This window comes from Pseudarthrobacter albicanus, from assembly GCF_018224015.1.
In the GTDB taxonomy this organism is placed as follows: Bacteria; Actinomycetota; Actinomycetes; order Actinomycetales; family Micrococcaceae; genus Arthrobacter; species Arthrobacter albicanus.
On record NZ_JAGPOT010000021.1, the window covers coordinates 1 to 103,697 of the forward strand.

General features: G+C 67.5%; 93 protein-coding genes, 7 tRNA genes, 1 other RNA gene, 1 pseudogene and 1 riboswitch. Of the genes and pseudogenes, 32 read left to right on the plus strand and 70 right to left on the minus strand.

What is annotated here, in order from left to right; genetic code table 11:
- Positions 1-134 precede the first annotated feature (134 nt).
- The 7 genes from nrdF to J9611_RS06490 all read right to left on the minus strand — a co-directional run bounded on the left by nrdF (position 135) and on the right by J9611_RS06490 (position 8,566).
- Complete coding sequence (nrdF, locus tag J9611_RS06460) at positions 135-1,109, minus strand: class 1b ribonucleoside-diphosphate reductase subunit beta (protein WP_211878702.1); 975 nt, start codon at positions 1,107-1,109, stop codon at positions 135-137.
- Positions 1,110-1,710: 601 nt separating this feature from the next.
- Positions 1,711-3,831: a class 1b ribonucleoside-diphosphate reductase subunit alpha gene (gene nrdE / locus J9611_RS06465; protein ID WP_211878833.1), complete on the minus strand. Its 2,121-nt coding sequence runs from the start codon at positions 3,829-3,831 to the stop codon at positions 1,711-1,713.
- A 26-nt stretch (positions 3,832-3,857) separates the two neighbouring features.
- Positions 3,858-4,295 carry a class Ib ribonucleoside-diphosphate reductase assembly flavoprotein NrdI gene (nrdI, locus tag J9611_RS06470; RefSeq protein ID WP_372447767.1) on the minus strand — a complete coding sequence of 146 codons (438 nt, stop codon included), beginning with the start codon at positions 4,293-4,295 and terminating at the stop codon, positions 3,858-3,860.
- A 105-nt stretch (positions 4,296-4,400) separates the two neighbouring features.
- Positions 4,401-4,640: a glutaredoxin-like protein NrdH gene (gene nrdH, locus J9611_RS06475; protein WP_136322470.1), complete on the minus strand. Its 240-nt coding sequence runs from the start codon at positions 4,638-4,640 to the stop codon at positions 4,401-4,403.
- Between the two features lie 472 nt (positions 4,641-5,112).
- Positions 5,113-6,462, minus strand: coding sequence for a class I SAM-dependent methyltransferase (locus J9611_RS06480; protein WP_211878706.1), 1,350 nt, complete (start codon positions 6,460-6,462; stop codon positions 5,113-5,115).
- Positions 6,459-7,190, minus strand: coding sequence for a DUF1365 domain-containing protein (locus J9611_RS06485; RefSeq protein WP_211878708.1), 732 nt, complete (start codon positions 7,188-7,190; stop codon positions 6,459-6,461). The genes J9611_RS06480 and J9611_RS06485 overlap by 4 nt, the downstream gene beginning before the upstream one ends.
- On the minus strand, positions 7,187-8,566 hold the full coding sequence (locus J9611_RS06490) for an NAD(P)/FAD-dependent oxidoreductase (RefSeq protein WP_211878710.1): 1,380 nt from the start codon (positions 8,564-8,566) through the stop codon (positions 7,187-7,189). Before J9611_RS06490 ends, J9611_RS06485 begins: the two co-directional genes overlap by 4 nt.
- Before the next feature lie 160 nt (positions 8,567-8,726).
- Here J9611_RS06490 and J9611_RS06495 point away from each other — a divergent pair, with 160 nt between their 5' ends.
- Both J9611_RS06495 and J9611_RS06500 read left to right on the plus strand, forming a co-directional pair.
- Positions 8,727-9,641 carry a LysR family transcriptional regulator gene (locus tag J9611_RS06495; RefSeq protein WP_211878712.1) on the plus strand — a complete coding sequence of 305 codons (915 nt, stop codon included), beginning with the start codon at positions 8,727-8,729 and terminating at the stop codon, positions 9,639-9,641.
- A gap of 95 nt (positions 9,642-9,736) precedes the next feature.
- Positions 9,737-10,243 (plus strand): DUF2004 domain-containing protein, encoded by a 507-nt coding sequence (locus tag J9611_RS06500; protein ID WP_211878714.1) that lies wholly within the window; start codon positions 9,737-9,739, stop codon positions 10,241-10,243.
- Positions 10,244-10,360: 117 nt separating this feature from the next.
- Here J9611_RS06500 and metE read toward each other — a convergent pair whose 3' ends face one another.
- Together metE and J9611_RS06510 are read right to left on the minus strand one after the other, a co-directional pair.
- Positions 10,361-12,709, minus strand: a complete 2,349-nt coding sequence (gene metE / locus J9611_RS06505; RefSeq protein ID WP_211878716.1) for a 5-methyltetrahydropteroyltriglutamate--homocysteine S-methyltransferase — start codon at positions 12,707-12,709, stop codon at positions 10,361-10,363.
- Positions 12,710-12,768: 59 nt separating this feature from the next.
- A complete protein-coding gene (locus J9611_RS06510; protein ID WP_246527458.1) occupies positions 12,769-13,776 on the minus strand; it encodes a methylenetetrahydrofolate reductase in 1,008 nt (335 codons plus the stop codon).
- Positions 13,777-14,371: 595 nt separating this feature from the next.
- Between J9611_RS06510 and J9611_RS06515 the strand changes: the two genes are divergently transcribed.
- Positions 14,372-15,112, plus strand: a complete 741-nt coding sequence (locus J9611_RS06515) for a LamG-like jellyroll fold domain-containing protein (RefSeq protein ID WP_211878718.1) — start codon at positions 14,372-14,374, stop codon at positions 15,110-15,112.
- 87 nt (positions 15,113-15,199) lie between these two features.
- Positions 15,200-15,403 (plus strand): hypothetical protein, encoded by a 204-nt coding sequence (locus tag J9611_RS06520; RefSeq protein WP_211878720.1) that lies wholly within the window; start codon positions 15,200-15,202, stop codon positions 15,401-15,403.
- Between the two features lie 77 nt (positions 15,404-15,480).
- Here J9611_RS06520 and J9611_RS06525 read toward each other — a convergent pair whose 3' ends face one another.
- The 18 genes from J9611_RS06525 to J9611_RS06610 all read right to left on the minus strand — a co-directional run bounded on the left by J9611_RS06525 (position 15,481) and on the right by J9611_RS06610 (position 36,129).
- Positions 15,481-16,746, minus strand: coding sequence for an ROK family transcriptional regulator (locus J9611_RS06525; protein WP_211878835.1), 1,266 nt, complete (start codon positions 16,744-16,746; stop codon positions 15,481-15,483).
- A gap of 134 nt (positions 16,747-16,880) precedes the next feature.
- Positions 16,881-18,050, minus strand: coding sequence for a class I SAM-dependent methyltransferase (locus J9611_RS06530; protein WP_211878722.1), 1,170 nt, complete (start codon positions 18,048-18,050; stop codon positions 16,881-16,883).
- Between the two features lie 23 nt (positions 18,051-18,073).
- Entirely contained in the window at positions 18,074-19,360 is a 1,287-nt protein-coding gene (locus J9611_RS06535) for an NAD(P)-binding domain-containing protein (protein ID WP_211878724.1), read from the minus strand.
- Positions 19,290-19,640 (minus strand): zinc ribbon domain-containing protein YjdM, encoded by a 351-nt coding sequence (locus tag J9611_RS06540; RefSeq protein WP_211878726.1) that lies wholly within the window; start codon positions 19,638-19,640, stop codon positions 19,290-19,292. The genes J9611_RS06535 and J9611_RS06540 overlap by 71 nt, the downstream gene beginning before the upstream one ends.
- A 150-nt stretch (positions 19,641-19,790) precedes the next feature.
- Positions 19,791-21,839, minus strand: coding sequence for a hypothetical protein (locus J9611_RS06545; protein ID WP_246527459.1), 2,049 nt, complete (start codon positions 21,837-21,839; stop codon positions 19,791-19,793).
- A 422-nt stretch (positions 21,840-22,261) separates the two neighbouring features.
- Positions 22,262-22,334 (minus strand) — tRNA-Ala (locus J9611_RS06550).
- A gap of 318 nt (positions 22,335-22,652) precedes the next feature.
- A tRNA-Ala gene (locus J9611_RS06555) sits at positions 22,653-22,725 on the minus strand.
- A 158-nt stretch (positions 22,726-22,883) separates the two neighbouring features.
- Positions 22,884-23,285 (minus strand): ribosome silencing factor, encoded by a 402-nt coding sequence (rsfS, locus tag J9611_RS06560; protein ID WP_211878730.1) that lies wholly within the window; start codon positions 23,283-23,285, stop codon positions 22,884-22,886.
- 107 nt (positions 23,286-23,392) lie between these two features.
- Positions 23,393-24,733, minus strand: coding sequence for a hypothetical protein (locus tag J9611_RS06565; protein WP_211878732.1), 1,341 nt, complete (start codon positions 24,731-24,733; stop codon positions 23,393-23,395).
- Positions 24,734-24,740: 7 nt separating this feature from the next.
- Positions 24,741-25,469, minus strand: coding sequence for a nicotinate-nucleotide adenylyltransferase (nadD, locus tag J9611_RS06570; protein ID WP_211878734.1), 729 nt, complete (start codon positions 25,467-25,469; stop codon positions 24,741-24,743).
- Positions 25,470-25,482: 13 nt separating this feature from the next.
- On the minus strand, positions 25,483-25,722 hold the full coding sequence (locus tag J9611_RS06575) for a hypothetical protein (RefSeq protein WP_211878736.1): 240 nt from the start codon (positions 25,720-25,722) through the stop codon (positions 25,483-25,485).
- An 80-nt stretch (positions 25,723-25,802) separates the two neighbouring features.
- Complete coding sequence (locus J9611_RS06580) at positions 25,803-27,155, minus strand: glutamate-5-semialdehyde dehydrogenase (RefSeq protein WP_211878738.1); 1,353 nt, start codon at positions 27,153-27,155, stop codon at positions 25,803-25,805.
- A 26-nt stretch (positions 27,156-27,181) separates the two neighbouring features.
- Positions 27,182-28,333: a glutamate 5-kinase gene (gene proB / locus J9611_RS06585; RefSeq protein ID WP_211878740.1), complete on the minus strand. Its 1,152-nt coding sequence runs from the start codon at positions 28,331-28,333 to the stop codon at positions 27,182-27,184.
- Between the two features lie 10 nt (positions 28,334-28,343).
- On the minus strand, positions 28,344-29,933 hold the full coding sequence (gene obgE, locus J9611_RS06590) for a GTPase ObgE (RefSeq protein ID WP_211878741.1): 1,590 nt from the start codon (positions 29,931-29,933) through the stop codon (positions 28,344-28,346).
- A 117-nt stretch (positions 29,934-30,050) separates the two neighbouring features.
- On the minus strand, positions 30,051-30,314 hold the full coding sequence (rpmA, locus tag J9611_RS06595) for a 50S ribosomal protein L27 (RefSeq protein WP_069952019.1): 264 nt from the start codon (positions 30,312-30,314) through the stop codon (positions 30,051-30,053).
- 61 nt (positions 30,315-30,375) lie between these two features.
- Positions 30,376-30,684 carry a 50S ribosomal protein L21 gene (gene rplU / locus J9611_RS06600; RefSeq protein ID WP_018773353.1) on the minus strand — a complete coding sequence of 103 codons (309 nt, stop codon included), beginning with the start codon at positions 30,682-30,684 and terminating at the stop codon, positions 30,376-30,378.
- Positions 30,685-31,054: 370 nt separating this feature from the next.
- Positions 31,055-32,674, minus strand: coding sequence for a bifunctional hydroxymethylpyrimidine kinase/phosphomethylpyrimidine kinase (locus J9611_RS06605; RefSeq protein ID WP_246527461.1), 1,620 nt, complete (start codon positions 32,672-32,674; stop codon positions 31,055-31,057).
- Positions 32,657-32,754, minus strand: a riboswitch (TPP riboswitch). Its footprint overlaps the gene before it by 18 nt.
- A 105-nt stretch (positions 32,755-32,859) precedes the next feature.
- Positions 32,860-36,129, minus strand: a complete 3,270-nt coding sequence (locus tag J9611_RS06610; protein WP_211878742.1) for an Rne/Rng family ribonuclease — start codon at positions 36,127-36,129, stop codon at positions 32,860-32,862.
- A 494-nt stretch (positions 36,130-36,623) separates the two neighbouring features.
- Between J9611_RS06610 and J9611_RS06615 the strand changes: the two genes are divergently transcribed.
- Complete coding sequence (locus tag J9611_RS06615; RefSeq protein ID WP_211878744.1) at positions 36,624-37,295, plus strand: vitamin K epoxide reductase family protein; 672 nt, start codon at positions 36,624-36,626, stop codon at positions 37,293-37,295.
- Between the two features lie 98 nt (positions 37,296-37,393).
- Here the strand turns inward: J9611_RS06615 and ndk are convergent, their stop codons facing one another.
- The 4 genes from ndk to ileS are packed head-to-tail and all read right to left on the minus strand — an operon-like array spanning position 37,394 to position 43,092.
- Positions 37,394-37,807 (minus strand): nucleoside-diphosphate kinase, encoded by a 414-nt coding sequence (gene ndk, locus J9611_RS06620; RefSeq protein ID WP_211878746.1) that lies wholly within the window; start codon positions 37,805-37,807, stop codon positions 37,394-37,396.
- Between the two features lie 52 nt (positions 37,808-37,859).
- The gene (locus J9611_RS06625) at positions 37,860-38,330 is read right to left on the minus strand and encodes a DUF4233 domain-containing protein (RefSeq protein WP_211878748.1); all 471 of its coding nucleotides are present in this window, start codon (positions 38,328-38,330) and stop codon (positions 37,860-37,862) included.
- Between the two features lie 3 nt (positions 38,331-38,333).
- Positions 38,334-39,692: a bifunctional folylpolyglutamate synthase/dihydrofolate synthase gene (locus tag J9611_RS06630; protein WP_211878750.1), complete on the minus strand. Its 1,359-nt coding sequence runs from the start codon at positions 39,690-39,692 to the stop codon at positions 38,334-38,336.
- A gap of 4 nt (positions 39,693-39,696) precedes the next feature.
- Complete coding sequence (gene ileS / locus J9611_RS06635) at positions 39,697-43,092, minus strand: isoleucine--tRNA ligase (protein ID WP_211878752.1); 3,396 nt, start codon at positions 43,090-43,092, stop codon at positions 39,697-39,699.
- A gap of 319 nt (positions 43,093-43,411) precedes the next feature.
- Here ileS and J9611_RS06640 point away from each other — a divergent pair, with 319 nt between their 5' ends.
- Entirely contained in the window at positions 43,412-44,494 is a 1,083-nt protein-coding gene (locus J9611_RS06640; RefSeq protein ID WP_246527463.1) for an endonuclease/exonuclease/phosphatase family protein, read from the plus strand.
- 57 nt (positions 44,495-44,551) lie between these two features.
- A complete protein-coding gene (locus tag J9611_RS06645) occupies positions 44,552-44,911 on the plus strand; it encodes an endonuclease/exonuclease/phosphatase family protein (protein ID WP_211878754.1) in 360 nt (119 codons plus the stop codon).
- Here J9611_RS06645 and J9611_RS06650 read toward each other — a convergent pair.
- A complete protein-coding gene (locus J9611_RS06650; RefSeq protein ID WP_211878756.1) occupies positions 44,908-45,681 on the minus strand; it encodes an SDR family oxidoreductase in 774 nt (257 codons plus the stop codon). The two genes, J9611_RS06645 and J9611_RS06650, sit on opposite strands and share 4 nt — an antisense overlap.
- Before the next feature lie 112 nt (positions 45,682-45,793).
- Between J9611_RS06650 and valS the strand changes: the two genes are divergently transcribed.
- Positions 45,794-48,412 (plus strand): valine--tRNA ligase, encoded by a 2,619-nt coding sequence (gene valS, locus J9611_RS06655; protein ID WP_211878758.1) that lies wholly within the window; start codon positions 45,794-45,796, stop codon positions 48,410-48,412.
- Here valS and J9611_RS06660 read toward each other — a convergent pair.
- The 7 genes from J9611_RS06660 to J9611_RS06690 all read right to left on the minus strand — a co-directional run bounded on the left by J9611_RS06660 (position 48,409) and on the right by J9611_RS06690 (position 56,041).
- On the minus strand, positions 48,409-50,235 hold the full coding sequence (locus J9611_RS06660) for a glycoside hydrolase family 15 protein (RefSeq protein ID WP_211878759.1): 1,827 nt from the start codon (positions 50,233-50,235) through the stop codon (positions 48,409-48,411). The two genes, valS and J9611_RS06660, sit on opposite strands and share 4 nt — an antisense overlap.
- 372 nt (positions 50,236-50,607) lie before the next feature.
- Positions 50,608-51,225 (minus strand): mycothiol-dependent nitroreductase Rv2466c family protein, encoded by a 618-nt coding sequence (locus J9611_RS06665; protein WP_307857036.1) that lies wholly within the window; start codon positions 51,223-51,225, stop codon positions 50,608-50,610.
- 139 nt (positions 51,226-51,364) lie between these two features.
- Positions 51,365-52,645, minus strand: coding sequence for an ATP-dependent Clp protease ATP-binding subunit ClpX (gene clpX / locus J9611_RS06670; RefSeq protein WP_211878761.1), 1,281 nt, complete (start codon positions 52,643-52,645; stop codon positions 51,365-51,367).
- Positions 52,646-52,842: 197 nt separating this feature from the next.
- Positions 52,843-53,505 carry an ATP-dependent Clp protease proteolytic subunit gene (locus J9611_RS06675; protein ID WP_211878762.1) on the minus strand — a complete coding sequence of 221 codons (663 nt, stop codon included), beginning with the start codon at positions 53,503-53,505 and terminating at the stop codon, positions 52,843-52,845.
- Between the two features lie 38 nt (positions 53,506-53,543).
- Complete coding sequence (locus J9611_RS06680) at positions 53,544-54,197, minus strand: ATP-dependent Clp protease proteolytic subunit (RefSeq protein WP_211878841.1); 654 nt, start codon at positions 54,195-54,197, stop codon at positions 53,544-53,546.
- 289 nt (positions 54,198-54,486) lie between these two features.
- Positions 54,487-55,899 (minus strand): trigger factor, encoded by a 1,413-nt coding sequence (tig, locus tag J9611_RS06685; RefSeq protein WP_211878764.1) that lies wholly within the window; start codon positions 55,897-55,899, stop codon positions 54,487-54,489.
- Between the two features lie 67 nt (positions 55,900-55,966).
- Positions 55,967-56,041: transfer RNA gene (locus tag J9611_RS06690), tRNA-Pro, on the minus strand.
- A 169-nt stretch (positions 56,042-56,210) separates the two neighbouring features.
- On the opposite strand from J9611_RS06690, the gene J9611_RS06695 reads away from it, so the two are divergent.
- A tRNA-Gly gene (locus tag J9611_RS06695) sits at positions 56,211-56,284 on the plus strand.
- A gap of 42 nt (positions 56,285-56,326) precedes the next feature.
- Here the strand turns inward: J9611_RS06695 and J9611_RS06700 are convergent.
- The 3 genes from J9611_RS06700 to J9611_RS06710 all read right to left on the minus strand — a co-directional run bounded on the left by J9611_RS06700 (position 56,327) and on the right by J9611_RS06710 (position 58,862).
- Positions 56,327-57,259, minus strand: a complete 933-nt coding sequence (locus tag J9611_RS06700) for an Fpg/Nei family DNA glycosylase (RefSeq protein ID WP_211878765.1) — start codon at positions 57,257-57,259, stop codon at positions 56,327-56,329.
- A complete protein-coding gene (locus J9611_RS06705; protein WP_211878766.1) occupies positions 57,259-57,753 on the minus strand; it encodes a ribose-5-phosphate isomerase in 495 nt (164 codons plus the stop codon). The genes J9611_RS06700 and J9611_RS06705 overlap by 1 nt, the downstream gene beginning before the upstream one ends.
- 107 nt (positions 57,754-57,860) lie before the next feature.
- Positions 57,861-58,862, minus strand: coding sequence for a hypothetical protein (locus J9611_RS06710; protein WP_211878767.1), 1,002 nt, complete (start codon positions 58,860-58,862; stop codon positions 57,861-57,863).
- A 143-nt stretch (positions 58,863-59,005) separates the two neighbouring features.
- Between J9611_RS06710 and pepN the strand changes: the two genes are divergently transcribed.
- The 4 genes from pepN (at position 59,006) to J9611_RS06730 (ending at position 63,390) form a co-directional block, all read left to right on the plus strand.
- Positions 59,006-61,567, plus strand: a complete 2,562-nt coding sequence (pepN, locus tag J9611_RS06715) for an aminopeptidase N (protein WP_211878768.1) — start codon at positions 59,006-59,008, stop codon at positions 61,565-61,567.
- Positions 61,564-62,049, plus strand: a complete 486-nt coding sequence (locus J9611_RS06720; protein WP_211878769.1) for an OsmC family protein — start codon at positions 61,564-61,566, stop codon at positions 62,047-62,049. The genes pepN and J9611_RS06720 overlap by 4 nt, the downstream gene beginning before the upstream one ends.
- A gap of 205 nt (positions 62,050-62,254) precedes the next feature.
- Positions 62,255-62,929: a mechanosensitive ion channel family protein gene (locus J9611_RS06725; RefSeq protein WP_211878770.1), complete on the plus strand. Its 675-nt coding sequence runs from the start codon at positions 62,255-62,257 to the stop codon at positions 62,927-62,929.
- Between the two features lie 2 nt (positions 62,930-62,931).
- Complete coding sequence (locus tag J9611_RS06730) at positions 62,932-63,390, plus strand: globin (RefSeq protein WP_281414536.1); 459 nt, start codon at positions 62,932-62,934, stop codon at positions 63,388-63,390.
- A 13-nt stretch (positions 63,391-63,403) separates the two neighbouring features.
- Here J9611_RS06730 and J9611_RS06735 read toward each other — a convergent pair whose 3' ends face one another.
- On the minus strand, positions 63,404-64,063 hold the full coding sequence (locus J9611_RS06735) for a DUF8185 domain-containing protein (RefSeq protein WP_211878772.1): 660 nt from the start codon (positions 64,061-64,063) through the stop codon (positions 63,404-63,406).
- Positions 64,064-64,126: 63 nt separating this feature from the next.
- Here J9611_RS06735 and J9611_RS06740 point away from each other — a divergent pair, with 63 nt between their 5' ends.
- Positions 64,127-65,074: an acyl-CoA thioesterase gene (locus J9611_RS06740; RefSeq protein ID WP_211878773.1), complete on the plus strand. Its 948-nt coding sequence runs from the start codon at positions 64,127-64,129 to the stop codon at positions 65,072-65,074.
- Positions 65,075-65,227: 153 nt separating this feature from the next.
- On the opposite strand, the gene ettA is transcribed toward J9611_RS06740, so the two are convergent.
- The 3 genes from ettA to J9611_RS06755 form a co-directional block, all read right to left on the minus strand.
- Complete coding sequence (gene ettA / locus J9611_RS06745; protein ID WP_211878774.1) at positions 65,228-66,910, minus strand: energy-dependent translational throttle protein EttA; 1,683 nt, start codon at positions 66,908-66,910, stop codon at positions 65,228-65,230.
- An 86-nt stretch (positions 66,911-66,996) separates the two neighbouring features.
- The gene (locus J9611_RS21760) at positions 66,997-67,590 is read right to left on the minus strand and encodes a DUF6993 domain-containing protein (RefSeq protein ID WP_246527475.1); all 594 of its coding nucleotides are present in this window, start codon (positions 67,588-67,590) and stop codon (positions 66,997-66,999) included.
- A 105-nt stretch (positions 67,591-67,695) separates the two neighbouring features.
- Positions 67,696-68,250 carry a single-stranded DNA-binding protein gene (locus J9611_RS06755; protein WP_211878775.1) on the minus strand — a complete coding sequence of 185 codons (555 nt, stop codon included), beginning with the start codon at positions 68,248-68,250 and terminating at the stop codon, positions 67,696-67,698.
- Between the two features lie 368 nt (positions 68,251-68,618).
- On the opposite strand from J9611_RS06755, the gene J9611_RS06760 reads away from it, so the two are divergent.
- On the plus strand, positions 68,619-69,290 hold the full coding sequence (locus tag J9611_RS06760; RefSeq protein WP_211878776.1) for a hypothetical protein: 672 nt from the start codon (positions 68,619-68,621) through the stop codon (positions 69,288-69,290).
- Positions 69,291-69,312: 22 nt separating this feature from the next.
- Here J9611_RS06760 and J9611_RS06765 read toward each other — a convergent pair.
- A pseudogene (locus tag J9611_RS06765) lies at positions 69,313-69,465 on the minus strand (single-stranded DNA-binding protein); the annotation flags it as partial.
- A 241-nt stretch (positions 69,466-69,706) separates the two neighbouring features.
- Between J9611_RS06765 and J9611_RS06770 the strand changes: the two are divergent.
- Positions 69,707-69,782: transfer RNA gene (locus J9611_RS06770), tRNA-Arg, on the plus strand.
- Positions 69,783-69,866: 84 nt separating this feature from the next.
- Here J9611_RS06770 and J9611_RS06775 read toward each other — a convergent pair.
- The gene (locus J9611_RS06775; protein ID WP_211878778.1) at positions 69,867-70,883 is read right to left on the minus strand and encodes a magnesium and cobalt transport protein CorA; all 1,017 of its coding nucleotides are present in this window, start codon (positions 70,881-70,883) and stop codon (positions 69,867-69,869) included.
- Between the two features lie 180 nt (positions 70,884-71,063).
- On the opposite strand from J9611_RS06775, the gene J9611_RS21765 reads away from it, so the two are divergent.
- On the plus strand, positions 71,064-71,576 hold the full coding sequence (locus J9611_RS21765; RefSeq protein ID WP_246527464.1) for a LapA family protein: 513 nt from the start codon (positions 71,064-71,066) through the stop codon (positions 71,574-71,576).
- A gap of 45 nt (positions 71,577-71,621) precedes the next feature.
- Here J9611_RS21765 and map read toward each other — a convergent pair whose 3' ends face one another.
- Positions 71,622-72,389, minus strand: coding sequence for a type I methionyl aminopeptidase (map, locus tag J9611_RS06785; RefSeq protein ID WP_211878779.1), 768 nt, complete (start codon positions 72,387-72,389; stop codon positions 71,622-71,624).
- 78 nt (positions 72,390-72,467) lie between these two features.
- On the opposite strand from map, the gene J9611_RS06790 reads away from it, so the two are divergent.
- Positions 72,468-73,151 (plus strand): DNA alkylation repair protein, encoded by a 684-nt coding sequence (locus J9611_RS06790; protein ID WP_211878780.1) that lies wholly within the window; start codon positions 72,468-72,470, stop codon positions 73,149-73,151.
- Between the two features lie 27 nt (positions 73,152-73,178).
- On the opposite strand, the gene mptB is transcribed toward J9611_RS06790, so the two are convergent.
- Positions 73,179-74,756 (minus strand): polyprenol phosphomannose-dependent alpha 1,6 mannosyltransferase MptB, encoded by a 1,578-nt coding sequence (gene mptB, locus J9611_RS06795; RefSeq protein ID WP_211878781.1) that lies wholly within the window; start codon positions 74,754-74,756, stop codon positions 73,179-73,181.
- Between the two features lie 157 nt (positions 74,757-74,913).
- Here mptB and orn point away from each other — a divergent pair, with 157 nt between their 5' ends.
- From orn to def, 4 genes are all read left to right on the plus strand, one after another.
- Positions 74,914-75,570 (plus strand): oligoribonuclease, encoded by a 657-nt coding sequence (orn, locus tag J9611_RS06800; RefSeq protein ID WP_211878782.1) that lies wholly within the window; start codon positions 74,914-74,916, stop codon positions 75,568-75,570.
- Between the two features lie 154 nt (positions 75,571-75,724).
- A tRNA-His gene (locus tag J9611_RS06805) sits at positions 75,725-75,797 on the plus strand.
- A 135-nt stretch (positions 75,798-75,932) separates the two neighbouring features.
- The gene (locus J9611_RS06810; RefSeq protein WP_211878850.1) at positions 75,933-77,087 is read left to right on the plus strand and encodes an acyl-CoA dehydrogenase family protein; all 1,155 of its coding nucleotides are present in this window, start codon (positions 75,933-75,935) and stop codon (positions 77,085-77,087) included.
- A gap of 44 nt (positions 77,088-77,131) precedes the next feature.
- Positions 77,132-77,704: a peptide deformylase gene (gene def, locus J9611_RS06815; RefSeq protein WP_211878783.1), complete on the plus strand. Its 573-nt coding sequence runs from the start codon at positions 77,132-77,134 to the stop codon at positions 77,702-77,704.
- Between the two features lie 44 nt (positions 77,705-77,748).
- Here the strand turns inward: def and J9611_RS06820 are convergent, their stop codons facing one another.
- From J9611_RS06820 to J9611_RS06835, 4 genes are all read right to left on the minus strand, one after another.
- Positions 77,749-78,045 (minus strand): hypothetical protein, encoded by a 297-nt coding sequence (locus J9611_RS06820; RefSeq protein WP_211878785.1) that lies wholly within the window; start codon positions 78,043-78,045, stop codon positions 77,749-77,751.
- Between the two features lie 109 nt (positions 78,046-78,154).
- Positions 78,155-78,949 carry an HNH endonuclease family protein gene (locus J9611_RS06825; RefSeq protein ID WP_211878786.1) on the minus strand — a complete coding sequence of 265 codons (795 nt, stop codon included), beginning with the start codon at positions 78,947-78,949 and terminating at the stop codon, positions 78,155-78,157.
- 100 nt (positions 78,950-79,049) lie between these two features.
- On the minus strand, positions 79,050-79,259 hold the full coding sequence (locus J9611_RS06830) for a hypothetical protein (RefSeq protein WP_211878787.1): 210 nt from the start codon (positions 79,257-79,259) through the stop codon (positions 79,050-79,052).
- Between the two features lie 132 nt (positions 79,260-79,391).
- Positions 79,392-80,882 (minus strand): glyceraldehyde-3-phosphate dehydrogenase, encoded by a 1,491-nt coding sequence (locus J9611_RS06835; RefSeq protein ID WP_211878790.1) that lies wholly within the window; start codon positions 80,880-80,882, stop codon positions 79,392-79,394.
- Between the two features lie 310 nt (positions 80,883-81,192).
- On the opposite strand from J9611_RS06835, the gene J9611_RS06840 reads away from it, so the two are divergent.
- Positions 81,193-81,969: a glycerophosphodiester phosphodiesterase gene (locus tag J9611_RS06840; RefSeq protein ID WP_211878791.1), complete on the plus strand. Its 777-nt coding sequence runs from the start codon at positions 81,193-81,195 to the stop codon at positions 81,967-81,969.
- 171 nt (positions 81,970-82,140) lie between these two features.
- Here the strand turns inward: J9611_RS06840 and rnpB are convergent.
- Positions 82,141-82,534, minus strand: an RNA gene (gene rnpB, locus J9611_RS06845) — RNase P RNA component class A.
- 131 nt (positions 82,535-82,665) lie between these two features.
- On the opposite strand from rnpB, the gene J9611_RS06850 reads away from it, so the two are divergent.
- From J9611_RS06850 to J9611_RS06860, 3 genes are read left to right on the plus strand one after another with little or no spacing between them, the layout of a single operon-like run.
- The gene (locus tag J9611_RS06850) at positions 82,666-83,496 is read left to right on the plus strand and encodes a slipin family protein (RefSeq protein ID WP_211878792.1); all 831 of its coding nucleotides are present in this window, start codon (positions 82,666-82,668) and stop codon (positions 83,494-83,496) included.
- Between the two features lie 56 nt (positions 83,497-83,552).
- On the plus strand, positions 83,553-84,497 hold the full coding sequence (locus J9611_RS06855) for an alpha/beta hydrolase (protein WP_211878793.1): 945 nt from the start codon (positions 83,553-83,555) through the stop codon (positions 84,495-84,497).
- A gap of 39 nt (positions 84,498-84,536) precedes the next feature.
- Positions 84,537-85,301: a YaaA family protein gene (locus tag J9611_RS06860; protein ID WP_211878794.1), complete on the plus strand. Its 765-nt coding sequence runs from the start codon at positions 84,537-84,539 to the stop codon at positions 85,299-85,301.
- 63 nt (positions 85,302-85,364) lie between these two features.
- Here J9611_RS06860 and J9611_RS06865 read toward each other — a convergent pair whose 3' ends face one another.
- Complete coding sequence (locus J9611_RS06865; RefSeq protein ID WP_211878795.1) at positions 85,365-86,102, minus strand: zinc ribbon domain-containing protein; 738 nt, start codon at positions 86,100-86,102, stop codon at positions 85,365-85,367.
- Between the two features lie 61 nt (positions 86,103-86,163).
- Positions 86,164-87,099: a Nif3-like dinuclear metal center hexameric protein gene (locus tag J9611_RS06870; RefSeq protein WP_372447769.1), complete on the minus strand. Its 936-nt coding sequence runs from the start codon at positions 87,097-87,099 to the stop codon at positions 86,164-86,166.
- A gap of 107 nt (positions 87,100-87,206) precedes the next feature.
- Between J9611_RS06870 and msrA the strand changes: the two genes are divergently transcribed.
- From msrA to epsC, 3 genes are all read left to right on the plus strand, one after another.
- Positions 87,207-87,731 (plus strand): peptide-methionine (S)-S-oxide reductase MsrA, encoded by a 525-nt coding sequence (gene msrA / locus J9611_RS06875; protein ID WP_211878798.1) that lies wholly within the window; start codon positions 87,207-87,209, stop codon positions 87,729-87,731.
- 70 nt (positions 87,732-87,801) lie between these two features.
- A complete protein-coding gene (gene cysK / locus J9611_RS06880; RefSeq protein ID WP_211878800.1) occupies positions 87,802-88,737 on the plus strand; it encodes a cysteine synthase A in 936 nt (311 codons plus the stop codon).
- 40 nt (positions 88,738-88,777) lie between these two features.
- Positions 88,778-89,362, plus strand: a complete 585-nt coding sequence (gene epsC / locus J9611_RS06885; protein ID WP_211878802.1) for a serine O-acetyltransferase EpsC — start codon at positions 88,778-88,780, stop codon at positions 89,360-89,362.
- Between the two features lie 34 nt (positions 89,363-89,396).
- On the opposite strand, the gene J9611_RS06890 is transcribed toward epsC, so the two are convergent.
- The gene (locus tag J9611_RS06890; protein ID WP_211878803.1) at positions 89,397-90,230 is read right to left on the minus strand and encodes an oxidoreductase; all 834 of its coding nucleotides are present in this window, start codon (positions 90,228-90,230) and stop codon (positions 89,397-89,399) included.
- A gap of 173 nt (positions 90,231-90,403) precedes the next feature.
- Positions 90,404-91,840, minus strand: coding sequence for an NADP-dependent phosphogluconate dehydrogenase (gene gnd, locus J9611_RS06895; protein ID WP_211878805.1), 1,437 nt, complete (start codon positions 91,838-91,840; stop codon positions 90,404-90,406).
- 238 nt (positions 91,841-92,078) lie between these two features.
- On the opposite strand from gnd, the gene J9611_RS06900 reads away from it, so the two are divergent.
- Positions 92,079-92,807 (plus strand): FadR/GntR family transcriptional regulator, encoded by a 729-nt coding sequence (locus J9611_RS06900; protein ID WP_211878807.1) that lies wholly within the window; start codon positions 92,079-92,081, stop codon positions 92,805-92,807.
- Between the two features lie 27 nt (positions 92,808-92,834).
- Here J9611_RS06900 and J9611_RS06905 read toward each other — a convergent pair whose 3' ends face one another.
- From J9611_RS06905 to J9611_RS06915, 3 genes are read right to left on the minus strand one after another with little or no spacing between them, the layout of a single operon-like run.
- Positions 92,835-93,914 carry an L-idonate 5-dehydrogenase gene (locus J9611_RS06905; RefSeq protein ID WP_211878809.1) on the minus strand — a complete coding sequence of 360 codons (1,080 nt, stop codon included), beginning with the start codon at positions 93,912-93,914 and terminating at the stop codon, positions 92,835-92,837.
- Positions 93,914-94,684 carry an SDR family oxidoreductase gene (locus tag J9611_RS06910; RefSeq protein ID WP_211878811.1) on the minus strand — a complete coding sequence of 257 codons (771 nt, stop codon included), beginning with the start codon at positions 94,682-94,684 and terminating at the stop codon, positions 93,914-93,916. The genes J9611_RS06905 and J9611_RS06910 overlap by 1 nt, the downstream gene beginning before the upstream one ends.
- Positions 94,681-95,634, minus strand: coding sequence for an NAD(P)-dependent oxidoreductase (locus tag J9611_RS06915; RefSeq protein ID WP_211878813.1), 954 nt, complete (start codon positions 95,632-95,634; stop codon positions 94,681-94,683). The genes J9611_RS06910 and J9611_RS06915 overlap by 4 nt, the downstream gene beginning before the upstream one ends.
- Before the next feature lie 86 nt (positions 95,635-95,720).
- Between J9611_RS06915 and J9611_RS06920 the strand changes: the two genes are divergently transcribed.
- Entirely contained in the window at positions 95,721-96,785 is a 1,065-nt protein-coding gene (locus J9611_RS06920) for a D-2-hydroxyacid dehydrogenase (protein ID WP_211878816.1), read from the plus strand.
- A 209-nt stretch (positions 96,786-96,994) separates the two neighbouring features.
- Here the strand turns inward: J9611_RS06920 and J9611_RS06925 are convergent, their stop codons facing one another.
- From J9611_RS06925 to J9611_RS06960, 8 genes are all read right to left on the minus strand, one after another.
- Positions 96,995-98,344: an MFS transporter gene (locus J9611_RS06925; RefSeq protein WP_211878818.1), complete on the minus strand. Its 1,350-nt coding sequence runs from the start codon at positions 98,342-98,344 to the stop codon at positions 96,995-96,997.
- Between the two features lie 170 nt (positions 98,345-98,514).
- The gene (locus J9611_RS06930; RefSeq protein ID WP_211878820.1) at positions 98,515-99,312 is read right to left on the minus strand and encodes an IclR family transcriptional regulator; all 798 of its coding nucleotides are present in this window, start codon (positions 99,310-99,312) and stop codon (positions 98,515-98,517) included.
- 174 nt (positions 99,313-99,486) lie between these two features.
- Positions 99,487-100,317: a fumarylacetoacetate hydrolase family protein gene (locus J9611_RS06935; RefSeq protein WP_211878822.1), complete on the minus strand. Its 831-nt coding sequence runs from the start codon at positions 100,315-100,317 to the stop codon at positions 99,487-99,489.
- Between the two features lie 275 nt (positions 100,318-100,592).
- The gene (locus J9611_RS06940) at positions 100,593-100,883 is read right to left on the minus strand and encodes a hypothetical protein (RefSeq protein ID WP_211878824.1); all 291 of its coding nucleotides are present in this window, start codon (positions 100,881-100,883) and stop codon (positions 100,593-100,595) included.
- 94 nt (positions 100,884-100,977) lie between these two features.
- A tRNA-Val gene (locus J9611_RS06945) sits at positions 100,978-101,053 on the minus strand.
- Between the two features lie 81 nt (positions 101,054-101,134).
- A complete protein-coding gene (locus J9611_RS06950) occupies positions 101,135-102,055 on the minus strand; it encodes an NAD-dependent protein deacetylase (RefSeq protein ID WP_211878826.1) in 921 nt (306 codons plus the stop codon).
- 4 nt (positions 102,056-102,059) lie between these two features.
- Positions 102,060-102,587 carry a peroxiredoxin gene (locus tag J9611_RS06955; protein WP_211878828.1) on the minus strand — a complete coding sequence of 176 codons (528 nt, stop codon included), beginning with the start codon at positions 102,585-102,587 and terminating at the stop codon, positions 102,060-102,062.
- A complete protein-coding gene (locus J9611_RS06960; RefSeq protein WP_211878830.1) occupies positions 102,584-103,003 on the minus strand; it encodes a DUF3052 domain-containing protein in 420 nt (139 codons plus the stop codon). The genes J9611_RS06955 and J9611_RS06960 overlap by 4 nt, the downstream gene beginning before the upstream one ends.
- Positions 103,004-103,395: 392 nt before the next feature.
- Here J9611_RS06960 and J9611_RS06965 point away from each other — a divergent pair.
- The coding region (locus J9611_RS06965) for a pyruvate dehydrogenase E1 component-related protein (protein ID WP_504741881.1) at positions 103,396-103,697 on the plus strand (302 nt) is incomplete at its 3' end.

Here is a 103,697-nt window from a genome sequence, read left to right on the forward strand (position 1 = left end):
CGACAGCACCTCCAACGCGGCACGCTGACCATCGGAGACCACCAAAGCAGGAGCTGGATTCGACATGCCCCCAGCTTAACGGAACACTCATAAACTATTTTGGAGACACACCACTAGGTTGACACCTCAGACGACTAAAAGTCCCAGTCGTCATCCTCAGTATTGACAGCCTTGCCAATCACGTAAGAGGACCCGGATCCCGAGAAGAAGTCATGGTTCTCGTCAGCATTGGGAGACAGCGCCGAGAGGATGGCCGGGCTCACGTCGGTGACGGAAGCCGGGAACATGGCCTCGTAGCCCAGGTTCATCAGGGCCTTGTTGGCGTTGTAGTGCAGGAACTTCTTGACGTCCTCGGCCAGGCCAACGGAGTCGTAGAGATCGTGCGTGTACTGGACCTCGTTCTCGTACAGCTCGAAGAGCAGTTCGAAGGTGTAGTCCTTGATCTCCTGCCGGCGCTCCTCGGAGACCTTCTCCAGGCCCTTCTGGAACTTGTAACCGATGTAGTAGCCGTGCACGGCCTCATCGCGGATGATCAGCCGGATCAGGTCGGCCGTGTTCGTCAGCTTGGCCCGTGAGGACCAGTACATCGGCAGGTAGAAGCCCGAGTAGAAAAGGAAGCTCTCCAGCAGCGTGGAGGCCACCTTGCGCTTCAGGGGATCGTCGCCCTGGTAGTAGTCCATGACGATCTGGGCCTTCTTCTGAAGGTTCTCGTTCTCGGTGGACCAGCGGAACGCCTCGTCGATCTCCTTGGTGGAGGCCAGCGTGGAGAAGATGGAGGAGTAGCTCTTGGCGTGCACGGACTCCATGAAGGCGATGTTCGTGTAGACAGCCTCTTCATGCGGGGTGATCGCGTCCGGAATCAACGAGACGGCGCCGACGGTGCCCTGGATGGTGTCCAGCAGGGTCAGGCCCGTGAACACGCGCATGGTGAGCTGCTGCTCGTCCGGGGTCAGCGTGGCCCACGACTGCACGTCGTTGGACAGCGGCACCTTCTCCGGCAGCCAGAAGTTGTTGACCAGGCGGTTCCAGACGTCAACGTCCTTCTCGTCCTGGATGCGGTTCCAGTTGATCGCCTCGACGTGGGTCAGTAGCTTAAGCTTCTCGGTCAATTTGCGTCCTCCGCATGATTGGTGTTCCACGGGCTGCCACCCGCCGTGCTAATTCAATTCCAAGTTGTCTGTGTGGGCCCCAGAACTGTCCAGCACCCACACAGACACTTTAGACTCCTAGACCCACTGCCGGACGGTCTGGCCCGGGTTCCGTGTGGCCGCATTGTCTGTCACGAACTGACCTGTGTCAGCCGAGCGGTTGACGAGTCTGGTGTTGGACGTTCCCGGTCCAACGAACTCAATCGTCGTAGTGCTGGGACGCCGTTGTGCGGTCGCCATAGGGATGAATTCCCCCGTCTTTGCGTCGCGCGCAATCTTCTGAGCCACTGGGGCTCCCTTCTGCCGAATGCTCGGCCGTTGATTCCTAGCTGACCGTTTGGCAGCTACCGAACCTCGCTTCGGGGAGTTGGACTTTCGTCCTGGCTCCCTGATACATTCGACATTCCAGGGATTCAATTTGGAACGTCTCGTAAGCGAGATTCTTGAGGAGTCATGTTGTCGCATGACTCCTCAGTCTTTTAAGTCTTAGGCGTACTGGCGCTCCCGCCGGCGGGCGGGCGCCCGCCGGCGTACCCAGCAAAAATCAATCTAAATCAGTTGATTAAAGCATACACGAAACACAATTTTCCACCTCCGTCCCTTCCAGCGCGAGCTGGCGGAGACGGATGTAGTAGATGGTCTTGATGCCCTTGCGCCAGGCGTAGATCTGGGCCTTGTTGATGTCGCGGGTGGTGGCGGTGTCCTTGAAGAACAGCGTCAGGGACAGGCCCTGATCCACGTGCTGCGTGGCCGCGGCGTAGGTGTCGATGACCTTCTCGTAGCCGATCTCGTACGCGTCCTGGTAGTACTCCAGGTTGTCGTTGGTCAGGTACGGCGCCGGGTAGTAGACGCGGCCGAGCTTGCCTTCCTTGCGGATCTCGATCTTGGACGCCACCGGGTGGATCGAGGAGGTGGAGTTGTTGATGTAGGAGATCGAGCCGGTCGGCGGCACGGCCTGCAGGTTCTGGTTGTAGATGCCGTGCTCCATGACGGAGGCCTTCAGCCCGCGCCAGTCATCCTGCGTGGGGATGTGGATGTTCTTGAACAGCTCGGCGACCTTCTCCGTCTCCGGCACCCATTCCTGCTCCGTGTACTTGTCGAAGAACTCCCCCGACGCGTACTGGGACTTCTCGAACCCGCCGAAGGTCTGGCCGGTCTGGATGGCCAGCTTGTTGGAGGCCCGAAGGGCGTGGAACACCACCGAGTAGAAGTAGATGTTGGTGAAGTCGATGCCCTCTTCGGAGCCGTAGTGGACCCGTTCCCGCGCCAGGTAGCCGTGCAGGTTCATCTGGCCCAGGCCGATCGCGTGGCTCTGGTCATTGCCGCGGGCGATCGAGGGCACCGAGGTGATGTCGGACATGTCCGACACCGCCGAGAGCGCGCGGATGGCGGTCTCGATGGTCAGCCCGAAGTCCGGCGAGTCCATGGCCTTGGCGATGTTCAGCGAGCCCAGGTTGCAGGAGATGTCCTTGCCGGTCTCGTCGTAGGACAGGTCCTCGTGGTACGTGGTGGGCTGCGAGACCTGGAGGATCTCGGAGCACAGGTTGGACATGATGATCTTGCCGTCGATCGGGTTGGCCCGGTTCACGGTGTCCTCGAACATGATGTACGGGTAGCCGGATTCGAACTGGATCTCGGCGAGGGTCTGGAAGAACTCGCGCGCCTTGATCTTGGTCTTCTTGATCCGGGAATCGTCCACCATCTCGTAGTACTTCTCGGTGACCGAGACGTCGGAGAACGGCATCCCGTAGACGCGTTCGACGTCGTACGGCGAGAACAGGTACATGTCCTCATCCTTCTTGGCCAGCTCGAAGGTGATGTCCGGGATCACGACGCCGAGCGAGAGGGTCTTGATGCGGATCTTCTCGTCCGCGTTCTCCCGCTTGGTGTCCAGGAACCGGTAGATGTCCGGGTGGTGGGCGTGCAGGTACACCGCACCGGCGCCCTGGCGGGCACCGAGCTGGTTGGCATAGGAGAAGCTGTCCTCGAGGAGCTTCATCACGGGGATGACGCCGGAGGATTGGTTCTCGATCTGCTTGATCGGCGCGCCGACCTCGCGGATGTTGGTCAGGGCAAAGGCCACGCCGCCGCCGCGCTTGGACAGCTGCAGGGCGGAGTTGATGGACCGGCCGATCGACTCCATGTTGTCTTCGATGCGGAGCAGGAAGCAGGAGACCAGCTCGCCGCGCTGCTTCTTGCCGGCGTTCAGGAACGTGGGGGTGGCCGGCTGGAAGCGGCCCTCGATGATCTCGTCCACCATCTGCAGGGCCAGCTGCTCGTCGCCGCGGGCCAGGTGCAGGGCCACCATGCAGACGCGGTCCTCGTAGCGCTCCAGGAACCGCTTGCCGTCGAACGTCTTGAGCGTGTAGGAGGTGTAGAACTTGAAGGCGCCCAGGAAGGTCTCGAAGCGGAACTTCTTCTTGTACGCGCGGCTGTAGAGCTCGCGGATGAAGTTCATCGTGTACTGGTCGAGGGTCTCGCGCTCGTAGTACTCGTTCTTGACGAGGTAGTCGAGCTTCTCCTCGAGGTCGTGGAAGAACACGGTGTTGTTGTTCACGTGCTGCAGGAAGTACTGGTGGGCAGCCTCGCGGTCGGCCTCGAACTGGATCTCGCCGTTCGGTCCGTACAGGTTCAGCATCGCGTTGAGCTCGTGGTAGCTCAGGCCGTGGTAGGCGGCCGGCATGGCCGGCTTCTGGCCCTCGGGCCTGGTTACTGCTGTGTCTGCGACAGTCGTGTCCAAAACTCTTCCAATCCTTGTTGAACCCGGCTGACGTCTTCCGGCGTCCCCATGAGCTCAAATCGATATAAGTGGGGAACCTTGCACTTGGCGGCGACGATGTCCCCGGCCATGCAGTAGTTGTCCCCGAAATTCGTGTTCCCCGCGCCGATCACTCCGCGGATCAGCTTCCTGTTCTGCGGGTTGTTCAGGAAGCGGATGACCTGCTTGGGAACGGATCCCTCTCCCCCGGTGCCGCCGTAGGTCGGAACCACCAGCACGAACGGTTCGGCCGCCACCAGCGGGTTGTCCCTCGGGTAGAGGGGGATCCGGGCGGCGTCGATGCCCAGCTTCGCGACGAAGCGCCGGGTGTTCTCCGAGGTGGAGGAAAAGTAGATGAGGTGGCTCCGTGTGATCCCGGGAGCCTCCATGCTGTCAGCTTCCCCGCTTACAGCCTTTGCAGCCACCCGAGCACCGGACATTGCCGTTGCAACCATAGGAGTCACCTCATCAGCGTTTCAGGCTACAGCAGCGTTTCACGCTACGGCGAATGCCTGCGCCAGTTCCTCGATCTTGTCCGGGCGGAAACCGGACCAGTGGTCCTGGTCCGTGACGACAACCGGGGCCTGCAGGTAGCCCAGGGACTTCAGGCGCTCGAGGGCGTCCGCGTCCTGGGAGATGTCGACGCTCTGGTAAGTGATGCCCTTCTTGTCCAGTGCGCGGTATGTTGCGTTGCACTGAACACAGGCCGGCTTTGTGTAAACCGTGACGGTCATGGTCCCTGTCCCCTTTGTTGAAGTCTCTGGTACTGCGTTTCGTGTACGGCGTCTGGTGCGTCGTTTACAGGTGCGGCGCCGGTGCTGCGGTGTCTGCGCTGCGGCCTCTCCGGCGGGCGTTTTCTGGCCCGTCCTGCCTTGCGCCGATGCTCTGCTCGAACTGTATGTCGATACTACATGTAGTGCAAGAGCCCCGCGTGGACCCCAAGATGATGTATTACAAGTATGTCATTTCACGCAGGTTTAATCCACAGGAGAGGGCCTTCAAAACGTCCGTGATCCCGCGGTTTTTGGGGACGGAATCCACAGGCTGTGGAGTACTTAGCCACAATTAATCCGCCCGCGTGTCGCCGCAGAGACGGCGTGTCGGGCCGTGAGGCAGGGCACCACATCGGGTGGCCGGACACACAGGTAAGGCGGACACCTGGGGGTGCCCGCCTTACCTTGGGCGACTCGTCTTGCAGCCGGATTCCTACGCCGCCCGGCCGTCCAGCACGATCTGCTGGACGTCGAGGTAGCCGGACTGGAAGCCGGCCCGGGAGTAGCAGAGGTAGAACAGCCACATGCGCTGGAAGATCCCGTCGAAGCCCTGGCCGCGGACCTCGTCCGCGCGGCCCATGAAGCGCTCCTCCCAGAGGCGGAGGGTCTGGGCGTAGTGCTCCCCCATGGCGAGTCGCTCCCGGACGCGGAGTCCGGTCTGCTGCGCGGTGATGTCCTCGATGGCGCGCACGGACGGGATGACCCCGCCCGGGAAGATGTACTTGTGCACCCAGGTGTAGCTGGACCGGGTGGCGAGCAGCCGGTCATGGCCCATCGTGATGGCCTGGATGGCCACCTTGCCGCCCGGGGCGAGGACACGCTCGATCGTCTGGAAGTACGTGGCCCAGTATTCGAAGCCGACGGCCTCGATCATCTCAACCGACACGACGGCGTCGTACTCGCCTTCGACGGCGCGGTAGTCCTTGAGCTCGATCGTGACGGCGGCGGCATAGCCGGCCTCCGCCACGCGCCGCCGGGCCAGTTCCTGCTGCTCGCTCGAAAGGGTGACGGAGTAGACGGTGGCGCCGCGGGCGGCGGCCCGGAGGGCGAGTTCGCCCCAGCCGGTGCCGATCTCCAGCACCCGGGTGCCCCGCCCGACGCCGGCCTTGTCCAGCAGCCTGTCGATCTTGGCCCGCTGGGCGCCGGCCAGGTCCGCCCAGCCGACGCTCCCCAGGGCATTGCCGGATTCCGGGAAGAGGGCGCTGGAGTAGGTCATGGTCTCGTCCAGGAAGGAGGCGAAAAGGTCGTTGGAGAGGTCGTAGTGCCTGGCGATGTTGGAGCGCGTGTTCTGTTCGGTGTTGCGTTCCTTACGCGGCTGGCGCGGCACGTAGAGGGCCCGCAGTTTCTGCATCCACTCCGGCACCAGGGTGCCGACGCTTCCCGCGAACACCTCCAGCACGGCCGTGAGGTCGGCCGCGTCCCAGTCGCCGGCCATGTAGGACTCGCCCAGGCCGATCAGCCCGCCGTCGCCAAGCCGAGCCGCGAACGCCTCCGGCCGGTTGACCGTCATGACCGGCACGGGATGTCCGGAAGACTTTCCCAGCACGGTCCCGTCCGGGTAGCGGACTTCCAGCGGGAGCCGGCGGACGGCGGCCTTGAAGACGGCGTCCGCGACGCGGCCGGCGACGGCGGCCTTCAGTCCCGAGGGCACCGCGGCGATGCCGGGCCAGGCCTCGGCGTCGACGTCGTTGGGCGGCTGCGGGACCGTGTAGGGCACCGCAGAGGGCGCCGCGGAGGGAAGGCACTGTGCTGCGGCCGGTCGGCCCGCATCGGTCATGGTCATTGGACTGCCTCCTGTGAGGGGTGGTGTGGTCGTTTGATGACGGGCAGGCCGCGTGCCCACAGCCTGATGCCCTGCCAGTGGATCTGGGCGACGACGCGCAGCGGTGCCAGCGGGACCGCGAGCGCGGCGGCGAGGATGTTCGGCACGGTCGCCTCGCGGCGTTCGCCGTCCATGGTGGCGATGAAGGGCTTCTGCCCGTCCCGCTCCAGGACGATCGAGACCGCGAGCCGTTCGCCGGGTTCCGGCAGTTTCATCCGGTACCGGCCCTCGACGTCGTTGAACGGCGAGACGTAGAACGCCTTGGCGACGCCGGCGCGGCCGGCGTCGTCCGTTTCGAGGAGGTAGCAGTGCCGTTCCCCGTAGGTGTTGTGGACCTCGGCGACGACGCAGCGCAGCTCCCCCGCGGCGTCGTGGCACCAGAACAGGGACAGCGGGTTGAACACCTGCCCGAACACGCGGGCGCTCGCGAGCATGGTGATCCGGCCGCCGTCGGGCGCTTTCCCCCGGGTGGCGAGGAAGCGTTCGACGTTGCCCCGCAGGGTGCCGGCCGGGTCGCCCAGGTGGTCCGCGGCGCTGAAGCCGGCGAGCGGCTTGAGGAAACGGGGCAGCGCCGGGAGCCGGTCGACGTCGACATACCAGCTGTAGCTGCGGTAGGTGAAGGCGTTGTGCAGCGGGGTGCGCCGCACGTGCGCGATGGAGGTGCGGTAGATGGCGGCGGTGGTGCTCATGTCGCCTCCGCGGAGACGGCCTCACGCACGACGGCGGCCCCGTCCCAGCTGCGCCCCAGCCGCGCCGCTGCCCTGACGCCGGAGAGGGCGCCGTCCTCGTGGAAGCCCCAGCCGTGGTACGCCCCGGCGAACGCCAGCCGGCTGTCCCCCAGTTCGAGAATCTGCTGCTGCGCCCTGACGGACTCCGGCGTGTACTGGGGGTGCTCGTAGACCATCCGCTCCAGCACGGCGCCGTCCCCGATCAGCCCGGCCTCGCCCAGGCTCACGATGTAGGGCCGGCCGTCGGCAGGGTTCAGCCGCTGCAGCCGGGTCAGGTCATAGCTGACCAGGACCTTGTCCGGCCGGGCGTCGCAGGACGGGAGGCGGTAGTTCCAGGCCGCCCTGGCGTTGCCGCTGGCCGGCAGCACCGAGTCGTCGCGGTGGAACACGGTGTGGTTGACCGAGTAGGGCATGTTCCCCAGGGCGTCCTTCTCGGCGGGCGAGGCGTCGGAAAGCAGGCGCAGCGCCTGCCCGGGATGGGTGGCGATCACGACGGCGTCGAAGGTCTCGGTGGTGAAGTTGCCGGCGGCGTGCCGGCTGGTCAGTTCGACGCCGTCCGCGGTGCGCCGCACGCCGGTGACGGGGCTGGCGAGGCGGATGTCCGGCAGCGTCGCGGCGAGCTTGTCCACGTAGCTGCGGGAGCCGCCGGTGACGGTCCGCCACTCCGGTGAGCCGGAGACCCCGAGCAGGCCGTGGTGGCCCAGGAAGGTGAAGAGGTAGCGGGCCGGGTAGGCCAGCGCGGTGGTGGGGTCGCAGGACCAGACGGCGCTCACGATCGGCGTCATGAAGTGTGAATTGAAGTAGCTGCTGAACTTCTCGCGGGCCAGGAAGTCCCCCAGCGTCAGCTCCGCTGCGTCGGTACCGGTCCCTGCTTCGGTGCCTGTCCCGCCGTCGGCGAGCAGGGCACGGGCCCGGCGGTAGAAGCGCGTCACCTCCAGCAGCATCAGCAGGTACCGGCCGCGCAGCAGGGTGGAGGGCCGCGGGATGATGCCGCGGCCCTTGGCCCGGGCGCCGGCGTATTCGAGGCCGCAGCCGTCGCAGCGGATGGACATGCTCATTTCGGAGGGCTGGGTTTCGACGCCCAGTTCGGCGAAGAGCCGCAGCAGCGTGGGGTAGGTCCGCTGGTTGTGCACGATGAAGCCGGTGTCCACGCCCAGGACCGAACCGTCCGCCTGCGGCACGTCGTGGGTGTGGGCATGGCCGCCCAGCCGGGAATCGGCCTCGAAGAGGGTCACCCGGTCTGCCCTGTTCAGCACATGGGCGGCGGTCAGGCCGGCCACGCCGCTGCCGATGACGGCCACCCGCCGGCCGTGGGGAATCCCTGCTGCTTGTTGCACTGTTCTGCTCCTGTTGGCTTGCCGGAATCGTCCTGGTGAAACATCTATGGGCAATTCGTGGCCGCGGGGCCGGCGGATGTGTGCCAGTTTCCGCGCGGGGGCAGGGTTCCGGGTTCTATGCCAGAATGAAGCGGGATTCCGGCACGGCGAAGGGCAGCCATTGATCAACCCCGTTCACCTGCGGACGCTCGTTGAGGTGACCCGGCTGGGTTCCTTCGCGGCGGCCGCGGGCCGGCTCGGCTACACGGCGTCGGCGGTCTCGCAGCAGATGTCGGCCCTGGAACGCGATACCGGGGTTGCCCTGTTCCTGCGCTCGGCCCGCAGCATCCAGCCCACGGACGCTGCCCTGGTCATGGCCCGGCACGCGGCGAAGGTCCTCACCGACATCGAGGCGCTCATGGCTGCGGCCGCGCGGACCCAGGACAGCGCCAGCCAGGAGCTGCGGCTGGGCATCTTCCCCAGCCTGGCGACCTACGTGCTGCCGCGGATCCTGCAGAACCCGGCCTGGAAGAACCTCGGGATCGACCTGCGGGTGTCCGTGGCGGAGCCCGCCCGGACCATCCAGGGGCTGCGGACCGACGGCGAACTCGATGTTGCCCTGGTCTACCAGGTGGGCCAGTCGGGCCTGGCCTGGCCGCACACCCTGAACCGCCAGTGGATCGGCGACGACAATTTCCGGGTGGTGCTGCCCGCGGCGTGGGGCATCGGCGCCGGGTCCAAGGTGGCCGCGGACCACCTGTCCGGGATGCCCTGGATTGTCCACCACCCGGGCACAAGCGACGCGACCGTGATCGAACGGCTCTTCGCCAGCTGCAACCTGCACCCGCGGGTGGTGGCCTACAGCGATGACTTCCATGCCAGCCTCGGGATGGCGGCGGCCGGGCTCGGTGCCGCCCTGGTCCCCGAGCTCGCCCTGCTGAACCGCCCGGCCGGGGTGGTGGTGCTGGATGTTCCGGAGATCCGGCTGGCCCGGAACGTCTTTGCCCTGCTGATCAACGAGAAGAAGACGGCCCGGGTCCAGCTGTTCGTGGAACTGCTGGCGGACACGCTGCAAAAGCTCGGCACCACCGGCTGAAACGGTACCATTTCCGTGCCGCCCGGCCGGGCCGCGACCGGACAAAAACCTTGGGAATGCTGGAACGGAGCGGTTTTCAGGACTATGTTGAAGTTATGAACAAGGTAGCGAGCCAGCACTTCGGCGAAGTCGAGCTCAACCACGGGAGAGAGCATAATTTCTCCGCCACGCATGAACTGGCGGGCCATCCTGTGGAGCTTGACCTGAATGTCAACGCCCATGACCGCTTCGACGAGGCGGCCCTGCACAAGGTTGACTACCGGCTGCGCTTCCTGCCCGAACTCGTGGACCAGGTCCGCGAGATGATCGCGGCGGAGCTGGAGGAAGAAGGCACCAGCCCGCAGGAGTACCGGCACTTCCACTGCAACGCCATCAACGCCGAGCACCTGAAGAAGGTCTTCGGCGTCGCGGACAAGAACCAGCTGACCAACGAGGTCTTCCTGAAGGCACTCAAACTGGGCCACGTGGGCATCTACCCCGGCCAGCCCGAGCGGTATTTCGTCCTGGACTTCACCCTCGGCGCGCATTTCACCGACGAGGTCCTGGTCGCCTCGGCGGATGAGGACGGCGTCGTGGACGACGAGATCCTCTGGGAGTCCTGAATCGATTAAGGGAGTACGACGGCGGCCGGTCACCTTGAGGGGTGACCGGCCGCCGTCGTGTTCGGTGGTTGAGCCTGTCGAAACCTGGATCTCGGCAGGCTCGATCACCGGTGTGGACTACTGCGCTGCTTCCAGCAGTCCGGCGCGGACCGTCCTGGCGGCCGTGACCAGGTTGCGCAGGGACTCTTCGGTCTCGGCGTAGCCGCGGGTCTTCAGGCCGCAGTCCGGGTTGACCCAGAGCTGGCGGGACGGGACGTGCTTGACGGCGGTGCTGAGCAGCTCCGTGACTTCCTGCTCGCCCGGGACGCGCGGCGAGTGGATGTCGTAGACGCCCGGGCCGACGCCGCGGCCGAAGCCGTGGTGCTCGAGGTCGTGGACAACCTCCATGCGGGAGCGGGCGGCCTCGATCGAGGTGACGTCGGCGTCGAGGCCGTCGATCGCGTCGATGATGGCGCCGAACTCGGAGTAGCACAGGTGGGTGTGGACCTGGGTGCTGTCCCCGGCGCCGGCGGTCGCGAGGCGGAAGGACTTCACTGACCAGTCCAGGTACGCGGCCTGGTCCGCCTTGCGCAGCGGCAGGAGCTCGCGCAGGGCGGGCTCGTCCACCTGGATGATCTTGATGCCGGCGGCTTCGAGGTCGGCGATCTCGTCGCGGAGGGCCAGGGCCACCTGGTTGGCGGTCTCGCCGAGGGGCTGGTCGTCGCGGACGAAGGACCAGGCCAGGATCGTGACCGGACCGGTGAGCATGCCCTTCATCGGCTTCTTGGTCAGGGACTGGGCGTACTCCGCCCACTGAACCGTGATGGGGGCGCTGCGGGTGACGTCGCCCCACAGGATGGACGGGCGGGTGCAGCGTGAGCCGTAGGACTGGACCCAGCCGTGCACGGTGACGTCGAAGCCTTCGAGGTTCTCGGCGAAGTACTGGACCATGTCGTTGCGCTCGGGCTCGCCGTGGACCAGGACGTCGAAGCCGAGCTCTTCCTGCAGCTCAACGACGCGCTTGATCTCATCCTTCATGAGCTGCTCGTACTGCTCCGTGGTCAGCTCGCCCTTGTTGGCGCGGGCCCGGGCGGTGCGGATTTCACCGGTCTGCGGGAACGATCCGATGGTGGTGGTCGGCAGCGGCGGCAGGTGCAGGGCCTCGGTCTGCGCGGCTTCGCGGACGCCGTAGGCGGAGCGGTTGAAGTCGGCGCCGGTCAGCGCGGCGGTGCGGGCCCGGACCCCTGCACGGCGGACGCCCTCGGCGGCGGCGCGGTCGGCGATGATGCGGGTGGCCTCGTCGATGGCCGGCTGGACGTCCTGTGCCTGGACGCCGGTGGCCGGGTCGGTGAGCAGGCCGGCCAGGGTGACCACCTCCGCCGTCTTCTGGTCGGCGAAGGCCAGCCAGCTGCGCAGCTGGGCGGAGAGCCGGACTTCCTCGTCGACGTCGTGCGGGACGTGCTGGGTGGAGGTGGAGGTGCTGATGGCCAGCGTGGCCACGCTCTTCTGCAGCTCGGCGATCTTGTCCGCCGAGGCGGCAAGGTCGTTGCGCCAGATGTTGTGGCCGTCCACGACGCCGGCGACGAGGGTCTTGTTGCCCAGCGCGGCGAGGGCGGCGGCGGAGGGGACGGCGCCCTTGAAGACGTCCAGGTGCAGGGCGTCGATGTTCGTGGCGGCGAGCGTGCCGAGCTGGCCGTTGAGCGCGCCGTACGGGGTGGAGACGAAAAGCTGCGGGCGCTGGGCCGTGGCGGCCAGGGCCTCGTAGGAGCGGGCGACGGCGGCCTGGATTTCCACGGCCGGGGTGTCCTGGTCCACCACGAGGGCGGGCTCGTCGAGCTGGACCCAGCTGGCGCCGGCGGCGGCAAGCTTCTCCAGCAGTGCGGTGTACACGGGGAGGATGTCCTCGAGGCGGGACAGCGGGCTGAAGCCGGCCGGGGCGTCGTCGGAGGCCTTGCTCAGCAGCAGGAACGTGACCGGGCCGACAATGTACGGGCGGGTTTCGACACCGTTGGCGAGGGCGTATTCGAATTCCTCGACGATGCGGTTGGAGGTCAGCGCGAAGCTGGTTTCGGGGCCGATTTCCGGCACGAGGTAGTGGTAGTTGGTGTCGAACCACTTGGTCATTTCCAGCGGCTGCTGGTCCTTGGTGCCGCGGGCCAGGGTGAAGTAGCCGTCGATGTCCAGCTGGCCTTCGGCGTTGAGGAGGTTGCCGAACCGGGCCGGCACGGCGCCGAGGTGGGCGGCGGCGTCGAGCACCTGGTCGTAGTAGGAGAAGGTGCCGGGGACCGCTGCGGCCTCGGTCAGGCCCAGTCCCTGGAGGCGCCGGGCGGTGCCGAGCTGGATCTCCTTGGCGGCGGCGTCGAGCGCGGCGGCGTCGATCCTGCCGGCCCAGTAGGCCTCCACGGCCTTCTTGAGTTCGCGGCGGCGGCCGATGCGCGGGTAGCCCAGGATCGAGGCGGACGGGAAGGGGGTGTTCTTGTCAGTCATGGGAAGTCCTTTGAAGTCGTGGGTGATTCGTTGGCAGGAGGTGACGAAGTTTGTGGTGCTCAGCTGGCCACTGGCTCGCGGACCGCCGCGGGCCGCCGTGCTGGCTGTTGCCGTCCGGCGGCTTGCCGTCCGGCGGCTTGCACAGCGGCGCGCCGCGGCCGGGGCAGCGCGAGTTTGTCCAGCACCTTCAGGGCTGCGGAGTGTTCGTTGAAGGTGTACAGGTGGATGCCGGGGGCGCCGGCGTCCAGCGCCGCGTTGGCGAGGTCCACGGTGGCGCCGACCCCGATCCGGGTCCGTTCGGCGTCGGTACCGGCGGCGGTGAGCCGATCGATGAGTTCCGGCGGCGGTTCCACACCGGTCAGCTCTGCCAGCCGGGCGAGCCGGCGGAGGCTGGTGAGCGGCATGACGCCCGGAATGATCGGGATGGTCACCCCGGCCCGGCGTGCCCGGGTCAGCAGGTCCGCGTACTGCTCGGTGTGGAAGAAGACCTGGGTGATGGCGAAGTCGGCGCCGGAGCGCTGCTTGGCCAGCAGCACTTCGATGTCGTGCGCAGCACTCGGGGATTCCGGGTGCCGGGTGGGGTACGCGGCGACGCCGACGGCGACCTTGCCGGCGCACAGCAGCGCCGAGCGGCGCTGCTCCACGCGGCGGATGAGTTCGATCAGGTCCTGGGCGTAGCGCAGCGACCCTTCCGGCGGCGTGCCGCCGTCCTTGGGCTGGTCGCCGCGCAGCGCCAGGATGCCGCGCACCCCGACGTCGAGCAGCTCGCCGATGATCTCCGCCAGTTCCTCCGGGGAATTACCCACGCAGGTCAGGTGGGCCAGAGGCCGCAGCGTGGTCTCCTGCACGAGCCGGTTGATGAGCTCGACGGCGGTGCTCCGGTTGGAGCCGCTGGCGCCATAGGTCACGGACACGTAGTCCGGGTCCGTGGTTTCCAGTTCGCCGATGGTGGTCCAGAGCGATTCCGCGGCGGCGGGTGACCGCGGCGGGAACAGCTCATAGGACAGCGCGACAGGCGCCGCGCCGGCAAGATTTGGATGGGTGTCAATAAGGCTTGGTGGAGACATTTGCGTCCTTGGCTGTGAGCCACTGGCGGTGTCAGCGCCGGAAATCCGGGAGCTGTGCCGTCAATGAATTGAGTTTGGGGAACACGGAGGGAACTTCTGCAGGACGCAGCCGCGACTGTTACGCCTGATACGAAGTTGTCCGTGAGCAAATGTCAGGCCCACATGGGGGCACCCACACCCTCCTCGGCCGCCCTGGGGCGGCCTGCAGCGGAGGATCGCTGACACGTTACTGAGGTAACTTGCTTACAACTGTAGGGGCCCCCGCGGGGGCATTCAAGTCGGCTGCCGAATTAAGACGCGGCTTTACGGAACATTTGCGGGGCCGGACAGAATATTGTTCGCGGTCTGGTCCGGTTTGCATGGCCGGGGCGGCGTGCCCTGCCTTCCCGTCCACGCCCGCCCGGCCCCGGGACCGCGGCGGATCCGGCGCATGCCGCACAACGGCCCGGGCATGGTCCCGTGGGTCTGCCCTGAGGCAGGGCATCCGGCTGCGCGGAGGTTTTCTTAGAGTCGAGGCGGGGGCTTGACACGTGTGAACTATCGATATAAGCCCGAAGTCACGGACGACTGTTTGACCAACCCGGAGGGCAGCTCAATGAAACAGCTACAAAGACTGGGGCTTGCCGGCCTGCTTCTGGCGCCACTGCTGGGGGCCGGCCTGACCACTGCAGGGATCGCGTCTGCGGCCACCACAAGCTGCCAGCCCACCGCGCCCGCCCCGACCGACTCCTACCCCGGCACCACCGTCGTGGCCGACAACTTCGAATCGGGAACCCTGGCCCCGTTCATCGTCCACAGCGCCGGAACCGGGACCGCCACGGTCTCTTCAGCACTGGCACTCTCAGGCGGCTGCGCCGGCTACCTGCACGTAACCTCCGACCCCGGCGCCCTGGCCTACCTCTCCGCTCCCCTGCCCGCGGGCACCCCGGCCGCCTACGCAGACGGCTGGTTCAACATCACCACGGCCGGCCTGGCAGGCAGCGACGTACCCTATTTCCGGTTCTTCTCCGGAACCACGCGGATCGCGGACGTCTACCGGTACAACAGCAACGGCCAGCTCTGGCTGCGCGTGACATCACCAACCGGCGCTTCCGTCTATACACGCCTGCTGGCCTCCAGCATCCCCCTGAGCTCCTGGCATCACGTCGTCGCGCACGTCGTGCCCAACACGAGCGCTACAACGATAGAGGTCTGGTTTGACAGCGTCCTCGTCTATTCCAGCAACCAGGTCAGCACCGGATTCACCACCTTGTCGGCCGTGCAGCTCGGCGCCGAACACGCCAGGCAGATGGGTGACAACTACCTCGACGACATCATCGTCAAGAGCGGCTCGTAAAAGCAGGGCCGGGCCGGAGACGGCGTTGGAAGCGGAGACAGGGGCGGGGCCCTCCCCATTGCGCGGGTGCAGGGCTATCCTGTTGCCATGATCCAGCTTCCAGCCAGCTACCAGGAGTACCTCGCGGGCAAGAGCGAGAGTCTCATCAACACCGTCCGGCCGATCCTGATGCAGTCCGCGGCGGACAAACTGCACGGTGTCCGGGTCACCTACAACCGCGGTCCGACCGGCCACCAGGCGCATCTGGACGACACCATCCCCTTCGGCACCGTCATCGAAGACATCGACTGAGGGTACTGCCTGGCTGTAGGGTCGCGGCTGGCCGGCGGGTCCCGGCCGGCTGTCGTGTCCTGCCCGGTCCCCGAGTCCTAACCCTCGAGCAGGAGGCGCTGGGAGCGCGGGGCGAGGGTGTGCTCGAGCACGAGGCACGCCGCGCCGATTGCGCCGACATCCTCTCCGACTCCGGTGCCCACCACCTCGATGGCGTGGATCCTGCGGGTGGCGCTGCTCTCCCTGACGAGGTCCGGGATCCGTTCCAGATACCGCTCGGACAGACAGGACCAGAACGGGCCGCCGAACACCACGCGGTCCACGTCCAGCACGTCGGTGACGGTTGAGACGGCCCGCGCCACAAGCACGGCGGAACGTTCGATGATCTGCCTGGCCTGCCCGTCCCCGGCAGCGGCCTGGGCGCAGAGCCGGACAAAGCGCTCCTGGACCGCCGGTCCGTCTGCGGCGCCGGTGGCGCCGGCGGGATCGGTGGGTTCGGTGGCGCCGACGGGATCGGTGGGGTCGGTGCGGTCGCCGGAACAGGCCAGGATGCCGGCCGACTCGGCCTGGGCCACGAGCACCCGCGGGATGCAGGTGGAATTCACGCAACCGCGCTGCCCGCAGTCGCACGGCGGCCCGCCGGGGTCCACCACGATGTGCCCGATCTCGCCGGCGTTTCCCGAGGTGCCGCGCACCACCTCGTCGTTCAGGACGATTCCGCAGCCGATGCCGGTCCCCATATACAAGAAGATGAAGCTGCCGGCACCGCTGGGACCGCCGGCCCAGGTCTCGGCCACGGCAGCGCTGGTGGCGTCCTTGTCCACGAGAGTGGACAGCCCGGTGGCCGCCGCCAGGGCGTCCCGCAGCGGCACGCGGTGCCAGCCGGGCAGGAGCGGCGGGTCCACTACGATGCCCTCCCCAAGGTCAACGGGGCCCGGCGAAGCGACGCCCAGCCCGGCGATCCTGGCCGCCTCCACGCCGGAATCGTCGATCAGCTGCTTGATCTCGGCGGCAATGGTGCCAATGACGGCGTCCGGGTCCGCGCCGGCCGGAGTCGTGATCCGGGAATGTTTGACCACGGCGCCGACGAGGTCCAGCACCACGAAGGTTGTCACGGCCGGGTCCAGATGGACCCCCACCGCGTACTTTCCGGAGGAGTTCAGGCGCAGCATGGTCCGCGGCTTGCCCGGACCGGTGCCTTCCTTGCCCGCCTCCACGATCAGGTTCTGGTCCAGCAGCCGGCGGGAAATATTGGAGACCGTCTGCGGGGACAGCCCGACGAGCTGGGCCAGCTCCACCCGGCTCAGGCCGGCCGGGGCGCGCCGGATGGCATCCAGGATGACGGTGAGGTTGAAGTCACCCATGCGGGGCAGATTCGTTCCGCGCCGTGGTGAGGGCCGGCGGATCTCAGTCACTGATACCCCCTGGACGTCGTCGGTTTAGCAGTGCTGATCCCAGCATGGCACGTTACGCGCGGGCATGCGCCCACCCGCCGCCTTTACGCTCCGGCAGTTTTCCTGGTGCTTGCCGTCACGGTGAATTTCGGGTTCCTGCCCACCTCACGGGTGGGGCCGATCAGGCGTTCCAGCGCGGGCCGGTAGTGCAGGTGGCTGTTGAACACCGTCCACAGTTCCCCGCCCGGGGCCAGGACGCGTCCCGCCGCGTGGATCATCTTGATTCCGGCCCCGGCGTGCACGGCGGCCCCCAGGTGGAAGGGCGGGTTCAGGAGGACAAGGTCGGCACTCCCCTGCGGCAACGAGCTGAGGGCGTCATCCTGGAGGACGTCGATCCGGTCCTGGAGCCCGTTGGCCCGGGCCGTAGCGAAGGCGGAGTCGACGGCGGCGGCCGACTGGTCGGTGGCCGTGACCCGCGCGTCGGGGTTGCTGCGCGCGTACATCGCCGCAAGGATTCCGGTGCCGCAGCCCAGGTCGATGGCGTGCCGGGCGTGCGGCATCCGGGGCAGGAAGTCCAGCAGGAACCGCGTTCCGATGTCCAGGCCCGTGCCGGCGAAGACGGCGCCGCGGGCACAGACTGTCAGGCCCAGCTCGGCGTTCAATTCGATGACGGGAAACGGCGGAGCACCGGTGGCCGGCCTGGGTCCGCTGGCCAGCAGGATCCGTGATTTCTGCCGGGCGAGCTGGGGCTGGACCGTGCCGAAATAGCGCTCCAGGACCGCGTTCATGCCCCGGCTCATGTGTTTGACCCTGCCACCGGCCAACAGCACGACGCCGGGTGCGGCGTGGCGGGCCACGGCGTCGGCGATTTCCTCCAGCTCAGCCAGCGACTTCGGCAGCTGCAGCAGCACCACCGACGCGCCCGCCAGGAGGGCCGCTCCCAGCGGGAGCTGTTCGAAGCCGCCGGTGATGCCGAGGGCTTCGGCGTTATGGCGCAGCGCGCGCTCGCCGGTGATGAGGTCCTGGTGCACCCGCACCGGATGGTTTTCGGCACCGGCACCGGCAGCGGAGACAGACTCGAGGGTCAGCGCGCCGAGGGTCAGGGCGCCGTAGCGGTCCCCCACGACGGCGGGCATGCTGCCGGGTCCCAGGAGGCCGGCCGCGGTGTCCAGCAGGAGCTTGTCCGTGGCATCCCAGGCCTGGAGGTTCGCTGCCTCGACGTCGGGGAACCTCCTGAGCCGGGAGATGAGGGTTTCAAGCGTGTTGTCAGCCACGTTCGCTGTGCCGCCTAGTCTGTTCAGGCCTGGGTGTTCAGGCTTGGGTGTTCAGGGCCGACAGCCGACTCATCCTGCGCCGCCAGCATCTTCGCGATGCCCGTCACGGCGGCCCTGCCGGCCCGGTTGGCGCCGATTGTCGAGGACGAGGGGCCGTAGCCGACCAGGTGGACCCGCGGCTCCACAGCCACGCGGGTGCCGTCCATCGCGATTCCGCCGCCGGGCCCGCGCAGATGGAGCGGGGCAAGGTGTTCGAGCTCGGCCCGGAAACCGGTGGCCCACAGGATCACGCCGGCGGCCAGGAAGCTCCCGTCGGCCAGCCGCACGCCGTCGGGCTCGATCCCGGTGAACATCGGGTGCCGCTCGAGCACGCCGCGGGCGGCGGCGGCGCGAAGTGCCGGGGTCCAGATCAGCCCGGTCACCGCGACGACGCTCTGCGGCGGAAGCCCCTGGCGCACGCGCTCCTCGACGAGGGCGACGGCGTCGTGGCCCGCCTGCCGGTCGAAGGCTTCGTCCCGCCAGACCGGTTCCCGGCGGGTGAACCACGTGGTGCTGGTGACCTGGGAGATCTCGTCGAGCAGGCCGACGGCCGAGATGCCGCCGCCGACCACGATCACGTGGCGGCCGCGGAATTCTTCGGCAGAAACGTAGTCCGCGACGTGGAGCTGCCGCCCCCGGAAGGTCGCCTGGCCCGGGTAGATGGGCCAGAAGGGCCGGGTCCAGGTGCCGGTGGCGTTGATCACGGCCCGGGCGGACCACCCGCCGCGGGAGGTGGTGATCCGCAGGCGTCCGGCAGCATCCTCGTCCTCCCGGCGGACGGCGCGGACCTGGACCGGCCGCTCGATGGCCAGTGCCAGGTCCTGCTCGTAGCCGCCGAAGTAGCGGGTGAGGAAACTTGAGCTGGCCTCGGCCGGGTCGACGTCCGGCTGCGCGATGCCGGGAAGGTCGCTGATGCCGTTCACCGTGGCCATCAGCAGGCTCTTCCAGCGGTGCCGCCAGGCCCCGCCCGGGCCGTCCTCGGCGTCGAGCACGGTGTACGTCCGGGGCGCGGCGGCGCCGGCGGCCGCCCCCGCCTCCGTCGTCGCGGCCCCTGTTGCCGCGGTCCCGGCGGGGACGAAGCCGCGGCGCTGCAGGTGGTAGGCGGCGGAGAGCCCGGCCTGCCCCGCGCCGATCACGACGACGTCGGCGGACCGCAGCTTGCCGTCGGCTGTGCTCAGGGCGGTAATGGCGGTGGCTCCGTCAGATCGTCTTGACGACGCTGGACTTGAGCTGCATGGGGCCGAAACCGTCGACCTTGCAGTCGATGTCATGGTCGCCGACGCCGTTGACGAGGCGGATGCCGCGGACCTTCGTGCCCACCTTGATGGGGGCGGAGCTGCCCTTGACCTTGAGGTCCTTGATGACGGTGACAGTGTCCCCGTCAGCCAGGATATTGCCGACCGCGTCCTTGATGGTGGCGTCGGCGGGTTCTTCCCCGGTGTCCGCGGCCGGGGACCATTCATGCGCGCACTCCGGGCAGACCAGGAGCGCCCCCATCTCGTAGGTGTATTCGCTGGCGCATTCGGGGCACGGCGGCAGGGTCTCGTTCACATGCCCAATAATAGTCGGGGCCGGCGACGTGGGCCCCCGACGCGAGGAAACCTCCGGGCGGGAGGACTTTCTTGGCAAGTGCACCCGGATCCGGAGGTCTCAACAACTTCCATCGAAGCTGCGCTTGGAGTCATTCCTCACTCATCTGCATCACGAAATGCGAGTGCCGGTGACCGGTGACCAGGAGATTTGCCCTCCCTGGTAACTCTGGGCGACGCTGCCGCCGCCGATGGGATGCTCGTCGGAGGTCGGGTAGCCCAGACGGCCGTTGAGGAAACCCGTGGACGCCCACGCTATACGGATGGCACCGCCTGTGGGATGCGCGCCCGTGCCAGCCGACCAGATGATCGCCCCGCCCTGGTAGTTCTGATAGCAGCCGCCGCCGGGCTGCCCGCAGACAACGTCGCCGGTGGGATAGCGCAGGAATCCGCTCAGGAACCCTGTCCTGGCCCAGGCCGCCCGGACGTCCCCGGATGTGGGGTGCGCGCCCGTGCCGGCCGACCAGATGATCGCCCCGCCCTGGTAGTTCTGATAGCAGCCGCCGCCGGGCTGCCCGCAGACAACGTCGCCGGTGGGATAGCGCAGGAATCCGCTCAGGAACCCTGTCCTGGCCCAGGCCGCCCGGACGTCCCCGGATGTGGGGTGCGCGCCCGTGCCGGCCGACCAGATGATCGCCCCGCCCTGGTAGTTCTGATAGCAGCCGCCGCCGGGCTGCCCGCAGACAACGTCGCCGGTGGGATAGCCCATGAATCCGCTCAGGAACCCTGTCCGGGCCCAGGCCGCCCGGACGTCCCCGGATGTGGGGTGCGCGCCCGTGCCGGCCGACCAGATGATCGCCCCGCCCTGGTAGTTCTGATAGCAGCCGCCGCCGGGCTGCCCGCAGACAACGTCGCCGGTGGGATAGCGCAGGAATCCGCTCAGGAACCCTGTCCGGGCCCAGGCCGCCCGGACGTCCCCGGACGTGGGGTGCGCGCCCGTGGCAGCCGACCAGATGATCGCCCCGCCCTGGTAGTTCTGATAGCAGCCGCCGCCGGGCTGCCCGCAGACAACGTCGCCGGTGGGATAGCCCATGAATCCGGTCAGGAACCCTGTCCGGGCCCAGGCCGCGCGGACGTCCCCGGATGTGGGGTGCGCGCCCGTGGCAGCCGACCAGATGATCGCCCCGCCCTGGTAGTTCTGATAGCAGCCGCCGCCGGGCTGCCCGCAGACAACGTCGCCGGTGGGATAGCCCATGAATCCGGTCAGGAACCCTGTCCGGGCCCAGGCCGCGCGGACGTCCCCGGATGTGGGGTGCGCGCCCGTGGCAGCCGACCAGATGATCGCCCCGCCCGGGTAGTCCTGATAGCAGCCGCCGCCGGGCTGCCCGCAATTTATCGGCGCGGTTGACGTCCCGAGATCGGGGTTCGCGGCCGCCACGGCCTGGATGTCGGTCGTGGCCGCGGGCGGGACGGTGCCGCCCCCTCCGCCCCCTCCGCCGCCGCCGGGACCGGGGAGGATGCCGGGTACCGGTCCGGGAGTTCCGGAGCCGCTGTTGATGATGACGTCATCGACGTAGAGGTCACCCTTTTGCTGATCGTGTTCGGCCCCGAGCTGCACGGTGTCGAACCTAGGTGCAGTGATGTTGACCTTGTTGCTGGCAAAGACAGACTGCCCGTCCCACCAGATCTGTACCCCGGTCGAGGTGCCCTTGGGAACGACGTGCATCACCAGATGGTGCCAGGTACCCAGAGCAACCGTGGGAACGACAGTGGTGTAGATGAACCCCGTGGGGGACGTCACCCGGACCACGAGATCATTGGAGATGTTATGCCGGAAGACATCCAGGTATCGGATGCCGCCGGAAAAGAAGCGGAAATACGGAACGTCGTTCCCTGCCACACCCTCTTTGGCGACATTGAACCAGCCGTCCGCGTACGCCTCCTTCATCCCGGACGTCAGGCCTACGGACATTTTGGCGATCGAACCGTTGTCCGTGGTTGCATGCAGGAAGGCCGAGCAGCCCGGAGAGTGCGAAGATGCCGAGGAGACCGAGACGGTTCCCGTAACCGCGGTGAAGGGTGTGAACGGGGACAGAGTTCCCGATTCGAAGTTGGTCGCTGCCGCCGTCTTCCCCGGATAAGGATCCGTGGGTGCGGGAGTACCGGGCTTGCAGGACACGGCCGCCACGGCCGCTTCGCCATTGAATGCTATGGTGCCCATCAGCGGCAGGGCGAGCGCTAGTGCAAGACCCAGCCGAGATAGTCGCCTCACTGATCGAGGCCATGTGTGCTCGCGCATTTTAGAGACCCACTTCCGACCGTCTATCGACAATTGGTCATTGCCACGAAACTAGACGCCGGAGCACGGCGGCGCACGAGTAGCGGCTACTCGAATACAGGTAGCTCCTACGCAGCTTCCACTTGGATCGAGGCCCAGTAGGGATAGGACAAGGAGATCACGGTACACAACGCGAAGAGGTGGGGTGGCCTCGACGGAATCCCCCGAAACCCGGCAGGTCCGCAGCAGATCCCCGGGGACAACGAAACGAGCCACCCAAGCGGATGGCTCGTTTCGTATTCAAATTGCTGAGGCCCCGCTCAAGCGCATGGACTTTGTCCACGTTCCGAGCAGTGCCTTTACGGTGGAGCTGAGGGGACTCGAACCCCTGACCCCCTGCATGCCATGCAGGTGCGCTACCAGCTGCGCCACAGCCCCGAAATTGACGGGAAAGAACTCTCTTCCCGAAAGCAACCTGATCAGCTTAAACCATATTTCCTGCAGACGCGAATCGACGTTCGTTCTGGTGAAAAACCAGTGGAAAAGCAGCGAAAAGACTCTTGACCAACCGGCGACGCGGTCGCGGGGCACTTTGACAGGGACACGCCGTCGTTCAGCACTCTCCAGTGCCATTATGGGTCCAAAGTCCCCCGGGACGGCGCCAGCCCGGACGGCGCCAGCCCGGACGGCGACCGAAGGGGCGGCCGCGGGCATAAAAAATCCGCCGGAATCTTTCGATTCCGGCGGATTATCCGGTGGAGCTGAGGGGACTCGAACCCCTGACCCCCTGCATGCCATGCAGGTGCGCTACCAGCTGCGCCACAGCCCCGAATTTTCGTTGCCCCGGCTCCGCCCGCTGACGCGTCCGGCTCCGGTACTTTGTCCGGATCTCTCCGAAGCAACTCAAATATCTTAGAACAGCCTTTCCGAAAATTCCAAATCGGGCATATTCAGGCTGGTGCTGTTCAGGCCGTTCCGTCCGTGCGGTTACTCCGTTTCGGTGCCGGCAGCCGCCTTCGCCGAGGCATCGTCTCCGAGCTGGAGATCGACGACGGGGCAATCCTTCCACAGGCGCTCCAGCGCGTAGAACACACGGTCTTCCTCGTGCTGGACGTGGATGACGACGTCGGAGTAGTCCAGCAGGACCCAGCGGCCGCCGGAGCGGCCTTCGCGGCGCGTGGGCTTGAGGTCGAACTTGGAGAGTTCTTCCTCGACGCCGTCGACGATGGCGTTGACCTGGCGTTCGCTGGGCGCCGAGGCGATCAGGAAGACGTCGGCCAGCGCAAGACGCTCGCTGACGTCCAGGGCGACGATGTCATCGGCCAGCTTCTCAGCGGCAGCTCGGGCTGCGTGGCGGGCTGTGGCGATGGATGAATCGGTTGCAGTCATGGGACTCCTTGTTGTGATGTAAAACTGTTGAGGTGTGAAAGCTTGTTGTCCCGGCGCTGTGTTTCGAGCGCTGGCGTGCTGGTGCCTGCGCTGGCCAGGCTGCGGAACTAGCGTCCCAGGCTGGTGATGATCAGCGTGATGCCGGCGACGAGGGCAAGAACGCCCAGGGCCAGCACCGCCACCTGGATCATCCGGAGGCGGCGGGCCCGGCCGAGACCGGCCGTGGCCGCATCGAGCGGATCTAGCCCATAGGCTGAACTTGCGGCCACCGGCGCCCGGCCCGCAAACTGCTCCTCCGACTCCGGCGCCGAGGCGGTCCCGGGGGTGCCGCTTGAGGACGCTGCCAGCCCGGATGCTGCCCTTGCGGCAGCCTCCGCACGGGCCAGCACCCCGGCCCGGCCGGTCGTGGGGCGGGGGCCCCGCTGCAGCGAAAACCCGGGGCGACGCGTGCCGGACTTCCGGGGGTTCTCCACCCGGGGGCCCGGGTTGGTAACGACCGGAACATAGGACGTGGCAGGGCGCTTCATGACCGGCCGCTCCACGCCAGGGACCTCGACGAATTCCAGCGGCGTGACCATGGCCAGGTTGCTGGCGGTCGACGGGTCGCTGCGTACCGGGGCCGGCCGGCTGTTTTGTTCGGCCAGCTTCTGCTTGGCCGCGGCGCGGCGGTTCAGCACCGCGGCGCGCTCAGCCAGCGCAATCTGTTCGGCGAGCACATCCGGATCGACGGCGTCGGGATCCGTGGCAGCGATGTGCTCCATTTTTGCGACCTGGTTGTGGGCCTGCCGGGCCAGGAGTTCCCGGGCCGCCAGGGCCTGTTCCACGGTCATCCCCTCCGGCGGCGGCCCTCCGGTGCGCAGCGTGCCGCCGGCCGATTCCTGCCCCAGGGCGGGCCCTGGGGCGGGCCGGGGGGCCTGGCCGGGGGTCGGGGCGCCGGGCTGGCCGCCGGACCGGGGCGCCGGTCCGTTACCCGCCCCGGGATGCGCGACGACCGGGGTGGCCCGGGTCCGCGGCGAGACCGGAACGATCAGATTGGCGGCGGTGGCCGGAGCCGTTTCGGCCGCCAGTTGCAGCAGGCGGAGCTGGCGCCGGGTGGGCGCTCCTCCCGGTGCGAGATGGCCCTCTTTCTCCGCAAGTTCCTTAATGGTGCGCAGTGTGGCCCGGTCCCGCGCCCGGACCTGCGAGGAGCGTTCGGCGGAAGAGTGTTCGGCGGAGGACTGGGCGCGGACCGAGTCGGCGGGGCCTTCCGCCATCCGGCGGCTCCGGCCGGCGGGTTCGGCGGCAGCAGGCCCGGCGGGGTCAACGGGGGCAGGTGTCGAGGCAGGTTTTGCGGCAGCCGGAACCACGCCGGGACCCGTGGTGCCGGGCTCCTGGTTCGCTTCCACGCGTTCGGCTCTGGCCTGGCGCAATTCGCGCCGGCTGCGGACGGGAGGCTGTTCCTGACTCATGGCAAACTCATTCAGTGCGGGCTGGTTGGATTATCTCGATGGCCGGGTCATGCCGCGCGTCGATCCCCGCAGCTTCGCCCTCCGCAGGAATATGCTCCGCAGGAAAGTGCCCAGCAGCGCCGCTCGCGGCGTCGGCCCGGCCTTCGTAAAGGCCATACTTGGCGATGTACTGCACCACGCCGTCGGGCACGAGATACCAGACAGGGTTTCCGGCCGCCACCCGGGCACGGCAGTCCGTCGATGAGATGGCCATGGCCGGGACCTCCAGCAGGCTGACGTCCTTCCGGCCCATGCCGTCCAGCACGTGGCCCGGCCTGGTCACGCCCACGAAGTGCGCCAGCGACCACAGCTCGTCGATGTCTTTCCAGGAAAGAATCTGGGCCATCGCGTCCGCGCCGGTGATGAAGAAGAGGTCGGCGTCCGGGCGCAGGGTGCGCAGGTCACGCAGCGTGTCGATCGTGTACGTGGGCCCCGGCCGGTCCACGTCTACCCTGCTGACGGTGAAGCGCGGGTTCGAGGCCGTCGCGATGACAGTCATGAGGTACCGGTGCTCGGCCTCGCTGACCTTCCTGCTTGACTTCTGCCAGGGCTGGCCGGTGGGCACGAACACCACTTCGTCCAGGCCGAACTTGGACGCGACCTCGCTGGCCGCGACAAGGTGGCCGTGGTGGATCGGATCGAAAGTTCCGCCCATCACGCCCAGGCGCAGGCGGCGCGTGGCGCCGCTCTGCTTCATGGTGGCGGAAATATTAGTGGCCCTGCCCGTGATCGTGCTTGTTGGGGTGCTGGCGGTGCGGATCCGCATGCTCATCGGCGGCCTCGTGGCGCCTGCCCAGGTTTGAGTAGGACAGGGTGATGAACATCATGACGAGCAGGACCGCGAACATCGAGGCGCCAATGACAAACGGCGGTGCAATCAGCGGTGCCAGTTCCTCATGCCCGGATTCGCCGGCGGCGGCGACGAATGTGGCGATCTGCTGCAACAGCATGTTCTCCCCTAGTTGAGTTCAGGATGTGACGACGGCGGATGTCCCTGCCGTCCGTTCTTCCGTTCCATGTTACAGCGTTGCTAGCCCCTGATCTGGCCCTCGCCCTGCACAATCCACTTCGTGGTGGTCAGCTCGGTGAGTCCCATGGGCCCGCGGGCGTGCAGCTTCTGGGTGGAGATCCCCACCTCGGCGCCGAGGCCCAGCTCGCCGCCGTCGGTGAACCGGGTGGAGGCGTTCACGATCACCGCGGCCGAATCGACCTCCGCGATGAAGCGCTCGGCGTTGGCGAGGTCGTTGGTCAGGATGGCCTCGGTGTGCCCGGTGGACCAGGTCCGGATGTGCTTGACGGCGTCATCCAGGCTGTCCACCATGGCCACGGCAAGGTCCAGGTCCATGTATTCCATGGCCCAGTCCTCCTCGGTGGCGGGCACGGAGTCGATCGACGCCGGGAGGGCGGCGCGGATCCGCTCGTCCGCGTGCAGCCTGACGCCGGCCGCGCGGAGGGCCGCGGCGACGGCGGGCAGCACGGTGGACGAGGAGTGCACGAGTAGCGTCTCCACCGCGTTGCACACGCTGGGCCGCTGGGTCTTGGCGTTGAGCAGGATGTCCACGGCCATTTCCTCGGTGGCGGAGGCGTCCAGGTAGATGTGCACGTTGCCTTCGCCGGTCTCGATGACCGGAACGGAGGCGTTGGTGACGACGGACTGGATCAGTTCGCGGCCGCCCCGGGGAATGAGGACGTCCACCCGGCCGCGGGCGCGCATGAGCGCGTTGGCACCTTCGCGGCCGTACTGGTCCACGCTCTGGACGGCGTCGGCCGGCAGCCCTGCCGATTCCAGGGCGTCGCGGAGGATTGTGACGAGGGCGGCGTTGGTGGCTGCGGCAGCGGTGCCCCCGCGCAGGATCACGGCGTTGCCGCTCTTGAGGGCGAGCCCGGCGATATCCACGGTGACGTTCGGCCGGGCCTCGTAGATGGCCGCCACGACGCCCATCGGCACGTTGATCTGGCGCAGGCGCAGGCCGTTGGGCAGCGTCTGGCCGCGGACCACGTTGCCGACCGGATCGGGCAGGGTGGCCAGGTTTTCCATGGCGGCGGCCAGCGCATCGATCCGGCTGCCAGTGAGGGTCAGCCGGTCCAGCAGGGCCGCGCTGGTGCCGTTGGCCCGGCCGGCGGCGACGTCCCTGGCGTTGGCGGCCAGGATCTGGCTCTTGCTCTCGAGCAGCGCGGCGCTGATGGCGCGCAGGCCGAGGTCCTTCCACGCACGGTTGGCGCGCGCCATCCTGCGGGCGGCGTGGCGGGAGCGGTCGGCGATGGCGTGGACGGCCGTTTCAACCTCCGCCGGAGTGGAGATGTTCCCCTGCTCCGCCGCGGGAGGAAGCTGCGTAGAATCGTCGGAATTGCCAGCGGCCTGGTGAACTATTGCCTCAGTCATCCTTCAAGTCTAGGCGAGTGGACCGCTCAGACCAGCACCAGGTCGTCCACATGAACAACCTCACGGTCGAACCCACGGCCCAGGGACTCGCCGAGTTCCACGGTGGAGCGGCCCAGCATCTGCGGCAGTTCCGCGGCGGAATAGTTGACCAGCCCGCGGGCGATCACCGTGCCGTCACCGGACACCATCTCCACGGCGTCACCGGCTTCAAAGGTTCCCTCCACTGATGATATTCCGGCGGGGAGCAGCGAGGTGTGATTGTCCCGCACTGCCCGCACGGCGCCGTCGTCGAGGAAGAGCCGGCCCTGGACGTGCGCCAGGTGGGCGAGCCACATCATCCGTACGGATTTGCGGCCGCCGTTGACGGTGAACCAGGTCCCCACGTCCTCACCCGCCAGGGCGGCTGCGGCGTTGGCTGTTGAGGTGACCAGGGCCGGGATGCCGGAATCGGCAGCCATGGTGGCCGCCTCGACCTTGGTCTGCATCCCGCCGGTGCCCACGCCTGCCTTGCCCGGCTTGCCGATGGACACGCCCTCGAGATCCTCGGGGCCATCCACCTGCGGAATGCGCTTGGCGCCCTTGGCTGGCGGGCCGTCGTACAGCGAGTCGACATCCGAGAGCAGCACCAGGGCGTCGGCCCGGACCAGATGCGCCACGAGGGCTGAGAGTCTGTCGTTGTCGCCGAAGCGGATCTTGTGCGTGGCCACAGTGTCGTTCTCATTGACCACCGGCACGACGCCGAGGTTGAGCAGCCGGTTCAGGGCACGGAATGCGTTCGCATGGTGGCTGCGCCGCATCAGGTCATCAGCGGTCAGCAGAACCTGGCTGACGGTGACGCCGTGGGCCCCGAACGCCTGGGTGTAGCGGGCCATGAGCAGTCCCTGCCCCACACTGGCGGCGGCCTGCTGGGTGGCGAGGTCACGCGGCCGCTTCATCAGGCCCAGGGGGGCCAGCCCTGCCGAGATGGCTCCCGAGGACACGAGGATGATCTCCGTGCCGGCGATCGCCTTCGCCGCCAGGGCATCCGAAAGCCCGGTGAGGGCCTCTTCCGAAATCCCGCCCTTGATGCTGGTGAGCGATGACGATCCGACCTTGACCACAATCCGGCGGGCCCGGGCGAGCACCCTGCGATCGTCGATCTTCGGTTCCTCGATGAATATTGCGGAATTTTCAGTCACTTCTGCGGTCTCACTCCTCATCGTCGGCGGCCAGTCCACTCTCCTTGAGCGGCTTGGCGGCCCGGCGTCCGCTGACGGATTCGGTCCAGATGCCGGCCTTGCGTTCGGCTTCGAGCTCCGCGCGGGCGGCGGCCTTGGCCTCGCGGCGCTCGACCTGCTCGTCGCGCTTCTGCCCGCGGGTGGGGCGGTCGCCGATATCGGCGAAGCGGACGTCGGTGCCGCGCGGGGCGGCCAGCAGCTCGGCGCCGGCCATCATGGTCGGCTCCCAGTCGAAGACGACGCCGTCGTCCTCGCCGATCACGACCATGTCGCCCGGCGTGGCGCCCTTCTTGAACAGTTCGTTTTCGACGCCGAGCTTGGCGAGGCGGTCCGCGAGGTAGCCGATCGCTTCCTCGTTGGTGAAGTCGGTCTGCTTGACCCAGCGCACCGGCTTGTCACCGATGACGCGGAACAGCGGCTCCAGGTTCTTCTCTTCGCGGCGGATCAGGAAGCCGGATTCGTTGACGGCGCGGGGCTTCAGCACCGGCGCGTGCACCTTGGGCGGTGCGGCGGCGACGGCGTCGCGGGCTGCCTTGACGATCTCACCCATGGCGAAGCCGAGCTGGCGGAGGCCTTCGTGGCTCGTGGCGGAGACTTCAAAGACCTTGTAGCCGCGGGATTCCAGTTCCGGGCGGACGAACCCGGCCATGTCCTTGCCGTCCGGCAGGTCCACCTTGTTCAGGGCGACCAGTCGGGGGCGGTGGTTCAGCGGCACGACTTCGCCGTCGGTTCCGCTGTAGCTCATGTCCACCGCGTACTTCTCAAGCTCGGCCTCGATGATGGCCAGGTCGGAGAGCGGGTCACGGTCCGATTCGAGCGTGCCGCAGTCCAGGACGTGCACCAGGGCGGCGCAGCGCTCGACGTGGCGCAGGAAGTGGTGGCCGAGGCCCTTGCCCTCGCTGGCGCCCTCGATCAGGCCCGGGACGTCGGCGATGGTGAAGCGTACTTCGCCGGCCTGGACGACGCCCAGGTTCGGGATCAGCGTGGTGAACGGGTAGTCCGCGATCTTGGGGCGCGCGGCGGACATCGCGGCGATGAGGCTGGACTTGCCGGCCGAGGGGAATCCCACGAGGGCGATGTCCGCGATGGACTTCAATTCCAGCACGATGTCGCTGGAGTCGCCTTCGATGCCGAGCAGGGCGAAGCCGGGGGCGCGGCGCTTCTGCGAGGACAGCGAGGCGTTGCCGAGGCCGCCGATGCCGCCGGCTGCGGCAATGAATTCCGTGCCTTCGCCCACGAGGTCGGCCAGGACCTGCCCGTCCTTGGACTTGACCACGGTGCCCTCGGGGACCGGAAGGATCAGGGTTTCGCCGCTCTTGCCGCCGCGCCAGTCGCCCATGCCGGGGCCGCCGTTGGTGGCGTGGCGGTGCGGGGCATGGTGGTAGTCGAGCAGGGTGGTGGTCTGCGGGTCGACCCGCAGGATGACGTCGCCGCCGTTGCCGCCGTTGCCGCCGTCGGGTCCGCCGAGGGGCTTGAACTTCTCCCGGTGGACGGAGACACAGCCGTGGCCGCCGGTACCGCCGGATACGTGCAGTACTACCCGGTCTACAAAGCTCGCCACGTGGATCTCCTCAGTGCTGTTCCTCAGGTCCACAAAGGGGCCCAAGATGATTGTAATGCGGTTAAAACACCGGTGGAGCGGACCTAATGGCCCGCCCCACCGATTCAGAACTTGGTATTACTCTGCAGCTGCAGCAGCCACGATGTTCACAACGCGACGACCACGGCGGGTGCCGAACTCGACGGCCCCGGGGGCCAGGGCGAACAGGGTGTCGTCCCCGCCGCGGCCGACGCCGGCGCCCGGGTGGAAGTGCGTGCCGCGCTGGCGGACGATGATCTCGCCGGCGGAAACTACCTGGCCGCCGAAGCGCTTGACGCCGAGGTACTGGGCGTTGGAGTCACGACCGTTGCGAGTGGAACTCGCGCCTTTTTTATGTGCCATTTGAAATGCCTGCCTTAAAAATTCTGGGGAATCTGCGGAAAACCTGAACAGTAACGGTTAGTTACTTGATACCGGTGATCTTGACCTTGGTCAATTCCTGACGGTGACCCTGGCGCTTCTTGTAGCCGGTCTTGTTCTTGAACTTCTGGATGACGATCTTCGGACCACGGAGGTCTTCGAGGATCTCAGCCGTAACCGTTACCTTGGCCAGGTCCGCGGCAGCGGACGTGACCTTGTCACCGTCTACCAGGAGCAGTGCAGGCAGCTCAAAGGTGCTGCCGGCTCCACCGGGGACGCGGTTCAGGGTAACGAAGTCTCCAACGGAAACCTTCTCTTGCCGGCCGCCTGCGCGGACAATCGCGTACACCACTGTGGAACTCACTTCTCTCGACGTTTATTACTAGATTTGCGTGCGGAACCTGGGGCCAAATTGTTTGGACCGGCTCACGCTGTGCCTCTACGCCGGTGGATTCCCCGGGGGAACCCATGAGCTATTCCGTGGACAATACCGACGCGAATTCACTGATTGGAATACCGCGGGGACTGCCCTTGAGGTCATAACCCAAGTGTTGGCGTAAGCACCGAAGATCCAGACTACGCTAATTTTGCCTTCGGCCGCAAATGAGGCTGGTTCCGGTGGATGGTTCGTGCTGGGCGCCACTGGCCTTGGCCAGGGGGTTGCCGATAGAACCTCCGGAACCGTGCCCGACCATCGTACAGGCTCCCCGGTCCCCGCCGGGTCAGGCGTGCAGCCGCGGCGCGTCGAAGAAATCGACCTCGTAGCGCGATGACTGCCGGAAGGCCAGTGCCATGGCCTGCCGTTCGCTGTCCGGGGCCCGCCGCGCCGCCGCATCGGTGTAGGCGACCGCCTGCCGGGTCGCGGCGGCAAACTCCTCGTCCGCGTAGGTGCGCAGCCAGGCCGCGTAGGGGTGCCCTGCCGGGGCTCCCGCGGCGAGGAACTCCCCGTGCAGCGTGGCACCGACCTCGGCGTAGAGCCAGAAGCACGGCAGGACCGCGGCCACCAGCACCCCGTAGCTGCCGGAGACCGAGGCGGCCAGCAGATGGTCCACGTAGGACTTGGTGACGGGGCCCAGTTCCTGGCCGGCGGGGCGGGTGGCCAGCCACGTGCGGTGCAGCTCCGATTCGACTTCGAGGCAGTTCTGCGCGCCGCGGGCCCAGAAGAGCTGTTCGGCTTCCGACGGCGCGAGGGCCGACGCCCGGGCCAGCACCCGGGAGTAGCCGTTGAGATAGATGGCGTCCTGCGCGAGGTAGTAGGCGAAGTCCTTTTCCGGCAGGGTGCCCCCTGCCAGGCCGCGGATGAACGCGAGGCCGTAGATCGCCTCGAGGTCCGCCGCAGCCCCTTCCCAGACCGCCATGGCAAACTCGCCTTCCGCCGGGGCCGGGGTGCCGGGGTGCAGCCCGGCCGGGCCGGGATGGGGCAGGTGGTGGAAGTGATGGACGGGGCCGTTGCCGGATCCGACGTCGAGGCTCCCCGACTCCCGCAGCGCCCCCTGCAGCCACGGCTTGACCTCCCGGAGGGCGGCCTCCCAGTCCCCCACCCGGGCCTGCACGGTGGCCATCGCGGAGGACAGGGAGCATCCGGTGCCGTGGCTGTTGCGGGTCGGAATGCGCTCCCCGGGCACCACCACGGTCTCCCGGCCCAGCAGTCCGCCCGTGTTGACGAGCGCGTCGGGACAGCCGCCGGCGTCGGCCCCGCCGTCGTTGTCGCCGTCGTTGAGGGCGTCGGCGTCGTTGAGGTGGCCGCCCTTCACCAGCACCGTGGTACCCGCCAGCGCGGCGAGCCGTTTGCCCTGCGCCAAGGCCTCCGCCCAGTCCGCGGCGACGGGCTCCCGGAGCAGGATCGCCAGTTCGGCGAGGTTGGGGGTGATCAGGTCCGCCAGCGGCAGCAGGGTGTGCAGGGCCGTCTCGGCGGACTCCCGCAGGAGCCGGTCCCCGCTCGTGGCCACCATCACCGGATCAAGCACCACGACGCCGGGGCGCACCTTCTCGAGCCAGCTGCGGACGGCGTCGATCACGGCCGCGTCCCCCAGCATGCCGATCTTGACGGCGTCGATGGCGATGTCGTCGCTGACCGCCTCCAGCTGCGCGGTGAGGAATTCCGCCGGGGGGACGTGCACCGCCCGGACGCCCCGGGTGTTCTGCGCGGTCAGGGCGGTGATGGCCGCCATGCCGTAGCCGCCGTTCGCGGCGATGCTTTTCAGGTCGGCCTGGATCCCGGCCCCGCCGGAGGGATCGGAGCCGGCAATGGCCAGCACGCGGGGAATCCGGGGCGGCGCGGACGTGCGCGGCCGGTACGGCAGAAATTCAGACTGAAGACTTGGTGAGGACAAGACGGACATCCCTTCGCCGGTGCTAACCGGACAGGTTCAACGGGTCTGGATCTCAGCCGGCCCGATGCGCGGCACCCCGTGTCAGTCCCCCAGCCTAGCCGCATCCCTTAACGACCGCACGGGTGCGGCCCGGGAGCGGCGTATTGCTACGCCGCTCCCGGGCCGCACCCGCGGTTCAGGCAGTTGCTGGAGGCCTACAGCTCCGACGCCGGCACGCCGACGCCGAGGATGATCGGCTCGTTGGCCGCCGCGGGCCTGGCCGCCGGCGTTGCTGCGGCCGGGACCTTGGCCTCGTGGACGGCTCCGGCTGCGGCGGGCCGGGTTGCCTCGCGGTGTTCAGTTGCCTCGCGGTGTTCAATGGACGTCACGTTGGCAGCACCCTGGGCGCGGCTGGCGCTCCGGTTCCGGCGACCGCGGCGGGCACGGGACGTGGTGGCCCCGGCTTCCCGGACCTGGTCTTCATCGTGCCGGGCGGCGGCCTGCGGGGCGGCGTCGAGCCGGGCGGCCTCCTGCGGGACGGCGTCGAGCCGAGCGGCGGCCGGCCGGGCTTCGCCGCCTTCGCTCAGGTGGGCGAAGGCCTCGGTCAGCAGGTCCAGCGTGAAAGCGGGAGCCTTTACCTCCCCGGCGTGCTCCACGAACGGCAGGGCAACCTGCTCGCCGCCGAAGGTCAGCACGGCGGCCGGACGTCCGGCGGACGCTTCTTCCTTCCCGGTCCCCTCCGCGCCTGGCTCAACGGCCGCCTGGCGCGTCCCGGCGTCGCGCTGGCGGGTTCCGGCCTCGGCGGTTTCCCCGTCGTGCAGGTGGGCGGCGTGCGCCGCGGCGGCGATGTTCGCCAGTGCGGCACGTGTTGCCTCCGCCTTGGCGTGGCGCTCCTCCTCGGTCGGCTCGGGGTGCGCCGGCGCGGACAGGGCAGGCTCCAGGGCCTGTCCGCTCTTTCCGCGGCGGCGGCCCTTGCGCTCGGTCCGTGCCGCTGGCTGGGCTTCGGCCCGCGGCACGTAGTGCTCCGCGGCGACGGTGTTGGCCCGGCGGTGTTCGACGGGCTCGTCGTGGGTGACGATGCCCCGGCCCGCGCAGGCCTCGCACTGTTCGCCGAAGACCTCCAGCAGCCCGGTGCCCATCCGCTTGCGGGTCATCTGCACGAGCCCCAGCGAGGTCACCTCGGCCACCTGGTGCTTGGTGCGGTCCCGGCCCAGGCACTCCACCATGCGGCGCAGCACGAGGTCGCGGTTCGATTCGAGCACCATGTCGATGAAGTCGATCACGATGATGCCGCCGATGTCGCGGAGCCGGAGCTGCCGGACGACTTCCTCGGCCGCTTCCAGGTTGTTCTTGGTAACGGTCTCCTCGAGGTTTCCGCCGCTGCCGGTGAATTTGCCGGTGTTGACGTCCACCACGGTCATGGCTTCGGTGCGGTCGATCACGAGGGAGCCGCCGGAAGGCAGGAACACCTTGCGGTCCAGCGCCTTGTGGATCTGCTCGTCGATGCGCCAGGCCGCGAAGATGTCCGTGTCCTTGGTCCACTTCTCGAGCCGGCCCACCAGGTCCGGCGCCACGTAGGTGACGTAGGCCTCGATGGTGTCCCAGGCTTCCTCGCCGGAGACGATCAGCTTGGAGAAGTCCTCGTTGAAGACGTCACGGACCACCTTGATGGTCAGGTCCGGTTCGCCGTAGAGCAGCTCGGGGGCGAGGATCTTGGTGGACGTGGACTGGCTTTCGATGCCTTCCCACTGGGCGCGCAGGCGGTTGATGTCGTGCGTGAGCTCTTCCTCGGAAGCACCCTCGGCGGCGGTGCGGACGATCACGCCGGCGTCTTCCGGCAGGCGGTCCTTGAGGATCCGCTTGAGGCGGTTGCGTTCGACGTCGGGCAGCTTGCGGGAGATCCCGGTCATGGAACCGCCGGGCACGTACACGAGGTAGCGGCCGGGCAGCGAGATCTGGCTGGTGAGGCGGGCGCCCTTGTGGCCGACCGGGTCCTTGGTGACCTGGACCAGCACGGAGTCGCCGGACTTCAGCGCGTTCTCGATCCGGCGCTGCTTGCCCTCGAGGTTGACGGATTCCCAGTTGACTTCGCCGGCGTAGAGCACGGCGTTGCGGCCGCGTCCGATGTCAACGAAGGCGGCTTCCATGGAGGGCAGCACGTTCTGGACCTTGCCCAGGTAGACGTTGCCGATCAGGGAATCCTGCTGGGTCTTGGAGACGAAGTGCTCGGCCAGGACGCCGTCTTCGAGGACGCCGATCTGGATTCTGTCGTCGCGCTGGCGGACGATCATCTGGCGGTCCACGGATTCGCGGCGAGCCAGGAACTCGGCCTCGGTGATGACGGTGCGGCGGCGGCCGGTGTCGCGGGATTCGCGGCGGCGCTGCTTCTTGGCCTCAAGGCGGGTGGAGCCCTTGAGGGACGTGACGCGGTTGTTGACCGGCGCCTCGCTGGCGGCGCGGGGTGCACGGACGCGGGTCACCGTGTTGGGCGGGTCGTCGTCTCCCCCGCCGGTCAGTTCGAGGTCCTGGTCGCCGCGGCGGCGGCGACGGCGGCGGCGTGAGGTCACGCCGTCGTCCATGGTGCCCTCGGCGCCTTCGTCGGTCTCCTCTGCGGAGCCTTCCGTTTCGGTGTCGGCGCCCTGTTCGTTCTCGGTGCGGGTGCGTCCGCGGCGTCCCCGGCTGCGGCGCCGACGGCGGCCGCTGGCGTCCTCGCCCTCTTCTTCGTCTTCCTCAGCCTCGGCGGCAACCGGGGCCGGGCGGACCGCGGCGCTCAGATCGGGGGCCTGGAAAATCATCGAGGTGACGGCGCCGGGCTCGAGGAAGAGCGAGGCGGCCGCGGAGAGCTTCTCGGCAGGGGCTTCTGCTGCGGTTTCTGCGGGAGCTTCAGGGGCCGCCGCGGTGACGGTTTCGGCGGCAGGTTCCACAGGCGGTTCGACGGCGGCGGCGTCCCCGGCTGCGGGGACGTCTGCTGCGGGGGCGTCTGCTGCGGGGATCGCCTCAGCTGCCGGGGCGGCGGTGGCGGTGTCCCCGGCTGCGGGGGCGGCGGCCTTGGCGCGGCTGGCACGGCGTCGGACGGGCTTTTCCATGACGGAAGCCTCGACGGCGGTTTCCGCAGCGGGCTGGGTCCCAGCCGCGACGGCGGTTTCCGCAGCGGCGGTTTCCGCAGCAAAGGGCAACGGCTCGGCCGTCACTGCCGGCTTGCGGGCGCGGGTACGCCGGGCCGGCGCCTTCGCTTTAACCTCGGTGGCCGCTGCTTCGGCGGGTTCGGCTGCGGGGGAACCGGCGGGAGCTTCCGCGGCGGCTTCGGCGTCGGGGGCCGTGCCGGCGGCCTCTGGCGCCTCCGCGGGCTCCGCCGGCTGGGCCTTCGGCGCGACCTTGCGCCGTGCCCTGATAGGGCGCTTGGGCGCCGCGGGTGCAGCTGATTCTGCTGTTTCTTCGGTAACGATTGCTTCTTCGTTAACGGCTAGAACCTGGTCATTATCCATATGTGGCAACACTCCTGCCCCTGATGCGCCGCCACATCCGGCACCCGTTGGGGCAATTATTCGTCAACACCCGCAGGCATTGACAGAAGTCAATTGGATACCCTCAGGTTCGCACCGGCAGAGGGGTGCGGCAGCCCTGGAGGGCCGGCGAGATTGTTCTGAAACCCGTTGACCTACACGCCACAACCAGGTGCCGTCCAATGGAATTGCGGGATAGCCTGGATCTGAGGATCCGTAGCTCCCTACTCATCATTGGCGGTCTTGGGAACAAAGTCGCCGGACCGGAATCCGGATGTGGATCGGGTTCCAGCCACGATCATTGTCTCACAAGAGCCGCCAAAGCAGGCGTAAGCACGGCGCCGCGGGCAGTATCGCGCACCAACTGCGCACCGCAGGGGCGCCGCCGGGCCGGCCCAGGGGCACATCCCCGGCAACGCCGAGCCTGCGGCGATACAATCGGACCAGTTGCAACCGACGCAAAGGACTGTTATTCCATGCCCAGCATCTCCAGCGCAACCGGCGACGCGACCGTGCAGCAGCGGGGCCCCGGCCCGGCAACCGCCCGGCGGCCCCTTCCCCCGATGACCCGCGACCGGCCGTTCGCGTGGCTCCTGCTGGTGACCGGCGTCGTCGGCTGGCTGGCCTCCGGAACCCTGGTGCTGGAGAAACTCGAGGTCCTCAAGGACTCCACTCACGTCACCGTCTGCGACGTGAACCCGTGGATTTCGTGCGGCCAGGTGATGCAAACGTGGCAGAGCTCGCTGTTTGGCTTCCCCAACATGTTCATCGGGATCGTCGCGTTCGCCGTCATCATCACCACGGCCATGGGCATCCTCGCCGGCGCCACGTTCGCCCGCTGGTACTGGCTGGGCCTGCAGGCGGGCGTGACCCTGGGATTCGCCTTCGTGGTGTGGCTCTGGTCCCAGGCCCTGTACTCCATCCACATCCTGTGCCCGTTCTGCATGATTGTCTGGGCTGTCATGATTCCGACGTTTGTCTGGGTGAGCATCCGCAACGTGTCCCACGGCGTGATCCCGCTGCCGGCCGGCGCGGCCCGGATCCTGGGCGACTCCGGCTGGATCCTGACGGCGCTGCTCTACGTTGCCGTGATCGCGACGATCTTCTTCGCCTTCATCCAGGTCTTCGCCGGCACCTCCGGCTACTGACAGCCGGCACCTGCAAGGAGCCCGAACGGACACTTGAGGCCCCAAATCGGCATGATTTGGGGCCTCAAGTGTCCGTTCGCGCTGGAAGGGGACGCAGGTCAGAACCAGATGCCGATCTCGCGCTCGGCGGATTCCACCGAGTCCGAGCCGTGGACCAGGTTCTGCTGGACCTTCAGGCCCCAGTCGCGGCCGAAGTCGCCGCGGATGGTGCCGGGCGCCGCCGTCGTCGGGTCCGTGGTGCCGGCGAGCGAGCGGAAGCCCTCGATCACGCGGTCTCCCTCGTAGACGGCCGCGACGACGGGTCCGCTGAGCATAAACTCGACCAGCGGCTCGTAGAACGGCTTGCCGAGGTGCTCCTCATAGTGCTGCTCCAGCAGTTCCCGGCTCGCGTCGACCTTCTTGAGCTCGGCCAGGGCGTAGCCCTTGGCTTCGATCCGGCCAAGGATGGCGCCGGTCAGGTTGCGGGCGACGCCGTCGGGCTTGATCAGGACGAGGGTGCGCTCAAGGCTCACAGTTGCTCCAATGTGTCGGGGTGGGGTTTCGGTCAAAGTCTACGGGTTCCGGTTACGGGGTCTGGGCGCCGGCACCGGGCGCCGGTTCCGGGCCCGCCGGATGGGCGGCGTCCCAGGCGGCCTGCTCGCGTTCGCGCCGAGCCGCCTCGCGGTCGATCCGGATGCCGGTCCTGATCCCATACCACCAGGCCGCCGCGAAGAGCACTCCCACCACATACATCGTGGGCTCGACGATTCCGGCGAGGATCAGCACGAGCTGCAGGATCCAGCCCAGTCCCACGCCCCAGGGCCTGGAGACGACCGCGCAGGTGAACACGAGCACCAGGAACAGGGCGATCCCGACCGTGAAGATCAGGACCGGTGAAATCTCGCCGCGCCGCAGTCCGAAGACGGCCAGGGTGCCGAACAGCACCACGAAGGCTTCCAGCAGCAGGACCGTGGAGGCAAACATGACCTTGGTGGAGCGGCGCTTCTTGGGCATGCCCGGGCGCCATTCGCGCTGGGCCTTGGTCAGTCGTGCCATCGCTTAGGCATCCGCCTTTCCGAGCAGGATCCGGGCTTCCGCGACGAGCGTGATGGACCCGGTGACCAGCACGCCGCCGGCGAGGTCCTCGTTGGCTTCGGCGCGTTCCACGGCCCATTCCAGGGCGTCGTCGAGCTTCTCGGCGACGTGGATGTTGTCCTCGCCGAAGCCCAGGTCCAGCGCGAGTTCGGCGAGGTCCTCGGCCGGCACCGCCCGGGGGGAATTGGACTGGGTGAAGCAGTAGTCCGCGTCGAGGCCGCCCAGGGATTCCTTGAGCTGGCGGAGGATCTCCTCGGCGTCCTTTTCGCGCAGGACGCCGACGACGGCCACGAGTTTGGTGAAGCTGAACGCCTCGTGGATGGCCTCGGCCGAGACCCGGATGCCTTCGGGGTTGTGGGCCGCGTCCACGATGATGGTGGGCGCGGTGCGGACCACTTCGAGCCGCCCGGGGGACGTGACGGAGGCGAAGGCCTCCTGCAGGATGTCGGCGTCGAGCGCCTTCTCGCCGCCGAAGAAGGCCTCCAGGGCCGCTATGGCGACGGCGGCGTTCTCGGCCTGGTGCGCCCCGTGCAGGGGCACCAGGAGGCCCTCGTAGCGGCCCGCGATGCCCTGGATGGTGACCATCTGGCCGCCGACGGCGACGGTCCGGGATTCGACGCCGAACTCCACGCCCTCGAAGCGGAACGGGACGTGCGTTTCCTTGGCCTTCTCCAGCAGCACCTGCGCCGCGTCCACGGGCTGCGCGGCGCTGATCAGGAAGCCGCCGGGCTTGATGATGCCGGCCTTTTCGAGGGCGATGTCCCCGGTGGTGTCGCCCAGCAGGTCGGTGTGGTCCAGGGAGATCGGGGTGACGACGGCGACCTGGCCGTCGCCGACGTTGGTGGCGTCGGTGATGCCGCCCAGGCCCACCTCGATGACGGCCACGTTGACCGGCTGGTCCGCGAAGACGGCGAAGCCGAGGATGGTCAGGCACTCGAAGTAGGTCAGCCGGGGTTCGCCCCTGGCCTCGAGCTCGCCGTCCACGATGGCCAGGTACGGGCGGATCTCGTCCCAGATCCGGACGAAGGTCGCATCCGATACGGGGGCGCCGTCGATGCTGATCCGTTCCGTGACCTTGGACAGGTGCGGGCTCGTGTACCGGCCGGTGCTGAGCCCGTGCGCGCGCAGGCCGGCCTCGATCATCCGGGCCGTGGAGGTCTTGCCGTTGGTGCCGGTGATGTGGATGATCGGGTAGGCCTTCTGCGGCTCCCCCAGGATGTCCATCGCCCGGCGCAGCGGGGCCAGCCTCGGCTCCATCTTGTTTTCCGGGGCGCGTCCCAGCAGTTCGGCGTAGACGCTTTCTACAGAGAATTCGTCGGTCATGGGCTCAGGCCTCTACTTTTTCGGCGGTGGATTGTTCGGCCGGAACTTTTTCGACCGTGATCTGCGGTTCCTTGACGTCGGCCGGAACGGTGTCCAGCCGGACGGTCAGGGTCTCGGTCTGCACGAGCCCGGCGTGGGCCAGCAGCGCACCGATGGTGTCCGGCGCCGCGGTGACGGTGGTGTGGATCCGGTCGCTGACGTTGAGTCCGGCGTCCTTGCGGGCCTGCTGGATGGCGCGGACCAGGTCCCGTGCCGTGCCTTCGGCCTCGAGTTCGGGCGTGACCTCGGTGTTGAGGACTACGAACCCGCCGCCGGGCAGGACGGCGGCTGCCCTTGCGCCGGTTCCCGGGGCGGCTTCCGCCACGACGGTCTCGAGGGTGTATTCCTGCGGCTCAAGTTCGAGACCGCCGGCGGTCACCACGCCGGCCTCGTCCACGGACCAGTCGCCGGACTTGGAACCCTTGATGGCCTGCTGGACGTTCTTGCCCAGGCGCGGACCGGCGGCCCGGGCGTTGACCACGAGCTTTTGTTCGATGCCGAACTCCTCCGGGGTGGCGCTCCCGGCGTCGAGCAGGCGGACCGAACGCAGGTTCAGTTCATCCTTGACGACGGCGGCGAACCCGGCCAGCGCGTCCGCGCCGGGCGCCACGACGGTGAGTTCCTGCAGCGGCAGCCGCACGCGGAGGTTGGCAGCCTTGCGCAGCGAGGATCCGGTGGAGCAGATCTGCTGGACCCGGTCCATCGCCTCGACGAGCCCGGCATTGGCCGGGAACAGTTCAGCCTCCGGCCAGTCGGCCAGGTGCACGGAGCGTCCGCCGGTGAGCCCGCGCCAGATCTCCTCGGAGACCAGCGGCAGCAGCGACGCCGCCACCCGGCAGACCGTCTCCAGCGCCGTGTAGAGGGCGTCGAAGGCGTCCGCGTTCTCGTCGAAGAAGCGCTGCCGGCTGCGGCGCACGTACCAGTTGGTGAGCATGTCCAGGTAGCCGCGCAGTTCGTCGCAGGCCCCGGAGATGTCGTAGCTGTCCAGCTGGGCGGTCATGTTCCGGACCAGGTCGCCGGTGTTGGCCATGAGGTACTGGTCCAGGGTGTCGGCGTAGCCGTCGTAGCGCAGCTTCGCGTCGTACCCGGACGCTTGTCCACCGACTGCGCCGGCCGCGTTCGTGTACAGCGTGAAGAAGCTGTACACGTTCCAGAGCGGCAGGATGACCTGGCGGACGCCGTCGCGGATTCCCTGTTCGGTGACCACGAGGTTGCCGCCGCGCAGGATGGGGCTGGACATCAGGAACCAGCGCATCGCGTCGGAGCCGTCGCGGTCCAGGACCTCGGAGACGTCCGGGTAGTTGCGCAGGCTCTTGGACATCTTCTGCCCGTCCGAGCCCAGCACGATGCCGTGGCTGATGACGTTCCGGAACGCCGGCCGGTCAAACAGCGCCGTGGACAGGATGTGCAGCATGTAGAACCAGCCGCGGGTCTGCCCGATGTACTCGACGATGAAGTCCGCCGGGTTGTGGGTGTCGAACCAGGCCTCGTTTTCGAACGGGTAGTGGACTTGGCCGTAGGGCATGGAGCCGGAGTCGAACCAGACGTCCAGCACGTCCTCGAGGCGGCGCATGACGGACTGGCCGTCCTCCGGGGTGCGGGGGTCGTCCGGGTTGGGCCGGGTCAGCTCGTCGATGAAGGGCCGGTGCAGGTCAACCTGGCCGTCCTTGTTCAGCGGCAGCCGGCCGAAGTCGGCCTCGATCTCGGCGAGGGAGCCGTAGACGTCGGTGCGCGGGTAGTCCGGGTCGGTGGACTGCCAGACCGGGATGGGGCTGCCCCAGTAGCGGTTGCGGCTGATGGACCAGTCGCGGGCGTTGGCGAGCCACTTGCCGAACTGGCCGTCCTTGACGTTGCCCGGGATCCAGTTGATCTCCTGGTTCAGCTCGGACATGCGGTCCTTGATCTTGGTGACCTCCACGTACCAGGAGGACACCGCGCGGTAGATCAGCGGGTTCCGGCAGCGCCAGCAGTGCGGGTAGCTATGCTCGTAGCTGGCCTGGCGGACGAGACGGCCGCCGGCGCGCAGGACCTGGGTGATCGGCTTGTTCGCGTCGAACACCTGCAGCCCGGCAATCCCGGCGAGCGGGCCGTGGCCGAACATCGGCAGGAACTTCGCGCCCTCGTCCATGGACAGGACCACGGGGATGCCGGCCTCTTCGCAGACCTTCTGGTCATCCTCGCCGTAGGCGGGCGCCTGGTGGACGATGCCGGTGCCGTCGGTGGTGGTGACGTACTCGGCCACGAGGAAGCGCCAGGCGTTTTCGGTGCCGAACTTCTCGGCGTCGTCGAGGTAGTCCCAGAGCGGCTCGTAGCCCAGCCCTTCCAGCTCGGCGCCGGTGTGGGTGGACACGACGACGGCCTCGGCAGCCGCGGCGCCCTCGGCGCCGTCGCCGTAGCCGAGGTCCTTCGCGTAGGAGCCCAGCAGGTCCGCGGCGAGCAGGAAGCTGCCCGTGACGGGAGCCTCCGCGGCGGCAGCTTTCACACCGTTGGGTCCGGCAGGCAGCACGGCATACGTGATGGACGGCCCGACGGCGAGCGCCAGGTTGGTGGGCAGCGTCCAGGGCGTGGTGGTCCAGGCGAGCGCCTGCACGCCGGCGAGCTGCCGGGACAGCTCCGACTCCCCCGCCGTGATGGGGAACGTGACGGTGACGGTCTGGTCCTGGCGGTTCTTGTAGACGTCGTCGTCCATGCGCAGCTCATGGTTGGACAGCGGCGTCTCGTCCTTCCAGCAGTAGGGCAGCACGCGGTAGCCGTTGTACGTCAGGCCCTTTTCGTGCAGCTGCTTGAAGGCCCACAGCACGGATTCCATGTATTCGACGTTGAGCGTCTTGTAGTCGTTTTCGAAGTCCACCCAGCGGGCCTGGCGGGTGACGTATTCCTGCCATTCGCCGGCGTACTTCATCACCGAGGAGCGGCAGGCGTCATTGAACTTGTCGATGCCCATGGCCTCGATCTGTTTCTTGTCCGTCATGCCGAGCTGCTTCATCGCTTCCAGTTCGGCGGGCAGCCCGTGGGTGTCCCAGCCGAAGCGGCGCTCCACCCGGTGTCCGCGCTGGGTCTGGTAGCGGCCCACGAGGTCCTTGGCGTAGCCGGTCAGCAGGTGGCCGTAGTGCGGGAGGCCGTTGGCGAAGGGAGGCCCGTCGTAGAACACGAATTCGTTGCTGCCGGGTGTCCCGCCGGGCAGGTCGGGGCTGCGCTGGTCGATGCTCGCCTGGAAGGTGCCGTCCTCGTCCCAGTACTTGAGGATGCGTTCTTCGATCTCCGGGAACTTCACGGAGGCCGACACACCAGACGTGTTGGAAGCAGAGGTGGTGGCGCCTGGGCCGACGGGAGCGGCGGAGGCCTTCGGGTAATAAGTCATCTCGACATCCTGGGTTGAGCTGGTGAACAATTTCAGGATGCGAGGACGGCCCGTACGCTGTTGTCCATTGTTGCTGTCCAACGTTGCCGGCACCGCGGTACCACCTCACTTACCGTCGCCGGGCCCCTGTGAGAGGACAGAGCACCGGCGTCGGCCGCTCATTACTGCTGTGACGGGCTTACCCGTCCGGTTCTACTGGCCCCCACGCGCCTGGTGGCGAAGGCGTTCTTCCGGAAGCTCACCGGTGATGGCCGGGTCAAAGCTGTTGCCACCAGTCTAACGGGTGTGCTGCGGGACTGGACAACCTAGACTCAGGCGCATGAGCTTGCCCGATCCCGGCCGTCCCGCCAGGCTGGGCCCCCGGCGCCGCGGGGCCCGGGCGTGGCGCGCGCTGGCGCTGCTGACGGCCCTGCCGCTGGCGGCGCTCGCGGTCTTCCGTGCCGTGCCCGGCGAGTGGCCCGCGGCGGTGGAGCAGTGGCTGGCCTTCACGCCGTGGCTGGTGCTGCCCGCCGCCGCCGGACTGCTGTTCGCCCTGCTGGGCCGGCGCGCCTGGCTGGTCGTGGTGGCTTCGGGGCTCCTGGCCGTGCAGCTGTTCTGGCTGTTCCCGCAGGACTACCTGGTGTCCCAGGACAACGCCGGGGGGACCCCCCGGGGCACTCCGGCCGGCGGCGCGCGGACGGTGCAGCTGAAGGTAATGGACATCAACGCGGAACTCGGCGGGGCGGATGCGGCCGAAATTGTGCGGCTGGTACGGGACAACGGCATCGGGCTGCTGACCATCCAGGAGCACACCCCGGCGCTGCAGGAACGGCTGGCGGCCCAGGGGCTGGACAGTCTGCTGCCGAACAGGATCAGCCGCCCCGTGAACGGTGCCGCCGGCAGCGCGTTCTACTCCCTTCATCCCATGCAGCCGTTGGGTGCCCTGCCGGATTCCCAGTTCCAGGTGCCGACCGTCCGCCTTGTCCTGGACGCCGGCGGACAATCCGATGGGCAGTCCGATGGGCAGCCCGCGGTTCTGGACGTGACGAACGTCCACGCGCAGCCGCCGATTGGCGGCCGGATCGAACGGTGGCGCAGTGATCTCGCCGCGATCGGCACGCTCACGGCCGGTCCGGGGAACCTGCTGCTGGTCGGCGACTTCAACGCCACCTACGACCATTCCGAGTTCCGCCAGATCCTGCACGGCGGCCCCGGCGGCCGGCAGATGGTGGACGCGGGAACGGCCGCCGGGTCGCGGCTGGTTCCCACCTGGCCGATGGACGGGCAGCTGCTGCCCGGAGTCGTGATCGACCACCTGGTCACCAGCCCGCAGGTGCGCGCCACCGCCTATTCGGTGCACCGCGTGGCCGGGACGGACCACGCCGCCATCATGGCGACGCTGGCCGTCCCGGCAGCACCCTGACCCACAACGCGCCGGGCGCCGCATGGCCAGCAGAGGATTGACCGCCACCTGACGGTCATGTCCCTGAACCTCGGCAGCTCGGAGGTGGATGCGGCCGCTGTGCTTGAGGCGGTGGCGGCGAACGACGTCGACTTTCTGGCGCTGCCGGAACTCAACCCGGTAACTCTGGAACGCCTTGAACAGGCGGGCATCGCCCGCCTCCTGCCCTACCCGGGCACCGACGTCGACTGGGCGAATGTCGGAAACGGGATTTTCCCGGTCTTCCCGCTGACGACGCCGGGCCGCGTCCCCGGCAGCGGGTTCTTCCAGAGCAGGCCCGCAGCCGAGGTGCGGGGCATCCCGGGCGGGATTCGCCTGACCTCGGTGCATGTGAATTCCCCGCGGCCCGGACACGTGCCCCGGTGGCCCTGGACCTAGCCCTTGCGGATCAGCTTGTAGTTGGAGGCCTGCGCCACCGGCCGGATCACGATCTGGTCCAGGTTGACGTGGTGCGGTGCCGCGACGGCGTAGCGGACCACCTCGGCGACGTCGGCGGGGGTCAGCGGCTTCTCGACGCCCTGGTAGACCTTCGCCGCGGCTTCCTCGCTGCCGAGCCGGTTGAGCGCGAACTCCTCGGTCTGCACCAGGCCGGGAGCCACCTCGATGACACGGACATTGTGCTCGGCCTCCTCCAGCCGCAGGGCGCCGGTGACGGCGTGCTGGGCGAACTTCGCCGCGTTGTAGCCGCCGCCGGTCTCGTAGGCGGCCAGCCCCGCGCTCGAGGTCAGGTTCAGGACGGTTCCCTCGCCGCAGGCGCGCAGCATGGGCAGGAAGGCGCGGGTGAGCTTCATGGTGCCGAGGACGTTGACCTGGAACATCCACTCCCAGTCCTCCGTCTTGGCGTCACCCACCTTGTCCGCCCCGCGGGCGCCGCCGGCGATGTTGATCAGGGTGTCGATGCCGCCCGCGCGGGTGACCTCGTCCAGCAGCCGGGCGACGTCGGCGTCCTCGGTGACGTCGGCGGGGACGGCCACGGCGCCGGTCTGCGCCGCGAGCGCCTCGAGCCGGTCCGCGCGGCGGGCGACGGCGAAGACCGTCCAGCCCTCGGTCCGAAGTGCGCGCACAGTGGCCTCGCCGATCCCGGTGCTGGCGCCGGTGACTACTGCTGCTTTGGCTACTGTTGCCTTGTTGTGGATTCCCTCAGTCATGGCACCACCCTAACGTCCCGGCTCCGACTCCCCGGTACGGTTGCGCCGGATGAAATCAAGCAGCACGCGTGCTGCTGCCGGGCGCCGCCGCGGAGCATGAAACAATTACCCCATGGCTGAAGACACGCAGGGTACAGACACGCCCACCACCGCCCCCATCAATGTTCCGGACAAGCCCGCCCTGGAGGGGCTCGAGGCCGCCCTCACGCGGCGCTGGCTTGACGAAGGGACCTACAAGTTCAACCCGGACACCACCCGCGAGCAGGTCTACTCGATCGACACTCCCCCGCCCACCGCGTCGGGGTCCCTGCACGTCGGCCACATGTTCTCCTTCACGCAGACGGACGTCCTGGCGCGCTACCAGCGCATGATCGGGAAGAACGTGTTCTATCCGATGGGCTGGGATGACAACGGCCTGCCCACCGAACGCCGCGTCCAGAACTACTACGGGGTGCGCTGCGACCCCGCCGTTGCCTACGACGCCGGCTACCGGCCGCCCGCCGAGCCCGCCAAGAACCAGCGCGACTTCGACGTCGTCTCGCGCCGGAACTTCATCGAGCTGTGCGAGGAACTCGCCGTGGAGGACGAAAAGGTCTTCGAAAGCCTGTTCCAGACCCTCGGGCTCTCCGTGGACTGGCAGCTGACCTACCGCACCATTGACGACGTCTCCCGCGAGGTGTCCCAGCGCGCCTTCCTCGCCAACCTGGCCGCGGGCGACGCCTACATGGCGGAGGCGCCCACCCTGTGGGACGTCACCTTCCGCACCGCGGTGGCCCAGGCCGAACTCGAGGACCGCGAGGTCGCCGGCGCGTACTACCGCTACCCGTTCTTCACCGAAGACGGCGAGAAGATCTACGTCGAGACCACCCGCCCGGAGCTCCTCGCAGCCTGCGCGGCCCTGGTGGCGAACCCCGACGACGAGCGCTACCAGCCGCTGTTCGGCAAGAAGGTCACCTCCCCGCTGTTCGGCGTCGAGGTGGAGGTCAGGGCCCACCCGCTGGCCAAGGCGGACAAGGGCTCCGGCATCGCCATGGTCTGCACCTTCGGCGACCTTACCGACGTCACCTGGTGGCGCGAACTCCAGCTTCCCACCCGGGCCATCGTGGGCCGCGACGGGCGCATCATCGGCGAGACCCCGGACTGGGTCACCACCGGCGAAGGCCGCGCCGCCTTCGCCGCGATCGCGGGCAAGACCGTCTTCAGCGCCAAGGAAGCCGTGGTGGAACAGCTGTCCGCCGCCGGACTGCTCGACGGCGAGCCGAAGAAGATCATGCACCCCGTGAACTTCTTCGAGAAGGGCGACAAGCCCCTCGAAGTGGTGACGTCCCGCCAGTGGTACATCCGCAACGGCGGCCGCGACGCGGACCGCCGCGAACGCCTGATCGCGCGCGGCCACGAGATCGAGTTCCACCCCGCCTTCATGCGCTCGCGCTACGAGAACTGGATTTCCGGGCTCAACGGCGACTGGCTGGTTTCCCGGCAGCGCTTCTTCGGCGTTCCGGTGCCGGTCTGGTACCCGCTGGACGCCGACGGCAACCCGGACTACGACGCTCCGGTCCTGCCCTCCGACGCGCAGCTGCCCGTGGACCCCGCCGCGGACGCGGCCCCGGGCTACGAGGAATCCCAGCGCGACGTGCCCGGCGGGTTCACCGGCGACGCCGACGTCCTGGACACCTGGGCGACCTCATCCCTGACGCCGCAGATCGTGGGCGGGTGGAGCCGGGACGGGGACCTGTTCGCCAAGGTCTACCCCTTCGACCTGCGCCCCCAGGGCCACGACATCATCCGCACCTGGCTGTTCTCCTCGGCCGTGCGCGCCGACGCCCTGCAGGACACGGCCCCGTGGAAGCACGCCGCCATCTCCGGCTGGATCCTGGACCCGGACCGCAAGAAGATGTCCAAGTCCAAGGGCAACGTGGTGGTCCCCACCGACGTGCTTGAAGAGTACGGCTCTGACGCGGTCCGGTACTGGGCCACGTCCGCGAAGCTCGGCGCCGACACGGCCTACGAGATCGCGCAGATGAAGATCGGCCGCCGGCTGGCCATCAAGCTGCTCAACGCCTCCAAGTTCGTGCTGAACCTGGGCGCCACCGAGGACTCGGTGGTTTCCGGGGACCTTTCGGTGCTGACCAACCCCCTGGACCGGGCCGTGCTGGCCCAGCTCTCCGACGTGGTGCGGCAGGCCACCAAGGCGTTCGACAACTACGACTACGCCCGGGCCCTGCAGATCACCGAGAGCTTCTTCTGGCATTTCACCGACGATTACGTGGAGCTCATCAAGGACCGCGCCTACGGTGCCGCCGGAGACGCCCAGCAGGCCTCCGTGCTGGCGGCGCTGGCGACGAGCCTGGACACGCTACTGCGGCTGTTCGCCCCGTTCCTGCCCTTCGCCACGGAGGAGGTCTGGAGCTGGTGGCGCACGGGTTCCGTGCACCGCGCGCAGTGGCCCTCCGCGGTGGAGATCGACGGCGACACCACCTTGCTGGCGACCGTCGGGACCGCGCTGAGCGGCATCCGCAAGGCCAAGTCCGAGGCCAAGGTCAAGCAGCGCACCGAGGTCCTCTCCGCGACCATCACGGCCACGGAGTCCCTCACCACGCAGCTGAAGGCCGGCCTGGCCGACCTCAAGGCCGCGGCCAACGCCCGTGAACTGGAGCTGGTGGCCGGGGACGGCGAACTGACCGTGAGCGACGTCGTCCTGGCGGCCCCCGAGGAGCCTGCGCAGGCCTAGCTGCGGCGGGCCATCCGCTCCTCGGCGGTGTGGATGGCCCAGGCGGCGTTGACGAGGCCGATGTGGCTGAACGCCTGCGGGAAGTTCCCCAGGAGCTCGCTGCTGTCCGGGGCGACTTCCTCGGCCATCAGGCCCAGGTCGGTGGCAAACCCGGCTGCCCGCTCGAAGACTGCCCGGGCGCGCTGTGTGCGTCCGGCCAAGGCCAGGGCCTGGGCCAGCCAGAAGGTGCACAGCAGGAAAGTGCCCTCCTCCCCCGGAAGACCGTCGTCGGCGAGGTAGCGGTACACGAGGCCGCGTGAGTCCGTGAGACGCTCCTCGATGGCCTCGATCGTGGCGAGGATACCGGGATCGTCCGCCGGGAGGAAGCCCACGATGGCGAGCATCAGCGCCGAAGCGTCGAGGTCCTCGGAACCGTACGCCTGGGTATAGGCATTCGCCGCTTCGCTCCAGCCGTAGGTCCGGATGGACGCGGCAATCTGGTCCCGCACCTCTTCCCAGCGACGGACCCGCTCGGGCGCCTGCAGGAGCTCGGCAAGGGTGATGGCCCGGTCGACGGCGACCCAGCACATGAGCTTGGAGTAGAGGAAGTGGCGCGGCTCCCCGCGGACCTCCCAGATGCCGTGATCTGCGGAGCGCCAGCGGGAGGCCGCGGCGTCCGCTGCGTCGGCGAGGAACCTTCTCGTTGCCGGTGCCAGCTCCGCGAGATACTCCGGCAGCGTGGCGGCGGCGTCGAGCAGTTCGCCGTAGACGTCGAGCTGCCGCTGGTCCCAGGCACCGTTGCCGACCCGGACCGGGGAGCTGGCACGCCAGCCCGGCAGGTGGGCAAGTTCGCGTTCGGGCAGCTCGCGTTCCCCGCCGATGCCGAACATGATCTGCAGTTCCTCGCCCGCGGCCAGCTGGCTTGCGGCTGCAGTCGCAAGGAACTGGAAGAAATTTCCCGCTTCATCCGGACAGGCCGCCACCCAGAGGGCCTGCAGGGTCATGCTCGCATCCCGGATCCAGCTGTACCGGTAGTCCCAGTTGCGCGTGCCGCCGGCCACTTCCGGCAGGGACGTCGTCGGGGCGGCCACGATGGCCCCGGACGGGTAGTACGTGAGGGCCTGCAGGATCCGTCCGCTGCCGGCGACGAGCTCCTGCCACGGGCCGTTGTAGGTCTGGTGCATCACCGACCAACTGGTCCAGCCCTGCACTGTGTCCTCAAGCCGGCGCGCGATCTCCGCCTGGCCCCAGAAGACCGGTTCCCCGCTTCCGCTGGCCTGGAAGTGGACAGCGAAGCCGAGGACGTCTCCGGTCTGGAGGGTCACCCGGGCCTGCGCCGTGTCCGCGCCGAGCTGGAAGGCTGCCGCAGTCGAGAATGACAGCATCACGGCCCCCGCCCGGACCACGATACCGCCGTCCACCGCGCTCAGCAGCGGCCGGGCCAGCCCGTATTCCGGGCGGGGGCTGAAGACGATGTCGACCTCGACCGGTCCCTCGGTACAGGACAGCTGGCGGAGCAAGGTGCCGGGGGAATCCGCGCCGAGGTCATGGCCCCTCCTGCCGTCACCGAGGACCAGGGCGTCCGTGACGGTCACACACCCTTCGGGGGCCCTGTGGGTGGTTTCCAGAACCATCGTGGGTCCGAGGTAGCGCCGGGTTGAGGTGTATTCTCCGGCGGGACGGATGGACCAGAACCCCGCGTCCTGGCCCAACAGGCGTCCGAATACGGAGGGGCTGTCAAAGCGCGGGAAACACAACCAGTCCACGGAGCCGGCGGCACTGACCAGTGCGGCGGAGCGGCAGTCTGACAGGAGGGCATAGGCCGCAATGGGTTCGCTGCTCATGGCTATACCCTGACGGAATAATGCTCCGTGGGCCAGCCCTCTCCTGCCGGAAGTTCTCGGACAGGCTGTTCCCGTGCAAGCTGTTTCGGGCAAAGGGGAAGCCCCATCAGCGTTTTGCCGTCGGTGGGGCTTCGACTTTCGGTTATCACGTGACGTCTTAGATAATCTGGCGGGATCCTCGGATTTTCAGGTCTTCCTACCTCGTCACCGGTAGCCATCATCTGACTTTGCCGAAGGCTGCGTCGGATGAGTGTCACTGAATCTTTGGTTCCTGCGTCCCGCTTCTCTCGAAGTGGGTAAATTCAATTGTTCTCCCCTGCCGGGGGATGCACAAGAGCTGGGGGAGAACTACAGCGGCGTAATTCTCCGTGGCTAGTTGAAGGACGGGCTTTCGGTCCGGCTGCGCTTGATTTCATAGAAGTACGGGAAGGAGGCCAGCGTCACGGTGGCGTCCCAGAGCCGCCCGGCGTCCTCGCCGCGGGGGATGCGGGTCAGGACGGGGCCGAAGAAGGCGGTGCCGTTGAAGGCGACGACGGGCGTGCCCACGTCCTGGCCGACGAGGGAGATGCCGGCTTCGTGGCTGGTGCGCAGCCGGGCATCGACGTCATCGCTCTTGCCTGCTGCGGCGAGCACCGGCGGCAGTCCGACTTCGGCCAGGGACTTGGCGATGACCTCGTCGATGTCGCCGTTGCCCTCGTTGTGGATCTTGGTGCCCATGGCGTCATAGAGGGCCTTGATGTACTCGGTGCCGTGCTGTTCGGCCGCGGCGGTGATGACCCGCACCGGGGCCCACGCCTTGAGCATGAACTCCTTGTACTGCGCGGGAAGTTCGTCGCGTCCCTCGTTCAGCACGGCGAGGCTCATGACGTGCCACTCGGTGGTGATGTCCCGGACAGCCTCCACTTCGCCGATCCAGCGGGAGGTGACCCATGCGAAGGGGCACATCGGGTCAAACCAGAAGTCGGCCTTGTTGGAAACGGTTTCAGGCACAGGTGTTCTCCTTGGGTAAGTCAGCGGGGAAATTGCGCCGCGGTCCATCGGATGCAGCGCCACATCAAACGCGGGGCCACATCAAACGCACGGGCGCATCAACTCTTGACAGCGACCCGCGTCCCGGATTTATTCCGGTTCAGGCCGACTTGCGCCGCTTGACGTCGTGCGCGATCAGGGTGGCAGCGGCCTTCTTGGCCACGACGGCTTCGGTGATCACGACGGTGGCGACGTCATCGCGGCTCGGGAGGTCGAACATCACCGGAAGCAGGACTTCCTCCATGATGGCGCGCAGGCCGCGGGCTCCGGTGCCGCGCTCGAGGGCCTGGTCGGCGATGGTGTTCAGGGCCTCCTCGTCGAAGACCAGTTCGACGCCGTCGAGCTGGAACATCTTCTGGTACTGCTTGACGAGGGCGTTCTTGGGCGTGGACAGGATCTGGATCAGCGCCGCGCGGTCCAGGTTCGAGACCGTGGTGATGACCGGCAGCCGGCCGATGAACTCGGGGATGAGCCCGAACTTCAGCAGGTCCTCGGGCATGACCTCGCCGTAGGAATCCGTGGTGTTCTTGACCTCGTTGAGCGGGGCGCCGAAGCCGATGCCCTTGCGCCCGGAGCGGGAACCGATGATCTCTTCAAGGCCGGCGAAGGCGCCGGCCACGATGAACAGCACGTTGGTGGTGTCGATCTGGATGAATTCCTGGTGCGGATGCTTGCGTCCGCCCTGCGGCGGAACCGAGGCGACGGTGCCTTCGAGGATCTTCAGCAGCGCCTGCTGCACGCCCTCGCCGGAGACGTCCCGGGTGATGGAGGGGTTCTCGCTCTTGCGCGAGATCTTGTCGATCTCGTCGATGTAGATGATGCCCTGTTCGGCCTTCTTGACGTCATAGTCGGCGGCCTGGATGAGCTTCAGCAGGATGTTCTCGACGTCCTCGCCCACGTAGCCGGCTTCGGTCAGGGCCGTGGCGTCGGCGACAGCGAACGGGACGTTCAGGCGCCGGGCCAGGGTCTGCGCCAGGTAGGTCTTGCCGCAGCCGGTGGGGCCGATCAGGAGGATGTTGGACTTGGCGATCTCGACGTCGTCGTGGTGGACGCCGTCGGCGAGGTTGCTGCTCTTGGGGGCGTGTCCGGACTGGATGCGCTTGTAATGGTTGTAGACCGCGACGGCGAGCGACCGCTTGGCGGGCTCCTGGCCGATCACGTATTCCTGCAGGAAATCGAAGATCTCGCGGGGCTTGGGCAGTTCGAAACTGCCCAGGTCGGCTACTTCGGCGAGTTCTTCTTCAATGATCTCGTTGCAGAGTTCAATGCACTCGTCGCAGATGTAGACGCCGGGCCCGGCAATGAGTTTCCGTACCTGCTTCTGGCTCTTTCCGCAGAAAGAACACTTCAGCAGATCCGTGCTCTCGCCAATCCGAGCCATGTGTGAACCCCTTTAGTATCTTGCTGCTGCCTGTTTCGAACGGTAAGCAGCCTTGCACCATTACTGGAATCACGGACGACCCCAGGAGGCGACGGCCGTGACATGTTCCACTCTAGGTCACTTTCCCCCTGTTGGGTGGAAAGCGGACGCCGGTGCGGCCATTTGGGTGAGCCGCACCGGCGTCGTGGACTTTCTTCTTACCTGGTGGTGAGAGCCTGGGGCTTGATCTTGCGGGAGTCAAGGACCTGGTCGATCAGGCCGTAATCCATGGCCTCGGCCGCGGTGAGGATCTTGTCACGCTCGATGTCGTTGTTGACCTGCTCCGGCGTGCGGCCCGAGTGCTTGGCCAGCGTGTCTTCAAGCCAGGCCCGCATCCGCATGACCTCGGCCGCCTGGATCTCCAGGTCGGAGGCCTGCCCGCCCTGTCCGCCGGACAGCGAGGGCTGGTGGATCAGGACGCGGGCGTTGGGCAGCGCCAGGCGCTTGCCCGGCGTGCCGGCCGCGAGGAGCACGGCGGCGGCGCTGGCCGCCTGGCCCAGGCAGACTGTCTGGATTTCCGGCCGGATGTACGTCATGGTGTCGTAGATCGCGGTCATGGCGGTGAAGGAGCCGCCCGGGGAGTTGATGTACAGCGTGATGTCGCGGTCCGGGTCGGTGGACTCGAGCACCAGCAACTGCGCCATCACGTCGTCGGCGGAGGCATCGTCAACCTGGACGCCCAGGAAGATGATGCGGTCCTCGAACAGCTTGGTGTAGGGGTCCTGGCGCTTGAAGCCGTACGGGGTACGCTCTTCGAACTGCGGCAGCACGTAGCGGCTGCTCGGCAGGTTGCCGGCAGTCGATCCGAAATTGTAGTTCATGTCCATTGCTCCTGAATTCATCTCTGTCTACGTACCGGTCAGTTCTCGGAGGCAGCGCTGCCGGCAGCGCCGGTGCTGCTGCCGGTGCCGTTGCCGCCGTTGGCGTTGGTCCCGCCGCCGCCTGCCACGGAGCCCGCGTGCGCCGCGATCTTGTCGAAGAAGCCGTAGTCGAGGGCTTCGACCGCCGTGAACCACTTGTCACGGTCGTTGTCCTTGAGGATGGTTTCCACCGTCTGCCCGGTCTGGTCGGCGGTCAGATCGGCCATGACCTTCTTCATGTGCAGGATCAGCTCGGCCTGGATCTTGATGTCCGAGGCCGTTCCGCCGATGCCGCCGGAAGGCTGGTGCATCAGGATCCGGGCGTTGGGGGTGGCGTAGCGCTTGCCCTTGGTGCCGGAGGAGAGCAGGAACTGGCCCATGGAGGCGGCGAGGCCGGTGGCCACGGTGACGACGTCGTTCGGGATGAACTGCATGGTGTCATAGATCGCCATGCCGGCGGTGACGGAGCCGCCCGGTGAGTTGATGTAGAGGTAGATGTCCTTTTCGGGGTTCTCTGCCGAAAGCAGCAGCAGCTGGGAGCAGATCGCGTTGGCATTCTCGTCGCGGACCTCGGAGCCGAGCCAGATGATGCGCTCTTTCAGCAGGCGGTTGTAAATGTAGTTGTCCTGGGCGGCCGGATCGACGGTGGCCATCCGCGGTGCCCCTGCTTGCTGTGACATATGTACTTACCTCTCACTGGCGACGGTGACGTCACTTGACGACATCACTGAACTTTCCTACTTGGACACTAACGGTTTTCCCGTCCGCTTTGTGCTCGGGCGTGGGGCTGTTCGCTGACGGCGCACGATTGCCGGGCGTCTGCCGGGGCCCTTCCCGCGGGCGGAATGGCGGGCTGCCCCGCGGGCGGCTCGACGGCTTAAAAGGCGCAGCCCCCGGATCGGTGATCCAGGGGCTGCGCGGGTCTGCCGGAGGCAGGGAGTGCTAGAACTTCACTGCTGCCGGGTCATCGCTCGGCGTGGCGTCGGTGGCGGCTTCGGATGCGTCTTCGGCGTCTGCCACAGTGTCTGCCTGTTCGGCGGTTGCCTCGACGGCTGTTTCTTCGCCGCCCGGGCGGACGAAGTCGCTGAGGTCAACCTTGTTGCCCTCCGAGTCGGTCACGTCGGCCTGGCCCAGGACGACGGCGAGTGCCTTGCGGCGGCGCACCTCGGAAACCATCATGGGGACCTGGCCGCTCTGATCGATGATCTGCGCGAACTGGTTCGGATCCATGCCGTACTGGCTGGCGCTCGTGACGATGTAGTCGATCAGCTCGTTCTGGCTGACGCTGACGTCTTCCTTGTCCGCGATGGCGTCGAGGATGACCTCGTTCTGGAAGGCACGCGCGGTGTTGGCCTTGACCTCGGCGCGGTGCTCTTCGGTGTCGTGCTCGCCCTCACCGTGGGAGTTCTCGGCGCTGAAGTGCTGCTCAAGCTGCTCTTCGACGACGGATTCCGGGACGGGAACCTCGATGAGCTCGACGAGCTTGTCGAGGACCTTGTCGCGGGCCTCAACGCCCTGTTCGACGACCTTGGACTCGACGGCCTGCTTGGCGAGGTCCTCGCGGAGTTCAGCCAGGGTGTCGAACTCGGAGGCCAGCTGGGCGAAGTCATCGTTGGCTTCGGGAAGTTCGCGTTCCTTGACGGACTTGACCACTACCTTGACCTGGGCGGCTTCGCCGGCGTGCTCGCCGCCCACGAGGGTGGTGTCGAAGATGGCGTCCTCGTCCACGCTGAGGCCGGTGACGGCTTCGTCGAGGCCTTCGAGCATGGTGCCGGCGCCGACCTGGTAGGACAGGCCCGACGCGGAATCAACCTCGGTGCCGTCAACGGACGCAGCGATGTCGATGGTCAGGAAGTCGCCGTCGGCGGCGGGACGGTCCAGGGACTTCAGCGTGCCGAAGCGGCCGCGGAGTTCGTCCAGGGCCTTGTCGACGTCGGCGTCGGCGGATTCGGCCGCGGCGACCTCGACCTTGATGCCGGCGTAGTCCGGCAGCTCGATCTCGGGGCGGACGTCAACCTCGGCGTGGAACTTGAGTTCACCTTCGGTGGCGGACGGGTCCGGAACCTCGGTGATTTCGACCTCGGGACGGCTCAGCGGGCGGATGCCGGTCTCCTGGACAGCGGCCTGGTACCAGCCGTTGAGGCCTTCGTTGATGGCCGTCTCCAGGACGTAGCCGCGGCCGACGCGCTGGTCAATGAGCTTGGAGGGGACCTTGCCCTTGCGGAAACCGGGGACCTGGATCTGCGAAGCAACAGTCTTGTATGCCTCTGCGATGCTGGGCTTCAATTCCTCAAAGGGGACCTCAACATTGAGCTTGACCCGCGTGGGGGTGAGGTTCTCGACAGCGCTCTTCACAGTCTAAGTACTCCTGGTTTGGGGGGATGGGGCTCTGCATTGCCACGTTCTGGCCATATGCGCAGAGTCGGGGTGACAGGATTTGAACCTGCGACTTCCTGCTCCCAAAGCAGGCGCTCTAGCCAAGCTGAGCTACACCCCGTAAGTGCACAGAACAGTCTACGGTCATACCGCGCCGATTTGCACATTTGACACCGGGGCCCTGCATTGGGTTTAGTTGTATCCGGCTTCACAAAGCCGCCCGGAAGTTTCCCGGATCGGCCTGGTCCACAAAACCTGGTCCACAAAACAGGCAGCCGAAGTGAATTCCCGGGGACGTAGCTTAGTGGTAAAGCCTCAGTCTTCCAAACTGATGATGCGGGTTCGATTCCCGTCGTCCCCTCCAGGACAAGAATACGAAAAAAGCCCCTCTCCGGAGGGGCTTTTTTCATGCCTGCTGGCAGCCCGGGCACCAGTAGAGCTTCCGCGCGCCCAGCTCCGCCAGCGCCACCGCCGATCCGCAGTCCCGGCAGTCGAGGCCCTGCCGCCGGTACACGAAGTGGGCCTCGTCGGCCGCCGGCAGCCCGGCGTCGGGCCCGCCGTCGGCGTTGCCCCAGTAGCGCGGAGGCGTGGTGATGATCCGGCCGTCGCGGACGCCGTCGGACATCACCGCCACGGTGTCATCCCAGAGCCGGCGCGCCGCGTCCGCGGGCAGCGCCGTTCCGGGAAGCCAGGGGTCCAGGCGCTGCCGGAACAGCAGTTCGGCGCGGTACACATTTCCGACGCCGGCGATCAGCTTCTGGTCCATCAGCAGCGCGGCGAGGGGCGTGCGCCTGGCCAGCATCCCGGCGACGAAGCTGTCCCGGTCGCCGGGAAGGTTGCGCAGCGGATCCGGGCCGAGCCTGGCCCTGACGGCTTCCGCTTCCGCCCGGGTGATCGCTTCGCACGTGGTGGCCCCGCGGAGGTCGGCCCAGCCGTGGGCGCCGGCGAGCCGCACCCGGACGGCGCCGACGGGCGCTGGCGGCCCCGCGTAGGGATCCGCCCCGGCGGCGGCCCCGCGCTCGTCATCGACAGGCTCGTCGTAGACCTCCCGCTCCCCCACCTTGCGCGGCGCCCCGATGCTGGAGGCGCCACGGAAGGTGGCGTCGCCGCCGAAGTCCCAGGCGCCGTAGAGGCCCAGGTGGACATGGAGCACCAGACCGTGCTCGAAGTCCAGGAACAGGTGCTTTCCCTGCGCGGCGGAGCCGGTGAGGGTGTGGCCGTCCAGCAGCGCCGCGCCCTGGCTAAACCTGCCCTGCGGGCTGGAGACCGCGAGCCGCTCCCCCGTGAAGACGTCCCCGAACTGGCGGGCCAGCCGGTGGACCGAGTGCCCCTCGGGCACTACTGAACGACCTCGCCGGTGCGCTCGTATGCGGCGATCTTGCCGATCCGGCGGACGTGGCGCTCATCGTTGCTGAAGGGCTCGGCGAGGAAGGCCTCGATGATGGCGGTGGCCTCCTCGACGCTGTGCTGGCGGCCGCCGACGGCGACGACGTTGGCGTCGTTGTGCTCCCGGGCCAGCTGGGCGGTGGACAGGTTCCAGGCCAGCGCCGCGCGGACGCCCTTGACCTTGTTGGCCGCGATCTGCTCGCCGTTGCCGGAGCCGCCCAGCACGATCCCCAGGGCGCGGGTGCCGGCTTCCTGGTCCGCCACGACGGCGCGGGCGGCGTTGATGCAGAAGGACGGGTAGTCGTCCTGCGCGTCGTAGGTCTGGGGCCCGTGGTCGATCATTTCGTAGCCCTTGGCGCCGAGGTAGCTGACGAGGTGGGCGCTGAGCTCCATGCCGGCGTGGTCGGTGGCGATGTGCACGCGCGGGAAGTCAGGGGAAGTAGTCACGGCGGATCCGTTCAGTCGGGCGCCGGCAGTTCGGGGATCGGGGCTGCCGGGCTGCGGTTGGGGGCTGTTCCAAGCCTACTAGGGCGCCGGGTGGCGGCCGCCGCGGCTCACAGGTCCGCGGCTTCGCCGTTCCGGCGGGCGCGTGCCGCCACCCGGGACAGGACCTGCGCGATATTGTCCGCCGAGGCGATGCTTCCGCCGCTCACCGTCAGCTGCCGCCCGTCGGATGAATCGACGACGACGGCCGGGCCGCTGCTGACCAGCAGGGCCGTGGCGGTGCCGCGGCTCCGGTAGCCCCAGCCGCCGTAATCGGCGGCCTTGACCTCCTTCGGCGTCGCGGCCTCGATCGCCGCCGCGGGGACGTCCATGACCCGCACGAAGCCCGCGGCGAACACCCGGAACCCGCTCCGGTCAACCCGGATACGGGCGACCAGGAGGGCCGCGCCCAGCACCGCGACAGCCACCAGGAGGGCCGCAAGCCACGGCACCGCGATGGCCAGCAGCGCGGCCGGCAGCAGCGTCGCAATCCCGATCATGACGAAGACCGAACTGCGGGCGTGCACCCACACCCGGACCGAGTCCCGGGCCAGATCCGGATCCAGTTCGCGTGCCAGGGCCTCCCGCATGGCCTGGTCATCATCGACCGACCAGCGTTCGTCGGCCTTGAACACGAACCCCATGACCACCCCGAGGCCCAGGGCTGCCCCGCTGCCCAGGGCCAGGACGGACACGTCCACCCGGGAGTCCCGCGCGTTGGCCAGGCCCAGCTGGCCCACCAGCACGGCGGCGAGCACGGTCGCGACAAAGAGGCTCAGGGCCAGGCCGGCCCCCATCATGAGGCGGCGCATCACCGCCGGGCGGGACAGCGGTGCCGCCTGCAGCAGCACGGCCCAGCCGATCAGCACGATCAGCGCCGCACCGGTCCCCGCGACGGCTCCGAACGGCGCAAAATCCGCCGCCCCGGCCTCGGTCCAGCGGACGGCCAGCGGCTCCGGCAAATCGGAACGGACCAGGAAGGCACAGACAAGGAAAGCGGCGGCCAGCACCACGGGGAACCCCACCGCAAAGCGCAGGGCCCGCACGTCCACAGAATCCCGGAAGTGTCCCATAACACCAACGCTACCGCGGCGCGCCCGCCGTGATGCCGGTTCTGTGACCCACGCGACTTGCCACCGGCCGGGGTCGTGAAAGAATAATTTCAAAGTATCGACTTCACTGTTTCTAGCCCTTCTGGAGGCACCACTTGCCCGGTATGAACCTGACACGCGCCGAAGCACGCGAGCGCGCCGCCGTGATCGCCGTCGAGTCCTATGAAGTCAGCCTGGACCTGACCCGGGGGGAGAAGGTCTTCGGCTCCACCACGGCCGTGAAGTTCACGGCGAAGCCGGGGTCCTCGACGTTCATCGACGCGGTCACGCATGCGGTGCGGAGCGTGACCCTGAACGGCCGCGAGCTTGATCCGGCGGAGGTCTCCGACGGCATCCGTATCCAGCTGCCGGGACTCGCGGCGGACAACGAGCTGCTGGTCGTGGCCGAGGCCCCCTACATGAACACCGGCGAGGGCCTGCACCGCTTCGTGGATCCGGTGGACAACGAGGTCTACCTGTACACCCAGTTCGAGGTCCCGGATTCCCGCCGGGTGTTCGCCGTCTTCGAACAGCCCGACCTCAAGGCCAGCTTCAGCTTCACCGTCACGGCGCCCTCGCACTGGGACGTGGTGTCCACCTCCCCCACCCCGGTACCGGTCGGGACCCTTCCCGGCACGGACGGCGCCGCCCGCTCCGTCTGGGAGTTCCCCCCGACCCCCCGGATTTCCTCCTACGTCACCGCCCTGATCGCCGGCCCGTACCAGTGCGTCCGCAGCGAGGTGACCTCCGCGACGGGCACGGTGACCCCGCTGGGCGTCTTTGCCCGCAAGTCCCTCATGCAGTACCTGGATGCGGAAAACATCTTCGAGCTGACCCGCCAGGGCTTCGAGTTCTACGAGGCGCAGTTCGGCTGCCCGTACCCGTTCGAAAAGTACGACCAGCTCTTCGTGCCGGAGTTCAACGCCGGGGCCATGGAGAACGCCGGGGCCGTCACCATCATGGAAGGCTACGTCTTCCGGGGCAAGGTCACGGACGCCCAGGTGGAGCGCCGGGCCATCACCGTGCTGCACGAGCTCGCGCACATGTGGTTCGGGGACCTTGTCACGATGCGCTGGTGGAACGACCTGTGGCTCAACGAATCCTTCGCCGAGTACATGTCCCACCTCGCCGCCGTGGAGAACACCAGGTTCGACCACGCGTGGACCACCTTCGCCTCGGTGGAGAAGTCCTGGGCCTACCGTCAGGACCAGCTGCCCACCACGCACCCGATCTTCGCCGAAATCAACAACCTGCAGGACGTTGAGGTCAACTTCGACGGCATCACCTACGCCAAGGGCGCCTCGGTGCTGCGCCAGCTGGTGGCCTGGGTGGGGCCAGACGAGTTCATCGCCGGCGTCCGCGAGTACTTCCGCAAGCATGCCTGGCAGAACACCGAGCTCAGCGATCTGATGGCCGAGCTGGAGAAGGCCAGCGGCCGGGACCTGGACAAGTGGGGCCGGCTCTGGCTGGAAACCGCCGGCGTCAACACCCTCCAGCCGGAGCTCTCCGTCAGTGCGGACGGCGTGATCAGCTCCTTCGCGATCCTGCAGTCGGCCACCGAGGGCCAGCCCACCATCCGTCCGCACCGGCTCGCCGTCGGCTTCTACAACCTCAACGGCGCCGGGAAGCTGGAGCGTGTCCACCGTGAGGAGCTCGACGTCGACGGCGAGCGCACGCTGGTCCCGGCGCTGGCCGGGCGGCCGCGGCCGGACCTGGTTCTGCTCAACGACGACGACCTCGCCTATGCCAAGGTCCGCCTCGACCCGGCGTCCCTCGCCACGGCCACGGCCCACCTGAAGGACTTCGCCCGGAGCCTCCCCCGGACCCTGGTCTGGGGTTCGGCCTGGGACGCGGCGCGCGACGGCGAAAGCCCGGCCCGCGGCTATGTCGACCTGATCCTGGCCAACATCGCCGAGGAGTCCGATTCCTCCGTGATCCTGGTCCAGCTGCGCCAGCTGGCCACGACGCTGAACTTCTACGTCGCCGAGGAACACAAGGAAGCCACCATCGTGGCCGCGGCCGACCGGCTCTGGGAGCTTGCCTCCGGTGTTCCGGCAGGCTCCGACGCGCAACTGCAGTTCGTGATGTCCCATGCGCTGCTGGCACGCAGCGCCGGGCAGCTGGACACCATCGCCGGGCTGCTGGACGGTTCCCTGGTGCTGGACGGCCTGGCCGTGGACCAGGACCTGCGCTGGGAACTGCTCGCTTCCCTCGTCACCGGCGGCAGGGCGGGACAGGAACAGATCGACGCCGAGCTGGAGCAGGACAACACCGCCAGCGGGCAGAACGCGGCGGCCCTCGCCACGGCCGCCATCCCCACCCCCGGGGCGAAGGCCGCGGCGTGGGAATCGATCGTGGTCAAGGGCGACCTCTCCAACGCCCTGCAGGGCTCCGCGGTGAACGGCTTCACCCGGGTCCTGGACACCGCCCTGCTGGAACCGTACTCCGGAAAGTACTTCGACGCCGTCCCCGGCATCATGGCCGACCGCACCCACGCCCTGGCGCAGCAGATCATCGTCGGACTCTACCCGGCCCAGCTGACCACGCAGGAGACGGTGGACCGCACCGACGCGTTCCTGGCCGCACTGCCGGAGGACAGCACGGCCCTGCGGCGCATGATGCTGGAGAACCGCGACGGCGTGGCCCGCGCCCTGCGGGCCCGCCAGGCCGACGCCGGAGCGTCATGAACCTGGACGAGCACCGCTACGCGCTGACGGTCCGGTGGACCGGGAACCTGGGCGAGGGAACGGCCACGTACCGCGGCTATTCGCGGGACCACGACGTCGAGATCCCCGGCCTGCCGGTCCTCAAAGGTTCCGCCGACCCCACCTTCCACGGCGACCGGCACCGCTACAACCCCGAGCAGCTGCTGCTGGCCGCGCTGTCCCAGTGCCACATGCTGTCCTTCCTGCACGTGGCCGTGCAGCACGGGGTGGTGGTGACGGCGTACGAGGACCAGGCCGCCGGGCTGATGCGGACCAACCGGGACGGCAGCGGCCAGTTCGAGTCGGTCACGCTCAAGCCCCTGGTGACCACCGCGGGTCCGGTCGCCGCGGGACTGCTGGCGGAGCTGCACGCCGAGGCGAACAAGGTCTGCTTCATCGCCCGGAGCGTCAACTTCCCGGTCCTGCACGAGCCGGCCGCCGCGGTGGGGCCCCAGGCCGGCTGAACCCTTTGCCGGCGCGGTGCCCTGCGGGGCCGTCGCGGGGCCCGGGTGCGCACGGGGCCCGCGACGGCGCTAATGTGGAAGATCAAGAGTCTTATGAGTCCCATGCGCCCGGCGAATGCCGGCCAGCGGTCCGGCCGCCCGCCCCACCTCCCGTTCCACCCCTGCCGGCCGGCAGCCAGCGCAGCAGTGAGGAGCACCCCCGCCGATGTACAGCCCGTTTTCGACCACCCCGATCACGCCCATCACGCCGCCGGACATCTCGGTGATCAATGTGCCCGGACTCCTGATCAGCATCGGGGTCGGCGTTGGCATCTGGCTCGTGGCCTCCTTCCTGATCGCCGGGATCACGAAACGGGTCGCCGCGGGCACCAAGTTCTTCAAGAAGCCGCACTTCCGCTGGGCGGCGCCTGCCCTCCGCGCCCTGGACCACGAACGCCGGGTCCAGCGGGCCCACACGATCGGTTCGCTGCTCAGCAGCATCGTCGGCGTCCTGATCGCCGTCATCACCATCATCTACGTGTTCAAGAACCTGAATGTGGACATCGCGCCGCTGCTGACCAGCGTGGGAATCCTCGGTGTGGCGATCGGCTTCGGCGCCCAGCAGCTCATCCGGGACTTCCTGGCCGGCATCTTCATCACCATCGAGGACCAGTACGGGATCGGCGACGTCATCGAAACGTCCGAAGTCGTGGGCACGGTCGAGGCCATGGGCCTGCGCATCACCCGGGTCAGGGCCGAGGACGGCACGGTCTGGTACCTGCGCAACGGGGAAATCCTGCGCGTCGGCAACCGTTCCCAAGGCACCTACATCCCTCCCACGGACGAACCGGCGGCCACCACCGACGCCGGAACCGCCACCCAGCAACAGGCCGGAGAATAGCCATGACGACCCCCAGCGCCGGCGAACCCCGGCAGCCCAGGCAACTGATGCAGAACGATCCGTTCAGCCAGCCCGGCTACACGGACAATTTCTACGACGCCGTCGGCGGCCACGAGACGTTCGTGAAGCTCGTCGACGTGTTCTACGACGGCGTCGCGGCGGATCCGCTGCTGCGGGCCATGTACCCGGAAGAGGACCTCGCGCCGGCCAAGCGCCGCTTCCTGATGTTCCTGGAGCAGTACTGGGGCGGCCCCACGACGTACGGCGAGGAGCGCGGGCACCCCCGGCTGCGGATGCGCCACGTGCCCTTCCGGGTCACGCCCGAGGCCAAGGATCGCTGGCTGCACCACATGCGTGACGCGGTGGATGCCCTTGCGCTCCCGCCGCTGTACGAAGGGACCCTCTGGGACTACATGGACCGGGCAGCCCTGTCCATGGTGAACAGCCCCTCCGAGGCCTGAGCAGGCCTCCGGGTCAGAGACCGGAGCCGGTCCTGGCCAGGACGTGCCCGCGGGGTCCGCTGAGCCGGAACCAGCGGCCGGCGCGGTACAGCTGCTGCTCGCCGTCGGCCAGGAACCCGAGGGTGAGGGCCGCGAAGGCGGCACCTGACGGGAGCCCCCCGGCGTCGGGCAGGCCCCTGCCCCAGACCGTGGCCCGGGCGTTGTTGACGACCAGGGCGCCAGGCTTGTCCGGAATGATCGCCGCGACCTCGGCGATGCCGGCCTCCGCGGCCTGCCGCAACACGGTGTCCTGCAGGCTGCCGAGCAGCTCCCAGCCGCTCCGGGGCGCCCCGATCCCGGCCCAGGACTCGGCGACGGTGACCGGCGGCAGCGGCAGTTCGACGTCGTTCTGCCCCGCACGCGCCAGCCGGTCCAGCACCGCGGAGATCGGCACGGTCACATCCGTGTCCGCCGGCTGCGCGAGCGCCATGGTCCGCAGCCCGAGGATGGTGGGCGTGGACTCCCCCAGCAGGCGGGGCCGGAGCACGCACACGTAGGCGGCCAGCACCGGGCCGGACGCCTGGAGCCGGATGGCGCCGTCGTCGATGGACCTGGCGCGGGTGGCAAAGGTGCGCAGGTCGGCAAGGTCGCTGGGATCGGTGAACTTCAGGGGCAGGGTGAGGACATCAGACACAATATGGACTCTACCGGTTGCGCCTCCTTGGGGTGGTGCCCGGGGGACGTCTAGAGTCGAACCATGACTGAAGCCGACGCCGGATTGCAGGGCCTGCCTGCCCAGGACCCCACCTCCATGCTCATCGAACTCCTGGACCTCGGAGAACTCCAGGGCGCCCGCACCGATGAGGACATTTTCATGGGCCCGTCCCAAAAACAGCTCCGGCAGCGTGTTTTCGGCGGACAGGTCCTGGCGCAGTCACTCGTCGCGGCCATGCGCACGGTGGATGCCGGGCGCAAGGTGCATTCGATGCACGGCTACTTCCTGCGTCCCGGCGATACCAACGAGCCCATCACCTTCGGCGTCGAGCGCCTGCGGGACGGCCGCTCCTTCTCGGCGCGGCGGGTCCACGCCTACCAGGAGGGCATGCCCATCCTGTCGATGATCGCGTCCTTCCAGGACGAGGACGAGGGAGTCGAACACCAGTCAGAGATGCCGGCCGGCATCCCGGATCCGGAGTCGCTGCCCAGCACCGCGGACCTGCTGGGGACTTTCGACCATCCGGTGGCACGGGAGTGGGCCTTCGAACGGCCCTTTGACATCCGCCATGTCGATCCGGCGCTCTATGTCTCGGCGACGGGCCGCAAGGAAGCACGCAACGCCGTGTGGATGAAGACCTTCGGGCCCATGCCGGATGACCCCGACCTGCACCGCGCTGCCCTGGCCTATGCGAGTGACTACACGCTGCTGGAGTCCATCCTCCGCAAGCACGGAATGAGCTGGGTTACCCCGGGCATGTCCGTGGCAAGCCTGGACCACGCGATGTGGTGGCACCGTCCCGTCCGGGTGGACGAATGGCTGCTCTACGTCCAGGAGTCCCCCAGCGCGCAGGGCGCCCGCGGGCTGGCCACCGGCAGGATCTTCAGCCGGGAAGGCCTGCATGTCGCCACGGTGGCCCAGGAAGGCATGATCCGCGTCCCCGCTGAGGTCAAGGACGAGGTGGCCGGAGCCCTGCGGTCGAGGTCCTGAAGCGCCGGTTGCGCCGGGCCTGGCCGGCCGGGGCCGGGGCCGGGCGCAGCTGACGCCGCACCAGCGGCTTGCATGCAGAAGGCCGGCTCCCCCTGAGGGGAGCCGGCCTTCTGCGCTCGCGGCTGCGGGCCGCTGCTTCCGCGGCGGGCGGGCTCAGTCGCGGGTGAGGCGGCGGTGGGTCACCCGGTGCGGCTTGGCCGCGTCGGGGCCCAGCCGCTCAACCTTGTTCTCCTCGTAGGACTCGAAGTTGCCTTCGAACCAGTACCACTGGGAGGGGTTGGCCTCGTCGCCTTCATAAGCGAGGATGTGGGTGGCGACCCGGTCCAGGAACCAGCGGTCGTGCGAGACCACGACGGCGCAGCCCGGGAATTCGAGCAGGGCGTTTTCGAGGCTGCTGAGCGTCTCGACGTCGAGGTCGTTAGTCGGTTCGTCCAGGAGCAGCAAGTTACCGCCCTGCTTCAGGGTCAGGGCCAGGTTCAGGCGGTTCCGCTCACCGCCGGAGAGCACACCGGCCTTCTTCTGCTGGTCAGGGCCCTTGAAGCCAAACGCGGCGACATAGGCGCGGGACGGCATTTCGACGTGGCCGACCTGGATGTAGTCCAGCCCGTCGGACACGACCTCCCACAGGGTCTTGTTCGGGTCGATGCCGCCGCGGCTCTGGTCGGCGTAGGAGATCTTGACGGAGTCGCCGATCTTCAGTTCGCCGCCGTCGAGGGGCTCCAGCCCGACGATGGTCTTGAACAGCGTGGTCTTGCCGACGCCGTTCGGGCCGATGACGCCCACGATGCCGTTGCGGGGCAGCGTGAAGGACAGCCCGTCGATCAGGGTGCGGTCCTCGAAACCCTTCTGCAGGTTCTTCGCTTCCAGCACCAGGCCGCCCAGGCGCGGTCCCGGCGGGATCTGGATCTCTTCGAAGTCGAGCTTGCGGGTGCGGTCCGCCTCGGCAGCCATTTCCTCGTAGCGGGCCAGGCGGGCCTTGGACTTGGTCTGGCGTCCCTTGGCGTTGGACCGGACCCACTCGAGTTCCTCGGTGAGCCGCTTGGCCTGCTTGGCGTCCTTCTTGCCCTGGACTTCCAGGCGGGCGCGCTTCTTCTCCAGATAGGTGGAGTAGTTGCCCTCATAGGGGTAGAGGTGGCCGCGGTCGACTTCGGCGATCCACTGCGCCACGTGATCCAGGAAGTACCGGTCGTGGGTGACGGCGAGGACGGCACCGGCGTAGCTGGTGAGGTGCTGCTCGAGCCAGAGGACGCTTTCGGCGTCGAGGTGGTTGGTGGGCTCATCGAGCAGCAGCAGGTCCGGCTTCTGCAGCAGGAGTTTGCACAGCGCCACGCGGCGGCGCTCACCGCCGGAGAGCAGTGTGACGTCGGCGTCAGCCGGGGGGCACCGCAGGGCGTCCATGGCCTGTTCCAGCTGGGAGTCGAGGTCCCACGCGTCGGCGGCATCGATGGCTTCCTGGAGCTGGCCCATCTCGTCGAGGAGCACGTCGTAGTCCGCGTCGGGGCTGGCCATTTCTTCGGAGATGGCGTTGAAACGCTGGATCTTGCCGATGATCTCCCCGACGCCTTCCTGGACGTTGCCCAGGACGGTCTTCTCCTCGTTCAGCGGCGGCTCCTGCAGCAGGATGCCCACCGTGTAGCCGGGGCTCAGCCGGGCCTCGCCGTTCGTGGGGGTGTCCAGGCCTGCCATGATCTTGAGAATGGTGGACTTACCGGCACCATTCGGCCCAACAACTCCGATCTTGGCCCCCGGGAAGAAGGACATGCTCACGTCATCGAGGATAAGTTTTTCGCCAACGGACTTACGCGCATTGGTCATTGTGTAGATAAATTCCGCCATGGCTACAAATCTAGTGGCTCGGCACGGATAACTCATATTCCGGCAGGCCCCGATGCGCGGCGGCAGCCGGACACCTTGCGGGAGTCTCAGACCGGTGTGCCCACCAGGCACCGGCCGCCTGCCAGCACCGGAAGGACACTGACCGTAACGCTGCCCGTCCGGAGCTGGGCAACAACGCAGTCACTGCCCACCTTCACCGCGGCTTCGACGGCATCGGCGTCCAGGCCCGTGGGGGTCCTGCTCGCGGTGACTTCCTGCTGTCCGGAGGTGAAGCCGGCGTCGGTGAGCGCGGCCCGGGCACGGTCCGTGCCGGGCTTTGCCCCGCCGGCGACGGCACCACTCAACGCCGCTTCGACCCGGGCTTTCGCGGCGGCCGTGGCCAGGTCGAGCGCGGGCTGGGTCCCGGACCCGGCGGCCAAGGGGGCCTGGGCGGGTGCCTGGGCGGCGGTGTGGGCCGGGTCCGGCGACGGCTGCGTGCCGGAGCCGGCGGGCAGGGAGGCCTGGGTGGATGCCGGGGCCGCTGACCCGCTGCCTGCGCCGGAGGGCGGCGAGCAGGCGGCCGCCGACGCGAGCACCAGGACCAGAACACCGAGCGAAGCGGCGGACCGGAACCCCGCAGCGCATCGCTTGCCCCCGGCGGGAAGGAAGGCCGTCCGGTCACTGTCATTCCTGGCTCGCATCACCCGGCAATTCTGCCATGGGCGGCCCCGCTCCGAGGTTCCGGCGTGCCCGGCGTGCCCGGCGTGCCCGGGGCGGCGAGCGCTGGGGTACCAGGGTTGTCCGTATCAGGCCGCCACCCCCTTCAGTTCGCCGGTCTCCTCGTCGACCTCCTCCACCTCGCCGCTGGCGTCGTCGACGAAGACGGTGTGCGAAGCCTCCCCGCCGTCGTTGTCCTGCCCGTCGCCCGGCGGCAACTGCCCGGGGTCGGTGTCATCGTCCGCGGCGGCGGTGGCCGGCTGTGCGGCGGCGCTCTGGCTACCGACGCTGACCATGCGGGTGAAATTCGCGGAGCCCCACATGAGGTCGTGGCCCACGGACTCGGCATCGATCTCCGCCACATGGTAGATCCGGCCGTCCTTCTCCCAGCTCCGCATCTTCAGCCGGCCGACAACGATGACGCGCTGGCCTTTCTTGATGCTGCAGCCGATGTTTCCGGCCAACTGCCGGTAGCCCTGTACCGTGAACCAGTTGGTGTTTCCGTCGATCCAGGTGCTGGAGGTGCGGTCATAGCGCCGCTCGGTGGAACCGAGGCGGAACGACGCCGTGGCCACGCCGCCGGGTGTCGTGGAACTCCTGATCTCCGAGGCGACGAAGCCACGGACCGTGATGTTGTCACTCATTCTTCTGTCCTGTCTCGATGTGTTCTGCCTATGTCGGCAATTCCAGCTTCAGACAGGCGTACGCCCAGCGGGAGGGCCAAAGCTCACCATGTGGAAAACTTGGGCCGGCGAGCTGTTTGGGACAAGTCGTAGCTCTCGCGCTGCACCACTCACCAAGACCTTTGAGTTCATCGTTCAGGCCGCTGCTGCAGCTCGAATCGCTGGAATCTAAGGGCGGCTTAGCGCCGCGACAGCAGCGCGCCATAGCCCCAGAATGTCGGGGTGTGGGTTGTCTTCACGGGCAATGCCCGCTGTGCTGGTTACAGGGCTGGTGATGAACAAACCGGCCCTGGCTCGTGAGAGGCAGGGCCGGTGGGTACGTTTGTCGCATGACCGAAATATCTGAATGGCACCTGATGCACTATTTGACCGAAATCGTGAACCAGACGGAGGCTGCGGAGACTCATTGCGACAACTACATGTCTGCTGGCAAGGTCTTGCAAAAAGGCGCACGCGGGCGAGCACCCTTTGATCAGATGTTCGCTGCTGGACAAGGCATCCTCTCGGCTGCCGCAATCGTGAATCAGTTTCTTTGGATCGACACGGAGCCGCAAAAGCCACGAGAGTATGAGCACATAAGCGACGAGCAGTGGGCGGATCTCAAGCTTCATGCCAAGGCAAGAGCGAAGATGCTTAGAAAGCTCCTGAAGGCAACAGACAAGTCACTTATTCGGTCCAGAACCGTTCGAAACTCACTTGAACACATTGACCAACGCCTTGATGCTCGGCTCCTCTTCGGTCCAAGAGTCTTCGCGGACCGCACTGTCGGACCTCCACACTTGATCGGCGTCAAAGGCCTAGACCACACCATGACCAACTTCAGGCGGATAGACCCGGAAACGAGCGAGTTTTGGGTACTCTCCCATAGCGCATCACTTGGCGACATCGTGGACGAGCTGCACGGCATGTCACAGATTGCGCTGGCGAAAATCAGCTCGATCAAGGAGGGAAATCCAGACTACCTACATATAGACGGCCTCAGAACGCGCCTAAGGTCATAGCACCACGTGGAACTATCAATCAGTTCGTGTTTCCGTCGATCCAGGTGCTGGAGGTGCGGTCATAGCGCCGCTCGGTGGAACCGAGGCGGAACGACGCCGTGGCCACGCCGCCGGGTGTCGTGGAACTCCTGATCTCCGAGGCGACGAAGCCACGGACCGTGATGTTGTCACTCATTCTCATGTCCTGTCTCGAATTGTCGTGCCCTTAGCAGGCATGTCCAGCTTCATCCCGCGGGGCGTACGCCGCGAGGTACCGGCTGCTCCATGTGGATAACCCCGCATATAACCCCAGCACAAAGGAGGTGTTGGGGACGGGTCCGCAGGACAGGCCGCCGTGCTGCCTGACCGCCGTCGGCCGCGGAACACTGTAAACTTCTTCTGGCGTCCCCGGCAGCAGCCGGCCGGCACGCCGACGTGCCCCAGTAGCTCAGGGGATAGAGCAGCGGCCTTCTAATCCGCCGGTCGGGGGTTCGATTCCCTCCTGGGGCACCAGAACGTGGCTCTGGCCTGCCGGGACGTTCCGCAGGCCAGAGCCGCGATCCCCCCGCATGGGGCCGCCGGCCCGGCGGCCAAAGCCTAGATCCACTTGTTGTGTCTGAACGTCCAGTACAGCACCAGGCCCATGGCGACCATGAGGCCCAGGGCCATCGGGTAGCCGAAAAACCACTCCAGTTCGGGCATCGCGCGGAAATTCATTCCGTAGATCGACGCGATCAGGGTCGGGGCAAACAGGATGGCGGCCCAGGACGAGATCCTTTTGACCTCCTCGTTCTGGGCGATACTCGATTCCGTCAGGAGGCGCATCTCGTCGTTCTGCCGCTGGGCCACCAGCGCCGCGTTGACGGCCAGCGCATTCTGCAGCAGGGCGCGGAAGGCAGTAATGCGGTCGTTCAGCCGCAGGACGTGGTCCAGGACGTCCCGGAAGTGGTCCTGCAGTTCGGGGGCGGGCTTCTGGTCCGGGGACCCGACCATCAGCGCCTGCAGGAGGGCGGCCAGCGGCGCTGTGGCGCGCTGGAACATGATGACCTGGCGCGAGAGTTCGTAGATCCGGCGGGACACGCCCGGATCCGCCGCGAAGAGCTCGTCCTCGATTTCGTCGATGTCGTTCTCCAGCCCGGCGGCAACCGGTTCGTACTCGTCCACCACCTGGTCCACAATCGCGTAGAGCACAGCCGCAGGGCCGAGCGACAGGAATTCGGGCTCGGATTCCATCCGCCGGCGGACCCGAGCCAGATCCGGTGATTCGGCACGGCGGACGGTGACGACAAAGTCCGCCCCGGCGAAGACGTGGATCTCGCCGAATTCAACCTTTTCCAGATCATCCAGATAGCGGGCGGGGCGCAGCACCAGGAAGAGCGTTTCGCCGTAGTGTTCGAGCTTCGCCCGCTGATGGCCGGCGAGCGCATCCTCGACGGCGAGATGACTCAGGTCGAATTCCTCAGCCACCGAGCGCAGCTCCTCCGCGTCCGGCCGGTAAAGCCCGATCCAGGCCATGCCCTGGCGCTGCCGCAAGATGAAAAAGGTCTCCTCCAGACCCTCCGGGTCCGCGGTCCGGCGACCGTCCACGTACACGGCGTTGTCCACGATGGTCATGGCAGCGGGCCTCCTCCGCAAGGCATCCCTTGGCTGAGACGTTATACCGTGCCCGGGCCCGTGCCAACAGCCGGAGATGCGCTGTCCGCGCCGGCGTCCCGAGGTCTAAAATTCGCATAGGCCCGCTGGCCGTCGGTACCCGAGTCCACGCGGGACGACCCTTGAGAGGAAATTGCCGCCATGACCGAGACACCCCGTGAAACCGGGCCCGATATTCCCGGCGTGACCCCGCAGCCTGGACACCGGCCCTCCGGGGGCCCGGCCTCCCCCGCACCCGGCTACGGCCCCGACGGAACGAACATAGACGGAACGAACACACAGGCCCCGGCCGGCGGATCCGAACCCGCCGCCGGGCGAGGCGGAACGGTGGATACACCTCCGCCGGCAGGGAGGTCGGGGCCGACAGGTGCTGCCGGCCCCGAACACCATCAGGTCACCCGTGCAGGCATGGTCTGGGCGGCGGTCGCCAGCGCCCTCGTCGTGCTGATCCTGCTCATCGCCTTCATCCTGCAGAACCAGGACTCCGTCAGGGTAAAGTTCTTCGGCTTGGAAGGCGCCGTCTCCCTCGGCGTCGCCCTGCTCATTGCGGCCGTGGGCGGCGGGGTGCTGGTCGCCATTGCCGGGGCCGCGCGCATCATCCAGCTCCGGCTTGCAGCCCACCGCCAGAGGGTGAAGACGGCCGGCCGCCGCTGAGGCCAGCCCCGGCTTGAAAGCGGCCGCGGGCGGATGTCCCGCCCCTTAGGGCAGGGTCAGGATGAGGGGCCCGTCGGCCGTGACGGCGACGGTGTGTTCGCTGTGCGCCGCCCGGCGGCCGTTCGCCGAGCGGAGGGTCCATTCGTCGTCGTCGTGGAAGTAGTCATCCTTGCCGCCCAGGATCAGCATCGGCTCGATGGCGATTACCAGCCCCTCGGTCAGCTTGATGCCCCGGCCGGGCCGCCCGTCGTTGGGGACGTGCGGCTCGGCGTGCATGGTTTTTCCGATTCCATGGCCGCCGTGGTCCGCGAGCAGGCCGTAGCCGGCCCGGCGGGCTGCGCCGCCGATCGCGTAGCCCAGGTCGCCCATTTTGTTCCCGATCCGGGCGGCGTCAATGCCGCGGGCCAGGGCGGCGTCCGTGGCGTCAATCAGCGCCTGGTCCACCGGGTCCGCGGTGCCCACGATGAAGCTGACGGCCGCGTCCCCGCACCAGCCTTCGAGGAAGGCGCCGCAGTCGACGCTGAGCAGGTCCCCGTCCTGCAGCCGGTAGTCGTCGGGGATGCCGTGCACGACGGCGTCATTGACGCTTGTGCAGATCACGCCCGGGAACGGCACGGCTGCCCAGCGCGGCCGGTAGTTCAGGAAGGCGGGGGTCGCCCCGGCGTCGGAAATCGACGCCGCGGCCAGCTCGTCCAGTTCCTTCAGGGACACCCCGACGGCGGACGCCTCCCGGACCTTCGCCAGCGTGTTCGCTACCACCCGGCCCGCCTCGCGCATGAGGGCGATCTCGGCTGGACTCTTGATCATGGACATGGGTCTTCCTTCCGACGCGGACCGGCGGCCTGCTGCCATCAACTCTAGGGCCCGCCCGCCGGTGTCTACAGTGGCACCATGGCCAACACAGCACTGATGACCGCGGTCCGCTCCGGACTGCAGGCCGCCGCGGATCCGGTCCGGGCGGCGTGGGCGCAGGCCTACCTGAAGTCGGAGATGCCGTCCCTCGGCGTGCGGGTGCCGGAGGTCCGCCGGATCGTCAAGACCGCGGCCGCCGGACTGCCTCCGAACACTGTCGACGAATTGAAGGCCACGGTGCTGGAACTGTGGCGCGATGCGACGTGGCGCGAGGAACGGTACGCGGCCATCGACCTCACCGGCCTCAAGCTGGCCGCTGGCCAGCTGGGCATGCTGGCGGTCTACGAGGAGATCATCCGCAGCGGCGCCTGGTGGGATCTGGTGGATGGGGTGGCGCACCGGCTCCGCGGGCTGCTGCAGGCGCACCCGGCGGAAATGGCCCCTGTCCTGCGCCGCTGGAGCACCGATCCGGACTTGTGGATCCGGCGGGCCTCCATCACGGCCCAGCTCGGCGCGAAATCCGCGACGGACACGGCACTGCTGGCAGCCGTCATCGAGGCCAACGTGGCGGACCCGGAATTCTTCATCCGGAAGGCCATCGGCTGGGCGCTGCGCGACTACGCCAGGACGGATCCGGGCTGGGTCCGCGCGTTCGTGCGGCGGCACGGCGAAGGCCTCAGCCCCCTGTCACGTCGGGAAGCCGTCCGCAACCTGCCGGCCTGACCCGGCCAAAGGACCGGCGCCGGCGGCTCAGATGACCGGGCGGGTGGTGACCGGTTCGTCCGATTTGCTGAACAGCAGCTTGGTCCGCGGATCCAGGAAGATCAGGTACAGGGCGAACAGCAGGGCGATGATGGCGGCGGCGTTGCGGGCCAGGGCAAGGGCCAGGCCGAGGTCGGCGGTCTGGAGGTAGGGGAACACGTCCAGCTGGTCCGAGATCGCGTACACCATGAAGAAGGACACGATGAAGTAGAGCGCCTTGACCTGCCAGTCGTCACGGATGCCCGTGACGGCAAACAGCGGAATGAGCCAGACGATGTACCAGGACTGGATCATCGGGGCCAGGAGCACGACGGCGGCGAACGCCAGGGTGAGGCGGCGCATCAGGCGGTCGTGGTCACCGCGGAAGATCTGCCAGGCGACGATCCCGACGGCGAGCAGCTTGCCGGCGTCGTAAACCCATTTGGCCAGTCCCCAGCCGTCGAGTCCGAAGGCGTTGGAGATGGAGGCGACCACCAGGCCGAGCAGGCCGACCGGCGCGTACCAGATCCAGATGCTGCCCGGGGCGGAGAGCCCATTGATCCAGCCGAAGCCGAAGCCGTTGACCCGGCTCATGGCGTACAGCAGCGCCAGGCTGATCCCGGCGGTGAGTCCCCAGAAGAGGATCTTCCGCGGCCAGCCCGCGTTCTTGCCTGCCCACAGCAGGCCGATGAACGGCAGGAAGACGATCGTGATGGGCTTGACCGAGATGGACAGGGTGACAAGCACGATGCCGAAGATGACCCGCCTGGTCGCGCAGTAGTAGAGGCCGGCCAGGGCCAGGCCGATCATGAGGGCGTCGTTGTGGACGCTGGCGATGAAGTTGGTGAGGAACAGCGGGTTGGCGGCGGTCAGCCACAAGGCCCGGTGCGGGTTGACGCCATGGAGTTCGGCGAGCTTGGGCACGTAGATCACGCAGAGCACGATGCCGGCCAGCGCGGCGAGGCGGAACAGCATGATGCTGGCTTCCGGGTGCACGTTGGTGGACCAGACCACGAGCTGTTCGATCCAGAGGAAGAGCTGCCCGTACGGGACGGGCGCCTCGGTCCACATCTTGTCGGCGCCGAGCTGGAAGTAGTTGGACAGCGCGGAGATGCCGTTTTCGTACGGGTTGAAGCCTTCCACCATCAGGCGGCCCTGGCCGATGTAGGCATAGACGTCCCGGCTGAACAGCGGGACGGAGAACATCAGCGGCAGGCCCCAGGCCACCACGGCCTGGAGCGTCGCTTTGCGGGCGTCCGCGCCCCAGACGCGCACCCGTTGGCCCAGCCGCAGCCAGGCCCGGACCAGCAGCATGCCGCCGACGGCGAGCAGCACGATGCACAGGGCCACGCCGACGGCTTCGGTGCGCATCCAGATGAAGAGGGGAACCCGGCGGAGCTCGGACACCGGGGCAAGCCAGCCGACGCCGAGCGATCCGATCGCCATGAACAGTGACCCCAGGAACCCCGACAGGATGGGGGAACGTGCGTTGTCCACCTCAGCAGGAACTGCTGCTGGTCCGGCACCAGCAGCTGTTGGGGACGTACCGGCAGCTGTCGTCGCCGCCGCAGGCACAGGCGCCGTCATGTCAGGATCGTCCAATCTGTTGTGGGGCATGTTCCGCCCTCAGCAGGCCGACGGATCGGGGCCGGGGCATGCAGCGATGACGAAAAATTCCGACGGCCGCGTACCCGAAATCCTAGCACCGGGCGGCTCCCGGGCGGCGAAACGGTAGGCTGTGCTGGTGCCTATATCTAATGAACGCATCGTCTGGATCGACTGCGAAATGACCGGCCTGGACACCGTGAACGACGCCCTCATCGAGGTCGCTGCCCTGGTGACGGACTCGGAACTTAATATTTTGGGGGACGGCGTCGACGTCGTCATCAAGCCGGACGACGCCGCGCTGGCCCAGATGAACGACTTCGTCCGCGACATGCACACCAGGTCTGGGCTGCTCGCGGAGCTTCCGCAGGGCAAGACCATGGCCGAGGCGCAGGCGGCGGTGCTGGGGTACATCAAGAAATGGGTGCCGGATGCCAGGAAGGCGCCGCTGGGCGGCAACTCGGTGGGAACGGACCGGGTCTTCCTCGTCCGTGACATGCCGGAGATCGTGGAGCACCTGCACTACCGCGTCATCGATGTGAGCACCATCAAGGAACTCTCCCGGCGCTGGTTCGCCCGCGCCTACTTCCAGTCCCCCGCCAAGCTTGGCGGCCACCGAGCCCTCGGCGACATCAGGGATTCCATCGACGAACTCCGCTACTACCGCGAGGCGGTCTTTGTCCCCGCCCCCGGACCGGACAGCGCCACGGCGCAGCGGATCGCGAAGCAGGTCATGGGCGCCGCGGCAGTACCGGCCGAGGCCGCCGCAGCCCCCGTCCAGGCTCCCGCCGAGTAATCCCGGGCCGCCCGGGAACGTGATCTGCACCACGTTTTGCGGAAATTTTGGCGAATTTCCCAAAAGTGGCAAAACCACCCCCGAACAACAGGTAAGCTATTTGTCGTTGCCTTTCCAGCCAGCCGGTCCGCCGGAGGGCATGCCGAGGCACATGGTGGGCGTAGCTCAGTTGGCAGAGCGCCTGGTTGTGGTCCAGGAGGTCGCGGGTTCAACCCCCGTCGCTCACCCTCATGAAGGACGGCAGTGATTGTCCGACCTTGCACAAAGGCCGTACCGGATATCCGGTGCGGCCTTTGTTGTCTGTCCAGTGTCCGCCGTCTCCCGCTGTTCCCGTCCGGGAACTGTCAATGGAAGGAACCGCCATGCAGCGCAGGCTCTTTGAAGAAGACCACGAGATGTTCCGTGGGATCGCCACCGAGTTCAACGCGCGTGCGGTAGCCCCGCATTACGCCCGGTGGGACACGGACCACATGATGTCCCGGGACCTGTGGACTGCGGCCGGCGAGCAGGGCCTGCTGGGCCTGGCCGTTCCCGAGGAGTTCGGCGGGATGGGCATGGACGACTACCGCTTCCGCGCCGTGCTGGACGAGGAATTTGCCAGGAGCAACCACCTCGCCGTCGGCCTCGCCTTCCACCTGCACGACGATCTGGTCCTCCCCCACCTGCTGGCCTACGGCTCCGAGGACCTCAAGTCCCGGTGGCTGCCGGGCATGGTCTCCGGGGAGAAAGTCACCTCGGTCGCCTGGACCGAACCCGGCGCCGGCTCGGACCTGCGCGGCATCCGCACCAAGGCCGTGCGCGACGGCGGCGACTGGCTGATCAGCGGCCAGAAGACCTTCATCGGCAACGGCATCTCCGGGGACGCCTCCCTGGTCCTGGCCCGGACCGACGGCGGCACCGGCCGCGGCAGCCACGACTCCTTCTCGCTGTTCATGGTGCAGAAGGGCGACGGGTACAACACCGGCAAGCAGCTGGACAAGATGGGCCTGAAGGCCTCCGACACCGCCGAGCTGTTCTTCGACAACGTCCGCGTACCGCACGCCGATCTGGTGGGCGAGGAGGGCAGGGGCCTGCAGTACGCCGCCGAGCAGCTCCCCCAGGGCCGCCTGGCGATCGCCGTGGCGAGCTCCGCCGTCGTCCGCGCCGTCTACGAGGCGACCGTCCGCTACACGAAGGAGCGCAACGCCTTCGGTGAACGGATCATCGACTTCCAGAACAGCCGCTTTGTACTCGCCGACATCCTCACCGAGGTCGAGGTCACCGAGGCCTACGTGGACCAGGCAATCCTTGCCTTCAATACCGGCGAACTCGACGCCGGCTCTGCCGCTCGCGCCAAGCTGTGGGCCTCCGAGCGGGCCAAATCGGTGACGGACCGCTGCCTCCAGCTGCACGGCGGCTACGGCTACATCATGGAATACCCGGTGGCCCAGGCCTACCTCGCCGCCCGGCTGCTCACCATCTTCGGCGGCACCAACGAAATCATGCGCGACGTCGTCGGCCGCACCATCGCCAGCTGACCGCCACACAACAAGCTGCCGACAGCACCGAGGTACCAACTGATATGACCGTCCTGCCGATCACGATCTGGGGCGAGCCCGTACTGCACCGCCGGGCCGCCGAAGTCGAAGTCTTCGACGACGAACTGCGCACCCTGATCGCGGACATGTTCGAAACCAATGACGCCGCCAACGGCGTCGGCCTGGCCGCGCCCCAGGTCGGGGTGGGCAAGCGGCTTTTCATCTACAAGTACGAGAACGACGACGGCGCCCCGCCCGCCGGCGCCGTCGTCAACCCGGTCCTGACCCTGACCAAAATCTCCGGCGCGCTGCCGGACCCGGACGAGGAAGTGGAGGGGTGCCTGTCCTTCCCCGGCGGGCAGTACCCGCTCAAGCGTGCCGAGTGGGCCCGGGTGCAGGGCTTTGACGGCTACGGCCAGCCGGTGGACTTCGAGGCGACCGACTGGTTCGCCCGCGTGATCCAGCACGAGTACGACCATCTGGACGGCAAGCTCTACATCAACCGGCTGATCGACCGCTACGCCCGCAAGGCCATGAAGCAGGCCAGGAACAGCGGCTGGGGCGTCCCGGGGCTGACCTGGATGCCGGGCGTGGATCCGGACCCGTTCGGGCACTGACCGCCGGACCGCGCACCCCGCGACGCCCGCTCGGGCACCCCGTCCTATGGCATCACCTTATACAGGTCGATGACGGTCTCCTCCGGCTGGGAGGTAAACCCGCCCTCGATGCCCGCCTGCATCCGGGGCACGAGGATCTCGTTGCTGAATTTCTCCCAGCTCTCCTTCGAGTCGTGGACCGCCATGATCGTCCAGCCCCCGGCGGAAGCGCCGGCGGCGTGGAAGACCTGCCCCTCCGGCAGGCGGCCTTCGCCTGGATGGACCGCGGCGATTGACGCCTCGTACTGCTCCTTGGTTCCCCCCGGGAAAAAGTGCACAACTCCGTATGCGGTGGAAGCCATGTCTGCTCCTAGATTCGTTGGCTGTACCTGACACGCCCAGTCCTAGACCCCGGAATCCCCGGTGTCAATAAACCCGGGCATCGGGGAGGTGCCTGGCCACGGGACAGGCTCAGGGAACAATGGTCTGCTGCTGCGGGCAGGAACCCAGGACCCGCTTCATCGCTTCCTTCTCCGCCGGGGTCACCCACAGCCGGTACGCCGCTTTGACGGAGATCTGCCGGGCCACATAGTGGCACCGGATGGCCTTGTTCGGCGGCAGCCAGGCGGCGGCGTCGGACGCGCTCTTGTCCTGGTTGGCAGGGCCGTCCACTGCGATCAGGTTCAATGGATCGTTCGCCAGGTGCTGGCGCTGCTCCGCCGTGAGCTGCTGCGCGCCTTTCTGCCAGGCGTCGCCAAGGGCCACGACATGGTCGATCTGCACGTCCTTGCTGCTCTCCGCTCCCCTGCGGAAGACGATTCCGCGGCCGGTGTACGGTTCCCGGAACGTCCCTGCGGCCACCCGGCAGCGCGAACCCTCGGCAAATTCGGCGTCCGCCAGGTCACGGCGGAGGATGTCGTTGCGCGTATCGCAGCCGTTGCGGTCCACGTCCAGCCAGGCCTGGCCGAACGCGCTGCGATCATAATTGTCCTGGGCGGCACGTCCCTTGACGGCGAGGGTTTCCAGCGCGGCCATTGCGGATCCCCGCGGCACCGCCCGGACGGGGGCCACGGCTCTCATCCACCCGGCGGCCAGCACGGGTGCGTCGGCGGGGCCCGTGGCCTGGGGTTCCGCCGCGGCGAACTGGCCGGCGGTGAAGAACCAGCCGAGGCCTCCGGCCACGACGACGAATGCCATGGCCAACAGGGCCCAGGCCTGGCGGGACCGCCTGCGGGCGCGCCGGAACGCGGTCCAGGTAACGCTCATGAAGCTGTCCGGTGGGCTATTTCCTGCTGCACCCCCAAAGCCTAGGCCAAGGCTGCGACACTGACGGTGTTATCCACACTGTGGAGGACAGCTGGCGGAGCTACTGCTCCCTGGTCACGCGCCTCAGGTCTTCGTTGGCGATGTCCAGCAGCTCCCGCAGCTGGTTGACCCTGGCGTCGTCGATCTCATCGGCGTCACGCTTGGCGAGGGCATCGTCGAGGAGGCGCTTGGCTTCCTTCGCGTTCTGCCGCGCGACGTCCAGCGCGTGTTCGAGGGTGGTTTCGTGCTCCACAACCGGGTTCTGTTCCATGGCTCCATTGTGGTTCCCTTTCCCGGCCGATTCCAGTGCATCGGCCGGGAAAGGGTAAATAAGTCCCGGTCAGGGACGTGCGGTGTGGCTGCCGCTGCCAGAGCCTGCAGGCCTGGTAATCAGGCCCGGCAATCAGGCGTCGGCGGCCAGGCCCGCGGCGACCAGGACCGAGGCCGCGTCCTTGGCGGGGAAGGACGGCGGGTTCACGCCGGCTATTTCCTCCATGACGCGGACCACCTGGCAGCTGTAGCCGAACTCGTTGTCGTACCAGACGTACAGCACGAGGTTCTTGTCGCTGGAGATGGTGGCAAGGCCGTCAACGATGCCTGCCCGGCGGGAGCCGACGAAGTCCGTGGAGACAACCTCGGGCGAATCGATGTAATCGATCTGCTTGCGCAGCTCCGAGTGCAGCGACATTTCCCGCAGGTAGTCGTTGACCTCGTCCTTGCTGGTGCCGTTTTCGAGGCTCAGGTTCAGGATGGCCATGGAGACGTCCGGGGTGGGGACGCGGATGGCGTTGCCCGTGAGCTTGCCCTGGAGTTCCGGCAGGGCCTTGGCGACGGCCTTGGCGGCACCCGTCTCGGTGATGACCATATTCAGGGCGGCCGAGCGTCCGCGGCGTTCGCCCTTGTGGAAGTTGTCGATCAGGTTCTGGTCGTTGGTGAAGGAGTGGACCGTCTCCACGTGGCCGTGCACGACGCCGTAGCGGTCATTGATCGCCTTCAGCACGGGGGTGATGGCGTTGGTGGTGCAGGAGGCCGCGGTGACGATCTTGTCGGAGTCGGTGATCGCGCGGTGGTTGATGCCGTGCACGATGTTCTTCAGATCGCCCTTGCCCGGAGCGGTGAGCAGCACGCGGGAGGCGCCCTTGCTCTGCAGGTGCCGGGACAGTCCCTCGGCGTCGCGCCAGCGGCCCGTGTTGTCGACGATCAGCGCGTCGTGGATGCCGTAGGCGGTGTAGTCCACCGTGGCGGGGTTGTCCGAGTAGATGACCTGGATCTGGACACCGTTGGCGGTGATGGTGTCGTTCTCGAGGTCCACCTTGATGGTGCCCTCGAAGGGTCCGTGGACGGAGTCGCGGCGCAGCAGGCTGGCGCGCTTGGTCAGGTCGTTGTCCGAGCCGCGCCGGACCACGATGGCGCGGAGCCGCAGGCCGTGGCCACCACCGGCCTTTTCGATCAGGAGGCGGGCCAGGAGCCGGCCGATGCGTCCGAAGCCGTAAAGGACGACGTCGGTGCCGGTGCGGTCGTCGCCGCCGCGCTTGCCCACGACCTCGGCGAGTTCCTCGCGGAGGAATTCATCCAGCGTGGCGCCGTTGCCTTCGGCCCGGTATTTCTCGGTGAGCCGGGCGACGTCGATGGCTGCCGCGCCCAGTTCCAGCTTCGTCAGGGCCTCCAGGAGAGGGGCGGTCTCTTCGAGGCGCAGCTCTTCGTGGCTCATCCGGCGGGCGAAACGGTGCGCCTTCAGGATGTTCATAGTGGACTTGTTGATCAGGCTACGGCCGTGGATGGAAGTCACCACGTTGTTCTCGCGGTACAACCGGCCGATGAGGGGAATCATGGCCTCGGCGAGCGCCTCACGGCCCATCCACGTATCAAGACAAGAATCTGATGTCTGGCTCACAGAACTACCTTCCTAAAATCCACCACATACGTCCGCGTATATGGAAGTCGGCCGCCGGAGGGTGTCCGGGAACCTGGCCGCCGGCGGGGATTCGGTCCACCCCGGGCGCCTGCATGAAGTGCAAAGAAAAACCGCCGGCTGCGAACGCAGACCCGGCGGGAGAACTTCTACGTTCACCATCCATTCTAGGGCGGCGCCGCGGCGGCCGGTGCACGGCCCGGCGTGAAATGACTCACATACGCGCAGGTGGAGCCGCGGGATGGTTGCATGCCGTTGCCCGGTCCGCACAGCCCGCCGCTACGCTGGGACGATGATCAAGATTGCGGCTCTCCTGCTCGGGTTGGTGCTGTGTACCGGCTGCGCCGCGGCGGAGCGGACCGCACCGGCGTCGACCTTTACCCTGGTGGCTCACCGGGGCGGCGCCTTGGTCTACCCGGAATCGTCGCAGGAAGCCTTTGACGCCGTGAGCAGGACGAAGTTCCCGATCGAAACGGATCTGCGGCAACTCCAGGACGGCACCCTGGTGCCGTTGCATGACGCCACCGTCAACCGGACCATGGCCGGCGTGACGGGCCTTCCTGCGGGGATCAGTTTGGACCAATGGAAGTCGGCACGGATCAAGAACCCGCGGGGCGGCGCCGAGGGCACGCCCACCACGTGGCAGGCCATGCTCGACGCCTATGGCGGCCGGAACGTACTCGTCCCGGAGCTGAAAGACGGGACCATGGATGTGAGCGGCTTCGCCAGGCCTATCCGGTCAAAGGGTGCCCTCGACAGCGTGATCGTACAGACGTTCAGCTTCACCACGGCCGAGTCGCCGGCCAAGTCAGGGCTCCATACCCTATACCTGCTGAACGAAGGGGAGGAACCCGATGCGGCAGCGATCCGCGCAACGGGTATAGAGTACGTCGGCCCCCACAAGAGCATCAGCGGCACGTATCTGCTCACGCTGAAAGCCTCCGGATTGAAAGTGTGGCCCTACACAGTCAATGACGAAGCCACCGCGTCCCGGCTCCGTCAAGAGGGCGCCGACGGCGTTTTCACCGACGACCCGTGGACGTTGTCACGGCAAATGCACTTGGGCTAAGTGGCTGGATGCGTTGACCGATACGCCGGGTCACCGAACTCCGGAATGCGGGGCAAACAGTTCCACCACAATTCGGTTTAAGTGGCTAAATACGGCTAAGAACCTGCCCGGGACACCCCGAAATAACGACCGGGCAAACGCCCAGATCACGCGAAATTCCGCGGCTTTGGGTGGATGGGTTGACCGATACGCCGGGTTCTGTGTTCCCGCGCCGTTACCGGCGCGGGAGTAGCGGCCATCCATCTACGAACGCCGTTGCCGGCGCCCTCCAGCGGCCTACCCGGACACTCGGGCGGGCAGCCCTCAAACGTGCCCTGTCTGGCCTTGCTCCGGGTGGGGTTTACCTAGCCTTCCCGGTCACCCGGGAAGCTGGTGGTCTCTTACACCACCGTTTCACCCTTACCTGCCCTGCAGCCTGTGCAAGCACCGGCGGCAGGCAGGCGGTCTGTTCTCTGCGGCACTGTCCTGCGGGTTACCCCGAGTGGGCGTTACCCACCACCCTGCCCTGCGGAGCCCGGACGTTCCTCGAGCCACTTGAGTGACGCGCGGCCGCCTGGTCAACCCATCCGCAGTCCATTCTACGGTCCCCGGAGGCGGGCTATCACCGGATCCATTTGGCGTCCCTGGTGGGACAATGGAACCAGGAACGGGGCAGGCCAGTCCCCGGCTTCCGGTTGCACAAGGGAAGTGATCCGCATGGACCTCACCGGCATCGTCGTCCTCATTGTCGTCGTCGTACTGCTGCTGACGCTGGCCCGGATGTCCATCCGGATCGTCCGCCAGTATGAGCAGGGCGTCCTCTTCCGGCTTGGCAGGGTGATCGGGGTGAGGTTGCCCGGTCTGCGCTTCATCATTCCGGTGATCGACAAGCTCCCGCTCGTCAGCCTGCGGATCGTGACCATGCCGATCCAGTCGCAGGGCATCATCACGCAGGACAACGTCAGCGTCGATATTTCCGCCGTGGCCTACTACCGCGTTGTCGATGCCGTGAAGTCGGTGGTCGCGATCGAGAACGTGGCGGCGGCCATCAACCAGATCGCCCAGACCACGCTGCGCAAGGTGGTGGGCCGGCACAGCCTGGACCAGACGCTGTCCGAAACCGAGCGAATCAACACTGACATCCGGGAGATTCTGGATGCCCTCACGCTGGAGTGGGGAGTCCAGGTCACGCTGGTGGAGCTGAAGGATATCCAGCTTCCAGACAGCATGAAGCGCGCCATGGCCCGCCAGGCGGAGGCGGAACGCGAGAAGCGGGCCAAGATCATCGCCGCCCAGGGCGAAGCCATCTCGGCGGCAGCCCTCGGAGAGGCGTCCGACACGATGATGGCCCACCCGCTGGCCCTGCAGCTGCGGAATCTTCAGTCCCTCGTGGAGATCGGCGTGGACAGGAACACTACGGTCGTCTTCCCTGCGCCGCTCATGAGCACCATTGCGGAGCTCGCCGCCTTCCTCGCGCGCGAGACCCAGGCGGCCCAGACCGCCCAGACAGCGGCGTCGGCCTCCGCCACTCCGATCAAGGCCGCGTAGGACGGCGGGTAGGAACTACCCGTGTGCCGGGCGGCCCCGATGTCTATGATCAGACCATGAAAGGGCCGTTGCTTGGTCGCCGGCGGATACTGGAGCTCGGAGCCGGGCTGCTGGGCGCCGCCACACTGGACGCGTGTGCGCCCGCGGAAAGCCGGCCGGAGGCCGGAACGGCAACCACAACTGCAGCCCAACAGCCTGACGGGATGACCGGGACGCCGTCGGCCGATCCCGCAGCCGCTCCGGACGGGCCTGAGGCGTCGGAGGAGACGGGTACGCAGCTGGAATTCAGGACCGGGTCCTTTGTCTCGGACTTCCGGCCCGGCGTCGCCACGGAATGGTCGGTGGCCGCGCCGCTGCTTTCCGGCCCGGCCGGGCAGCACAAGCTTCCCGTGGCGGTGTTCCTCCACGGCACCGGCAGCAGCAACCGTTTCATCTTCGACGTCCTCGGCGCCCAGGCTGTCCTGCAGCGGCACCTCGCTGAGGGCGGACTGCCCTTCGCCATCGCAGCCGTGGACGGTGCCGACACGTGGTGGCACCCGCGCGCGGACGGTACCGACACCCAGTCGATGCTGCTCGCCGAGTTCATCCCCCTCCTCGCCGGGCAGGGGTTCGACACCGGCAACCTCGGCCTTCTGGGCCTGTCCATGGGCGGTTTCGGTGTGCTGCTGTTGGCCTCGCAGGGAAAGATCCCCGGGCTCCGGGCTGTCGCCGCCATGAGCCCCGCCGTCTCGGGCGACTACGACTCCAGCCTGGAGGATGCCTTCGACAGTCCCGAGGACTTCGCGGCCAATGACGTCTTCGCGCTCCGGCCGGAGCTGGCACCGCTGCCCAAACGGATCGACTGCGGCACCGACGACGCGCTCCTCGCCACGGTCCAGGACTACGTCAGCGGCCTCCCCGGCCCCCTCGAGGGAGGGTTCCAGCCCGGCGGCCACGAGGACGGCTATTGGCGGCTGGTCCTGCCCGATGTCGTTGCCTTCCTGGCCAGGCACCTGGCCTGATCGGGCGCCGGTAAGATCGGGCGCCGGTAAGATCGAACGGTGCTGATTCTGCTGCCGCCCTCCGAGGGCAAGACCCCCGCTGCCGGCGGCGACTCCGTCGACTGGACCTCCCTGAGCTTTCCCGGGCTCACCACGTACCGGGCCAAGGTCCTGGAGGCCCTCGGGACGGTCAGCGCGCACGAGGACGCGCTGGCGCTGCTCGGCGTCGGCGCGTCGCTGAAGGCCGACGTCGAACGCAACACCCGGCTGCACGCCGAACCGGCGGCCCCGGCACACCAGGTGTATTCCGGCGTACTCTATGACGCTCTCGGCTACGGCTCCCTCACGGCGGCGCAGCGGAAGAAGGCCGACGAGTCCGTGCTGGTCGTTTCCGCGCTCTGGGGCGCCATCCGCTTCGCGGACCGGGTGCCGGCCTACCGGCTGTCGATGGCCACCGCGCTGCCCGACGTCGGACGGCTGGCCCCCTTCTGGAAGCCGCAGCTGAACGCCGCCCTTGCTGCCGCCACCGCCGGCGAACTGCTGGTGGACTGCCGCTCCAGCACCTACGCCGCGGCGTGGACTCCCCCGCCGGCGCAGACGGTTGCCGTGAATGTCTTCACCGAGGCTGGCGGCGTGCGCAAGGTGGTCAGCCATTTCGCCAAGCACACCCGCGGCGAGCTGGCACGCCATCTGCTGCAGCGCCGCGGCAAGGCGCCGCAGACCCCCGCACAGCTGCAGAAGGCGGCGGCCGAGAAGTGGACCGTGGAGCTCATCGAGGGCACGGCCCGGAAGCCCCACACCCTCAACATCATCCTGCCCAGCTAGCTCGCAGCAGTTGTCGTTTTGAGCCCTCAGAACGACAACTGCTGCGAGTCAGTTGGGAAGAGGCTAGACCCACTCGGCCGAGCGGACCAGGATGCAGCCGGAATCCGGGCAGAACACGATGTCGTCCTCGGCCGCGGCCTTGATCTCGGCCAGGTCGCCCGGGCTGAGCTGCATGCCGGAGCCTTCGGAGGTTCCGTGGAACAACCGGGCCGCGCCGACACCGCGCCGGGCGAGGGTCTTCTCATAGACCGCGAGCAGGCCGGACTCCAGGTCAGCGGCGAACCCGGCCCGGCGTCCCCGGACCACGGTGGCCTCGGCGGCGATCTCGGCGAGCGCCTCGTCCAGTTCGGCACGGATGACGCCGAACGAGCCCTGGATGTCATCGACGATCTGCTGCTGGGCCGCCTGCCGCAGCCGGAGCGAGTCCAGCCGTTCCAGGACCTCCAGCTCGACGTCCTCGAGGTCCGAGCGCCGCTTGTTCAGCGAGACGAGGTCACGCTGCAGGGCAACCAGGTCCTTGGACAGGCCGGTGCCGCTGTTGAGCTTCGCCTCGTCGCGTTCGATCCGGGACGCCACCTGCTCCACGTCCGCCTCGGCGCGCTTGAGCTCAAGTTCGGCGTCGTGGACGGCCATCTTCGCACCACCCAGCTCGCTGTGGGCAACACTGAGTGCGGCTTCAAGATCGGTGATCCGGGAGTCGCTTTCAAGGGCCAGGCGGCGGTTGGACAGGGACTTGAGCTTCGCATCGAGTCCCTGCAATTCGAGCAACTTCAACTGTTCCGCCGGTGCTGCCTTGGCCACTATTACCTCCGCTTGTTCCCTTCCGGCCGGGGCCGGGCACCTTATCGGCGCTTAGTAGACTCTAGTCCCCGCCCGGAGTCAGAATGAAGTCCCAGGGGTCGCTGTTGGTGCTGCTGACCCGGATGTCCACCTCGTGGCCCTGGTCGGACAGGACGTTGCCGAGTGCCGCGGCCGCAGCGGGCAGCCACAGCCACTCGCTGGCGAAGTGCGAGACATCGATGAGGTACGGCCGGCCGTTGACGGCTCCCTCGCGGGCTTCCGACGCCGGATGGTGCCGCAGATCGGCCGTCACGTAAACATCGGCGTTGCTCGCCCGGACCGCGCCGAAGAGGGAATCCCCGGCGCCGCCGCACACGGCGACGCGCCGGATGAGGCCGTCCGGGTCACCCGATACGCGCACTCCGCCGGCCACGGCGGGCAGGATGCCGAAGACCCGGGCCGCGAAGTCGCCCAGCGTCAGGACATCCGGCAGGTCCCCTACCCGGCCGATGCCTTCCTCCGGGAGCCCGTTCATGGCCGGTGTCAGGGGTGCCACGTTCTGCAGCCCGAGCGCATCGGCCAGGACATCGGACACGCCGCCGACGGCGGCGTCGCCGTTGGTGTGGACCGTCAGCAGGCCCGTTCCCGACTCGATCAGGCGGTGAACGGCCTTGCCCTTGGCGGTGTTGGCCGCGACAGACGTCACACCCTTCAGCAGCAGGGGATGGTGGCTGATCAGCAGCTCCGCACCGAAGTCGATGGCTTCCTCGATCACCTCGAGCGTCGGGTCGACGGCGAAGAGGATCCTGGTCACCTCGGCCGAGGGATGCCCTGCGACGAGGCCGACCTCGTCCCACTCCTCGGCGAGGGATTCGGGCCAGAGTTCCTCGACGGCAAGCAGGATCGTACCGACGGTGGGGGCGTCCGTGTTGGTGGCAGCGGATGTGCCAGTGTCGATACCAGTGTTGGTGGCAGCGTCTCTGCCTCTGGCAAAGTCAGCTGAAACGTCGGTATTCACAGGTTCCATGCCTCATTCTTACCCTATCCAGTGACCTGCCCCACAGCCGCCGGGCACCAGGATGCGGCTCCGGGAATCATCCGGGCAGTTCAACCATTGAAGAGGACATGAGAACTTTTGTCCTCGGCGGAGGCTGCTTCTGGTGCCTCGACGCCGTCTACCAGAAAACCAAGGGCGTCAGCTCGGTCATTTCGGGCTACACCGGAGGCCATGACCGTGACCCCGACTACTACGCCGTGTGCTCCGGAACCACCGGCCATGCGGAGGTGGTGGCGGTGACATTCGACGAGGACGTGATCCCGGCGGAGGTCATCCTGGACATGTTCTTCGCGCTGCACGACCCCACCACGCTCAACCGCCAGGGCTACGACGTCGGCACGCAGTACCGCTCCTCGATGTTCTACGAGACCACGGAGGAGAAGGTCCTTTTCGAGGAGGCGATCGAACGGAACCAGCAACTCTGGGCCGACCCGATCGTGACCGAGGTCAGCCGGCTGCCGGTGTTCCACGTCGCGGAAGCCATGCACCAGGACTTCTACGCCAAGTACCCGGGCGAGGGCTACTGCCGGGTGATCATCAACCCGAAGCTGGCCAAGGCAAGGAAATATTACTCTGCATGGCTTAATGCTTAGCTAGGGCCCGCGCGGGCTCGTTAGGCTGACCCCAGCACCCACCCGCTTCTTCAGACAGGCACCCATACACATGGCACGGATCTATGACGATGTTACCCAGCTGGTTGGCGGCACCCCGCTGGTCCGGCTCAACCGGCTCACCGAGGGCCTGGACGCCACGGTGGCCGTCAAGCTGGAGTTCTTCAACCCGGCCAACAGCGTCAAGGACCGCATCGGCGTAGCCATTGTCGATGCTGCCGAGAAGTCCGGTGCCCTGAAGCCCGGCGGGACCATCGTCGAAGGGACCTCCGGAAACACCGGCATCGCCCTGGCCATGGTGGGCGCGGCACGCGGCTACAAAGTCATCCTGACCATGCCGGAAACCATGTCCACGGAACGCCGTGTCATGCTCCGCGCCTACGGCGCCGAAATCGTGCTGACCCCCGGCTCCGAGGGCATGCGCGGCGCCGTCGAGAAGGCCCAGGAGATCGTGGCCAACACGGAAAACTCCATCTGGGCCCAGCAGTTCGCCAACGAAGCCAACCCCGAGATCCACCGCACCACCACCGCGGAGGAAATCTGGACCGACACGGACGGCAAGGTGGACATCTTTGTGTCCGGCATCGGCACCGGCGGAACCATCACCGGCGTCGGACAGGTCCTCAAGGAGCGCAAGCCCGGCGTCCAGATCGTTGCCGTCGAGCCGAAGGATTCCGCAATCCTGAACGGCGGCCCCGCGGGTCCGCACAAGATCCAGGGCCTCGGCGCCAACTTCGTTCCGGAAATCCTGGACACCGACGTCTACGACGAGGTCCTGGACGCCACCCTGGAGGATTCCGTCCGCGTCGCCCGTGACCTCGGCATCCAGGAAGGCATCCTGGGCGGCATTTCCTCCGGCGCGATCGTCTGGGGAGCCCTCGAACTGGCCAAGCGCCCGGAGAACGCCGGTAAGCTCATTGTTGCCGTGGTCTGCGACTTCGGTGAGCGCTACATCTCCACCGTGCTGTACGACGACATCCGCGGCTGAGTCCGCCCCGCTGTCCCACGATTCCTGTAGAAAGGTCTTTGTGAGCTTTTTCGCAAGACTCAAGGAAGACCTCGACGCCGCCCGGTCACACGACCCGGCGGCCCGAGGTTCTTTTGAGAACTTCTTTGCCTACTCCGGACTGCACGCGATCTGGGCCCACCGCCTGACGCACCGGCTGTGGCAGAACCCGGCCCTGCGGTTCCCTGCCCGGCTGGTTTCCCAGCTGGCACGGTTCGCCACGGGGATCGAGATCCACCCCGGCGCCACCATCGGCCGGCGGTTCTTCATCGACCACGGGATGGGCGTCGTCATCGGCGAGACGGCCGAAATCGGCGAGGACGTGATGATCTATCACGGCGTGACCCTCGGCGGGCGTTCCCTGGCGAAGGTCAAGCGGCACCCCACCATCGAGGACCGCGTGGTGATCGGCGCCGGGGCCAAGATCCTGGGGCCCATCACCATCGGCAGGGACAGCGCCGTGGGCGCAAACGCCGTCGTGGTCAAGGACGCGCCGGCCGAATCGATCCTTACCGGTGTGCCGGCCACGTGGCGCCACCGCGACGCGCAGCGTGAGACCAAGCCGGCCGTGGATCCCGCCGAGTACGTTATCGACTACCACATTTAGATCCGGCCCACCGGCCCGCCGGACGCTCTGCCCGCTACGCCGGAAACCGCCTGTAGATGGTCCAGACCACGACGTCGAACACCCTGTCCGGCAGCAGGCGCCGCAGCAGCAGCAGGGCCCGCGCGCTCCCGCCCACCGGATAACGGGTCCTGGGGCGGGACGATGTCGCGGCGTGGATAATCGCGTCGGCAACCACCTCGGGCCGCGTGGAGAGTGCGGCTTTGTCCGTGGTGGCAAGCGCCGCCGCCATGACCCTGGCCTGCTCCGCGTACGGCCCGGTCCCGGATGTGGCCCGCAGGCCCCGGGCGGAGATCGCACCCCATTCGGATTGGGTGCCTCCCGGCTCGATGATGGACACGCCGATGCCATGGGGCTTGAGTTCCATCCGCAGGGAATCGCTGAGACCCTCGACGGCGAACTTCGTAGCGTGGTACCAGGCACCGAGCGGCTCATACATCTTCCCGCCCATGGAGGAAACATTGATGATCCTCCCGGCGCCCGCGGCCCGCATGGCAGGAATGACCAGCTGCGTCATCCGGGCCAGGCCGAAGACGTTGACGTCGAACTGGCGCCGGCCCTCCGCGGGCTCCACCTCCTCGAGCGAGCCGTAGGAACCGTAGCCGGCGTTGTTCACGAGGACGTCAATCCGCCCGTGGGCCGCGATGACCCCGCCGACGGCGGCGCTCATGGACTCCTCATGTGTCACATCCAGCGCCACAATCCTGACCCCGTGGGCCGCCAAGGGCTCCATCTTCTCCACCCGCCGGGCCCCGGCATAGACGGTGAAGCCGTGCGCGGCGAGCTTCTTCGCGGTTTCAAAGCCGATCCCGGTGGAGGCACCGGTGACAATCGCTACGGGCTGGGTCATTTCCGGGCTCCTCGGGTGGCGGGACAGCCGGCGGCTTAAACTCCAACGGCCGGCGCCTCCCAGAGTAACGGGAAGGACCGGCCGTCCGCAGTGGCACGGGGAGTCCGGGCAGAGTGGGGCAGCCGGGTCCCTGCGTGGCGACGAAGTCGACACGAAAGGGCCTGCCCCAATCCCTAGTGGGTGTCCACTGCCTCTATCTCGGACTTGTCCTCGCCCCAGAGGGTGTGGAACGTGCCCCCGGCATCGATCCGGCCGTAGGTGTGGGCGCCGAAGAGGTCGCGCTGGCCCTGGATCACGGCAGCCGGGAGGCGCTTGCGGCGCAGGCCGTCGTAGTAGGCCAGCGAGGAGGAGAACACCGGCACCGGGATGCCGAGCTGCACCGCCGTGGAGACCACCCGGCGCCACGCCGGAAGGACCTCCGCGATCGCCTTGGTGAAGGCGGGGGCGAAGAGCAGGTTGGCCGGCTTGTCCTCCAGCGCGTAGGCGTTGGTGATCTCCTTGAGCAGCTCCGCGCGGATGATGCAGCCGCCGCGCCACAGCGAGGCGATCTCGTCCAGCTTCAGGTCCCAGCCGTATTCCGTCGCGGCGGACGTGAGCATGTCCAGTCCCTGGGCGTAGGAGACCAGCTTGGAGGCGTACAGTGCCTGGCGGACGTCCTCGACGAAGCCCTCGGGGACCTCGATGTCGGCCTCTCCGCCGGCCAGCAGTTCCTGGGCCAGCTTGCGCTGCTCCGTCTGGGAGGACAGGGCGCGGGCGAACACCGATTCGGCGATGCCCGACGTCGGGGAGCCCAGTTCGAGGGCGGAGATGACCGTCCAGCGGCCGGTGCCCTTCTGCCCGGCGGCGTCCACCACGACGTCGACGAACGGCTTGCCGGTCTTCGCGTCGACGTGGCCGAGGACCTCGGCGGAGATCTCGATCAGGAAGGAGGCGAGGTCTCCCTTGTTCCATTCGGTGAAGATCTTCGCCTGCTCGGCCGGTTCGATCCCCGCGCCGGAGCGCAGCAGGTCGAAGGCCTCGCCGATGACCTGCATGTCCGCGTATTCGATGCCGTTGTGGACCATCTTGACGAAGTGGCCGGCGCCGTCGGTGCCGATCCAGGCGCAGCACGGCTTGCCGTCCACGTGCGCGGCGATCTTTTCCAGCAGCGGTCCCAGGGCGTCGTAGGACTCCTTCGAGCCGCCGGGCATGATCGAGGGCCCGTTCAGGGCGCCTTCCTCGCCGCCGGAGACGCCGATGCCGACGAAGTGCAGGTCCTTCTTGGCCAGTGCGGCTTCGCGGCGGCGGGTGTCCTCGAAGTGGGAGTTGCCGGCGTCGATGATGATGTCGCCGGCCTCCAGCAGCGGCTCGAGCTGCTCGATCACGGAGTCGACCGGCTTGCCGGCCTTGACCATGATGAGGACGCGGCGGGGCTTCTCCAGCGAGTCAACGAGCTCCTGGAGCGTCTCCGTGCGGACAAAATCGCCGTCCGTGCCGTGCTTTTCCAGCAGCGCGTCGGTCTTCTCCACCGAGCGGTTGTGCAGGGCAACGGTGAAGCCGTTCCGGGCCAGGTTGCGGGCGAGGTTGGCCCCCATCACCGCAAGGCCGGTGACACCGATGTGTGCTGACATCAAAAACTCCAATTCATTCTGTGCAACGAGTGCAATGCGTCCCGCGATTGCTGCGGGACACGCTTCGTGGGATCAGTGGCTGTCAATAAACCATATGTATTCGGGCGGCGATGGGAAAGCGGTGCCCATCTTTCGGAATACGGCACGTCCTGACCAGTCTATGATTTCCGGGCCCTCTCCGCCGCTCAGGGCCCGATCGGCGTCGGAAATCGCCATGCGCAGCATTATGCTTACGACTATGTCAACCAGCCTCCACCACCGTGCCATTGAGCACCTCGGGACCCGCATCGTCGCGGGCGACCTCCCCGCCGGCCACGTCATGCTGGCCGAGCAGCTCGAAGCCGAGCTGAAGGTCTCCCGTTCCGTGGTCCGTGAGGCGGTCCGCGTCCTGCAGTCCCTGGGCCTTGTCGAAACCGTCAAGCGTGTGGGGATCCGGGTCCTGCCGGCCAGCCGCTGGAACCCGTTCGATCCCCAGGTGATCCGCTGGCGCCTGGCCGGCGAGGGGCGCGGCGCGCAGCTGCGCTCCCTCGCCGAGCTGCGCACCGCCGTCGAACCGGTGGCCGCCGAACTCGCCGCCGTCAACGCTCCTGTTGAGCTCCGGCGTGAGCTCGTGGAGGTTTCGCACGCCATGCGCGACGCCGGCCAGTCCGGTGACGTGCCCCGCTTCCTGGAGCTGGATATCCAGTTCCACTCCCTGCTGCTGGCAGGCTCCGGCAACGAGATGTTCGCCAATATGGCCGGCCAGGTGGCCGAAACGCTGACCGGACGCACCATTCACGGCCTCATGCCGGACCACCCGCGCGCCACCGCGCTTCAGTGGCACGTGGAGGTGGCGGAGGCAATTGCCGCCGGCGACGCCGCCAGGGCACGCGAGGCGTCGAACAGGATCATGCGCGGCTCCATCTCTGAGCTGGAGCCGGCCTGGAAGGACCAGCCCAGGGTGTTCGTTCCGCTCCCGAGCCGCTGAGGCCCGCGGCCCGCGGCCCCGACAGGGCTACTGCGCCCCTCGCCCCTCCGGGGCCGGCCTGAAGTCCAGCAGCACCTTTCCGGACTCAGCCGAGTTTTTGGCCACCTCGAAGGCCTCCAGTCCGCGGTCCAGCGGGAAGGTGTGGGTGACCACCGGGTCCACGAACAGCGATCCGTCGGCCAGTGCGGCAATGACGTCATCAATTTCGTCGTTGAAGCGGAAAGAGCCCAGCAGCTCCAGCTCGCGGGTAATCGCCAGCGAGATCAGGACCGGCTGCGGGCCCGACGGCAGGAGCCCCACCATCACCACCTTGCCGCCGCGCACCGCGCCCTTGATCGCCGACGCCAGGCCGTGATGGCTGCCCGAGGACTCGATGACGACGTCTGCCTCCACGGCCGCGATGGCTTCTGCGTCATCGCCCTTGAGGACCTCGTCAGCGCCCACGGCGCGGGCTATCTCCAGTGGTTTCGCGTGCATGTCCACGGCCACGATCCGCTGGGCACCAGCACGTTTAAGGACGGCCACCGCCAACGCGCCGATGGGTCCGCTGCCGACCACCAGGGCCGTCTTTCCGGCCACGTCTCCGGCACGCGAGACCGCGTGCCAGGCGACGCTCGCCGGTTCCACCAGGGCTGCGGTCTTGAGTGCCAGGCCCCGGGGCAAGGGACGGAGCATCCGGGCCGGCAGGGCGGCATACCGGCTGAAGGCGCCGTCGGTGTGCGGGAAGCGTGCGGCGCTGCCCAGGTAGGTGCAGCCGGGCGACAGGTTCGGGCGGTCTTCGGGGTACCGTGCGCCGCCCGGGCCCGGCGTGGCGGGATGCACGGCGACAGCCGTGCCGGCCGCGGGCCCCGTTCCGTCCCCGGCAGCCAGGAGCACTGTTCCCACGATCTCGTGGCCCAGGATCATGGGCGCCTTGAGGACCGATTCGCCTGCGGCGCCGTGCATCCAGTAGTGCAGGTCCGAGCCGCAGATCCCACCGTACGCCACTTCGACAACGGCCTCATCGGACGCCGGTGCGGGCACCGGGATGTCCTCGATCCGCAGGTCCCCGGCCGCATGGGCCACCACCGCGGCCGCCGTCGCCGGAATTACTGTTGCGCCGCCCATCAGACCACCACCGTCATTCCGCCGTCGATGAAGATGGTCTGGCCGTTGACGAAATCCGAGCCGTCGGACGCGAGCCACACCGCCGGGCCGGCCAGGTCCTGCACGGTCCCCCACCGGTGCGCCGGGGTCCGGCCCAGGATCCAGGAATTGAAGTCCTCGTCGTCCACGAGGTTCTGCGTCATCTCGGTGTGGATGTAGCCCGGCGCGATCCCGTTGATCTGCAGGCCGGACCCGGCCCATTCCGCCGTCATGGCCCGGGTCAGGTTCCGGAGCCCGCCCTTGGCCGCAACATAGGGTGCGATCGTGGGCCGGGCCAGGTCGGCCTGCACGGAGCAGATGTTGATGATCTTGCCCCGGCCGCGCGGGATCATGCGCCGCGCCGCCGCGCGGCCCACCAGGAACGCGCTGGTCAGGTCCGTGGAGATCACCCGCTCCCAGTCGGCGACGTCCAGTTCCAGCATGGGCACGCGGTGCTGGATGCCGGCGTTGTTCACCAGGATCTCCAGCGGTCCCGCGTTCTCTTCCACCCAGGCGACACCCCGGGCGGCCTCGGTGTCCTTGGTGACGTCGAAGGCGCAGCTGTGAACCCGCCCTGGCGGGTATTCCGCGGCCATTGCGGCTTCTGCGGCCGTCAGCCGTTCGGGGTTGATGCCGTTGAGCACCACCGTGGCGCCGGCGTCGGCCAGGGCCCGCGCCAGGGCGTTGCCGATCCCCCGGCTGGAGCCGGTGACCAGCGCGGTCCGGCCCGTCAGGTCAAAAAGTGCGCTCATAGTTCGTTGATCCTCACTCGGTCCCGGCTGCTGTCTTGCCGCTGAAAGGCTGTGTTGTCACTGAGATTCGAGATTGTTTGCCGGACGACGGCGAGGTCCCGGTCGCCCAGTCCCTGGCGCTTGAGTTCCGCATAGAGTTCGACGCCGGCAGCCGCCATCGGCACGGCGGCCTCCACGGCGGCGGCGCTTTCGAGCACAAAGGACAGGTCCTTGTGCATGAATTTCGCCGGGCCCGTGGGCTCGTAGTCCTTGGCGGCAAGCCGTGGCCCGACGAAGTCCAGGACCCTGCTGCCGGCCAGGCCGCCCGCGAGCACCTCATAGAGGGCGGCAACGTCCATTCCCGAGCGTTCGGCGAGCTCCGCGGCTTCGGCGAGCGCCGCCGTCGTGGTTCCCACGATGAGCTGGTTGCACGCCTTGGCGAGCGACCCGGAACCCAGCGGTCCCAGCCGCCGCACCGTGGTGCCCATGGCCTGGAAGAGCGGCAGCAGCCGCTGGAAGTCCACTTCGCTTGCGCCGGCCATGATGGCCAGGGTCCCTTCCACGGCACCTTTCGTGCCGCCGCTCACGGGAGCATCGACGACGACGGCGTTGCCGCTGCTCGCCCGGGCCACCCGCGCCCCGAATTCCTTCACCGCGGCCGGCGAGACGCTGCTCATGACCACCACGGCGGTCCCGGCGGCCGGCGGCGTCGCGGACCAGCTGGCCAGGAGTGCCGCGGCCGAGTCCTCGATGTAGGAGAGATCCGGGAGCATGAAGATGATGACCGGCTGGTCGCGCAGGCCTTCCACCTCGGCCACGCGTCCGCCTCCGAGGACCTCGAACGCATCAAGTGCTGCCGGTGAGCGGTTCCAGGCGGTGACGCTCCAACCCGCCTTGAGGAGGTTTGCCGCCATCGGCGCACCCATGAACCCCAGGCCCACAAAGCCGGCTTCCTTCCGGTCCAAATCCATGTTGCCTCACTTCTTTATGGTTGGTTCAGGTGTTGGTTCAGTGGTTAATCTTCGAAATCTGTTCAATATCCTAACCTCCATTCAGTATGATGAACACTATGACGTCTGAAACCACCGTCGCGATCGCCGTCCCGCTCGAAGCAGAGTTTGTGGAGCGCATCCGCGCCGTAGATCCTTCCGTTACCGTCCTTTACGACCCAGAACTGTTGCCGCCGGAACGCTTTCCCGCAGACCACTCGGGAGATCCTGACTTCCGCCGGACGCCGGAGCAGGAGGAGCGCTACTGGGACATGCTGAATAAGGCCCAGGTCCTGTACGGGTTCCCCAACGAAAGCCCGGCGGGCCTCGCCCGGATCGCCGGCAGCAATCCCCGCCTTGAGTGGATCCACGCCATGGCCGCCGGCGCCGGCGGTGCCGTGAAGGCGTCCGGGCTCGACGCCGGGACGCTGCAGAAGTTCAAGGTGACCACCTCTGCCGGCGTCCACGCCCTGCCGCTCGCAGAGTTCGCCGCCCTCGGAATCCTCAACGGCTTCAAGCGCAGCGCGGAACTGGCACAGGACCAGGCGGCCAGGATCTGGCCCGAACTCCGCACGCCCACGCGCCTGGTCAACGGCTCCCGCCTCGTGATCACCGGACTGGGCGAAATCGGGCTCGAGACCGCACGGATCGCCCGCGCGCTGGGCATGAGGGTCAGCGGCACCAAGCGTTCCATCGAAGCGATCGAGGGGATCGACGAAGTCGCGGACAACGACGGCCTCGCCGGCCTGCTGGCCGCGGCGGACGCCGTCGTCAATACGCTGCCTGGCACGCCGTACACCGAAAAACTTTTCAACCGCGAAGTATTCGCGGCCATGAAGCCCGGGACCGTGTTCGTGAACGTGGGCCGCGGCACCGTGGTGGACGAGGAGGCCCTGCTCGAGGCGCTTGAGAACGGCCAGGTTTCCTACGCCTGCCTCGACGTGTTTGCCGTGGAGCCGCTCCCGCAGGACAGCCCGCTGTGGAACCACCCCAAGGTGATGGTGTCCCCGCACACCTCGGCCCTCAGCGCAGCCGAAAACCGCCTGATCTCGGAGCGCTTCTGCAGCAACCTGCGGACATTCCTGGACGGCGGCGAACTCCCCCACCTCGTGGACACGGTCCACTTCTACTAAGTCCGCGGCCCGTTCCGCACCACATGACAGGCGGCCTCTCCGGAAACGGAGGGGCCGCCTTGGCGTTGGCGTGCTGTAGCAGTGGCGGTGCGCAGGCACTTGGAGCGTCGCCAGGCACCGTCCGCATCGCCAAAAAGCCGTGGCCCCTTCCTGAGCGGAAGGGGCCACGGCCGGAGATGTGGCGGACGGCGCCGCGAAGCCGGGAGCGGCTAGCTGGCATCCTCCGTGAGGACCAGGTCGCGTCCCACTGTCTCGGGGGTGAAGAACGTGGTGACAAACGAGATGAGGGCTAGCACCAAAGAGTAGATGCCGAGCACCAGCCAGGAGTGGCCCGTGGCGGCCAGGAGCGCGGCACCCACCAGGGGAACAAGTCCGCCGGCCATGACGGCAGAGAGCTCGCGGCTCATGGCCACGCCGGTGAACCGGTACTGCGAACCGAAGAGTTCGGGCAGGAGCGGGCACTGCGGGCCGAGCATGGACTGGACGCCGAGGGCGATGCCCACCACCATGACTACCCAGACGAGTGTCACATTGCCCAGTGTCACCAGATAGAACGCCGGCAGGGCGATGACCGCCTGGAAGAGCGCACCGTAGCGGTAGACGGGGACACGGCCGAACCGGTCGGACAGGGCACCGAAGGTGACCACCATGACCGCAGCGAAGCCGGCGGCGATGAGGAGGCCCACCGGGCCGATGAACTTGTCGCCCGGGAAGACCCCGTCCTTTGCGGCCAGGAAGGCGATGAGCAGGGCCGAATAGATCGAGGAATTCCCGTTCTCACCCATCCGCAGGCCAATGCCGATCAGCACGTTCTTCTTTGAGTGCTTCCAGAGCTGGCCGATAGGGTTCTTGACCACGCTCTTGTGCTTTTCCAGCTCCTGGAACACCGGGGTTTCCTTCAGCCTGAGCCGGATGAAGATGGCCACCGCGATCAGGATCACGCTGGACAGGAACGGCACCCGCCAGAGCCAGCCCTCCAGGGTGGGCTTGTCTGCCATGGCAATCAGGGCAAAGGTTCCGGCCCCGAGCAGGGTGCCCAGCTGGATTCCGACGAACGGGAGCGAGGCGAAGAAGCCACGCCGGCGGCGCGGTGCGACTTCGGAAATCAAGGTGGTGGCGCCTGCCTGTTCCGCGCCGGCCCCCAGGCCCTGGAGGATGCGCAGGGTCACGAGGAGAACGGCGCCCAGCATGCCGGCCTGCTCAAACGTGGGCAGCAGGCCGATGGCGAAGCTCGCGGTTCCCATCAGGCCTATGGTCAGGATGAGGACCATCTTGCGGCCGAACCTGTCGCCGATATAGCCGAAGACCAGTCCGCCGAAAGGCCGGGCCGCGAAACCGACGCCGTAGGTGGCAAACGATGCGATCAGGGCTCCGTCTTCGCCGAGCGGCTTGAAGAAGAGCGGGCCGAAGATCAGGGCCGAAGCCAGGCCATAGATGTAGAAATCGTAGTACTCCAGGGCGGAGCCCACGGAGCTGGCAAGAGTTGCCCTTCGCAGCTGTTCCGGATCGACGACCGCATCGTCCGCATCAGCAAGCGGTGTATTAGTACTGGTTGTCACAAGCACTCCCTCAAGAACACTCCAGACCCCCGTTGGCCTGGTGGGATAGGAACAACGTCCTGAGACGCCGATCACTATGTTGAACAGCGTACAACATAGTGATCAGTTAGCCAATCTAAAATCAGACTTAGATTTCCGGTCACCCTTTCGGCTGAGCGACGGCGCCGGCTCTACCCCATGGGATTGCCCAGGGACCGGGCCAGTTCCTTCAGTTCCTTCACCATCAGCGCGCCCTGCTCCTCCGAGTAGGTGGCCTTCAGGGCGGTGACCGACAGGCCCAGGCTGGGTCCGTGCGCGCCGCGCGTGGGGACCGAGACGGCCAGGCACACGACTCCCGTCGTTGATTCCTCATCCTCGAAGGCATAACCCTGTTCCCGGATGACGGCGAGTTGGGACTTCAGCTCGGCACCGGTCCGGAGCGACTTCGGTGTCAGGACCGGAAGTTCGGCGTCGTCCGGGAACATCTCCGCGATGTCGTGGTCATGAAGCCGGGCCAGCAGCGCCTTACCCACGGCGCAGAGGGACACCGGCATCTTGTCGCCGATGTTGGAGGTGAGGCGAACCGCGGGGTGGCCTTCATAGCGGGCCAGGTAGATGACGCTGGTGCCGTCCAGCATGGCGATGCGGACGGTTTCGCCGGAAAGCGTCGGAGCCTGTTCACAGAACCGGTAGAACTCCTGGACCTCGTCCAGGCGGCTGAGGTACGCGGCGCCGAGCTCAACCAGCTTGCGTCCGAGAGTGAACTCGGCGCCCTGGCGGTTGATGAGCCGGGCCTCCTCGAGGGCAAGCAGGAGATTTGATGTTGAAGATTTCGGAATGCCCAGCTCCCTGGCGAGGTCACTCAGCGTGAGGCGTCCGGTCGCAGAGGCGGCCAGGGCCTCCAGCACGGCAGCGGCGCGGGTCACCGCCGGTGCGGGTGAGGCGCTCCCCAATCCATCGGAGGTGCGGGGAACTCGGGAATCGGCCATGATTCTCCTTCAGGTATTGCGCGTTCGTCGCCGGCGCCACTCACGCGAATGCTGTTCAGTCAGTTGAACAGTAACCATCATAATGTCTGGCGCCGGAAATCTCGCCTTGGGGTTGGCCGCCTCCCCAAGCCAATTTCCACTGGTCGGGCCCGGGACGAGCTGCCGCGAACACCGTCAGGCTGCGGCCGTGACCGGATTCGATAGCTGCCCGATGCCCTCGATGTGGCAAATGACGCTGTCGCCGGGAACGAGCCGCGCACACTCTGCGGGGAAGCCCGTGAGCACCAGATCCCCGGGGTGAAGCGTCATGAAGGACGTCAGGTAGACCAGGATTTCCTCCACTCCCCAGCCGAGATCAGCGGAGCTGGCCGCCTTGAGCTCGGTTCCATTGTGGTTTATTCCGATCGCCAGGTTGTCGTCATTCAGAGCCGTGACGATCCACGGCCCCACGGGAGTGAAGGTGTCCTGGCTCTTGGCGCTGATCCACAGTTCGTCGGATTTCTGCAAGTCCCTGGCGGAGACGTCGTTTCCGATAGTGAAACCCAGAATTGCGGTCCGTGCGGTGTCGAGCGTGAGTCCGCGGACCCTGCTCCCGACGACGATCGTCAGTTCTGCTTCCGGGTCGACATGGCCCACGCCGGGCCGCAGTTCTATCGCGTCTCCCGGACCGACCACGCTGGTCGCGGCCTTGTGGAACGCCTGCGGAGGGAGAGCGCGGCCCGCCTGGCCCGTGTTGTGCGCCATACCGAGCACGTTGGCCGGGACGCTGGGTGCGAGGAAGGTGAACGAGCCTTCTTCCACAATGGCCCCGCTTTGCCAGCCATCGCGGGGTTCGCTGCCGGGATTGGCCAGGGATCCAGGGAACGGCGTGGTGACCACCGTCCATGCCTTTCCGGCGTCACTGTCGAAGTCCGGGGCGTCGTTGGCGACGAAAAAGTGCTCGGCCTCCGAAACATAGGAGAGGGGACGGACTCGGGCAATTCGACGGGCATGCATAGCGGACATGAAGACATCCTAGGTCCCGGGCCGGGGCGGGGATGGAATGTGTCAAGTCAGGGCGGCGGATCCGAACGCCTGGTTTAACCATCGATTAGGCCAAATACCGGCTGCGAGCAACGCCTGGACGTTTCACATTTCCTGGCATTCACGGTATATTCGTTATAAGCCTTCCACCGCGGCATCCCCCAATAGTCGCGGTGGAAGGCTTTTCCATTGCCTGATTGGATCGGGGCCTGATTGGATCGGGCGCCTCCTGCGCTCCGGATTCGCGGCGCCGTCTGCTACGCCGCGTCCGCTACGGCGTCCCGCAGCCGCCAGCCACCACCCAGACCGTCCCGGATAAGTTCCATGGTGGTCAGGGCCGAACCGTGGTTGCGCCCCAGCCTCGCCTGGATCTGCCAGACCTCGACGTCGACACGGCTCAGGCCCCTGGGCATCCGGCGCTCCGCTTCCCACCAGCTCACCCGCTCAAACCAACGCACCGGCTCGGCGCCGACCGTCCATTCACGGCCGCCGCGGACTACCGCTACCGGCCTGCCGTCGGGGCAGGTCTTCACCATCACATGTTCCATGCCAGTCACGGTAGGGTCTGGCTGTGACAATTTTCGGGGCCAACAAAAAACCCCGCCGGGCGGACCATTCGGCCTGCAGTGACGGGGTTTTCCTTGGTGGGTCCTACCGGGATCGAACCGATGACATCCACGGTGTAAACGTGGCGCTCTACCAGCTGAGCTAAAGACCCAAACCGCCGTTTCGGCGCCTGCGCGCTTCAACCAACGAACAGCTACTGTACCGGATGCAGCAGGCAGAACGCCAATCGGACTCAGAGCGGCGGGAGCTCTTCGGCGAGCCATCGCAGGGACTCGCTGACGCCGGCGTCGAGCTTGATGGTGGCCAGTTCGTCGCCGCGGGTCTGCCCCCGGTTGATGATGACGACGGCCTTCCCCTGTTTGGCTGCGTGGCGGACAAAACGCAGGCCGCTCATCACCGTCAGTGACGAACCGGCCACGAGGAGCGCGCCGGCCTCGTCCACCATGGCGTAGGAGCGCTCCACCCGGTCCCTGGGCACATTCTCGCCGAAATACACGAAGTCGGGCTTCAGGGTGCCTCCGCAGGCTGGACAGTGCGCCACGACGAAGCTTTCGATCAGGCCGGAATCCTCCACGGTGGCGTCGGCATCCGGTGCCATCTCGACGACGCCGGCGGCCAGGGCCCGCTCGAGGAATCCGGGGTTGAGTTCTTCCAGCACCCCGGCCAGCAGCGCGCGGGTGTACCGGCGGCGGCAGCCGAGGCAGGCAACCTGGTCGAAGCGGCCGTGCAGGTCCACCACATTGATGCTGCCCGCCTCCTCGTGGAGCCGGTCCACGTTCTGCGTGATGATCCCCGTGAGCAGCCCGCGGTGTTCCAGCCGGGCAATAGCGACGTGTCCGTCGTTTGGATCGGCGCGGCGCAGGTGCGACCAGCCGATATGGTTGCGGGCCCAGTAGCGCTGCCGGTTCTCCGGGCGGGCGATGAACTCCTGGTAGGTCATCGGCGCCCGCGGCGCGGCGCCCGGTCCGCGGTAGTCCGGGATCCCGGAATCCGTGCTCAGGCCCGCCCCGGTCAGCACGGCAAGGCGCTCGCCCGCGAGGACACCGCGGATCTCCTGCAGCACCACGAGAACGTCGCGCGCAGGTTCGGCGGCCGCGACCGGGGGCAGGCTGGCAAAGCCAGTCAGGCCGACCCCGGGCCGCCGCTGCCTCACCGCTTCAGTTCCCGCCGAGTCCTGCCAGTGCGGCGCGGTATTCGGCAAAATCCCGGGCCTGGCCGCGCGGATTCACCACCACATAGCGCACGATTCCGTCGGCGCCGATGATGAACGTCCCCCGCTGGGCCATGCCGCTCGAAGGGTCGAACACGCCGTAGCGTGCGGCGACGGCACCATGCGGCCAGAAGTCGGCCAGGAGATCGAAGGCGTAGCCTTCCTTCTCGGCATAGGCCCGCTGGGCGAACTTGCTGTCCACCGAGACCGCCAGCACGGCGGCGTCGGCTTCCTCGAAGAGCGCCAGGTTGTCCCGGATTTCGCACAGCTCGCCGGTGCAGATCCCGGAGAACGCGAAGGGATAAAAGACGACGACGACGTTGCGGCCCCGGAGCGCCGAAAGCCTGACCGGTTCGCCGAACTGGTTCACCAGTTGGAAGTCCGGCGCCGGCTCCCCGACGGCGGGCACGGTGCCCGCTTGGATGCCCGGCCGGTCCCCGGTCAGGGTTGCCCCGACCTGGACTGCAGCGGTCATTTGTTCTTCCGGGTGACCAGACGTGTGGCGCTCCAGTCCTTCGAAACGCCCGCGGAGGTGGTGTAGTGCAGCCCCGTCGTGGGGGCGGCGTCCTGGATGTCCGCCGGTGAAACGTAGCCGGTCCGGCCCGACTTCGGCGTCAGGACCCACACGACGCCCCCCTCGGTCAGGGTGGTGCGGGAATCGACGAGGGTGTCAACGAGGTCGCCGTCGCCGGCCCTCCACCAGAGAATGGCGGCATCGACCACCTCGTGGTCGTCCTCATCAAGGAGTTCAGACCCCGTGAGGTCTTCGATGTCGTCACGCAAGTCGAAGTCGACGTCGTCGTCGTAGCCGAATTCCTGAATCAGATCCCCGTTTTTGAACCCCAGTTTTTCCGCCACATTTACCGAAGTGGCGGCGTCGGCCTCGCTCACGTGTTGCTCCTATGTTTGATGATTTCATTGTCTCCAGTGATTTCCATTACCCCAAGCCAACACCCTTTGAGCCTGCGCTTCAAGCTGTTGGCACCGCGATCCGCCATATTCTGCGTCACACGCGGCGATCCGGGGACCACCGGGCGGAACTTCGTCACACAACCAGTATGCCGGTGAAATACGGCCCGGCACCCACCGGGCGGCTACGCATCCCCGAGCCGCCACAGCTAGAGTGGCTGTTGACGACTACGCCTGCGAGGGCGACCGCCCCGCTACTACAGGCAGGCATAGTCGTAATTGGACCCGGCGCACATGACCGGGCCCATGTAACCGATATGTCGCACGCGTCGCGTTCACGCCAGGCAGTTACCCTGCCGGAGCTGAGGGTGCCGATGAATGCGCTCAAAGAGAGGTTGGACGTGGCTGCAGGAGAAGAAACCTCCCATATCCTCAGCGGGTTGACAAACCAGCTGCCTGATCGTGATCCGGAAGAGACCGCCGAATGGCTGGAGTCCCTGGATGACCTGATTCAGGATCAGGGCACGGAACGTGCCCAGTACATCATGCGCAGCCTGCTCCAGCGGGCCGGCGCGCAGAGTGTGGGCGTGCCGATGGTGACCACCACGGACTACGTGAACACGATCCCGGTGGACCAGGAAGCCCCGTTCCCCGGCGACGAGGAGATCGAGCGCAA

Bases quoted from the DNA above. Each gene is read 5' to 3' on its own strand.
- J9611_RS06915 (WP_211878813.1), bottom strand. From the start codon at position 95,634: ATGGATTTGGACCGGAAGGAAGCCGGCTTTGTGGGCCTGGGGTTCATG.
- J9611_RS06855 (WP_211878793.1), top strand. From the start codon at position 83,553: ATGAAAGGGCCGTTGCTTGGTCGCCGGCGGATACTGGAGCTCGGAGCC.
- J9611_RS06830 (WP_211878787.1), bottom strand. From the start codon at position 79,259: ATGGAACAGAACCCGGTTGTGGAGCACGAAACCACCCTCGAACACGCG.
- J9611_RS06755 (WP_211878775.1), bottom strand. From the start codon at position 68,250: ATGAGTGACAACATCACGGTCCGTGGCTTCGTCGCCTCGGAGATCAGG.
- J9611_RS06920 (WP_211878816.1), top strand. From the start codon at position 95,721: ATGATGAACACTATGACGTCTGAAACCACCGTCGCGATCGCCGTCCCG.
- J9611_RS06650 (WP_211878756.1), bottom strand. From the start codon at position 45,681: ATGACTGAGGGAATCCACAACAAGGCAACAGTAGCCAAAGCAGCAGTA.
- J9611_RS06580 (WP_211878738.1), bottom strand. From the start codon at position 27,155: ATGACTGAGGCAATAGTTCACCAGGCCGCTGGCAATTCCGACGATTCT.
- J9611_RS06775 (WP_211878778.1), bottom strand. From the start codon at position 70,883: ATGACCATCGTGGACAACGCCGTGTACGTGGACGGTCGCCGGACCGCG.
- J9611_RS06625 (WP_211878748.1), bottom strand. From the start codon at position 38,330: ATGGCACGACTGACCAAGGCCCAGCGCGAATGGCGCCCGGGCATGCCC.
- gnd (WP_211878805.1), bottom strand. From the start codon at position 91,840: ATGTCAGCACACATCGGTGTCACCGGCCTTGCGGTGATGGGGGCCAAC.
- J9611_RS06515 (WP_211878718.1), top strand. From the start codon at position 14,372: ATGAAACAGCTACAAAGACTGGGGCTTGCCGGCCTGCTTCTGGCGCCA.
- J9611_RS06485 (WP_211878708.1), bottom strand. From the start codon at position 7,190: ATGAGCACCACCGCCGCCATCTACCGCACCTCCATCGCGCACGTGCGG.
- nadD (WP_211878734.1), bottom strand. From the start codon at position 25,469: ATGAAGCAGAGCGGCGCCACGCGCCGCCTGCGCCTGGGCGTGATGGGC.
- nrdI (WP_372447767.1), bottom strand. From the start codon at position 4,295: ATGGAGGCTCCCGGGATCACACGGAGCCACCTCATCTACTTTTCCTCC.
- J9611_RS06610 (WP_211878742.1), bottom strand. From the start codon at position 36,129: ATGGATAATGACCAGGTTCTAGCCGTTAACGAAGAAGCAATCGTTACC.
- J9611_RS06675 (WP_211878762.1), bottom strand. From the start codon at position 53,505: ATGAACTACAATTTCGGATCGACTGCCGGCAACCTGCCGAGCAGCCGC.
- J9611_RS06640 (WP_246527463.1), top strand. From the start codon at position 43,412: ATGAGCTTGCCCGATCCCGGCCGTCCCGCCAGGCTGGGCCCCCGGCGC.
- J9611_RS06565 (WP_211878732.1), bottom strand. From the start codon at position 24,733: ATGAGTCAGGAACAGCCTCCCGTCCGCAGCCGGCGCGAATTGCGCCAG.
- J9611_RS06740 (WP_211878773.1), top strand. From the start codon at position 64,127: ATGACTGAAGCCGACGCCGGATTGCAGGGCCTGCCTGCCCAGGACCCC.
- J9611_RS06480 (WP_211878706.1), bottom strand. From the start codon at position 6,462: ATGACCATGACCGATGCGGGCCGACCGGCCGCAGCACAGTGCCTTCCC.
- J9611_RS06930 (WP_211878820.1), bottom strand. From the start codon at position 99,312: ATGGCCGATTCCCGAGTTCCCCGCACCTCCGATGGATTGGGGAGCGCC.
- J9611_RS06900 (WP_211878807.1), top strand. From the start codon at position 92,079: ATGTCAACCAGCCTCCACCACCGTGCCATTGAGCACCTCGGGACCCGC.
- ettA (WP_211878774.1), bottom strand. From the start codon at position 66,910: ATGGCGGAATTTATCTACACAATGACCAATGCGCGTAAGTCCGTTGGC.
- mptB (WP_211878781.1), bottom strand. From the start codon at position 74,756: ATGACGGCGCCTGTGCCTGCGGCGGCGACGACAGCTGCCGGTACGTCC.
- J9611_RS06820 (WP_211878785.1), bottom strand. From the start codon at position 78,045: ATGGCTTCCACCGCATACGGAGTTGTGCACTTTTTCCCGGGGGGAACC.
- J9611_RS06720 (WP_211878769.1), top strand. From the start codon at position 61,564: ATGAACCTGGACGAGCACCGCTACGCGCTGACGGTCCGGTGGACCGGG.
- J9611_RS06645 (WP_211878754.1), top strand. From the start codon at position 44,552: ATGTCCCTGAACCTCGGCAGCTCGGAGGTGGATGCGGCCGCTGTGCTT.
- J9611_RS06630 (WP_211878750.1), bottom strand. From the start codon at position 39,692: ATGACCGACGAATTCTCTGTAGAAAGCGTCTACGCCGAACTGCTGGGA.
- J9611_RS06825 (WP_211878786.1), bottom strand. From the start codon at position 78,949: ATGAGCGTTACCTGGACCGCGTTCCGGCGCGCCCGCAGGCGGTCCCGC.
- J9611_RS06605 (WP_246527461.1), bottom strand. From the start codon at position 32,674: ATGTCCGTCTTGTCCTCACCAAGTCTTCAGTCTGAATTTCTGCCGTAC.
- J9611_RS06810 (WP_211878850.1), top strand. From the start codon at position 75,933: ATGCAGCGCAGGCTCTTTGAAGAAGACCACGAGATGTTCCGTGGGATC.
- ileS (WP_211878752.1), bottom strand. From the start codon at position 43,092: ATGACTTATTACCCGAAGGCCTCCGCCGCTCCCGTCGGCCCAGGCGCC.
- J9611_RS06535 (WP_211878724.1), bottom strand. From the start codon at position 19,360: ATGACATCGACTGCAAGGTCGACGGTTTCGGCCCCATGCAGCTCAAGT.
- J9611_RS06510 (WP_246527458.1), bottom strand. From the start codon at position 13,776: ATGTCTCCACCAAGCCTTATTGACACCCATCCAAATCTTGCCGGCGCG.
- J9611_RS06660 (WP_211878759.1), bottom strand. From the start codon at position 50,235: ATGAGCAGCGAACCCATTGCGGCCTATGCCCTCCTGTCAGACTGCCGC.
- J9611_RS06725 (WP_211878770.1), top strand. From the start codon at position 62,255: ATGTACAGCCCGTTTTCGACCACCCCGATCACGCCCATCACGCCGCCG.
- def (WP_211878783.1), top strand. From the start codon at position 77,132: ATGACCGTCCTGCCGATCACGATCTGGGGCGAGCCCGTACTGCACCGC.
- J9611_RS06575 (WP_211878736.1), bottom strand. From the start codon at position 25,722: ATGCTGTTGCAGCAGATCGCCACATTCGTCGCCGCCGCCGGCGAATCC.
- metE (WP_211878716.1), bottom strand. From the start codon at position 12,709: ATGACTGACAAGAACACCCCCTTCCCGTCCGCCTCGATCCTGGGCTAC.
- valS (WP_211878758.1), top strand. From the start codon at position 45,794: ATGGCTGAAGACACGCAGGGTACAGACACGCCCACCACCGCCCCCATC.
- J9611_RS06955 (WP_211878828.1), bottom strand. From the start codon at position 102,587: ATGACCGCTGCAGTCCAGGTCGGGGCAACCCTGACCGGGGACCGGCCG.
- clpX (WP_211878761.1), bottom strand. From the start codon at position 52,645: ATGGCTCGGATTGGCGAGAGCACGGATCTGCTGAAGTGTTCTTTCTGC.
- J9611_RS06790 (WP_211878780.1), top strand. From the start codon at position 72,468: ATGGCCAACACAGCACTGATGACCGCGGTCCGCTCCGGACTGCAGGCC.
- J9611_RS06525 (WP_211878835.1), bottom strand. From the start codon at position 16,746: ATGGGTGACTTCAACCTCACCGTCATCCTGGATGCCATCCGGCGCGCC.
- J9611_RS06850 (WP_211878792.1), top strand. From the start codon at position 82,666: ATGGACCTCACCGGCATCGTCGTCCTCATTGTCGTCGTCGTACTGCTG.
- nrdH (WP_136322470.1), bottom strand. From the start codon at position 4,640: ATGACCGTCACGGTTTACACAAAGCCGGCCTGTGTTCAGTGCAACGCA.
- J9611_RS06840 (WP_211878791.1), top strand. From the start codon at position 81,193: ATGATCAAGATTGCGGCTCTCCTGCTCGGGTTGGTGCTGTGTACCGGC.
- pepN (WP_211878768.1), top strand. From the start codon at position 59,006: ATGAACCTGACACGCGCCGAAGCACGCGAGCGCGCCGCCGTGATCGCC.
- J9611_RS06730 (WP_281414536.1), top strand. From the start codon at position 62,932: ATGACGACCCCCAGCGCCGGCGAACCCCGGCAGCCCAGGCAACTGATG.
- J9611_RS06680 (WP_211878841.1), bottom strand. From the start codon at position 54,197: ATGGCCACCGTCGATCCGGCCGCCCAGGACAACTACATTTACAACCGC.
- J9611_RS06710 (WP_211878767.1), bottom strand. From the start codon at position 58,862: ATGGGACACTTCCGGGATTCTGTGGACGTGCGGGCCCTGCGCTTTGCG.
- cysK (WP_211878800.1), top strand. From the start codon at position 87,802: ATGGCACGGATCTATGACGATGTTACCCAGCTGGTTGGCGGCACCCCG.
- nrdE (WP_211878833.1), bottom strand. From the start codon at position 3,831: ATGCCGGCCGCCTACCACGGCCTGAGCTACCACGAGCTCAACGCGATG.
- J9611_RS06760 (WP_211878776.1), top strand. From the start codon at position 68,619: ATGACCGAAATATCTGAATGGCACCTGATGCACTATTTGACCGAAATC.
- rpmA (WP_069952019.1), bottom strand. From the start codon at position 30,314: ATGGCACATAAAAAAGGCGCGAGTTCCACTCGCAACGGTCGTGACTCC.
- J9611_RS06935 (WP_211878822.1), bottom strand. From the start codon at position 100,317: ATGTCCGCTATGCATGCCCGTCGAATTGCCCGAGTCCGTCCCCTCTCC.
- J9611_RS06905 (WP_211878809.1), bottom strand. From the start codon at position 93,914: ATGGGCGGCGCAACAGTAATTCCGGCGACGGCGGCCGCGGTGGTGGCC.
- J9611_RS06910 (WP_211878811.1), bottom strand. From the start codon at position 94,684: ATGAGCGCACTTTTTGACCTGACGGGCCGGACCGCGCTGGTCACCGGC.
- J9611_RS06890 (WP_211878803.1), bottom strand. From the start codon at position 90,230: ATGACCCAGCCCGTAGCGATTGTCACCGGTGCCTCCACCGGGATCGGC.
- rsfS (WP_211878730.1), bottom strand. From the start codon at position 23,285: ATGACTGCAACCGATTCATCCATCGCCACAGCCCGCCACGCAGCCCGA.
- map (WP_211878779.1), bottom strand. From the start codon at position 72,389: ATGTCCATGATCAAGAGTCCAGCCGAGATCGCCCTCATGCGCGAGGCG.
- J9611_RS06500 (WP_211878714.1), top strand. From the start codon at position 9,737: ATGAACAAGGTAGCGAGCCAGCACTTCGGCGAAGTCGAGCTCAACCAC.
- J9611_RS21765 (WP_246527464.1), top strand. From the start codon at position 71,064: ATGACCGAGACACCCCGTGAAACCGGGCCCGATATTCCCGGCGTGACC.
- J9611_RS06615 (WP_211878744.1), top strand. From the start codon at position 36,624: ATGCCCAGCATCTCCAGCGCAACCGGCGACGCGACCGTGCAGCAGCGG.
- J9611_RS21760 (WP_246527475.1), bottom strand. From the start codon at position 67,590: ATGCGAGCCAGGAATGACAGTGACCGGACGGCCTTCCTTCCCGCCGGG.
- J9611_RS06940 (WP_211878824.1), bottom strand. From the start codon at position 100,883: ATGGAACATGTGATGGTGAAGACCTGCCCCGACGGCAGGCCGGTAGCG.
- J9611_RS06545 (WP_246527459.1), bottom strand. From the start codon at position 21,839: ATGGGCACCATAGCATTCAATGGCGAAGCGGCCGTGGCGGCCGTGTCC.
- msrA (WP_211878798.1), top strand. From the start codon at position 87,207: ATGAGAACTTTTGTCCTCGGCGGAGGCTGCTTCTGGTGCCTCGACGCC.
- J9611_RS06520 (WP_211878720.1), top strand. From the start codon at position 15,200: ATGATCCAGCTTCCAGCCAGCTACCAGGAGTACCTCGCGGGCAAGAGC.